The organism is Streptomyces sp. NPDC088766, assembly GCF_044750845.1.
Taxonomy (GTDB): Bacteria; Actinomycetota; Actinomycetes; order Streptomycetales; family Streptomycetaceae; genus Streptomyces.
Genome location: NZ_JBIVKQ010000013.1, coordinates 125,427 through 236,504, shown reverse-complemented (window position 1 = coordinate 236,504; position 111,078 = coordinate 125,427). Strand labels below are relative to the sequence as shown.

Sequence of the window (111,078 nt, the reverse complement as noted above, 5' to 3'; positions counted from 1 at the left end):
ACGTCCACACACCCCGCAAGACGGGCACCACTACGTCCCGGGCCAAGAAGTCGACCACTCCGCGCCCACGCCGCACAGGTTAAAGATCAAGCTAGTGGGCTGCCGACTCCCAGTCGGGGCCCGCGCCCACCGAGACGTCCAGGGGGGCCCTGAGGTGGACCGCGCCGGCCATTTCCCGGCGGACCAGTTCCTCCACGGCCGGCCGCTCGCCGGGGGCGATCTCCAGGACGATCTCGTCGTGGACCTGGAGGAGCATGCGGGACTTCAGCTCCGCCTCGCGCAGGGCCGCGTCCACCTTCAGCATGGCGATCTTGACGATGTCCGCCGCCGTGCCCTGGATCGGCGCGTTGAGGGCCATGCGCTCGGCCGCCTCGCGGCGCTGGCGGTTGTCGCTGTTGAGGTCGGGGAGGTAGCGGCGGCGCCCGAAGAGCGTCGCCGTGTAGCCCGTCGCCCGTGCCTCCTCGACCGCCCGGTGCAGGTAGTCCCGCACACCGCCGAAGCGTTCGAAGTAGGCGTCCATCAGGGCGCGGGCCTCCCCCGCGTCGATGTTCAGCTGCTGGGACAGCCCGAACGCCGACAGGCCGTACGCCAGGCCGTAGGACATCGCCTTGATCTTGCGGCGCATCTCCGCGTCCACGGCGTCCCGCTCGACGCCGAAGACCTGGGAGGCGGCCGTGGTGTGCAGGTCCTCGCCGGAGGTGAACGCCTCGATGAGGCCCTCGTCCTCGGAGAGGTGGGCCATCACCCGCAGTTCGATCTGGCTGTAGTCGGCCGTCATCAGGGACTCGAAGCCCTCGCCGACGACGAACCCGCGCCGGATCGCCCGGCCCTCGTCCGTGCGGACCGGGATGTTCTGGAGGTTGGGGTCCGTGGACGACAGGCGGCCGGTCGCGGCGACCGTCTGGTTGAAGGTGGTGTGGATGCGGCCGTCGGCGGCGATCGTCTTGATCAGGCCCTCGACGGTGACGCGGAGCTTGGCCTGCTCACGGTGGCGGAGCATGATCACCGGGAGTTCGTTGTCCGTCTGGGCGGCGAGCCAGGCCAAAGCGTCGGCGTCCGTCGTGTAACCGGTCTTGGTCTTCTTCGTCCTCGGCAGCCCCAGCTCTCCGAAGAGGACCTCCTGGAGCTGCTTGGGCGAGCCGAGGTTGAACTCGTGCCCGGCGGCGGCGTGCGCCTCCTTCACCGCCTGCTGGACGGCGCCCGCGAACATCTGCTCCATGGCCTCCAGGTGCGCCCGGTCGGCGGCGATGCCGTGCCGCTCCAGCCGGGCGAGGAGGGCGGAGGTGGGCAGCTCCATGTCCTGGAGGAGATCGGCCGCGCCGACCTCCTCCAGCCGGCCGCGGAAGGCCTCGCCGAGGTCGAGGATCGCGCGGGCCTGCACCATCAGCGCCTCGGCCTCGGCGCCCTCGTCCGCGCCGAAGGCGAGCTGGCCGTCGGCCGCGGCGGGCGGGGCCAGTTCCCGGCCCAGGTACTCCAGCGACAGCGCGTCCAGGTCGAAGGAGCGGCGGCCCGGCTTGACCAGGTAGGCGGCCAGGGCGGTGTCCATGGAGACGCCGGCGACGCTCCAGCCGTGCTCGGCGAAGACGCGCATGGCGCCCTTGGCGTTGTGCAGGACCTTGGGGCGGTCCCCGGCCGCCAGCCAGGCGGCCCAGGTGTTCTCGTCGGTCTCGTCCAGCTCTGACGGGTCGAACCAGGCGGCGGGTCCGTCCGCCGTGGCGAGCGCGATCTCCGCGACCGCCCCGGTGCCCAGGGCCCAGGTGTCGACGGTGGCCACACCGAGGGGCTCGGCGCCGTGCTCGGTGAGCCAGGCGGTCAGCTCGCCGGTGCCCAGCACCGTGCCGTCCAGTGCCACGCCGGGTGCGACGGCCGGGCTCGCCCCGGCTTCCTGTGCGCCCGGGTCGACGGCGAGCAGCCGCTCGCGCAGCGAGGGGTTCCGGATCTCCAGGGTGTCGAGGATCATCGCGACGGCCGTACGGTCGTAGGGGGCGCGCTCGAGGTCGAGGACGGTGCCGGGCAGCTCGACGGTGCGGACCATCTCCGTCAGGCGGCGGTTGAGCTTGACGGCCTCCAGGTGGTCGCGGAGGTTCTGCCCGGCCTTGCCCTTGACCTCGTCGACCCGCTCGACCAGCTCCGCGAACGAACCGAACTGGTTGATCCACTTCGCGGCGGTCTTCTCGCCGACGCCCGGGATGCCCGGGAGGTTGTCGGACGGGTCGCCGCGCAGGGCCGCGAAGTCGGGGTACTGGGCGGGCGTCAACCCGTACTTCTCGACGACCTTCTCCGGGGTGAAGCGGGTCAGCTCGGAGACGCCCTTCGTGGGATACAGCACCGTGGTGTGCTCGCTGACGAGCTGGAAGGAGTCGCGGTCGCCCGTGACGATCAGCACCTCGAAGCCCTCGGCCTCGGCCCGGGTGGCCAGCGTGGCGATCACGTCGTCGGCCTCGAAGCCGTCGACCGCGAACCGTGAGACGTGCATCGCGTCGAGCAGCTCGCCGATCAGCTCGACCTGGCCCTTGAACTCGTCCGGGGTCTTGGAACGGTTGGCCTTGTACTCGGTGAACTCCTCGGAGCGCCAGGTCTTGCGGGAGACGTCGAACGCCACCGCGAAGTGCGTGGGCGCCTCGTCACGCAGGGTGTTCGCCAGCATCGACGCGAAGCCGTAGATCGCGTTCGTCGGCTGGCCGGCCGCGGTGGTGAAGTTCTCCGCGGGCAGCGCGAAGAACGCGCGGTAGGCCAGCGAGTGCCCGTCCATGAGCATCAGGCGGGGCCGGCCGGCGCCGGAGGTGTTCTCGGTCTTCTTCGATGCTGTTTCTGCCACGCCCCCGATCCTGCCACGCCCCACCGACACTCCGGCCCACGTGTGCCTCCGGCGGCCCGGGGCGCGGCCACAGCCCCTCCCCCTGCCCCCGCGGCCCTGCAACCATTGCTCCCGTACCCCGCCCGTCCGCACCTCCGCCCTGCCGGTGCCGCGTGCAAGGATCGGTGGGAGTGGTCACCCGTGTCAGTGAAGGAGCGCCGCGATGGCAACGAAGCCGCCCGAGGCCGACCCGGTTCAGGACGCGCCGCAGGTCGCCGAGCCGCAGCACGCGGCGGCGGGGCTGCCGGCCATCGGTCACACCCTGCGGATCGCCCAGCAGCAGATGGGGGTGAGGCGGACCGCGCTGACACTGCTGCGCGTCAACCAGAAGGACGGCTTCGACTGTCCGGGCTGCGCCTGGCCGGAGCCGGACCACCGGCACGCGGCGGAGTTCTGCGAGAACGGCGCGAAGGCGGTCGCCGAGGAGGCCACCCTGCGCCGGGTCACCCCGGAGTTCTTCGCCGCGCACCCGGTCGCCGGCCTGGCGGAGCGGAGCGGCTACTGGCTGGGCCAGCAGGGCCGGCTCACGCACCCGATGTACCTGCCCGAGGGCGGCGAGCACTACGAGCCGGTCTCCTGGGAGCGCGCCTTCGACATCGTCGCCGAGGAGATGGCGGCCCTGGCCTCCCCCGACGAGGCCGTGTTCTACACCTCGGGGCGCACGAGCAACGAGGCCGCGTTCCTCTACCAGCTGTTCGCGCGCGAGTGGGGCACCAACAACCTTCCCGACTGCTCCAACATGTGCCACGAGTCGTCCGGTTCGGCCCTCGTGGAGACGATCGGCATCGGCAAGGGCAGTGTCCTGCTCGAGGACCTGTACAAGGCCGACCTGATCATCGTCGCCGGCCAGAACCCGGGCACCAACCATCCGCGGATGCTGACCGCCCTGGAGAAGGCCAAGGCGGGCGGCGCGCGGATCATGAGCGTGAACCCGCTGCCCGAGGCCGGCCTGGAGCGCTTCAAGAACCCGCAGACCCCGCAGGGCGTGCTCAAGGGCACCGCCCTGACCGATCTGTTCCTCCAGATCCGCCTCGGCGGCGACCAGGCCCTGTTCCGCCTCCTCAACAAGCTGATCCTGGAGACCGAGGGCGCGGTCGACGAGCGTTTCGTCGCCGAGCACACCCACGGCTACGAGGAGTTCGCCGCGGCCGCCCGCGACGCCGACTGGGACGCGACGCTCGCCGCGACCGGGCTCACGCGCGCGGAGATCGAGGAGGCCCTGCGCATGGTGCTGGCCTCGGAGCGCACCATCGTGTGCTGGGCGATGGGCCTCACCCAGCACAAGCACTCCGTGCCGACCATCCGCGAGGTGGTCAACTTCCTGCTGCTGCGCGGCAACATCGGCCGTCCGGGCGCGGGCGTCTGCCCGGTGCGCGGGCATTCGAACGTGCAGGGCGACCGCACCATGGGCATCTTCGAGCGCCCGGCCCCGGCCTTCCTGGACGCCCTGGAGCGGGAGTTCGGCTTCGCGCCGCCGCGCGAGCACGGATTCGACGTCGTACGGGCCATCCGGGCGCTGCGGGACGGCGAGGCGAAGGTCTTCTTCGCCATGGGCGGCAACTTCGTGTCGGCCTCCCCCGACACGGAGGTCACCGAGGCGGCGATGCGGCGGGCCCGGCTGACGGTGCACGTGTCGACGAAGCTCAACCGCTCGCACGTCGTCACGGGCGCGCGTGCCCTGATCCTGCCGACGCTCGGCCGTACCGAGCGCGACGTGCAGGGCGGCGGCGAGCAGTTCGTGACCGTCGAGGACTCCATGGGCATGGTGCACGCCTCCCGCGGGCGGCTGGCGCCCGCGAGCGCGCGGCTGCTGTCCGAGCCGGCCATCGTGTGCCGGCTGGCGCGCCGGGTGCTGGGCGAGGACAGCCGGGTGCCGTGGGAGGAGTTCGAGAGGGACTACGCGACGATCCGGGACCGCATCGCGCGCGTGATCCCCGGTTTCGAGGACTTCAACGCGCGCGTCGCCCGCGCCGGCGGCTTCGCGCTGCCGCACGCCCCGCGCGACGAGCGCCGCTTCCCCACGGCCACCGGCAAGGCCAACTTCACGGCCGCGCCGGTGGAGTTCCCCGAGCTGCCCGCAGGCCGTCTCCTGCTGCAGACGCTGCGCTCGCACGACCAGTACAACACCACCGTCTACGGGCTCGACGACCGTTACCGGGGCATCACGAACGGCCGCCGGGTCGTCCTGGTCAATCCCGAGGACGTCCGCACGCTCGGCCTCGCCGACGGCTCCTACGTGGACCTGGTGAGCGAGTGGCGGGACGGGGTGGAACGGCGGGCGCCCGGCTTCCGGGTGGTGTCCTACCCGACGGCGCGGGGCTGCGCGGCGGCGTACTACCCGGAGACCAACGTCCTGGTGCCGCTGGACGCCACCGCGGACACGAGCAACACCCCGGCCAGCAAGTCCGTCGTCGTCCGTCTGGAACAATCGGCGGCCGGCTGAGCGTTTGCTCAGCCGACACGGTCCCCGTACCGGTCACGACACGGGTCACGACGAACGGAGCAGGTCCCGATGGGCGAGCAGCAGCACGTGAAGTTCCCGCAGGAGGTCGTCGACGAGTACGCGGCGCTCGGCGTCGACCTGGGCGCCCTCTTCTCCGCCGGGCACCTGGGCACCCGCATGGGCGTGCAGATCGTCGAGGCGTCCGCCGAGCGGGTCGTCGGCACGATGCCGGTCGAGGGCAACACCCAGCCGTACGGCCTGCTGCACGGCGGTGCCTCCGCGGTGCTGGCGGAGACCCTCGGTTCGGTCGGCGCCATGCTGCACGGCGGCAGCTCCAAGATCGCCGTCGGTGTCGACCTCAACTGCACCCACCACCGCGGCGCCCGCTCCGGCCTGGTCACCGGCGTGGCCACACCCGTGCACCGGGGCCGGTCCACGGCGACGTACGAGATCGTGATCAGCGACGAGGCGGACAAGCGGGTGTGCACGGCGCGGCTGACGTGTCTGCTGCGGGACCTGAACCCCGGCGACGCCGCGCCCGCGGCCGGCTGACCGCACCGGCGCTCCCCTCCCCCCGGGCCCTCCCTGCCCGTTGCCCGCGGCCGCCTGCGCGGCCTAGCGTCGGGGGATGGCAACGGGAGGGCCCCTGTGGCCGCGGGCGGCGCGACGGCCCGGAACGGCACCGCGAACCGGAACGGCACCGCCGACCGGAACGGCACCGCCGCCTGCGGCACGCCGGTCCACGCCGGCACCGCGACCCGGGACGCTCCGGTGGGCCGCCACGGCGCGAGGCCTCGGGGCGGTCCTCGGCGCGGGCGTGCTGGCGACGGCGTGCGCCGGCCCCGGCGCCGCCGGGACGCGGAGCACCCCGGCGCCTTCCGCGACTCCCCCCGCGGTGCTGTGCGCCCGGATCGTCGTCCACTGGTCGCGCGAGGTGCTGGACGGCGGCGGCGGCTACGGGGACTACCAGTCGATGGGGCTCTCGGACGGCCAGTACGAGATCCTGCGGTCGGTCGTGGACGCCGCGCGGGCCGTGAAGAAGCGCGAAGGCGCCCGTGCCGCCGACGAGTTGATCGCCCGCCGGGCGCACGAGGGCTGTGCCGCCCGGTACCGCTCCGGCACTCCGGACGGAGGTCCGTGGCGGTGAGCGACGGGGTCGGCCCCGTCGAGCCGGGTGAGGGCACGCGCGCGTGGGAGGCCGAGGACGCGCAAGGGGCGGGTGCTTCGCGGCTTTGGCCGATCCCGTTCCCCGGGCGTCACCGCCGGGCCGCGCTCGGGGCGCTGACGGCCCTCGCCCTCCTGGCCGGCGGCGTTCTGCTCTGGGCGACCCGGCCGCAGGAGCGCCAACGGGCCGTCCCGGCAGCGCCGTTCCCGTCCCAGGTCGTGAACATCGCCTATCTGGGGCCGCTTTCGGTGCCACCGGGCACCCGGCCGCGGACCTTCGCGCTGGAGGTGCTGCTCAGCGTGGAGTCGGGTCCGCCGGTCACGACGACGCGGCTGGCGCAGCCGTACGCGGGGATCTTCCTGACGTCGGCGCCGCGATCACCTTTCCGTACAAAGGCGGGTTCCGCCCGCAAGATCGTCATCACGATGCATGTGACGGATTGCGGAAATGTGCCGGAGGATGCCGGGTTGCCTTTCCTGGACGTAACTCTGCGTAATGCGCGCGCAATACAGGACCACAGTTTCATCCTCGGCCCCCGGTATGCGCAGGACCTCTCCCAGGCCCTACAGGTCGCCTGTAGCAACGAATCCGCGTAATCACCAAAACGCCTGAGACACCTGAAACCATCGGGGCCCGTCCTGCGGATTCTCACCATGCGGACAGGGCGAATCGGCCTGAATTCCACGGTTCCACCCTCTGAGTACCGCTCTGCATTACCTCGTGTCATAACAAGAGAGTCACAGCATGGGCCAGAGCCTCCTCCGCGTTACCTTCACCCGTTTAGAGTCACGGCCAGTCACCGCGCAGCTGGAATACCCCTTCGGCCCCAGCGCTCGACTCGGCCTCTTCCAGGGGGGAGGGCCGCCCAGGGAAAGGACTGGAACGTGCGTCAACGTTCGCTCATCGCCATCACCGCTGCGCTGTCCGCGGGAGCACTCACCCTCACTGCCTGCGGCTCGCGCGACAGCGACGACAAGGGCTCCGACAGCGGCGGCGGCACCACCGTCACCATCGGCGTCGACGCCCCGCTGACCGGCGACCTGTCCGCGCTGGGCCTCGGCATCAAGAACTCCGTCGACCTCGCCGCCAAGACGGCCAACAAGAAGAAGTACGTCGACGGCGTCACCTTCAAGATCGAGGCGCTCGACGACCAGGCGCAGCCGTCCTCCGGCCAGCAGAACGCCACCAAGCTGGTCGCCGACAAGTCCGTCCTCGGCGTGGTCGGCCCGCTGAACTCCTCCGTCGCCGAGTCGATGCAGAAGGTCTTCGACGACGCCAAGCTGGTCGAGGTCTCCCCGGCCAACACCAACCCGGCGCTCACCCAGGGCACCGACTGGCAGAACTCCAAGAAGCGCGTCTACAACTCGTACTTCCGCACCGCGACCACGGACGCCATCCAGGGCCCGTTCGCCGCCCAGTACCTGTTCAACGACGCCAAGAAGAAGAAGGTCTTCGTCATCGACGACAAGAAGACCTACGGCGCCGGCCTGGCCGCCACCTTCGCCAAGGAGTTCCAGAAGCTCGGCGGCGCGGTCGCGGGCACCGAGCACATCAACCCGGACAGCAAGGACTTCTCGGCCATCGCCACGAAGGTCAAGAACTCCGGCGCCGACGTCGTCTACTACGGCGGCGAGTACCCGCAGGCCGGTCCGCTGAGCAAGCAGATCAAGGCCGCCGGCGCCAAGATCCCCGTGGTCGGCGGCGACGGCATCTACAGCGCCGACTTCATCAAGCTGGCCGGCGCCACCGCCGCCGGCGACCTGGCCACCTCGGTCGGCGCGCCGGTCGAGGAGCTGCCCTCCGCCAAGGAGTTCGTGGCCAACTACAAGGCCGAGGGCTACAAGGAGGCCTTCGAGGCCTACGGCGGCTACTCCTACGACTCGGCCTGGGCGATCATCGAGGCCGTGAAGAAGGTCGTCGACGACAACGACGGCAAGCTCCCGGACGACGCCCGCGCCAAGGTCACCGCCGCCATGCAGAACGTCTCCTTCGACGGTGTGACCGGCAAGGTCTCCTTCGACGAGTTCGGTGACGCCACCAACAAGCAGCTCACCGTGTACGCCGTCGAGAACGGTGCCTGGAAGTCGGTGAAGTCCGGCACCTACACCGGCTGACCCACCCGCATCACCGAGCCGCGCGGGGCGCTGTTCCACTGGCGCCCCGCGCGGACCCACATCCGGACACATCCGTCGAAATCATCCGAACGTCTCGGAGGACATGCGGTGAACGAACTGCCGCAGCAGCTGGTCAACGGCCTGCTACTGGGATCCATGTACGGGCTGGTCGCCATTGGCTACACGATGGTCTACGGCATCGTCCAGCTCATCAACTTCGCCCACGGCGAGATCTTCATGACGGGCGCCTTCGGGGCTCTCTCCGTCTACCTCTGGGTACTGCCCAACGGCACGACCATGTGGATAGCCCTGCCGCTCATGCTCATCGGCGCCATGCTGGTCGCCGCCCTCGTCGCCATCGGCGCGGAACGGTTCGCCTACCGCCCCCTGCGCGGCGCACCCCGGCTCGCCCCCCTCATCACCGCCATCGGCCTCTCCCTGGCCCTCCAGCAGGCGGTCTGGGCCTGGTACCCGGAGGCCACGTCGGCCCGCACCTTCCCCCAGATCGAGGGCGGCCCCTTCCACCTCGGCGACATCACCATCCAGACCGGTGACGTCTTCCTGCTCGCCGCCGCCCCCATCAGCATGGCCGTCCTCGCCTACTTCGTCATGAAGACCCGCACCGGACGCGGCATGCAGGCTACCGCGCAGGACCCGGACACCGCCAAGCTCATGGGCGTCAACACCGACCGCATCATCGTGATCGCCTTCGCCCTCGGCGCCGTCTTCGCCGCCGTCGGCGGCGTCGCCTACGGCCTGAAGTACGGCCAGATCGACTACCGCATGGGCTTCATCCTCGGCCTCAAGGCCTTCACCGCGGCCGTCCTCGGCGGCATCGGCAACATCTACGGCGCCATGATCGGCGGCGTCGTCCTCGGCATCGCCGAAACCCTGGCCACCGCCTACATCGCCGACATCCCCGGCATGGACCAGTTCGGCAGCCAGTCCTGGGCCGACGTCTGGGCCTTCGTACTTCTCATCCTCGTACTGCTGTTCAGGCCACAAGGCCTGCTCGGCGAACGCGTCGCGGACAGGGCGTGACACCGATGACCACACAGACCACCGCACCCGGCACCCCCAGCACCCCCGCCGCCGCACCGGCCACCGGCCTCATCGGCATCCCGGAGCACCTCGGCCGCGCCCTCGCCACCGGCGGCGGCGCCCTCACCGTCGTCTCCACCTTCCTCGCCTGGACCTGGACCGCCGCCTTCCCCGGCGACCTCACCGTCTACGGCTACCCCGGCGGCCTCCAGGTCCTCGCCCTCATCGGCGGCGCCCTCACCACCCTCCTCGGCCTGTCCTCCTACGGCGTCAAGGGACTCGGCTGGCTCACCCCCGCCGGCGCCGACGGCGCCATCAAGTTCGCCGCCCTCGCCGCCTTCGCCACCGTCTGGTACACGGTCATCGCGATCACCGTCGACCTCGGCGGCATCGTCAACCTCGAGCCCGGCGGCTTCATCGCCGCCCTCGCCACCCTGACCGCCCTCCTCGGCGCCCTCGCCCTCCCCTTCGAACGGCCCGAACCCGAACCCCACGACCCGGACGACACCGGCTGGGAACTGTTCCGCCACCGCCTGCGCGGCGGCCGCGACATCACCAGGGCCGCCTTCGCCGGCGGCACCCCCCGCCCCGTCGGCGCCCTCCCCTCCTACGCCGAGATCCTCATCATCGTCGCCGTCCTCGGCCTCGGCCTCACCGTCTTCACCTACGGCATCGGCACCGAGTACGACGAACTCTTCATCGGCTTCCTCATCACCGCCGCCTTCGGCTTCGCCGCTCTCAACAAGGCCGGACTGGTCAACCAGGCCTCCCAGATCACCGCCCGGCACCAGAACATCACCATCTGCGGCGCCTTCGTCGCCGCCGCGATGTTCCCCTTCACCCAGACCGACGACCAGTACGCCACCGTCGGCGTCTACATCCTGATCTTCGGCACCGTCGCCCTCGGCCTCAACATCGTCGTCGGCCTCGCCGGCCTCCTCGACCTCGGATACGTCGCCTTCCTCGGCGTCGGCGCCTACGCCGCAGCCATGGTCTCCGGCTCCCCCAGCTCCCCCTTCGACGTGCACTTCCCCTTCTGGGCCGCCGTCCTGGTCGGCGCCGCCGCCTCCCTCGTCTTCGGCGTCCTCATCGGCGCCCCGACCCTGCGACTGCGCGGCGACTACCTCGCCATCGTCACCCTCGGCTTCGGCGAGATCTTCCGCATCACCGCCAACAACCTCGACGGCACCTCAGGCCCCGACGTCACCAACGGCTCCAACGGCATCTCCTCCATCCCGAACCTCAACATCCTCGGGTTCGACTTCGGAGCCGAACACGTCATCGCCGGCTTCACCATCGGCCGGTTCGCCAACTACTTCTTCCTGATGCTCGTCATCACGGCGATCGTCGTCCTCGTCTTCCGACGCAGCGGCGACTCCCGCATCGGACGCGCCTGGGTCGCCATCCGCGAGGACGAGACCGCCGCACTCGCCATGGGCATCAACGGCTTCCGCGTCAAGCTGATCGCCTTCGCCGTCGGCGCCTCCCTCGCCGGCCTCGCCGGCACCGTCCAGGCCCACGTCACCTACACCGTGACCCCCGAGCAGTACCTCTTCGCCGGCCCCATCCCGCCCAACTCCGCCTTCCTCCTCGCCGCCGTCGTCCTCGGCGGCATGGGCACCATCAGCGGACCCCTCATCGGCGCGGCACTGCTCTTCCTCATCCCCAACAAGCTCCAGTTCCTCGGCGACTACCAGCTCTTCGCCTTCGGCCTCGCGCTCATCCTCCTGATGCGCTTCCGCCCGGAGGGCCTCATCCCCAACCGGCGCAGGCAGCTCGAGTTCCACGAGGACGCGGAAGCTCCCACCGTCCTGACGAAGGCAGGGGCCTGACCACCATGACCACCGACACCACCACCACGGTCGCCCCCACCGGCGAAAGGGTCCTCGAAGCCCGCGGCGTCACCATGCGATTCGGCGGCCTCACCGCCGTCCGCGACGTCGACCTGCACGTCAACGCCGGAGAAATCGTCGGCCTCATCGGCCCCAACGGCGCCGGCAAGACCACCTTCTTCAACTGCCTCACCGGCCTCTACATCCCCACCGAAGGCGAAGTCCGCTACAAGGGCACCGTCCTGCCCCCCAAATCCTTCAAGGTCACCGCCGCCGGCATCGCCCGCACCTTCCAGAACATCCGCCTCTTCGGCAACATGACCGTCCTGGAAAACGTCCTCGTCGGCCGCCACACCCGCACCAAAGAAGGCTTCTGGTCGGCCGTCCTGCGCCTCCCCGGCTTCCACAAGGCCGAAGCCGCCTCCCGCGAACGCGCCATGGAACTCCTCGAGTTCATCGGCCTGGAGAAGAAGGCCGACCACCTCGCACGCAACCTGCCCTACGGCGAACAGCGCAAGCTCGAGATCGCCCGGGCCCTCGCCAGCGAACCCGGCCTGCTCCTCCTCGACGAACCCACCGCCGGCATGAACCCCCAGGAAACCCGCGCGACCGAAGAGCTCGTCTTCGCCATCCGCGACAAGGGCATCGCCGTCCTCGTCATCGAGCACGACATGCGCTTCATCTTCAACCTCTGCGACCGCGTCGCCGTACTCGTCCAGGGCGAGAAACTCGTCGAAGGCGACAGCGCCACCGTCCAGGGCGACGAACGCGTCGTCGCCGCCTACCTCGGCGAACCCTTCGAGGACGCCCCCGGCGACGAAGAGACAGCCGAAGTCGAGGCCGCCGAAGCGAAAGCCGAGAGCGCCGCCACCCCGACGGACGCCGCGCCCGCCAAGGAGAACGACCGATGACCGCACTGCTCGAAGTCGAAGACCTCCGGGTCGCCTACGGCAAGATCGAAGCCGTCAAAGGCATCTCCTTCAAGGTCGACGCCGGCGAGGTCGTCACCCTCATCGGCACCAACGGCGCCGGCAAGACCACCACCCTGCGCACCCTGTCCGGCCTGCTCAAGCCCGTCGGCGGCCAGATCAGGTTCAACGGCAAGTCGCTGAAGAAGATCCCCGCCCACGACATCGTCTCGCTCGGACTCGCCCACTCCCCCGAGGGGCGGCACATCTTCCCCCGCATGACGATCGAGGACAACCTCCGCCTCGGCGCCTTCCTGCGCAACGACAAGGCAGGCATCGAAAAGGACATCCAGCGCGCCTACGACCTCTTCCCCATCCTGGGAGAGCGCCGCAAGCAGGCCGCCGGCACCCTCTCCGGCGGCGAACAGCAGATGCTCGCCATGGGCCGCGCCCTCATGTCCCAGCCGAAACTGCTCATGCTGGACGAACCCTCCATGGGCCTCTCCCCCATCATGATGCAGAAGATCATGGCGACCATCGCGGAACTGAAGTCCCAGGGCATGACCATCCTCCTCATCGAGCAGAACGCCCAGGCCGCCCTCTCGCTCGCCGACCACGGCCACGTCATGGAGATCGGCAAGATCGTCCTCTCCGGCACCGGCCGGGACCTCCTGCACGACGAATCCGTCCGCAAGGCGTACCTCGGCGAGGACTGAGCCGACCCCGCACACGAAGAGGCCCGCGCCCCCGGTTCGATCCGGGAGCGCGGGCCTCTCCGTCCGTGCGTGACGACCTCGTCCGTGCGGCGGCGACCTCGTCCGTGCGGCGGCGACGCCTCAGCCCTTGGACGCCTTCTTCTCCTCGGCATCCTGGATCACGGCCTCCGCCACCTGCTGCATCGACATCCGCCGGTCCATCGACGTCTTCTGGATCCACCGGAACGCCGCCGGCTCCGTCAGCCCGTACTCCGTCTGCAGGATCGACTTCGCCCGGTCGACCAGCTTGCGGGTCTCCAGCCGCAGCGTGAGGTCCGCGACCTCGTTCTCCAGCTCACGCAACTCCGTGAAACGGGAGACGGCCATCTCGATCGCCGGGACGACGTCGCTCTTGCTGAACGGCTTCACCAGGTACGCCATCGCACCGGCGTCACGCGCCCGCTCGACCAGGTCGCGCTGCGAGAACGCGGTCAGCATCAGCACCGGCGCGATGCGCTCCTCGGCGATCTTCTCGGCGGCGGAGATGCCGTCCAGCTTCGGCATCTTCACGTCGAGGATGACCAGGTCCGGCTTGTGCTCACGGGCGAGCTCGACGGCCTGCTCGCCGTCACCGGCCTCGCCGACGACGGTGTAGCCCTCCTCCTCCAGCATCTCTTTGAGATCGAGGCGGATCAGCGCCTCGTCCTCGGCGATGACGACACGGGTCGTCAGCGGAGGCACGTGCGACTTGTCGTCGTCGGGCGCGTCTACGGGCTGGGGCGACTCGGGGGAGGTCACGGGGGCTCCTTGTTACGGGCCGGGCAGGCACTGCTGTTCATGCAGCCTACCTAGCGGCGGGCAAGTACGGTGACCCGGTATGCTTCCGACCAACCAGTCCTGCCGGGTTGGTGGAACGGCATACACACGGTCCTCAAAAGACCGCGCCTCACGGCTTGCGGGTTCGAATCCCGCACCCGGCACCGATAAGCGGAGGGTCACGTTCGCGTGATCTTCCGCTTTTTGCTGCTTACGGTGGCAGTCAGTCACGCAACGTATTCACATGAACTTTCACAGCATCGAGGTTCGGCAGACGGCCGTCACGTTGCTGCGCAACGGCACCCGGAACGCCGACGTGGCTCGTCAGCTCAACATCCCTCTGGGCACAATCGGTTACTGGAAGCACACGGACCGCGCGAAACGCGGCGAGTGCCCTGGCTCGCATGACCCGAGGTGCCCCCGGTGCGACGGTAGGGAGCTGGACGAGACGGCATACAGCTACCTCTTGGGGCTCTATCTCGGCGACGGCCACATCAGCCACTACTCAGAGCACCGCGTACCCAACCTCATGATCACCTGCGCCGAATCATGGCCCGGCCTCATGGATGAATGCGAGCAGGCCATACGCGCAGTCTTCCCCGACAACTCCGTCTGCCGGGTTCGCAGGACGGGCTGCCGCAACGTGAAGGTCTACTCGAAGCACCTGCACTGCCTCTTCCCCCAGCACGGCCCGGGCAAGAAGCACGAGCGTCGCATCACTCTCGCCCCCTGGCAGCAGGCCATCGTCGACGCCCACCCCTGGGAGTTCGTCCGCGGCCTCATCCACTCCGACGGATGCCGCATCACCAACTGGACGACCCGCATGGTCGGCGGTGAGCGCAAGCGCTACGAATACCCCCGGTACTTCTTCACCAACGTCTCCGACGACATCCGGCGGCTCTTCACCGACACCCTCGAAAAACTGGGCATCGAGTGGACGCACTGCACCCGCAACGGGAACCCCTACAACATCTCCGTCGCGAAGAAGGCGCACGTCGCCCTGCTCGACACCCACGTGGGCCCCAAATACTGACCCCCGCCCGGCCCTACTCGGGCCTGTCGTCCTCCCCGACGTGGTGGACGCGGACCAGGTTCGTCGAGCCGGACACCCCCGGCGGTGAGCCCGCCGTGATCACGACCACGTCGCCCTTCTCGCAGCGGCCGTGGCGCAGCAGCAGCTCATCCACCTGGTCGACCATCGCGTCCGTGGAGCCGACGGGCGGGACGAGGAACGTCTCGACGCCCCACGTCAGGTTCAGCTGGGAGCGGGTGGCGGGTTCGGGGGTGAAGGCGAGGAGGGGGATCGGGGAGCGGTAGCGGGAGAGGCGGCGGGCGGTGTCGCCGGTCTGGGTGAAGGCGATGAGGAACTTGGCGTCGAGGAAGTCGCCGATCTCGGCGGCGGCTCTGGCGACGGCGCCGCCCTGGGTGCGGGGTTTGTTGCGTTCGGTGAGGGGTGGGAGGCCGGCTGCGAGGATGTCCTCCTCGGCGGCTTCGAGGATCTTGGCCATGGTGCGGACGGTCTGCACGGCGTATTTGCCGACGCTGGTCTCGCCGGAGAGCATGACGGCGTCGGTGCCGTCGATGACGGCGTTGGCGACGTCGGAGGCCTCGGCGCGGGTGGGGCGGGAGTTGTCGATCATCGAGTCGAGCATCTGGGTGGCGACGATCACGGGCTTGGCGTTGCGTCTGGCGAGTTTGACGGCGCGTTTCTGGACGATGGGGACCTGTTCGAGGGGCATCTCGACGCCGAGGTCGCCGCGCGCCACCATGATGCCGTCGAAGGCGGCGACGATGTCGTCGATGTTCTCGACGGCCTGTGGCTTTTCGACCTTGGCGATGACGGGCAGTCGGCGGCCCTCCTCGTCCATGATGCGGTGGACGTCGAGGATGTCGCGGCCGCTGCGGACGAAGGAGAGGGCGATGACGTCGAAGCCGGTGCGCAGGGCCCAGCGGAGGTCTTCTTCGTCCTTCTTGGACAGGGCGGGGACGGAGACGGCGACTCCGGGGAGGTTGAGGCCCTTGTGGTCGGAGACGATGCCGCCGTCGACGACGCGGGTGTGGACGCGTGGGCCGTCGACCTCGGTGACTTCCAGGCATACTTTGCCGTCGTCGACGAGGATGCGTTCGCCGGGCGACACGTCGTCGGCGAGGCCGGCGTAGGTGGTTCCGCAGGTGTGGCGGTCGCCTGCCACGCCTTCTTCGACGGTGATGGTGAAGGTGTCGCCGCGTTCGAGGAGGACGGGGCCTTCGGTGAAGTGGCCGAGGCGGATCTTGGGGCCCTGGAGGTCCGCGAGGGTGCCGACGCTGCGGCCGGTCTCGTCGGAGGCCTTGCGGACGTGGCGGTAGCGCTCCTCGTGTTCGGCGTGGTCGCCGTGGCTGAGGTTGAGGCGGGCGACGTCCATTCCGGCTTCGACCAGGGTTTTGATGCGGTCGTAGGAGTCGGTGGCGGGGCCCAGGGTGCAGACGATTTTCGCTCGGCGCATGAGTCGAGCCTAAGTCTTACCCGGCGGTAGTGAATTCGTCGGACATGGCTGCTCAACAACCTTTGTGTGAAGGGTTGTTGACGAGCGCCGCATTGTGCACCCGGTCGCTCCGATGAGCATCCGCTGGGTCGTCCGAATTCTTCGATCGGGTGAATTCACAGGTGCGGAGGGAGCAGGGTGAGTTGCGCTTTCGCCTCGGCGCGCACCCGCACCCGCACCCGCATCTGCACTCGCATCCGTTCCGGTTCGAGGTCGGGTGGCTCGGGTGGCTGGGGTGGCTCGGGTGGCGTGTCCTCGGTGGCGGCGGCCCTGCGGGGGTCCGGCGTTCGAGGGTGTCCTGTGGGCGTCCGCGCGTGGCTTCGTCGCCGAGGGCACGTCCCGCTCCGGCAGGTCTTGTCCGGTTGTGGGGTGGCTCCCGTGTGGCTGCGGTCATCAGATCGAAACCTGCGGGGTCTGTTGTCGTTTGCCATGGCCGGGTCAGAATCTACGCGCGTCCGGCTGCGCGCGTCCTTCGTTCGCGCGCGTCTGTCTACGCGCGTCATTGGTCGTTGCCCGAGGAGCACAGCATGCCGTTGAACCGCCGGAAGTTCCTGAAGAAGTCCGCCGTGACCGGGGCGGGGGTGGCGGTCGCGGGCGCGGTCGCGGCACCGGCGGCGCAGGCGGCGGAGGCTGCAAAGCCGGCCAGGCCGGCCAAGCGGTACGCGCTGACCGTGCTGGGGACGACGGACCTGCACGGGCACGTCTTCAACTGGGACTACTTCAAGGACGCGGAGTACTCGGACGCCAAGGGCAACGCGCAGGGTCTGGCGCGCATCTCGACCCTGGTGAACAGGATCCGCAAGGAGAGGGGCCGGGAGAACACGCTGCTCCTGGACGCGGGCGACACGATCCAGGGCACGCCGCTGACGTACTACTACGCCAAGGTGGACCCGATCACCGCCGAGGGCGGTCCGGTGCACCCGATGGCACAGGCGATGAACGCGATCGGGTACGACGCGGTGGCGCTCGGCAACCACGAGTTCAACTACGGCATCGAGACGCTCCGCAAGTTCGAGGAGCAGTGCGACTTCCCGCTGCTCGGGGCGAACGCGCTGGACGCGAAGACGTTGAAGCCGGCGTTCCCGCCCTACTTCATGAAGACGTTCTGCGTGAAGGGCGCGCCGCCGGTGAAGGTGGCGGTGCTGGGTCTGACCAACCCGGGCATCGCGATCTGGGACAAGGCGTACGTGCAGGGGAAGCTGGCCTTCCCGGGTCTGGAGGAGCAGGCGGCGAAGTGGGTGCCGAAGCTGCGGTCGATGGGCGCGGACGTCGTCGTGGTGTCGGCGCACTCGGGTTCCTCGGGCACGTCGTCGTACGGTGACCAGCTGCCGTACGTGGAGAACTCGGCGGCGCTGGTGGCGCAGCGGGTGCCGGGGATCGACGCGATCCTGGTGGGGCACGCGCATGTGGAGATCCCGGAGCTGAAGGTCGTCAACGACGAGACCGGGAGGACGGTCGTGCTGTCGGAGCCGCTGGCCTATGCGGAGCGGCTGTCGCTGTTCGACATCGAGCTGGTCTTCGCCCGGGGCCGCTGGAGCGTGGAGTCGGTGGCGGCGTCGGTGCTGAACTCCAACACGGTGGCCGACGACCCGAAGATCACCAGGTTGCTGTCGGACGAGCACGCCAAGGTCGTCGAGTACGTCAATCAGGTCGTCGGCACGGCGACGGACACGCTGACCACGGTCGAGGCGCGTTACAAGGACGCCCCGATCATCGACCTGATCACCAAGGTCCAGGAGGATGTGGTGAAGGCGGCCCTGGCGGGCACGTCGTATGCGTCCCTGCCGGTGATCGCGCAGGCGTCGCCGTTCTCGCGGACCTCGGAGATCCCGGCCGGCGAGGTGACGATCCGGGACCTGTCGAGCCTGTACGTGTACGACAACACGCTGGTCGCGAAGCTGATGACGGGTGCTCAGGTGCGGGCGTACCTGGAGTACTCGGCGGAGTACTTCGTGCAGACGGCAGCGGACGCGGCCGTGGACGTGGCGAAGCTGACGAACGCCGGTGGCCGTCCGGACTACAACTACGACTATGTGTCGGGGCTGTCGTACGACATCGACGTCGCGCAGCCGGCCGGGTCGCGGATCAGGAACCTGACGTACGGCGGGGCGGCGCTGGAGGACGCCCGGCAGTTCGTGCTGGCGGTGAACAACTACCGGGCCAACGGTGGCGGTGCGTTCCCGCACGTGGCGTCGGCGCAGGAGCTGTGGGCGGAGTCGACGGAGATCCGGACGCGGATCGCGGAGTGGGTGACGGCGAAGGGTGTGCTGGACCCGAGGGACTTCGCGTCGGTGGACTGGAGGCTGACGCGCGACGGTACGCCCGTCTTCTAGCCGTTGGGCAGTGGTCGGGGCGTGAGGGACGGTGGGGGCCTGGCTCCCGCCGTCCCTTCGTCGTGGCCGGTGGGTCACCGGTCTTCGAGGAGCGGGGTGAGGGTGGACGGCTGCGGGGCCGGCGGGATGTGGGGCCGGGGGTCGAGGCCGAAGGTGGTGAAGGCGGTGCGGTGCGGGAGGGGGTAGGACTCCTTGCCGGTGAGGGTGTTGAGGACGGTGGCGCTGCGCCAGGCGGTGAGGCCGAGGTCGGGGGCGCCGACGCCGTGGGTGTGGCGTTCGGCGTTCTGCACGTAGACGTGGCAGCCGGAGCCGGTGACGGACGGGTCGAGGGCGAGGCGGAAGTGTTCGTCGATGCGGGGGCGTCCGGCGCTGTCGCGGCGGAGGTGGGGGTCGAGTCCGGCGAGGACGTGGTCCAGGGGGCGTTCGCGGTGGCCGGTGGCGAGGACGACGGCGTCGGTGGTGAGGCGGCTGCGGGTGCCCTGCCGGACGTGTTCGAGGTGCAGTTCGATCTGGGTGGTGGCGATGCGGCCGGCGGTGCGGACGCGGACGCCGGGGGTGAGGACGGCGTCGGGCCAGCCGCCGTGGAGGGTGCGGCGGTACAGCTCCTCGTGGATGGCGGCGAGGGTGTCGGCGTCGATGCCCTTGTGGAGTTGCCACTGGGCGTCGACGAGGTGGTCGCGGGCCGGTTCGGGCAGGGCGTGGAAGTAGCGGGTGTGGTCGGGGGTGAAGTGTTCGAGGCCGAGCTTGGAGTACTCCATGGGGGCGAAGGCCTCGGTGCGGCCGATCCAGTGCAGGCGTTCGCGGCCCGTGGGGCGGTGGCGCAGGAGGTCGAGGAAGACCTCCGCGCCGGACTGTCCGGAGCCGACGACGGTGACGTGGCCGGCGGTGAGGAGTTCGGCCCGGTGGTCGAGGTAGTCGCCGGCGTGCAGGACGGGGACGCCGGGGGCGTCGGTGAGGGGGCGCAGGGCGTCGGGGACGTGGGGCTGGGTGCCGATGCCGACGACGACGTTCCTGGTGTGGGTGCGGCCGGTGGCCTCGGCTTCGCCGGCGGGGCCGAGCCGGGTGAAGTCGACTTCGAACAGGTCGCGTTCGGGGTTCCAGCGGACGGCGTCGACCTGGTGGCCGAAGTGGAGTGCGGGGAGGCTGTCGGCGACCCAGCGGCAGTAGGCGTCGTACTCGGCGCGGTGGATGTGGAAGCGCTCGGCGAAGTAGAAGGGGAAGAGGCGCTCGCGGGTCTTCAGGTAGTTGAGGAAGGTCCAGGGGCTGGCGGGGTCGGCGAGGGTGACGAGGTCGGCGAGGAAGGGCACCTGGACGCGGGCGCCGTCGATGAGGAGGCCGGGGTGCCAGGCGAAGGTGGGGCGTTGTTCGTAGAAGACGGCGTCGAGTTCGGCGAGGGGCTGGGCGAGGGCGGCGAGGGAGAGATTGGCGGGGCCGATGCCGATGCCGGTGAGGTCGCGGGGGCTGTCGGGGGCCGGGTGGGCGGGGGTGTTCATGTGGGGGTGTTTCCTTCCACCGTTTTCAGGAGGGCGGCCAGGCCGTCGGGCCGGGTGCGGGGGTTGAGGAGGGTCGCCTTGAGCCGGAGCCGGCCGTCGAGGCGGGCCCGGCCGAGGACGGCGCGGCCCTCGGTGAGCAGCCGCCGCCGGGTCCGGGCCACGGTCTCGTCGGCGGCGGCGGGGCGGAGGAGGAGGACGGTGCTGAGGGTGGGGGTGCCGTACAGCTCGAGGGCGGGGTCGGCGGCGATCAGGGCGGCGAGGTCCTGGGCCCGGGCGCAGACCTCGTCGACGAGGGCGTCGGCCAGTCCTGCCTCGGCCGCGAGCGCGTGGGTGACGAGCGCTTCGAGTTCCGAGGCGGCCGGGGCCTGGTCCCAGGAGTCCGGGGAGGGGTTGAGGACGGAGGCGGCGAGGCCGGCGGCGGCCGCGACGGCGAGGGGTGGGCAGTGCAGGTGTGCGGCGCACAGTGGGTGGGCGGGGTCGGCGGAGCCTTCGGCCAGGACGCGGACCAGGGTGTGCAGGGCGGCCGGGTCGCCCTGCTGCGGGAGGACTTCACCGACCGCTGCGCGGACCCGGGCGGCCACCGCGGCGGGGCCGCCCGCGGGAGGGGCCGCCGCGGGCGCGGGTGCCGGCGTCCGGCGCGTCGAGGACGGTGGCGAGCAAGGGCCGTGGCGCGGCCGTGCCTTCGGGGCCTGAGGCGAGGGGCGGGGTGCGCATGGGCTCCTCCGGGGGCGGGGAGTCCCAGTTTGTCGGTGGTTGCGGCGACGTGCCGTGGCTGTACGGGTTTTTGGACCCGAAAGCAGGAGGCGCCGCGGGATGCCGTGCGGGGGGCCGGGGCCGCCGCCCCTGCCCCCCGTTCCGGTCCGAATGCCTCGTCCGGCAATTGCCTTGGCGGGGCTATGCCGTTGTGCCCTCCCTGACCTGCAGGGCGCGTCGCAGGTCGTCCAGTTGGTCCGCCAGCTTGCGGCGCAGGGACGGGGTCGGGTCCGCCTCGCGCAGGCAGGCCTCGCCCAGGGTCAGGTTCTCGGCGTCGACGGCGTACGCGGGGAAGGCCCAGCGGCCGACGGCGTCCGCGATGGCGGGTCCGCGGCGGGCCGCCACGGCGACCGCGTCGTCGTAGAAGCGCGGCACGTACTGCCGTACGAGGTCTGCCTGTTCGGGCTGCCAGAAGCCCTGGGCGGTGGCGGTGAAGAGGTAGTTGGACAGGTCGTCGCCGTCGAACATCGCGGCCCAGGCGGCGCGCTTGGCCTCCTCGTCGGGCAGGGCGGCGCGGCACCGGGCGGCGCCTTCGCGGCCGTTGGCGGACGGGTCGCGTTCCTGTTCGGCGGCGATGGCGGCCTCGTCGGCGGCGCCGAGGACGGCGAGCCGGGCGAGGACGCGCCAGCGCAGGTCGGGGTCGAGTTCGGGTCCGCCGGGGACCGTGCCGTCGGCGAGCCAGGCGGCGATGGTGTCCGGGTGGGCGGCGACGTCGATGAAGTGGCGTACGGCGATCAGGCGCAGGCCGGGGTGGTCGCCGTCCTCGGTGCGGCGGATGAGGTCGCGGCACAGGGAGGACAGGGTCGCCAGGGCCGCGGGGCGTTCCTCGGGGGTGAGGTAGCGGTCGGTGATCTGGGCGGAGGCGAAGGCGAGGACGCCCTGGGCGAGGGCCAGGTCGGTCTCGCGCGGGAGGTGGACGCGGGCGGTCTCCAGGTAGGCGCCGGGGGCGAGTTCGCCGTCGCGGACCGCGTCGCGCAGGGCGTTCCAGACGACGGCGCGGGTCAGCGGGTCGGGCAGCCGGGACAGGCTGGTGCCGACGGACTCGGCGGACGCGGCGTCGAAGCGGACCTTGGTGTAGGTGAGGTCGCCGTCGTTGAGCAGGAGCAGCGCGGGGGGCTTGCCGATGGGCTGCGGGGCGCTCTGCGGGACGTCGATGTCGACGCGTTCGCGCAGGGTGAGGCGGCCCTCGTCGTCGGAGAGGTCGTGGTCGTACAGGCCGACGGCGATGCGGTGCGGGCGGCTGCCGGTGTGTTCGACGGTGAGGGTGCAGGTGCCGGCCTCGGTGGTGACGGTCGGGGTGAGGGTGTCGACGCCGGTGGTGCGCAGCCAGGCGTCGGCCCAGGCGTGGACGTCGCGCCGGGTGGCGGAGGCGAGGGAGTCGATGAAGTCGGCGAGGGTCGCGTTGGCGAACTTGTGCCGCGCGAAGTGGGTGTTGATGCCGGCCAGGAAGTCCTTCTCGCCGAGCCAGGTCACCAGCTGGCGCAGCGCGGAGGCGCCCTTGGCGTAGGAGATGCCGTCGAAGTTGAGGAGGGCGGAGGCGGTGTCGGCGACGTCCTCGGGGGCGACGGGGTGGGTGGAGGGGCGCTGGTCGGCGTCGTAGCCCCAGGCCTTGCGGACGACGCCGAACTCGGTCCAGGTGCCGGTGAAGCGGGTGGCCTCGGCGGTGGTCTGGTAGCCCATGTACTCGGCGAAGGACTCGTTCAGCCAGATGTCGTCCCACCACCTGAGGGTGACGAGGTCGCCGAACCACATGTGGGCCATCTCGTGTGCGATGACCATGGCGCGGGTCTGGCGCTCGGTGTCGGTGACGGCGGAGCGGTAGACGAATTCGTCGCGGAAGGTGACGAGGCCGGGGTTCTCCATGGCGCCGGCGTTGAACTCGGGGACGAACGCCTGGTCGTAGGAGTCGAAGGGGTAGGGCTCGGCGAACTTCTCGTGGTAGCGGTCGAAGCAGGCGCGGGTGACGTCGAGGATCTCGTCGGCGTCGGCGTCGAGGTGGGGGGCGAGGGAGCGGCGGCAGTGGATGCCGAAGGGCAGGTCGCGGTGTTCGGTGCGCACGGAGTGCCAGGGGCCGGCGGCGACGGCGACGAGGTAGGTGGAGATCGGCGGGGTGGCGGCGGCCCGCCAGCGGCCCTCGCCGAGGTGCTCGGTGACGCCGTTGGCGAGGACGGTCCAGCCTGCGGGGGCCTTGACCGACAGGTCGAAGACGGCCTTGAGGTCGGGCTGGTCGAAGGCGGCGAAGACGCGCTGGACGTCGTCCATGAACATCTGCGTGTAGAGGTAGGTCTCGCCGTCGGCGGGGTCGGTGAAGCGGTGCATGCCCTCGCCGGTGCGGGAGTAGCGCATGCTCGCGGTGATCCGCAGTTCGTGTTCGCCGGCGGCGAGGTTCTTCAGGGGCAGCCGGTTATCGTCCAGGGTCTGCGGGTCGAGGGTCTCGCCGTCGAGGACGGCGGAGCGCAGTTCGGCCGGCTTGAGCTCGACGAAGGTGTCGGCGCCCGTGCGCGCGGTGAACCGGATCACGGTGCGGGACTCGAAGGTCTCGTCGCCTGTGGTCAGGTCCAGTTCGATGGTGTAGCGGTGGACGTCGAGGAGCTGGGCACGGGTCTGCGCTTCGTCGCGCGTCAGTACGGACATGCAGGCCATGCTGCCCGATGCCGCAGGCCGGGCACAGGGGTGGATCGGTACGCACCGTTTGTCCCCCGTTCGCGCGTGCGCCGGGAGGGTGGGATTCCGGTGCCGGCGGCGCGGGGGCGGGCTCTGCGCCGCCGTAGGGGCCCGGTGCCGCCGTGCGCAGGGCCGGGCCTACGTCGCCGGGCGGCGCCCACGCCGGGCGTGCCCACCTCACCGGGCGACGCGCCCGCGCCGGGCCGGGCATGGCCTACGTCGTCGTAGGAGCCCTCGGGCCCGTCGAACGGGCCTCGGTGTCGCGCTGGAGCGGCACCCGGGCGTCCGGGTCGTCCGGGGGCCCGGCGTCCAGGCCCTGCATCCGGGCCCGCAGCTCGCGCGTCTCCTCCTGGAGGGCGACATAGCGCTGGTGGGCGTCGTAGAGGTAGCGGACCTTGGTGCGCAGGGCCAGCGGGTCGACCGGCTTCATGACCAGGTCGGCGACGCCGAGGCCGAAGGCGGTGGCGGTCAGTTCCTGGTCGGGGCCGAAGCCGGTGAGGAGGATGACGGGGATGTGCTGGGTCTGTTCGAGGCGCCGCAGGTAGCGGACGACGTCCAGGCCGCTGACGCCGGGCATGCGCACGTCGAGCACGAGGAGGCCGACCCGGCCTCTCAGCACCTGCTTGAGCGCCTCGTCGCCGCTGTTGGCGCGGGTTATCCGGTGGCCCAGCGGGGCCAGGACGTTCTCCAGCGCGTACAGCGTGTCCTGGTGGTCGTCCACGATCAGGATCCTGGCATCCGGCGGCATGACCGATGTCCCTCCCGCGATGGGACCACCAGCTTATGCCCGAACCCTGACGCGCAGTGCCCGTCGGCTGACGCCCGGTGCCCGCCGGGGTGCGCGCGGTGCCGGCCGCGCCGGGTTCGGGTGCGCCGGGCGCGGGGCCGTCCGTCGAGGTCAGGCGCCGTTGACGGCGTCCTCGGCGATGCGCTCGTGGTGGCGGATCACCTCGGCGATGATGAAGTTGAGGAGTTTCTCGGCGAACGCCGGGTCGAGCTTGGCGTTCTCGGCGAGGGCGCGCAGGCGGGCGATCTGGCGGGCCTCGCGGGCCGGGTCGGCGGCCGGCAGCTGGTGGCGGGCCTTGAGGTGGCCGACCTGCTGGGTGGCCTTGAAGCGCTCGGCGAGCATGTGGATGACGGCCGCGTCGATGTTGTCGATGCTGTCGCGCAGCCGGGCGAGTTCCTCGTGGACGGCGGGGTCGACGTCACCGGTTCCGGTGTTGCTGGTGGTCATGGGCGTTCACCCTAGTGCGTCGCGGTCCGGGGCCGGCGGCCGCGGGATCGCTGCCGCCGGGGCCCTCGCCCGGCGCGCTCCCCTGGTTCCCCTCCGGTCCTCGCCGGGGGCGCTTGCGGCGGTTGCTCGTACAGTGGAAGCGGGTGCACGGCGTCTTGGGGGTGAGGGCGTGGCGAACGGCGGACCGGTCGAGCACGGTTATCCCCACCTGGACACGGTGCGGGACGCCGTCACCGCGCTGTACCGGCGGCTGTCGTACGACACCGTCCACCAGTTCCCCGTCAGCGTGGCCCCCGCGGACGTCGCGTTCTGCGACACCGACGACCTGCATCTCGGGGCGCAGCGGGTGGCGCGGGAGCTGGTGCGGCACTTCCGTCTGCCGGACGCCCGGGTGATCGTCGGCTTCCGGGAGATGCAGCACGCCGCCAACGTCGAACTGACGGCGGGGCCCGAGTACTTCGTCGAGCTGAACGACCGGTTCCGCACCCATCGGCGGGACATCGGCGCGGCTTTGGCGCACGAGATCATGCACGTCTTCCTGCACCGCGTGGACCTGGCGTTCCCCGGCACGCGTGCCAACGAGATCCTCACGGACACGGCCACCGCCTATCTGGGGGCGGGGTGGCTGCTGCTCGACGCCTACCGGGAGGACGCGGCCTCCTCGCAGAAGCTGGGGTATCTGACGCCGGAGGAGTTCGGGTACGTGCTGGCCAAGCGGGCGCTGGTCTTCGGCGAGGACCCGTCGGCGTGGTTCACCAGTGCGCAGGCGTACACGGCGTACGTCGAGGGGCGGGAGCGGGCCCGTCTCGACGAGCGGCAGCCGCCGTTGACGGCCGCGGGGTGGGCGGGGCGGCGGCGCTACGCGCGTGACCGGCGGCACGCGCGGGACACCCCGGCGCCGGCCGTCTCGTCGACCGCCGCGTACGCCTTCGTGCCGGAGGGGCGGGGACCGCTGCGGGTGACGTTTCCGTGTCCCACCTGCCTCCAGCGGATCAGGGTGCCGGTGCGGGGGCGGGTGCGGGCGCGGTGCGGGTTGTGCCGGACGGTGCTGGAGTGTGACACCTGAGGCGTCCGCCCGGCCGTGCGCGCCGCGTGCGGAAGGGGGCCCGCACCCTGCGGCACCGCCCGGGGCACCCCGCGGGAGTGCCGTGCGGACGTCCTTCACGCCGCCCGGCTCAGCGGCCGGGGCCGACGATCCCCTGCGCCCGTGCCGCCGCCAGCCACCGGGGGAACTCGCCGACCAGACGGTCGTACAGGTCCGCGTCCGACACCTTGCGCGGATCGGCGCCCGCGTGGAAGAAGCCGGCGTTGTCGACGACGCGTTTTTCCGGTACGGGCAGCTCGTCGAGCCTGCGCAGGAAGTCGAACTGCTTGCTGTCCTTGTCCCCGAAGCCGATGAACTGCCAGAACAGCGGCAGCGTGGAGGCCTTGCACAGATAGCGTTCGGCGGCGAGCTTGTTGATCGGCCCGCCGTCGGTCTGGAAGACGACGAGGGCGGGCTCGCGCGAGCCGCTGTCGAGGTGGTGGTCGATGACGGCGTCCATCGCCAGGTGGTAGCTGGTCCTGCCCATGTGTCCGAGACCGGCCGCGATCCGCTCCACCCGCCCCTGGTGGTCGGCGAGCGCGATGTCGGTGACGGCGTCCACATCGGTGGAGAAGAACACCACCGGTACCCGCCCGTCGTCGTCGAGATGCGCCGAGAGCCCCAGCACCCGGTCGGCGAGCGCCTGCACGCTGCCGTCCCGGTAGTACGGCTTCATCGACCCCGAGTAGTCCACGACCAGGTAGACGGCGGCCCGCTGCCCGTCCAGGCCGTGTTTCGTGAGGGACACCCCGGCGCTCTTGTACAGGCTGACCAGCGCGGGTGCCGTCTCCTGGACCTTGCTGAGACTGATCGCGACCATGGGCCACACCTTCCCACACCAGGACGTGCGGCGGCGCCTGCCCGGTCGTCCGGTCGGGGACAGTGGGGCAGACGCCGTCTCGGGGGGTGTCCGGGGGCAGTGCCCCCGGACGTCCCGCCCGTACGCCTTTGTACGGGACGCTTGGTGACGGTCCGTCGGACGGAGCGTGGGACGATCCGTCCGGCGGTCCGTCAGACCATCAGGGACCGGTCGGTCGGCCGGATCGGGGCCGGCAGGTCGCTGGTGCCGGTCAGGAAGCGGTCGACGCCGCGGGCGGCCGAGCGGCCCTCCGCGATCGCCCACACGATGAGGGACTGGCCGCGGCCGGCGTCACCGGCGACGTACACGCCCGGCACGTTGGTCCGGAAGTCGGCGTCGCGGGCGATGTTGCCGCGCTCGTCCAGCTCCAGGCCGAACTGTTCCACGAGGCCGTTCTCGCGGTCGGTGCCGGTGAAGCCCATGGCGAGGGTGACCAGCTGGGCGGGGATCTTGCGCTCCGTGCCGGGCTTCTGGGTCAGCTTGCCCTCGACGAACTCGACCTCGGTGAGGTGCAGCCACTGGACGTTGCCGTCCTCGTCGCCCTCGAAGTGGGTGGTGGAGACGGAGTAGACCCGCTCGCCGCCCTCCTCGTGCGCGCTGGTGACCTTGTAGAGCATCGGGAACGTCGGCCACGGCTGGGCGACCGGGTTCCGCTCCTCGTTCGGGCGGGGCATGATCTCCAGCTGCGTGACCGAGGCCGCGCCCTGGCGGTGGGCGGTGCCCACGCAGTCGGCGCCGGTGTCGCCGCCGCCGATGACCACGACGTGCTTGCCCTCGGCCGAGACGGGGGGCGCCACGAAGTCGCCCTCCTGCACCTTGTTGGCCAGCGGCAGGTACTCCATGGCCTGGTAGACGCCCTTGAGTTCGCGGCCGGGGACCGGGAGGTCACGGGCGGTCGTGGCGCCGGCGGCGATGACGATCGCGTCGTAGCGCTTCTTCAGGTCGGTGGCCTTGAGGTCGCGGCCGATCTCGATGCCCGTACGGAAGCGGGTGCCCTCCGCGCGCATCTGCTCGATACGGCGGTTGATGTGCCGCTTCTCCATCTTGAACTCGGGGATGCCGTACCGCAGGAGGCCTCCGATGCGGTCCGCGCGCTCGTAGACGGCGACGGTGTGACCCGCCCGGGTCAGCTGCTGGGCGGCGGCCAGGCCGGCCGGGCCCGAGCCGATGACCGCGACCGTCTTGCCGGACAGCCGCTCGGGGATCTGCGGGGCGACGTCACCGGTCTCCCACGCCTTGTCGATGATCGAGACCTCGACGTTCTTGATGGTGACCGGCGGCTGGTTGATGCCGAGCACGCACGCCGACTCGCACGGGGCGGGGCACAGGCGGCCCGTGAACTCGGGGAAGTTGTTCGTGGCGTGCAGGCGCTCGGAGGCCGCCGACCAGTCCTCGCGGTAGGCGAAGTCGTTCCACTCGGGGATCAGGTTCCCCAGCGGACAGCCGTTGTGGCAGAACGGGATGCCGCAGTCCATGCACCGGCTGGCCTGCTTGCCGATGATCGGCAGCAGCGAGCCGGGGACGTAGACCTCGTTCCAGTCCTTGACGCGCTCCTCGACGGGGCGGGACCTGGCGACCTCGCGGCCGTGGTTGAGAAAGCCCTTGGGATCAGCCATTGGTCGCCGCCTCCATCATCTTCTCGGTGATCTCGGTCTCGGAGAGACCGGCTCGCTCGGCGGCGTCCTTGGCGGCGAGCACTGCCTTGTACGTGCTGGGGATGATCTTGCTGAAGCGCTCCACGGAGACGTCCCAGTCGGCGAGGAGCTTCTCGGCGACCGTCGAGCCGGTCTCCTCGGCGTGGCGGCGCACCACGTCGTGCAGCCATGCCTTGTCGGTGTCGTCGAGCGCCTCGACCGCGCCGAGGTTGCCGGCGTTGACGTTGTCGCGGTTCAGGTCGATCACGTAGGCGACGCCGCCGGACATGCCGGCCGCGAAGTTGCGGCCCGTCTCGCCGAGGACCACCGCGTGGCCGCCGGTCATGTACTCGCAGCCGTGGTCGCCCACGCCCTCGGAGACGACCGTCGCGCCGGAGTTGCGGACGCAGAACCGCTCGCCCGTCCGGCCGCGCAGGAACAGCTCGCCGCCGGTCGCGCCGTACGCGATGGTGTTGCCCGCGATCGTCGAGTACTCGGCGAGGTGGTCGGCGCCCCGGTCCGGGCGGACGACGACCCGGCCGCCGGAGAGGCCCTTGCCGACGTAGTCGTTGGCGTCGCCCTCCAGGCGCAGCGTGACACCGCGCGGGAGGAAGGCGCCGAAGGACTGGCCGGCCGAGCCGGTGAAGGTGATGTCGATGGTGTCGTCGGGCAGGCCCGCGCCACCGAACTTCTTCGTCACCTCGTGGCCGAGCATGGTGCCGACCGTGCGGTTGATGTTGCGGATCGCGACCTGGGCGCGCACCGGGTGGGCGTCGGCCTGGGAGTCCGCGGCCAGCGCGTCGGCGGCGAGCCTGATCAGCTCGTTGTCGAGCGCCTTCTCCAGACCGTGGTCCTGCTCGACGACCTGGTGGAGCGAGGCGCCCTCGGGCAGCGCCGGCACGTGGAACAGCGGCTCCAGGTTCAGGCCCTGGGCCTTCCAGTGGTCGACGGCGCGCTCGACGTCGAGGACCTCGGCGTGGCCGACGGCCTCCTCGATCGAGCGGAAGCCCAGCTCGGCCAGCAGCTCGCGGACCTCCTCCGCGATGAACTTGAAGAAGTTCACCACGTACTCGGCCTTGCCGTTGAACCGGTCGCGCAGCACGGGGTTCTGGGTGGCGATGCCGACCGGGCAGGTGTCCAGGTGGCAGACGCGCATCATGACGCAGCCGGAGACGACGAGGGGCGCGGTGGCGAAACCGAACTCCTCGGCGCCGAGGAGCGCGGCGATGACCACGTCGCGGCCGGTCTTGAGCTGGCCGTCGGTCTGCACGACGATGCGGTCGCGCAGGCCGTTGAGGAGCAGGGTCTGCTGGGTCTCGGCGAGGCCCAGCTCCCAGGGACCGCCCGCGTGCTTGAGGGAGGTCAGCGGGGACGCGCCCGTGCCGCCGTCGTGGCCGGAGATGAGGACGACGTCCGCGTGGGCCTTGGAGACACCGGCGGCGACCGTGCCGACGCCGACCTCGGAGACCAGCTTCACGTGGATGCGGGCCTGCGGGTTGGCGTTCTTGAGGTCGTGGATCAGCTGGGCCAGGTCCTCGATGGAGTAGATGTCGTGGTGCGGCGGCGGGGAGATCAGGCCGACGCCCGGCGTCGAGTGACGCGTCTTGGCGACCCACGGGTAGACCTTGTGGCCGGGCAGCTGGCCGCCCTCGCCGGGCTTGGCGCCCTGGGCCATCTTGATCTGGATGTCGTCCGCGTTGACCAGGTACTCGGAGGTCACGCCGAAGCGGCCGGAGGCGACCTGCTTGATCGACGAACGCCGCGCCGGGTCGTACAGCCGGTCCGCGTCCTCGCCGCCCTCACCGGTGTTGGACTTGCCGCCCAGCTGGTTCATGGCGATGGCGAGGGTCTCGTGCGCCTCCTTGGAGATGGAGCCGTACGACATGGCGCCGGTGGAGAAGCGCTTGACGATCTCGCTGACCGGCTCGACCTCGTCGAGGGGGATCGGCTGCCGGTCGGAGCTGAAGCCGAACAGTCCGCGCAGCGTCATGAGGCGCTCGGACTGCTCGTTCACGCGGTCCGTGTACTTCTTGAAGATGTCGTAGCGGCCCGCGCGCGTGGAGTGCTGGAGGCGGAAGACCGTCTCCGGGTCGAACAGGTGCGGCTCGCCCTCGCGGCGCCACTGGTACTCGCCGCCTATGTCCAGCGCGCGGTGGGCCGGCGCGATGCCGCTGGCCGGGTAGGCCTTGGCGTGGCGGGCGGCGACCTCCTTGGCGATGACGTCGATGCCGACGCCGCCGATCTTGGTGGCCGTGCCGTTGAAGTACTTCGCGACGAAGGCGTCGTCGAGACCGACGGCCTCGAACACCTGGGCGCCGCGGTAGGAGGCGACGGTCGAGATGCCCATCTTGGACATGACCTTCAGGACGCCCTTGCCGAGGGCGTAGATCAGGTTGCGGATCGCCTGCTCGGGCTCCATGCCGCCCAGGAAGGTGCCGGCGCGCAGCAGGTCCTCGACGGACTCCATCGCCAGGTACGGGTTGACGGCGGCGGCGCCGAAGCCGATCAGCAGGGCGACGTGGTGCACCTCGCGGACGTCACCGGCCTCCACCAGCAGGCCCACCTGGGTGCGCTGCTTGGTGCGGATGAGGTGGTGGTGGACGGCAGCGGTGAGCAGCAGCGACGGGATCGGCGCGTGCTCGGCGTCGGAGTGGCGGTCGGACAGCACGATGAGGCGGGCGCCGTTGGCGATGGCCTCGTCGGCCTCGGCGCAGATCTCCTCGATCCGCGCGGCCAGCGCGTCCCCTCCGCCGTGCACCCGGTACAGGCCGGAGAGGGTCGCGGCCTTGAAGCCGGGCATGTCGCCGTCGGCGTTGATGTGGATGAGCTTGGCCAGCTCGTCGTTGTCGATCACCGGGAAGGGCAGCACGACGGAGCGGCAGGACGCGGCGCTCGGGTCGAGCAGGTTGCCCTGCGGGCCGAGCGAGGAGCGCAGGGAGGTGACCAGTTCCTCGCGGATCGCGTCCAGCGGCGGGTTGGTGACCTGCGCGAACAGCTGGGTGAAGTAGTCGAAGAGCAGTCGCGGGCGCGACGACAGCGCGGCGATCGGCGAGTCGGTGCCCATGGAGCCGATCGGCTCGGCGGCCGACTTGGCCATCGGCGCGAGCAGGATGCGCAGCTCCTCCTCGGTGTAGCCGAAGGTCTGCTGGCGGCGGGTGACCGAGGCGTGGGTGTGCACGATGTGCTCGCGCTCGGGCAGGTCGCTCAGCTCGATCTCGCCGGCTTCCAGCCACTCCGCGTAGGGGTTCTCGGCGGCGAGCTGGGCCTTGATCTCGTCGTCCTCGATGATGCGGTGCTCGGCGGTGTCGACGAGGAACATCCGGCCGGGCTGGAGGCGGCCCTTGCGGACGACCTTCGCCGGGTCGATGTCGAGGACGCCGACCTCGGAGCCGAGGACGACGAGGCCGTCGTCGGTGACCCAGTAGCGGCCGGGACGCAGACCGTTGCGGTCGAGGACCGCGCCGACCTGGACGCCGTCGGTGAAGGTGACGCAGGCGGGACCGTCCCAGGGCTCCATCAGGTTGGAGTGGAACTGGTAGAAGGCACGGCGGGCCGGGTCCATGGAGTCGTGGTTCTCCCACGCCTCCGGGATCATCATCAGCACGGAGTGCGGGAGCGAGCGGCCACCGAGGTGGAGCAGCTCGAGCACCTCGTCGAAGGAGGCCGAGTCGGAGGCGTCCGGCGTGCAGATGGGGAAGACGCGGTCGATGCGTTCCTGGTCCCCGAAGAGGTCGGAGACGAGCTGGGACTCGCGGGCCGCCATCCAGTTGCGGTTGCCCTTGACGGTGTTGATCTCACCGTTGTGCGCGACGAAGCGGTACGGGTGGGCGAGCGGCCACGACGGGAAGGTGTTCGTCGAGAAGCGCGAGTGGACGAGCGAGACGGCCGAGGCGAAGCGGCGGTCGGACAGGTCCGGGAAGAAGGGTTCGAGCTGGCCGGTGGTCAGCATGCCCTTGTAGACGATGGTCCGCGCGGACAGCGAGGGGAAGTAGACGCCGGCCTCGCGCTCGGCGCGCTTGCGCAGTACGAAGGCGCGGCGGTCGAGGTCGATGCCCTTCGAGCTGCTGTCGCTGACGAAGACCTGGCGGAAGGCGGGCATCGTCGAGCGGGCGGTGGCGCCGAGCAGTTCGGGGGCGACCGGGACCTCGCGCCAGCCGAGGACGGTGAGGCCCTCTTCGGCGGCGATCGTCTCGATGCGCGAGACGGCGTCCTCCAGGCCGTCCTGCGGCAGGAAGGCGATGCCGACGGCGTAACCGCCGGCCTCGGGCAGCTCGAACCCGGCGACCTCGCGCAGGAACGCGTCGGGGACCTGGGTGAGGATGCCCGCGCCGTCGCCGGAGTCCGGCTCGGAGCCGGTGGCGCCACGGTGCTCGAGGTTGCGCAGAACGGTCAGCGCCTGCTCGACCAGCGTGTGGCTCGCCTCGCCGGTGAGGTTGGCCACGAAGCCGACGCCACAGGCGTCGTGCTCGTTGCGGGGGTCGTACATACCCTGCGCAGCAGGGCGAGCATCCATGAAGGACCAGTTCTGGCCATTCGCGGAATGCTGGGACGGCTGGCGCGGCGTACGCATCGGCTCTCCCGTCGTCGTCTCAAGTGGCATGTCTGCTGGCGAAGGGACGACGTTGGCCCTCTGCGTAAGTGCAAAATTTCGTGCAGGTTACATGATGGAGCGGTTCTCGGGAACCGGATACTCCGTTCCAGCATGCGGACGCCGTGGGGGTGGCGGCGGGGTGCCGCACGAGCGGCTGAAAATGTATGGGGGGACTTGACCGGACACCATCGGTCGGACCGGTGTCCGTCGGTCCGCGGGGGCGGAGGGGGCGTCGTAACCCACTCCGCGGGTGCACCGAAGGCGTCATTGCCCACAGCGCTTACGGCTCATGCCCGGTGGTTAAGCGCGCGAAACCAGCGAGTAACGGCTACTTATACGGCCCATCGCATAAGTAGCATCCGATCTATCCTACGGCCGTTCCGAAGAAACCGCCCAGGGCGTACGTCACACCGGCCGCCGCACCACCGAGGGCGAGCTGCCGCAGCCCGCTGTACCACCAGGTCCGCGCGGTCACCCTGGCCACCACCGCACCGCACAGGAACAGCCCGAGCAGTGCGAGCAGGAGGGCCGGCCAGAGCACGGTCGCGCCCAGCAGATAGGGCAGGACGGGCAGCAGGGCGCCCAGCGCGAAGGCTCCGAAGCTGGAGACGGCGGCGACCAGTGGCGAGGGCAGGTCGAAGGGGTCGACGCCCAGTTCCTCGCGGGCGTGTATCTCCAGGGCCTGCTCGGGGTCGCGCGACAGCTGCGAGGCGACCTGCCGGGCTAGCTCCGGTTCGACGCCGCGGGACTCGTAGAGCGCGGCCAGCTCGGCCTCCTCGTCCTTCGGGTGCTTTTTCAGCTCGCGCCGCTCGACGTCGAGTTCGGCCTCGACGAGTTCGCGCTGCGAGGCGACGGAGGTGTACTCGCCGGCGGCCATCGAGAAGGCACCGGCGGCGAGACCCGCGAGCCCGGCGAGCACGACGGTCTGCCGCTCGGCCGCCCCGCCGGCGACACCGGCCATCAGGGCGAGGTTGGAGACGAGGCCGTCCATCGCGCCGAAGACGGCCGGCCGCAGCCAGCCGCCGTTCACGTCCCGGTGGGTGTGGTTGTCCCGGTGCGCCTCGTGCAGCGCCGCCTCGGTCTCGATGAGAGCCATGCCGATCTCCAGACGTACGTCTCCGCGCCGCCCGGCGTGACCCCCGGACAGCCCTCTTTGGACTCATTCCATATTTTGACAACGCTGAGAATACGCTCGCCCTTCCCTCCCCGCCAGCAAGGAAAGGCTCCGCTAACCTGCGGCTTTACCGTTTGCCGCTCATTCGATCGGGAGTGCGCACAGATGTCGACCGGGTGACATGACGGCTCGGGAGGCTCAGGTCAACCGCCGACGGTGGGACACATCCGCAAAGGGCTCCGCACCCGTGCGCGGCCCCCGGAGGGAAGGCCCCGTATGGCATCGATCGCCTGCATGCCCCCGGTCCCGGCGCCGGAGGACGCCACCGGCCTCCGCGACCGGGCCCGCGGCGCACTGCTCGGCCTGGCCGTGGGAGACGCCCTCGGCGCACCGGCCGAGAACCTCAAGCCGTCCGAGATCCGCGCCCGCTGGGGCCGGGTCACGGGTTACGTCACCGACCACCCGGCCGGCACCGACGACACCGAGTACGCGATCTTCTCGGGCCTCCTGCTGGCGCGGCACGGCTCCGCGCTGACCCCCGCCGACGTGGAAGCGGCCTGGCACCGGTGGATCACCGACCGCCACGAGGGCCCCTTCCGCGGAGCGGGCTTCAGTGAACGCGGCACCCTGGAGAACCTCCGCCGGGGCCTGGCCGCCCCCGTCTCCGCCCAGCACCGGCACGCCTGGAGTGACGGCCTCGCGATGCGCGCCGCCCCCTTCGGCGTCTTCGCCGCGGGCCGCCCGGCCGAGGCCGCCCGCCTGGTCGCCGTCGACGGCTCGGTCAGCCACGACGGCGAGGGCATCTACGGCGGCCAGGCGGTCGCGGCGGGCGTCGCGGCCGCGATGGCGGGAGCACCGACGGTCGCCGTGGTCGCCGCCGCCCTGGCCGTGATCCCCGACGACTCCTGGACGGCCCGCTCCCTGCGCCGCGCGGTCGCGGTCGCCCACCGCGGCGAACGCGCCGTCCGCTCCGCCGTCGTCATCGGCGGCTACCCCTGGACCGACCTGGCCCCCGAGGCGGTCGCCCTCGCCTTCGGCGCGTACGCGGCGGCCGACGGCGACTTCGCCCGGGCCGTCCTCACGGCCGTCAACATGGGCCGCGACGCCGACACGACGGCCGCGGTGGCGGGCGCCCTGGCCGGCGCCGGCCAGGGCGTCTCGGCGATCCCCCCGGACTGGGCGGCCGCCATCGGCCCGGCCCGCGGCAGCTGCCTCCCGTCGGTCTGCGGCCACCACGTCCTGGACGTGGCCGACCTCCTGACTCCGGCGGCCACCTCATGAGGCCGCCGGGCCCGTGGGACGAGGGTGCGGCGGGCTCGTGGGACGAGGGTGCGGCGGGCGGCCCGGTGGCCCTGGCGCCGCCCGTGGACGCCGCCGCCACGAACGGCACGACCACGGCGGAACCGCCCGCACCCGCGACCACCGACGCGGTGGACATCACCGGCCGCACCATCACGGCGGAGCCGCCCGCACCCGCCGCCGACGGCGAAGCCGCCACGCCCCGCACCACCCCGACGAGGCCGACCGGGCCCGCGACCACCGACGGCAGCGGCAGCATCGATGCCGACACCGACACCACGGACGCCGCGGACGCCACGATCACGGCGGAGCCGGGCGCACGCGCGGCCGCCGGCGGCGGGGACCTCCCGCTGGGGCCACCCGCACCCGACGGCGACGCCCGCACGGGCGGTACGGGTGGGAGACGCTTCCCGGCCGAGGGCGAAGCCGAGGCCGGACCGGCCCCTCGCCGGACCGAGGGCCTCCTGCTCGGCCTCGCCGCGGGCGACGCCGCCGGCTGGCCCGCCGCCCGTCACCGCGCCGCCCGCATGCCGGAGTGGACCCGCCGCCTCACCCGCGAACTGGACACCTTCGCCGAGCAGAACGCGACGACGACCCTCCCCGTCCCCATCGCCCTGAACCAGTCCCCCGAGCCCCTCCGCCTGGGTCCCTCCGACGACGCCGAGTGGGCGGCCTTCGCCGCGGAGGCGGTCCTGCGGGCGGGTGACGACACCGTCCTCGGCGACCTCAGCCGCCAGCGCCGTATGCGCGCCGCCATCGATCTCACCTGGAACGCCGTCGCCAGCGAGGTCGCGGCGGCGGCGGAGCGCGCGCCCGAGGTGGAGTCGGCCGTGCTCCCCCTGCGCGCCCGTATCTCGGTCCGGGCGGGCCTCGGCAACCTGGCCACCGGCCTGCGCCCGCCCGCCACCGGCCACGACAACCCGCACTACTTCGACGACGCGGCCTGCATCCGCGCCTGCGTGCTGGCGGTGGCCCACCCCGGCGACCCCCGACTCGCCGCCGAACTGGCCGAGTTCGACGCCCGCTACACGCAGGACGGCGACGGCGTGCACGGCGCCCGCGCGATGGCGGCGGCCCTCTCCCTGGCCCTGGCCGGCGCGGACACCGGGGCCTGTGTGGCCGCGGCGCTCGCCGAACTGCCCGAGGGGACGGAGATCGGCCGCAACGCCCGTCACGCGCTCACCCTCGCACGGGCCTCGGAGAGCACGTTCGCGCTGGTGCCGCTGCTGGAACACCAGATCGTCGACCACGTCTACAGCTACGGCGTCGCCGCCGCCGAGACCGTCCCGGTCGCCCTCGCCCTGGCCGTCGCGTCGGGCGGGCGGATCGCGGAGGCCGTACCGGCGGCGGCCTGTCTGTCGCGGGTCGCGGACTCCGCCCCCGCGCTCGCGGGCGCGCTGACCGGGGCGCTGGGCGGTGCCGCGTCGGTCCCGGCGACCTGGCGCGCCGCCTGCCGCACCCTCTCCGGCTGCGTCCTGCCCCGCCTCACCGGCACGGACCTGGTGGAACTCGCCGAACTGCTGGAAGCCGCGCAACCGGCCGCACCAGGAGGATGATTCGGCCCATGACACCCAAAACAGAAGAAAGCGGCGGCAGGTCCGGGGAAACCCTCGAGCGGCAGTCCCCGACGAGGCGGACCCCGGGAGGCGCAAGGCTGGAGGAACGCGTCACGGGAGCCCTCGTCGGCGCGGCCGTCGGCGACGCCCTCGGCGGCCCGGTGGAGGGCTACTCCCCCGACCAGATCCGCCGGCGCCACGGCGGCCGCGTGCACGGCGTCGTCGGCCCCTGGAACGGCGACGACTGGCGCACGGCCCGCCCCATCGCGCCGTACCACAAGGGCGACGGCCACGTCACCGACGACACCTTGATGACCCACGCGCTGATCAGGGTCTACACCACGGTCCGCGACCACCTCGACGCGTACGCGCTCGCCGGCCACCTGGTCCCCGACCTGATGACGAACCCCCGCTGGATCCCGGAACTGGAGGCCGAGGCGCTCCCCCTGCAGCGCGTCTTCCTGGCGGAGAAGTGGCTGGTCGCCAGACTCCACTACGGCCATGTCGACCCGCGCGAGGCGGGCGTCGGCAACATCGTCAACTGCGGTGCGGCGATGTACATGGCCCCGGTGGGGCTGGTCAACGCGGCCGACCCGGCGGCCGCCTACGCCGAGGCGATCGACCTGGCGGGCGCCCACCAGTCGTCGTACGGCCGTGAGGCGGCGGGCGTCCTCGCGGCGGCGGTGGCCGCGGCCTGCGCACCCGGCGCGACACCCGACTCGGTGGTGACGGCGTGCCTGTCCCTGGCCAAGGACGGCACCCGGACCGCGATCGAGCGGGTCTGCGAAGTGGCCTCCCGCCACCAGGACTTCGAGTCGGCGCTGGTCCCGCTGCGGCAGGCGGTGGCGCCGTACGACACCGTCGGCCCCGACTACCGGCAGCCCTCCCTGGCCGCCCGCCGCCCCTCCCGTGTGCACGCCGTCGAGGAACTCCCCGTCGCCCTGGGCATGATGGTGGTGGCCGGCGGCGACTACCGCCACGCCGTGCTGGGCGCGGTGAACTACGGCCGCGACTGCGACTCGATCGCGACGATGGCCGGCGCGGTGACCGGCGCCCTCGGTTCCCCCGTGCCGGACGAGTGGTCGAAGCGGGTCGCAAAGGCCAGCCGCCTGGACCTGTGGTCGCCGGCGACCGCCCTCGCCGAGGTCGCCCGGGAGATCTTCGACAAGGACGTCCAGCGCCGCCGGGCGCACGAGCGGGCGTTCGCCGCCCTCGGAGGCCGGTGATGCTCCGCCTGACCTGGGTCCAGCCCGAGGACCTCGTCGGCCACGAACTGCGGCAGGCGGCCCAGGACGGCCGCGAGCCCTCGGCGGTCGCGGCCCGCTGGCGGGCGGCGGGCGGCTGGGAGGCCCCGGAGCGAGCCGGCGCGTCCCCCCGGCGCGCGTCGCGCTACCTGCGCCTCCTGGCGGAGGACCTGCTGGACGAACTGGCGGACCTGCCGAGCGCCTTGGCACAGGACGAGCCGGAGGACCTCCCGGGCATCAGGGCCGCCTGTCCGGCGTGGCCTGCCGATCCCGCGGGCGGGCGCGGCCCGGTTCCCGCCCCGGCCGGCCTGGAAGCCGCCTGGCTGGGCCGGGCGGCGGGCTGTCTCCTGGGCAAACCCGTGGAGAAGCTCCCCCTCGACGCCATCCGCGCCCTGGCCGGCGCCACCGGCAACTGGCCCCTCACCACCTACTTCACGGCCCGGGGCGTCCCGCCCGCCCTGCTGGAGGCGCACCCCTGGAACCGCCGCTCGGCGCACACCTCCCTCGCCGAGAACATCGACGGCATGCCCGAGGACGACGACCTCAACTACCCCCTGCTCAACCTGCTCCTGCTCCGGCGGCACGGCCGGGCCTTCACCACCGCCGACGTGGCACGCCTGTGGCTGGACGAGCTCCCCGCCGGGCGCACCTTCACGGCCGAACGCGTCGCCTACCGCAACCTCCTCTGCGGCGTAGAACCCCCGCACACCGCCCGCCGGCGCAACCCCTTCCGCGAGTGGATCGGCGCGCTGATCCGCGCCGACGTCCACGGCTGGACCAACCCCGGGGACCCGGCCGCCGCCGCCGAGCAGGCGTACCGCGACGCCACCCTCACCCACACCGCGAACGGCGTCTACGCGGCGATGTTCACGGCGGCCACCGTCGCCGCCGCCGCGACGGGCGGGCACGACGTCCACGCCTGCCTGCGCACCGGCCTCGCCGTGGTCCCGCCCCGCTCCCGCCTGTCCCGGGCCGTCACCCACGCGATCGGACTCGCCCACGAGCACGCCGACTTCGACACGGTCGTGGACGAACTCCACGCCGTGCACGGCACGACCCACCACTGGGTCCACGCCGTCCCCAACACCGCCCTGATCGCAGCCGCCCTCACCCACGCCGACGGCGACTTCACCGGCTCCGTCTGCCGTGCCGTGTCCGGCGGCCTGGACACCGACTCCGACGGAGCCACCGCCGGCGGCGTCGCCGCGCTGCTCGCCGGCGACCCGGCCGCCCTCCCCGACCGCTGGACGGCCCCGCTCAAGAACCGCCTGGCCACCTCCGTCGCCGACTTCGACGGCACCGGATTCGACACCCTCGCCCACCTCACCCACCGGGAGGCTGCACGCCCATGACCGACATCGTCGTGCCCGGCAGCACGCACACGGACCTCGTCGCCCACGCCGAGAAGGCCCCGCAGCGCGGGGAGACCGTGCCGGGACGGGACTTCCGTCCGGACGCCTCCGCGTCGGTGCCGCACCGCTCCGAGACCGAGGAGCGGCACACGTCATGACCGGACCGAGCAACGCCCGCACCGCCACCGGGACGGGCGCCGCGCCCCTCACCGGTCTGCGCGTCCTGGACCTGGCCACCCTCTTCGCCGGGCCCCTCGCCGCCACCATGCTCGGTGACTTCGGCGCGGAGGTCGTCAAGGTCGAGCACCCGTCGAAACCCGACCCGTCCCGGGGCCACGGCCCCTCCAAGAACGGCGTCGGCCTGTGGTGGAAAATCCTCGGCCGCAACAAGCGCACCATCACCCTGGACCTGTCCAGGCCCGGCGGCCGCGCCACCCTGCTCCGCCTCGCCGCCACCGCCGACGTGATCATCGAGAACTTCCGCCCCGGCACCCTGGAGAAGTGGGACCTCGGCTGGGAGGAACTGTCGGCGGCCAACCCCCGGCTGGTCCTCACCCGCGTGACCGGCTTCGGCCAGTTCGGCCCGTACGCCCACCGCCCCGGCTTCGGCACCCTCGCCGAGGCGATGAGCGGCTTCGCCGCCATCACCGGCGAACCCGACGCGCCCCCGACCCTGCCGCCGTTCGGCCTCGCCGACTCCATCGCGGCGCTCGCCACGTCGTACGCCGTCATGACGGCCCTCGCCGCCCGCGACCGCACGGGCGAGGGCCAGGTCGTCGACATGGCGATCATCGAACCGATCCTGACCGTCCTCGGCCCGCAGCCCCTCTGGTACGACCAGCTCGGATACGTCCAGGAGCGCACCGGGAACCGCTCCGCGAACAACGCCCCGCGCAACACCTACCGCACCGCCGACGGCACCTGGGTCGCCGTGTCCACGTCGGCCCAGTCGGTGGCGGAGCGGGTGATGCGGCTGGTCGGCCGCCCCGACCTGATCGACGAGCCCTGGTTCGCGACGGGCGCCGGACGGGCCGCCCACGCCGACGTCCTCGACACGGCGGTCGGCACCTGGATCGCCGCCCGCGCCCGCGCCGACGTCCTCGCCGCCTTCGAGAAGGCGGAAGCGGCCGTCGCCCCGGTCCAGGACGTACGGGACGTGCTGACCGACCCCCAGTACCAGGCCCTGGACACCGTCACCACGGTCGACGATCCCGAACTGGGCCCGATCCGCATGCAGAACGTCCTCTTCCGTCTCTCCTCCACCCCCGGCGCGATCCGCTGGACCGGACGCCCGCACGGCGCGGACACCGAGGCGGTCCTCACCGAACTGGGCCTCACCCCGGCCGACCTGGAGGCCCTGCGGACGGAGGGCGCCCTGTGACCTTCCCGCTCACCTGGCTGTACGTCCCAGGCGACCGCCCGCACGTCGTCGCCAAGGCCCTTGGCTGCGGGGCGGACGTCGTCGTGATCGACCTGGAGGACGCGGTAGCCCCCGACCGCAAGGAGTACGCCCGCGAGGCCACCGCCGAGCTGCTCTCCGAGGAACAGCCGGTCCCGGTCCACGTCCGGGTCAACGCCCTGGACGGCCCCCTCGCCGACCCCGATCTCCGGGCGGTGGCGGCCCTCCCCGGCGTCCGCGGCCTCCGCCTGCCCAAGGTGACCTCGCCCGCCCAGATCACCCGGGTCGCCGGCCGGGTCGCGGAGCACGGCACGCGCCCGCTCTACGCACTCCTGGAAACGGCCCTCGGCGTCGAACACGCCTACGCCATCGCCGCCGCCCACCCCGACCTGCGCGGCATCTCCCTGGGCGAGTCCGACCTGCGGGCCGACCTCGGCGTACGGGCGGACGCGGGCCTCGACTGGTCCCGCTCCCGGGTGATCGTCGCCGCGCGGGCGGCGGGCCTGGCCCCGCCGCCGCAGTCGGTCCACCCCGACATCCGCGACCTCGAAGGCCTGGCGTCCTCCTGCGCGCACGGTCGCAGCCTGGGCTTCCTGGGCCGGTCGGCGATCCATCCCCGCCAGCTCCCGATCATCGAACGGGCCTACCTGCCCACGCAGCGGGAGATCGAGGAAGCGGAGACGATCGTGAAGGCGGCAGCGGCCGAGCCGGGCGCCCAGGCGCTGCCGGACGGCCGGTTCATCGACGCGGCGGTGGTGGCGACGGCCCGGCGGACGCTGTCGCTGGCCCGTCGCACCTGAGCCGTCGCACACGACGAGGGCGCCCGGAGATCCCGGGCGCCCTCGTCGTCGTGGAAGTCGCCGTCAGCTCTTCTTGCCCGCCGAGCCGGACTCGGCGGCGTCCTTCGCCCGGTCCCCCGCCTCGTCCTTGCTGTCCTGGTCCTTGCCGTCCTCGTCGGCCTTCGCCCCGGCCTCGGCGTCGTCGCCGTCCTCCGTGGACCCGGCCTTCGCCTCGGCCTCGGCCTCGGCTCCGGAGGCGGCCTCACCGCCGGTGGGGTCGTCCGCGCCCGGTTCCACCACGGCCTCCCGTCCCGGCCGCTTCCTGGCCGAGATCACGAGGTACACCACGGCCAGCAGGAACACGACGAGCGCGGTCCAGTTGTTCAGCCGCAGACCGAGAATGTGGTGGGCGTCGTCGACGCGCATGTACTCGATCCAGAAGCGGCCGGCGCAGTACGCGGCGACGTACAGGGCGAACGCCCGTCCGTGACCCAGCTCGAAGCGGCGGTCCGCCCAGATGACGAGGAGGGCGACGCCGACGCACCACAGCGACTCGTACAGGAACGTCGGGTGGTAGTAGCCCGGCACCCGGCCGTCCACGGAGGACGTGATGTGCAGGGCCCACGGCAGGTCGGTCTCCTTGCCGTACAGCTCCTGGTTGAACCAGTTGCCCCAGCGGCCCATCGCCTGCGCGAGGGCGATGCCCGGCGCGATGGCGTCGGCGTACGCGGGCAGCGGGATGCCCCGGCGGCGACAGCCGATCCAGGCGCCCACCGCGCCGAGCGCGATCGCGCCCCAGATGCCGAGGCCGCCCTCCCAGATCTTGAAGGCGTCCACCCAGTCGCGGCCCTCGCTGAAATACAGCTCGTAGTCCGTGATCACGTGGTAGAGCCGGCCGCCGACCAGGCCGAAGGGCACGGCCCAGACGGCGATGTCGGCCACCGTGCCGGCCCGCCCGCCCCGGGCGATCCAGCGCTTGTTGCCGAGCCAGACGGCGACGAAGACACCGATGATGATGCAGAAGGCATAGCCGCGCAGCGGAATGGGGCCGAGGTGGATCACCCCGCGCGACGGGCTGGGAATGTAGGCAAGTTCCATGGCAGGGTCGACGCTACCGTGCCGGGCCGGGCCCACGGCGGGCAGCCCGGCTACGGCTCCATAACGGGCCGGTGAGCGGGGCTCACCCCTGGTCGGCGTCCTCCACCATCTTCTTCAGCTTGGCCGGCGTCATCGTCTGGTCCTGGTAGATGTTCTTGCCGTTGAACAGGACGGTCGGGGTGCCGGTGAAACCGCCGGTGCGGAAGGCCTGGTTGGACTTCTCGACCCAGCCGTCGTGGGTGCCCTTCCCCACGCAGGTGCGGAAGGCGGGGGTGTCGAGGCCGTCGACCTTGCCGGCGAGCTCGAGGAGCTTGTCGTCGTCGGCGAAGGCGTCGTCGGTCTCCTCCGGCTGGTTCACGTACAGCACGTCGTGGTAGGCGGGGAACTTGCCGGCGTCCTGCGCGCAGGCCGCGGCGTTGGCCGCGGTACGGGACCCGCTGCCGCCCATGTTGCCGTCGATGATGGTGGCCAGGTGGTACTCCACCTTCAGCTTTCCGGCATCGGTCAGCTCATGGATCGTCGAACGGTAGGTGTCCTCGAAGGACTTGCAGGCCGGGCAGCGGAAGTCCTCCCACACGGTGAGCGTGGACTTCGCGCTCTCCTTTCCGACCGGGATCGCGAGGGCGTCCTTGCCCTGCGCGCCCGAGGGCGCCACGACCGGGCCCGCACTGTCGCCGTCGTCCTTGCCGGCGTTCGCCGCGACGATGCCGATGACCGCGGCCAGGCCCAGTACACAGACGACGCTCGCGGCGACGATCAGCGTCCGCCGCCGTCGCTCCGCGGCCTTCTGCCTGTTCCGCTCGACCGCCAGCCGCTCCCGGGCGGTGCGCTTCCTGTCACGATTCTTCTCGCTCACACCCCGGAAACGAACCGGGGAGGCGCCCAGCGCCTCCCCGGTCCCAGGTCCACCCGTTCGAGTGACCGGTTCCTCCCGTGCCCGACGTGCTCCGCTCGGCCGTGCCGACACCCGGCCGCGTGCGGTGCCCGTCCCGTTCTAGGCCCGGCCGCGCACGCCCTTCGCCAGCTCGCCCGCGAGTTCGCGCACGGCCGCGACACCGGCCGCCTCGTCCGGGGCGTCGAGCATCCGCTTGACGAAGGCCGAGCCGACGATCACCCCGTCGGCGAAGCCGGCGACCTCGGCGGCCTGCCGGGGGTCGGACACCCCGAGGCCCACACAGACGGGCAGTTCGGTGCCGGTCGCGCGGGTGCGCTCGACCAGGGTCCGGGCCTGCGTGCCCACCGACTCGCGGGTGCCGGTGACCCCCATCAGCGAGGCGGCGTAGACGAATCCGCTGCCCGCCTCGGTGATCGTGGCGAGCCGCTCGTCCTGGCTGCTGGGCGCCACGACGAAGACCGTCGCGAGGCCGTGCTTCTCGGCGTGCTCCCTCCACAGCGCCGACTCCTGCACGGGCAGGTCGGGCAGGATGCAGCCCGCCCCGCCCGCCTCGGCCAGTTCGGCGGTGAAGCGCTCGACGCCGTAGCGGTCGACGGGGTTCCAGTACGTCATCACGAGGACCGGCTTGCCGGTGGCCCCGGTCGCCTCCCGGACGGTGCGCATGACGTCCGCGATCCGTACGCCGCCGCGCAGGGCGATGTCGTCGGCGGTCTGGATGACCGGGCCGTCGAGGACGGGGTCGCTGTGCGGCAGACCCACCTCGACGACGTCGGCGCCGCCGTCCAGAACGGCCTTGATCGCCTCGATGCCGCCGTCGACCGTCGGGAACCCGGCCGGCAGGTAGGCGATGAGCGCGGCACGTCCCTCGGCCTTGGCGGCGGCGAGGGTGTCCGCCAGCAGTTCGCCCCTCTTGCTGTTCGATGCAGCGCCGCTCACTTGGCGTCCCCCTCGATCTCGGCGGAGTCGGCCGCGTCGGCGGCGACCTCGGCGTCGGTGTCGTACAGGCCGAAGTAGCGGGCGGCCGTGTCCATGTCCTTGTCACCGCGGCCGGAGAGGTTGACGACGATCAGCCCGTCCTCGCCCAACTCCCTGCCGACCTCCAGGGCGCTGGCCAGCGCGTGCGCGCTCTCGATGGCCGGGATGATGCCCTCGGTGCGCGACAGCAGGCGCAGCGCCTGCATGGCCGCGTCGTCGGTGACCGCGCGGTACTCGCCGCGGCCGCTGTCCTTGAGGTAGGAGTGCTCGGGGCCGATGCCCGGGTAGTCCAGGCCGGCCGAGATCGAGTACGGCTCGGTGATCTGGCCCTCGTCGTCCTGGAGGACGTAGGAGCGGGAGCCGTGCAGGATGCCGGGCTCGCCTGCGGTGAGGGTGGCGGCGTGCTCGCCGGTCTCGACGCCGTGCCCGGCCGGCTCGCAGCCGATGAGGCGTACGTCCGTGTCCGGGATGAAGGCGTGGAAGAGGCCGATGGCGTTGGAACCGCCGCCGACGCAGGCGACGGCCGCGTCGGGCAGGCGTCCGGTGCGCTCCAGGATCTGGCGGCGGGCCTCGACGCCGATGACGCGGTGGAAGTCGCGGACCATCGCCGGGAAGGGGTGCGGTCCGGCGACCGTGCCGAACAGGTAGTGGGTGCGGTCGACGTTGGCCACCCAGTCGCGGAAGGCCTCGTTGATGGCGTCCTTCAGCGTGCGGCTGCCGGACTTCACCGCGACAACCTCGGCGCCGAGCATGCGCATCCGGGCCACGTTGAGGGCCTGCCGCTGCGTGTCGATCTCGCCCATGTAGATGGTGCACTCGAGGCCGAACAGCGCGCAGGCGGTGGCGGTGGCGACGCCGTGCTGGCCGGCGCCGGTCTCCGCGATGACGCGCGTCTTGCCCATGCGCCTGGTGAGCAGCGCCTGGCCGAGCACGTTGTTGATCTTGTGGGAGCCGGTGTGGTTGAGGTCCTCGCGCTTGAGGAACACCCGGGCGCCACCGGCGTGTTCGGCGAACCGCCGCACCTCGGTGAGGGAGCTGGGCCGGCCGGTGTAGTTGACGAGCAGGTCGTCGAGCTCGCGGGCGAACTCGGGGTCGTGCTTGGCCTTGTCGTACTCGACGGCGACCTCGTCCACGGCGGCGACCAGGGCCTCCGGGATGAACTTGCCGCCGAAGGCGCCGAAGTAGCCTTCGGCGGTGGGGACCCGGCCCTCGGGGTCGGGAACGAAGAACTCGCTGGGCATGCGGAAACCTCACGGTGAGTTGGGGAGAAACCGATCGCCGTGGGGCGGAGCTGGTCCGACGACCTCAGGCCGGGTGTGGCCGGTCGCGCCAGGACGGCAAAGCCGCGTGGACGGACACTGCGCTGCGCCCCTGGGGGGCGCGCTGCCATCGGCGTCCGTTCACCTGGCCCGGCTCGTCTCCGATGACGTACCGCACCCTGCGGCCGTGCACCCTGCGGGCGGGCGCGCGGCAGCCACGGGGGCGGCAGCCGCGCGCGAGGCGGGCGTACCGGTCCGGGGCCGTGAGGGTGATCGGGAGCGTCATCGTGCCCAGCCTAGCGGGGTCAGCCCCGGCCGTGCCGCAGTGCGGGGTGTTCGCCCGCCGCCACCAGGTCGGCGACCGCCGTCTTCGGGTCGCGGCCGGTGACGAGGGACTCGCCGACCAGGACCGCGTCGGCGCCGGCGTTGGCGTAGGCGATCAGGTCGTGCGGGCCCCGGACGCCGGACTCGGCGATCTTGACGAGGTGGTCCGGGATCTCGGGGGCGACCCGCTCGAACGTGCTCCGGTCGACCTCGAGGGTCTTGAGGTTGCGGGCGTTGACACCGATCAGCTTGGCGCCCGCGTCCACGGCGCGCTCGACCTCGTCCTCGTCGTGCACCTCGACGAGCGGGGTGAGGCCGATGGAGACGGCGCGCTCGATCAGCGACTCCAGGGCCGGCTGGTCGAGGGCGGCGACGATCAGCAGGGCGAGGTCGGCGCCGTACGCGCGGGCCTCCCACAGCTGGTACGACGTGACGATGAAGTCCTTGCGCAGCACCGGGATGTCGACGCGGGCGCGGACCGCTTCGAGGTCGGCGAGCGAGCCGCCGAAGCGGCGTTCCTCGGTGAGGACGGAGATGACCGCGGCGCCGCCCGCCTCGTAGTCGGCGGCGAGGCCCGCCGGGTCGGCGATCGCGGCCAGCGCGCCCTTGGAGGGGCTGGAGCGCTTGACCTCGCAGATCACCTTGACGCCGTCGCCCTTGAGCGCGGCGACCCCGTCCTTGGCCGCGGGGGCCTTGGCGGCGCGCTCCTTGAGCTCGTCGAGGCTGACGCGCGCCTGCCGCTCCGCGAGGTCGGCACGGACTCCGTCGATGATCTCGTCGAGCACACTCACGCGAGCGGCCCCCTTCCAGACGGTTGCGGTTCCAGCGACCAGAGGAGATGGATGGTCACTGCGATGGTATCCGGAGGAGGGCGGTGGCCTCGCATCCGGTGGAGGGCGGTGGCCCCGTATCCGGTGGAGGGCGGTCCCTCCCCCACCCCCGAACCAGCTTCGCACGGCTCGGGCGGGAGGTGCCCCCGTGCCGGACGCCCACCGGCGGTCAAGGAAGCAGCCAGCCGCCGGACGGCAGGTTCCGGACCACCGTGAAGACCACCAGCAACGTGCCCAGCGTCCACATCGGGACCGGTCCGGGATCGATGCGGACCGGGCGGCCCCGTGCCGCGCGGACCACCCAGACGGTCCACAGCACCACGAAGCCCGCGTAGCCGGCCACGGCCATGGCATTGGCGTGCAGCGCGGTCACCAGGTCGCCGTGCGCGAAGGCGTGGGCGCTGCGCAGACCGCCGCAGCCGGGACAGGACAGGCCCGTGACCCGCAGCAGCGGGCAGACCGGGTAGTGGCCCGGCTCGTTGGGGTCGACGGCGGCCACGTACGCGAAGGCGCCCACCACGGCCGCGAGGATCCCGGCGGGCACCGCGAGCCGGGCCAGGACGGTCGTGGGAGCGGACGGCGTCACGCTGCGGCTGTCTGCGTTCACGCCTCGCATTGTGCCCCGCGACACGTCCGCGCGCGCGTGAGGGACGGCCGGTTCCGCGCCGGCCGCCCCTCGCGCGAGGTCGTTCGCGGGCGTCAGCCCTCGGCGCCGGCCGGCTCGCGCGCCGCCGTGACCTGGTGCACCGGGTGGGCGTCCTTCGGCATGCCGAGGCCCATGGCGCTCATGGCGGCGCCGACGACACCACCGAGGACCACGATCACCATTCCGGCCCAGAAGCCGAGCGGCTCGGCCATCACCATGAACGCGCCCGCGACGCAGAAACCGATGAAGGCGATGGTGACACCGGTCCAGGCGGCCGGGGTGTGTCCGTGGCTGCTGCCCGCCATGACTTGCTCCTCGTTGCTGTCTATGTGGCGTACGGGTCGTACATGTCCGAGCCGGGGCTCGTCCTCCATTGTCCCGTACGCGCACGCGTGCAGAAGTGCCGGGGTGGCTTCCGACCGAGTCTGGTTCGCCACACCGGGCAACCGGACGCGGGGGGGGCGGATCAGGCCGGGTCCGTGCCCGTGGGGTCCTCGCCGCGGTCCAGGGCCTTCCAGATGTCCTCGGGGCGGTCGGGGTCGACGACCGGGGCCCTGCGCCGGGCCCGGGGGGTGCCGTCGCGCTCGTAGCGGCCCGACATGGCCGGCCACAGGCGGCCGTAGCGCAGGGCGAGCAGGCCCGCCAGGAGGATCAGGGCGCCACCCGCCGCGGCGGCGTACGGCCAGGCCGTGTGGGTGAGGGAGGCGACGGCCGCGGCGGTGTCCCCGGAGGCCTTGGCGGCCTCGTCGTCGAGCGCGGAGCTGTCGGAGGCGCCGAGCAGCGCGGCGACGGCGATGCCGGCCCCGGAGAGCGCGAGGAGGGCGGAGACGGCGAGGCGGCCCGCCCGGCGGACGGCGAAGACGGCGACGAGCGCGGCGAGGCCCACTATGGCGAGCGCCGCCGGAACACCCGTGACGTCGCTGCCCTTGGCGGTCAGGGGGAAGGCGCCGCCTGCCACCGTCGCCGTGCCCTGCGACCAGCGCTGCCGGGTCGCGAGCAGGACCAGAGCCGCGCCCAGCGCACCGCACATCAGGGCGAGCGCGAGGCTCCGGCGGCCGGACCGGGCGGGAGCGGCGGCTTCGGAACGGGGATGAGGAACGGCAGTCACGTACTCCACTATCGCCTGAACCCCGGGCGAACCGTCACCCGGGGTTCACGTGAGCCTCGTCCTACTTCGCGCGGAGCGCCCCTACTTGGCCAGCCGGTTGGCGGTGTGGACCGCGCGGAGCACGGCCGCCGCCTTGTTGCGGCACTCCTGGTCCTCGGCGACCGGGTCGGAGTCGGCGACGACGCCGGCGCCGGCCTGGACGTAGGCGGTGCCGTCGCGCAGCAGGGCGGTGCGGATGGCGATGGCGGTGTCGGAGTCGCCGGCGAAGTCCAGGTAGCCGACGCAGCCGCCGTACAGGCCGCGGCGGGACGGTTCCAGTTCGTCGATGATCTGCATGGCGCGGGGTTTGGGGGCGCCGGAGAGGGTGCCCGCCGGGAAGCAGGCGGTGAGGACGTCGAAGGCGGTGCGGCCCGCCGCGACCCGGCCCGTGACCGTCGAGACGATGTGCATGACGTGGGAGTAGCGCTCGACGGACATGAAGTCGACGACCTCGACGGAGCCGGGTTCGCAGACCCGTCCCAGGTCGTTGCGGCCCAGATCGACGAGCATGAGGTGCTCGGCGCGCTCCTTGGGGTCGGCCAGCAGCTCGTCGGCGAGCGCCTGGTCCTCCTGCGGGGTCGCCCCGCGGTGCCGGGTGCCGGCGATGGGGTGCACCATGGCGCGCCCGTCCTCGACCTTGACCAGCGCCTCCGGGGAGGAACCCACGACGTCGAAGCCGTCGAAGCGGAACAGGTACATGTACGGCGAGGGGTTGGTGGCCCGCAGGACCCGGTAGACGTCGAGCGCGCTCGCCGTGCACGGCGTCTCGAAGCGCTGGGAGGGGACGACCTGGAAGGCCTCGCCCGCGCGGATGCGCTCCTTGACGTCCTCGACGGCCCGCCGGAAGTCGGGGCCGCCCCACCGGGCCGTGTACTCCGGCAGCTCGGAGGGGGGCAGGACGGCGGGCGGCTGGGCCACGGCGCGCGAGAGGTCCGCCTCCATGGCGTCGAGGCGGGCGACGGCGTCCGCGTGGGCCTCGTCCACGCCCGTGTCGAGGTCGTTGTGGTTGATCGCGTTGGCGATCAGCAGGACGGAGCCCTCCCAGTGGTCCATCACGGCGAGGTCGCTCGTGAGGAGCATGGTCAGCTCGGGCAGCCGGAGGTCGTCGCGCTCGCCGGGGCCGATCTTCTCCAGCCGGCGGACGATGTCGTAGCCCAGGTAGCCGACCATGCCGCCGGTGAAGGGCGGCAGGCCCTCCTGGTGGGGCGTGTGCAGGGCCTCGATGGTGGCGCGCAGGGCGGCCAGCGGGTCGCCGTCGACGGGGACGCCGACGGGCGGGGTGCCGAGCCAGTGGGCCTGTCCGTCGCGCGCGGTGAGCGTGGCCGCCGAGCGCACGCCGACGAACGAGTACCGGGACCAGGAACGGCCGTTCTCCGCGGACTCCAGCAGGAAGGTGCCGGGGCGCTCGGCGGCCAGTTTGCGGTAGAGCGCGACCGGGGTGTCGCCGTCCGCGAGGAGCTTGCGGGTGACCGGAACGACGCGGCGGTCGGTGGCCAGCTTGCGGAACGTCTCGAGATCCATGACGGCTGACCTTACTGATCGGAGGCGGAGGTGCCGGAACCGGCGCCCCCGGCGTCCTCGAGGAGCACGTCGGCGTCGAAGCAGGTGCGGGCGCCGGTGTGGCAGGCGGCGCCGACCTGGTCGACCTTGACCAGGAGGGTGTCGGCGTCGCAGTCCAGGGCGACCGCCTTGACCCACTGGAAGTGGCCGGAGGTGTCGCCCTTGACCCAGTACTCGCGGCGGCTGCGCGACCAGTAGGTGCACCGGCCGGTCGTCAGGGTGCGGTGCAGCGCCTCGTCGTCCATCCAGCCGAGCATGAGCACCTCTCCGGTGTCGTACTGCTGGGCGATGGCCGGCACGAGGCCGTCGGGGCTGCGCCTGAGGCGCGCGGCGATGTCCGGGGCGAGACCGCTGGAGGGGGAACCGGGGCCGCTGGACGGGGAACCGTGGGGCGGAGCGCCTCGATGAGGGGCGGCGGCCGGGCGACGGGCGGGCGTGCTGCTCATGGGGTCATTGTGCCGCGCGGTGGTGACACTCCCGGGCCGATGTCCACTGGGCGGACCCGCCGGACGGTCGTAGGCTGACGGCATGTCGACTTTCGCCAAGCGTGAACGACTTCTGCTCGCCGAGCTCTTGGAGACGGTGGGGCCCGAGGCGCCGACCCTCTGCGAGGGCTGGCGGACCCGCGACCTGGCCGCGCACGTGGTGGTGCGCGAGCGCCGGCCCGACGCGGCCGGCGGCATCATCGTCAAGCAGCTCGCGTCCCGGCTGGACAGGACGATGGAGGAGTTCGCCGCCAAGCCGTACGAGGAGCTGATCCAGCTGATCCGTACCGGCCCGCCGCGGTTCTCCCCCTTCCGGATCAAGCAGCTCGACGAGGCGTCGAACACCGTCGAGTTCTACATCCACGGCGAGGACGTGCGCCGCGCCCAGCCCGACTGGACGCCCCGTGAGCTGGACCCGGTATTCCAGGACGCCCTGTGGTCGCGCCTGGAGCGCACCGCCCGGCTGATGGGCCGTGGCACCCCGACCGGTCTGGTGCTGCGCCGCCCGGACGGGCGTACGGCGGTCGCCAACCGCGGCACCCCGGTCGTCACGGCGACCGGCGAGCCCTCGGAGCTGCTGCTGTTCCTGTACGGCCGGCAGAGCGCCGCCACGGTGGACCTGGTCGGTGACGAGGACGCCGTCACCGCACTGCACAGCGGCAAGCAGCTCGGCGTCTGAGAGGACGCCGCAGTGATCAAGGTCGCCGTGACCAGCGTGTACGTCGACGACGTCGCCAGGGCCCATGCCTTCTACACCGACGTCCTCGGCTTCGAGACCCGCGTCCACCTGGACCTGGGCGGCGGCGCGCAGTACGTCACCGTGGGCGCGGCCGAGGGCGCCCAGCGGGACCTCCAGCTGCTGCTGGAACCCGGCCACGGCCCGGTCGCGGCGCCGTACCGCGCGGCGCTGCGGGAGGCCGCCCTGCCCTGCATCGTGTTCTCCGTGGACGACATGCGGGCGGAGTTCGAGCGGCTGAGCGGCCTCGGCGTGCACTTCCCGCAGGAGCCCCGGGAGCAGGGTCCGGTGATCACCGCGGTGCTGGACGACACGGTCGGCAACTACGTGCAGCTGGCGCAGGCCAGGGGGTGGTCCGGGTAGTCCGGCCTTCGTGTCCGCTCACGCGTCGGCCCCGGCCACCGGGTACCTGGTGGCCGGGGCCGACGTCGGTGGGGGACGCCTCAGCGGACCGGGTGGCCCGCCGCTCGCAGCGCCTGCTTGACCTCGCCGATGCGCAGGTCGCCGAAGTGGAAGACCGACGCGGCCAGGACCGCGTCCGCGCCCGCCTCGACGGCCGGGGGGAAGTCGGAGAGCTTGCCGGCGCCGCCGGAGGCGATGACCGGGACCGACACGTGCTTTCGGACGGCGGCGATCATCTCCAGGTCGTAGCCGTCCTTGGTGCCGTCCGCGTCCATCGAGTTGAGCAGGATCTCGCCGGCGCCCAGCTCGGCGGCGCGGTGGGCCCACTCGACGGCGTCGATGCCGGTGCCGCGGCGACCGCCGTGGGTGGTGACCTCGAAGGATCCCGTCCCGGTGCGGCGGGCGTCCACGGAGAGCACCAGGACCTGGCTGCCGAAGCGCTCGGCGATCTCCTTGATCAGCTCCGGGCGGGCGATCGCGGCGGTGTTGACGCCGACCTTGTCGGCGCCGGCCCGCAGCAGCTTGTCGACGTCCTCGGGGGTGCGCACCCCGCCGCCGACGGTGAGCGGGATGAACACCTGCTCGGCCGTGCGCCGGACCACGTCGTAGGTGGTCTCGCGGTTGCCCGACGAAGCGGTGATGTCCAGGAACGTCAGCTCGTCGGCGCCCTCGGCGTCGTACACCTTGGCCATCTCGACGGGGTCGCCCGCGTCGCGCAGGTTCTGGAAGTTGACGCCCTTGACGACCCGGCCGTTGTCCACGTCCAGGCAGGGGATGACTCGGACCGCCAGGGTCATGAATCCACGGCTCCTCTGATTGCTTCTAGTTGCCTCTGTTGCCTCTGAAGGCTTCCAGTTCCACGGAGACCAGGACGCGCGGGTCGATGAACCCCTCCACAACCAGCAGGGTCGCGGCCGGGCGCACGGTGTCGAAGAGTTCCTTGTGGGCCCGGCCCACCTCGTCGACGTCCCGTGGATGCGCCAGGTGCATCCGGGTCCTGACCACCGACTCGGGTCCCAGCCCGAACTCGGCGATCGCCTCCAGGGCGCTGGTGAAGGCCACTTTGGCCTGTTCGTAGGGGTCGCCCTCCCCGTACAGCACGCTGCCCTTGAAGGACGTCGTGCCCGCCACCAGCACCATGTCGCCCGCCGCGACGGCGCGCGCGAAGCCGAGAGTCTCTTCCCAGGGATTTCCGCTCTGCACGCGCCGTACGGCTTCGGACGTCATGGTGACACTGCCTCCAGGGCCTCTTCCAGGGTGAACGCCTTCGCGTAGAGCGCCTTCCCGACGATGGCGCCCTCCACACCGAGGGGGACCAGTTCGGCGATGGCGCGCAGGTCGTCGAGGGAGGACACCCCGCCGGAGGCGACGACCGGACGGTCCGTCGCGGCGCACACGGTGCGCAGCAGGTCCAGGTTGGGGCCCTGGAGCGTGCCGTCCTTGGCGATGTCGGTGACGACGTACCGCGCGCAGCCCTCCTTGTTCAGGCGCTCCAGCGTCTCGTAGAGGTCGCCGCCGTCCCGGGTCCAGCCGCGGCCGCGCAGGGTGGTGCCGCGGACGTCGAGTCCGACGGCGATCTTGTCGCCGTGCTCGGCGATGACCTCGGCGACCCACTCGGGGGTCTCCAGGGCGGCCGTGCCCAGGTTGACGCGGGTGCAGCCGGTGGCGAGGGCGGCGGCGAGGGTGTCGTCGTCGCGGATGCCGCCGGACAGCTCCACCTTGATGTCCATCGCGCCCGTGACCTCGGCGATCAGCGCGCGGTTGTCGCCGGTGCCGAACGCGGCGTCCAGGTCGACCAGGTGCAGCCATTCGGCGCCCGAGCGCTGCCAGGCGAGGGCGGCCTCCAGGGGCGAACCGTAAGAAGTTTCCGTCCCCGACTCGCCGTGCACGAGCCGGACGGCCTGGCCGTCGCGGACGTCGACGGCGGGGAGGAGTTCGAGCTTGCTCACAGGGTTCCGATCCAGTTGGTGAGGAGCTGGGCTCCGGCGTCGCCGGACTTCTCGGGGTGGAACTGGGTGGCCCACAGCGGGCCGTTCTCCACGGCGGCCACGAACGGCTTGCCGTGCGTCGACCAGGTCACCCTGGGCGCCTGCATGGTGGGGTTGTGCTCGTCGAAGGACCAGTCCTGGACGGCGTAGGAGTGCACGAAGTAGAAGCGTGCGTCCGCGGCCAGGCCGGCGAACAGCTGGGAGTCGGCCGGGGCCTCCACGGTGTTCCAGCCCATGTGGGGCACGATCTCCGCCTGGAGGGGCTCGACCGCGCCGGGCCACTCGTCGAGGCCCTCGGTCTGGACGCCGTGCTCGATGCCGCGGGCGAACAGGATCTGCATGCCGACGCAGATGCCCATCACCGGGCGCCCGCCGGCCAGCCGGCGGTCGATGATCCAGTCCCCGCGGGCGTCCCGCAGGCCCTTCATGCAGGCGGCGAAGGCGCCGACGCCCGGCACCAGCAGCCCGTCGGCGTTCATCGCCGTGTCGAAGTCGCGCGTGATCTCGACGTCGGCCCCGGTGCGCGCGAGGGCGCGCTCGGCGGAGCGGACGTTGCCGAAGCCGTAGTCGAAGACGACGACCTTCTTGGATGCGGCGGTCAACTCCACACCTCCAGCCTCATCACTCCCGCGACCAGACACATCGCGGCGCCGATGGAGAGCAGCACGATCAGGCTCCTCGGCATGTCCTGCTTGACGAAGGAGTAGATGCCGCCGGCCAGGAAGAGGCCGACGACGATCAGAATGGTCGACAGGCCGGTCACAGCGCGCCCTTCGTGGAGGGGAGGATGCCGGCCGCGCGCGGGTCGCGCTCCGAGGCGTAGCGCAGGGCCCGGGCCAGCGCCTTGAACTGGCACTCCACGATGTGGTGCGCGTTGCGTCCGTAGGGCACGTGCACGTGCAGCGCGATCTGCGCCTGGGCGACGAAGGACTCCAGGATGTGCCGGGTCATCGTGGTGTCGTACTCGCCGATCATCGGCGCCATGTTCTCGGGCTCGGTGTGCACGAGGTAGGGGCGGCCGCTCAGGTCCACCGTCACCTGGGCGAGGGACTCGTCCAGCGGGACCGTGCAGTTGCCGAAGCGGTAGATGCCCACCTTGTCGCCGAGCGCCTGCCTGAAGGCGGCGCCCAGTGCGAGGGCGGTGTCCTCGATGGTGTGGTGGGAGTCGATGTGCAGGTCGCCGTCGGTCTTCACGGTCAGGTCGAACAGACCGTGCCGGCCGAGCTGGTCGAGCATGTGGTCGTAGAAGCCGACGCCGGTCGCCACATCGACCTTGCCGGTGCCGTCGAGATCGATCTCGACCAGGACGGACGTCTCCTTGGTCGTGCGCTCCACGCGTCCGACACGGCTCATGAACCCTGCTCCTTCTTGATCTCACGGACCGCGTCGAGGAACGCGTCGTTCTCTTCGGGGGTCCCGGCGGTGACCCGCAGCCATCCCGGTACGCCGTTGTCGCGGACCAGGACGCCCCGGTCGAGGATCTTCCGCCACATCGCGTGCGCGTCCTCGAACCGGCCGAACTGCACGAAGTTGGCGTCGGAGGCGGTCACCTCGTAGCCGATCGCCAGCAGTTCGGCCACCAGCCGGTCCCGCTCCGCCTTGAGCTGCTCGACGTACTTCAGCAGCGTGCCGGTGTGTTCCAGGGCGGCCAGGGCGGTCGCCTGGGTGACGGCCGACAGGTGGTACGGCAGCCGGACCAGCTGCACGGCGTCCACGACGGCCGGGTGGGCGGCGAGGTAGCCGAGGCGCAGGCCGGCCGCGCCGAAGGCCTTCGACATCGTCCGCGAGACGACGAGATTCGGCCGACCTTCGAGCAGCGGCAGCAGCGAGTCGCCGTGGCTGAACTCGATGTAGGCCTCGTCCACGATCACCATGGACGGCTTGGCGGCCTGCGCGGCCTCGTACAGCGCGAGGACGGTCCCGGCCGGGACGGCGGTGCCGGTGGGGTTGTTGGGGGTGGTGACGAAGACGACGTCCGGCCGGTTCTGCGCGATGGCCTTCTCGGCGGCCGCGAGGTCGATGGTGAAGTCCTCGTTGCGCGGCCCGGAGATCCATCCGGTGCCGGTGCCGCGCGCGATGAGGCCGTGCATCGAGTACGACGGCTCGAAACCGATCGCCGTGCGGCCCGGTCCGCCGAAGGTCTGGAGCAGTTGCTGGATGACCTCGTTGGAGCCGTTGGCGGCCCAGACGCCGGCCGGCCCGACCTCGTACCCGGAGGTGTCCGTCAGGTACGCGGCGAGCCGGGTGCGCAGCTCGACGGCGTCCCGGTCGGGGTAGCGGTTGAGGTCACGGGCGGCCGCGCGGACGCGCTCGGTGATCCGCTCGACGAGCGCCTCGGGCAGCGGGTAGGGGTTCTCGTTGGTGTTCAGCCGTACCGGCACGTCCAACTGGGGGGCGCCGTAGGGGGACTTGCCGCGCAGCTCGTCCCGGACGGGAAGATCGTCGATGCCTGTCACTTGTTCTCCGGGACCTTCCAGTCGAACCGTGCCTTGATCGCCGCGCCGTGCGCGGGCAGGTCCTCCGCCTCCGCCAGCGTGACCACGTGGTGCGCGATGTCGGCCAGCGCGTCCTTCGTGTAGTCGACGATGTGGATGCCGCGCAGGAAGGACTGGACGGACAGGCCGGAGGAGTGGCAGGCGCAGCCGCCGGTGGGCAGGACGTGGTTGGACCCGGCGGCGTAGTCGCCGAGCGACACGGGCGCCCAGGGCCCGACGAAGATCGCGCCCGCGTTGCGCACCCGGTCGGCGACCGCGGCGGCGTCGGCCGTCTGGATCTCCAGGTGCTCGGCGCCGTAGGCGTCGACCACCCGCAGGCCCTCGTCGATGCCGTCGACCAGGACGATCGCGGACTGCCGGCCCTTGAGGGCCGGCACGATCCGGTCGTCGATGTGCCGGGTGGCCGCGACCTGCGGCTCCAGCTCCCGCTCGACGGCGTCCGCCAGCTCGGCGGAGTCGGTGACCAGGACGGCGGCGGCCAGCGGGTCGTGCTCGGCCTGGCTGATCAGGTCGGCGGCGACGTGGGCGGGGTCGGCGGTGGAGTCGGCCAGGACGGCGATCTCGGTCGGGCCGGCCTCGGCGTCGATGCCGATCCTGCCGGTGAAGTAGCGCTTGGCGGCGGCGACCCAGATGTTGCCGGGGCCGGTGACCATGTTGGCGGGCGGGCAGGACTCGGTGCCGTAGGCGAACATCGCGACGGCGGTGGCGCCGCCGGCCGCGTAGACCTCGTCGACGCCGAGCAGCGCGCACGCGGCGAGGATCGTCGGGTGCGGCAGTCCGCCGAAGTCGGCCTGGGCCGGGGAGGCGAGCGCGATCGACTCGACTCCGGCCTCCTGGGCCGGGACCACGTTCATGATCACGGAGGACGGGTAGACCGACCGGCCGCCGGGCGCGTACAGCCCCACGCGGTCGACCGGGACCCACTTCTCGGTCACCGAGCCGCCGGGCACGACCTGCGTGGTGCGGTTCGCACGGCGCTGCTCGCGGTGGACGGCACGGGTGCGGCGGACGGACTCCTCCAGGGCCGCGCGCACGGCGGGGTCGAGTTCCGCGAGGGCGCGGGTGAGGGCCTCGGCCGGGACCCGCACCCGGTCGAGCCGGACGCCGTCGAACTTCTCGGCGAAGTCGATCAGTGCCGCGTCGCCACGATGGTGCACGGCCTCGCAGATCGGACGCACCTTCTCCAGGGCGGCCGAGACGTCGAAGTCGGCTCGGGGCAGCAGGTCGCGCAGGGCGGGTCCCTCGGGGAGGGCGTCGCCGCGCAGATCGATTCGAGAGATCACGTGGTCAATTCTCTCAGACCGGGATCAGTGGCCGTCCGCGCGTATCAATGGCTGATACAGAACGTGGCCGGAAACGGAAGATCCCCCTCACGGTTAGCGTTCGGGGCGTCACCCACCGGGCATGAACGGTTCTGCGGAACGTGTGCGAGAGCGAAGGGACCGAAGCAGCGTGACGGAAGGAGCCGGCATGCGGACCGGGGACCTGCCGGACGACCTGACCGCCGCCGAGGCCGGCATGTGGCAGGCCTTCCGCAACGGCAGCGTGTACGACCTCAGCAGCGGCGACGGCGTCGTCGACGACCCGCACGGCGGGCACCCCTGGGGCGAGTCCCGCACGGTGCGGGCGCGGATCGTGGCCTGGCTGCTGCTGGACGGGCCGCCCGCCCTCACCGGCCGGGTGTCCTCGCTCAAGCTGGTCGGCGTGCAGATCAGTGACACCCTCGACCTGGCGGGCGGCACCGTGGAGCCGTACGTCGAGATGAAGCGCTGCCGCTTCGAGCGGGACGTGCTGCTGCCCGAGGCGCGGGTGTCGACGCTGCGCCTGGTGGACTGCTCGGTGCCGCGGCTGGAGGCCGCCCGGCTCCAGACGGAGGGGGACCTGCACCTGCCCCGCTGCCGCTTCCACAACGGCGTCCGGCTCACCGACGCGCAGATCGGCACCGACCTGATGCTCAACATGGCGATCGTCTACCGCGACCGCACCGGCCGCTCGATCGCCGCCGACGGCCTGAGCGTCGGCCAGGACCTGCAGGCCGAGATGCTGGAGTCGCACGGCGAGCTGCGGCTGCGCAGCTCCAAGATCGGGGTCTCGCTGAGCCTGCGCGGGGCGCGGCTGACCAATCCGTACACCCGGTTCGCGCTGAACGCGCCCCAGCTCACCGTCGAACGCTCCCTCTACCTGACCCCGGCCGGCCTCGGCGGCCAGGCCCTGAGCGGCACCACTCCCGCGCGCGGGACCCGCGTCCAGCGCTTCGAGTGCCGGGGCGGGGTGCGCCTGGACGACGGGCGGTTCGGGGACGCCGTCGACCTGGAGCAGGCCCGGTTCACCTTCACCGACGACCAGGAGCTGTCGCTGCGCCGGGTGCAGACGCCCGAGCTGCGCTTCCTCGGGGAGCGGCCGCAGCGCGGCAAGGTGGTGCTGTCGGGGGCACGGGTGGTCAACCTGGTGGACCGCGCGGGCGCCTGGCCGGGGCCGGGCAGCCTGCACATGGGCGGTTTCGCGTACGAGAACCTGGTGCCGCAGGGGCCGTTCCCGCTGGACGAGCGCCTGGGCTGGGTGGCCGCGGCGACCGCCGAGTACAACCCGGAGCCGTACGAGCGGCTGGCGGCGGTGCTGCGGGCCGGCGGGGAGGACGAGGACGCCCGCGAGGTGCTGCTCGCCAAGCAGCGCAGGCGCCGCGAGACGCTGCCGCCGGCCGCGAAGTTCTGGGGGTACGCCCAGGACTGGACGGTGGCCTACGGCTACCGGCCGGGCCGGGCGGCCGTGTGGATGGCGGTGCTGTGGGCGGCGAGCTCCCTGGCGTTCGCGCACGCGGACCATCCGCCGGTCAGCCGCGACGGGCACCCGCCGTGGAATCCGGCGCTGTTCGCCCTCGACCTGCTGCTGCCCGTGATCGACCTGGGCCAGGCGGGCCAGTGGCGGCTGCACGGCGGCTGGCAGTGGGTGCAGACGGCGATGATCCTGCTGGGCTGGGTGCTGGCCACGACGGTCGCGGCGGGCGTGACCCGGGCGCTGCGACGCGGCTGACGGCGGCCGGGACCCGGTGCGGCCCGCCCGGAAAGCCGGCCGACCGGAGCGGCACGTTCACCTTTTACCCGGCCTTGACCCGGCGGCGTACAACTTTCCAGATGTTCGTGCCGCCCCCTGGCGCACAGCCGACCGGCCGCTTTTCAATGGCAAAACCATGGCTCTGCTGCCCCCGTTCATCCGCGCCTCCCGGACGGCCGCGTCCCGGCGCGCGCGGACCGCCGCCCCCCGCCCCGCGGCCGGACTCCCGGCCGACGACGAGGTGCTCCTCGACGTGCCCGACGACCGCCTGGGCCCCGCGCTGGTCGCGGCCGGGCGGGGCGCGTACGAGACGGCCGCCGCGCTGCTGGCCGGCACCAGGGAACGGGCCGAGTGGGAGTACCGCGACCGGTACGTCACCCGCCTCGCGTCCTTCGCGCGGTCCCGCCCGGAGTGGTTCGAGGACTGGCGGGCCGCCGCCCCGCACGACCCCGACGTCCTGCTGGTGGCCGCCCAGCTCGCGGTGGGGCGCGCCTGGGGGTCGCCCGCCCGGGCCGAGCTGCTGCGCGAGGTGAGCCCGCTGATCACGGCCGCCGCGCAGGGCGACCACCGCGACCCGGTGCCGTGGCGGATCGCCCTGGACCACGCGCGCGGCTCGAACGCCGGGCACAAGTACTTCGAGGAGCTGTGGGCGGCCGCCATCCGCCGCGCCCCGCACCACTACGGCTGTCATGTGGCCGCCGAACGCTATCTGGCCGAGTCCTGGCACGGCTCCCACCGCGAGTGCTTCGACTTCGCCGACCGGGCCGCGCAGGACGCCCCGGCCGGCTCGCTCGTCCAGGCGCTGCCGGTACGGGCCGCCTTCTCCTACCTGACCGACGGCTGCGGGCCCGAGGTGCCTCGCGAACGCCTCGACGCGGCCGCCGACCGCGCGATCGTGCTCTCCGCCCGTTTCCCGGGGTCGGACCCCTGGACGGCCGAGATCCGCAACCTCCTGACGTACGTCCTGGTCCGGCTCGGCCGCCGTGCGGACGCCCTCGCCCAGCTGCGTCTGGTCGGCCCGTACGCCACGTCCTTCCCGTGGGGCCGGCTGTCCGACGACCCGCTGGGACACTTCCTGGCGGTGCGCGAGAGCGTGTGCGCGGGACCCTTCGGAGAGCCCCCGGGCCATCCACGCAACGGGCACGGGGAACGCGCGTACCCCACGGACCACTAGGCTTCTGCGCCGTGACCACCGTCCGGCTGCCGCTCTTCCCGCTGAACACCGTCCTCTTCCCAGGACTGGTGCTGCCGCTCAACGTGTTCGAGGAGCGCTATCGCGCCCTGATGCGCGACCTGCTGAAGACCCCCGAGGAGGAGGCGCGCCGGTTCGCCGTCGTCGCCATCCGCGACGGCCACGAGGTGGCACCGGCCGCCCCGGGCCTGCCGGACCCGACGGCGCCGCCCCAGCGGGGTCCCGCCGCCGGGTTCGGCGACGACCCGGTCGAGGCGTTCCACTCCGTCGGGTGCGTCGCCGACGCGGCGACGGTCCGCGAGCGCGCCGACGGCACCTTCGAGGTGCTGGCCACCGGGACGACCCGGGTGCGCCTGGTGTCGGTGGACGCCTCGGGCCCCTTCCTGGTGGCGGAACTGGAGGAGCTGGCGGAGGAGCCGGGCGAGGAGGCGGGCGCGCTCGCGGAGGGCGTGCTGCGGGCCTTCCGCCAGTACCAGAAGCGGCTGGCGGGCGCCCGCGAACGCTCCTTGTCCACCGGGGCGGACCTGCCGGACGATCCGTCCGTGGTGTCGTACCTGGTGGCGGCCGCGATGACGCTCGACACGCCCACCAAGCAGCGGCTGCTCCAGACCCCGGACACCGCCTCCCGGCTGCGCGACGAGCTGAAACTCCTGCGCGCGGAGACGGCCATCCTCCGTAGCCTGCCCTCGCTGCCCGCGGCGGACCTGACCCGCGGGCCGACGAGTCCGAACTGACGCACGAGAAGGCCCCGACCTGATGGCGAAGAAGTCGAAGAAGCAGCAGCAGTCCGGCGGCACGCCCGCGACCGTCGCCCTGACGGCGGCGGGCGTGGAGTTCACGGTCCACGCCTACGACCACGACCCGGCCCACCCGTCCTACGGCGAGGAGGCCGCCGAGGCCATGGGCGTCTCCCCCGACCGGGTCTTCAAGACCCTGGTCGCCGACGTGGACGGCACCCTGACGGTCGCCGTGGTCCCGGTCGCCGGCTCGCTCGACCTCAAGGCCCTCGCGGCGGCGGTCGGCGGCAAACGCGCCGCCATGGCCGACCCGGCCCTCGCCGAACGCACCACGGGCTACGTCCGCGGCGGCATCTCCCCGCTGGGCCAGCGCAAGAAGCTCCCCACGGTGCTCGACGACTCGGCGCAGGCGCACGCCACCGTCTGCGTCTCGGCGGGCCGCCGCGGCCTGGAGGTCGAACTGGCCCCCACCGACCTGGCCGGGCTCACGGAAGCGGTCCTGGCCCCCATCGGCCGCGCCTGACCGGCAAGCGGCGCGACAGGCCCGCCACGAGCCCGGCCGCACCCCGGCCGCACCCCGGCCCGGACCCGCCAGACCCGGCCAGGCCCGGCCACAGCCCCGGCGCGGACCCGCCAGGCCCAGCCGCAGCCCCGGCGCGGGCACCGCCCAGCACGGACACCGCACGCCCCGTACAGAGGCCACACGCCCCGTACGGGCTCGCCACGCCCGACCACGCCTCCGCCACACGCCCACCCGGACACGCCCCCGGCCACGCCCGACCACACCCCGACGCACGAGCCCACCGGGCAACGCCCCCGACCCGCACCCACCAGACCCGGCCACAGCCCCGGCGCGGGCACCGCACCTCGGTACGGCCCCGCCGAGCCCAGCCGCAGCCCCGGGCCACAGGCACCGCACCCCGGCGCGGGCCCGGCACCCGTCCTACCCGAGCGGTGCCCCGTACGGGTCCTTCGGGAACGGTCCCTGCCCGTACGGCTCGGGGTCGCGGGGGCCGAACAGGGCCGTGAGGCCGAGGTGCACCAGGAGGGCGGCCAGGGGCCAGGCCAGCAGCGCGCCCTTGGCGCTCAGCTTCAGCGGGGCCGAGAACGTGACGCCCGCGCCCGCCGCCCTCGCGCGTGCGACCACGTCCTGCCCGGGGCCGAGCCACACACCCAGCCGCCACGCCAGCAGGGAGCCGAGCAGTCCGCCGAGGGCCAGTGCCACGACCAGCGGCACGCCTCCGCGCCGGCGCCAGGCGAACACGGCGGCGGCGCTCACGGCTCCGCAGGCCAGGGCGAGCAGGACGAACGTTCCGTCAACGCCGACGGCCTGCTCGCCCTCGGTGTCCTTGAGGTAGACGACCCAGTTGTCGTCGACGGCCTCCCCGACCAGCGGGACGCGCGGCGCCAGCCACAGCCACAGCAGACCGAGCGCCGCTCCGAGGAGTGCGACCACGACGGTGATCACGGCGGCTTCCCGCAGCTCCGTCTTCATCCCGGGCCCGTCCTGTCCGTGTCCGGCGTCGTGGGGCGCGGCGCCCTGGAATGCGGCCGCCCCGGGGTGTGCGCCGGGCGACGGCCAGGCGTCGCCCGGGGACGGTTCGTGCGGCGGCGGAGGGGGAGTCAGCGGTGCGGTCACCCTGACATCGTGCCAGGCCCGTCCGTGCCGTGCGTCATCGGACGGCGGCCCGGCGGTACGCCCAGGTGGCGACCGCCAGCGACACCACGCCGACGGCGGCGCACACCGCGAGGTCCCCGAGCACGAAGGCCCAGTCGGGGTGCGGCCGGAAGGTCCGCGCGAGCGCCTCCACGCCGTACGTCGACGGCAGCAGGTCGCGGGCGAGGCGCACCGCCTCCGGCATCCGGTCGGGCGGCAGGACGCCGAGCAGCAGCGCCGCCGACATGCCCAGCTGACCGAGCACGGTGGCCAGCTCGGGGCGCGGGGCGAGCAGGCCGAAGGCCGCACCGAGCCCGGCCAGCGCGGCGCCGGAGAGCGGGACGACGAGCGCCAGCACCCACAGGTGGGTCAGCGGCAGTCCGAAGAGCACGGCGCCGAAGACCGCGGTCACCAGCGTCCCCGGCACGGTGAAGGAGGCGTACGCGCCCGCGGCGCCCAGCACGACGGCTGCGGGCGGCACCGGCAGCGTGGCGTAGTGGTCGAGGCCGCCGGTGGCCCGCAGCTGGCCGAAGTACTGCGCCAGCAGGTTCAGCGCGACGAAGGCGACGACGAGGACCGCCGAGCCGGCCACCACGGCCTCCGCCTCGCGTCCGCCCTCCACGACCCCGCGCATCATGATCAGGATGCCGACCGACTGGAAGGTCGCCACGAACAGCAGCGGGATGCGGGCCACCCGCGCGCGGGACAGCTGCGCCCGGTACACGGCCACGAGCGACGGCCACAGCCGCGCGCGCGGCGCCAGCTCGGCCGCCTCCCGGGCCGACTGTCCGTCCACGGCCAGGGCGCTGCCCGGCAGAACCTCTGCGGGTACGACACTCACGTCGCGGTGCTCCTCTTGGGTCCGGTGGTCGCCCTGTTCGGTACGGACGCGGGGACGGTCCTGCTCATGCCTTCACCAACCCCTGCCGGGCGGCTCCGCCCAGCGCCAGGTAGACGTCCTCCAGGCTGGGGGTGGCGAGGGTGAAGTCGTCCAGGGCGGCGAAGGCGGCCCCGCCGGTGACGGTGGCGACGACCGTGCGGGCCTCCTCGGGGCCGAGCCGCAGCGTCCAGCGGCGCCCGGACTCCACGGCCCGCTCGCGCAGCGCGGCGACCTCGGGGACGTCCAGCGGCGCCCGCTCGCGCCACACCAGCTCGACCCGCACCTCGTCGGCGACCTGTTCCTTGAGCCCGGCAGGCGTGTCGCAGGCGATGACCCGGCCGCGGTCGAGGACGGCGACCCGGTCGAGGACGGTCTCGGCCTCGATGACGTTGTGGGTGACGAGCAGCACGGTGGTGCCGCGCTCGGCGCGCCGCCGGTCCACGGCGGACCACACCGCGCGCCGGGCGACGGGGTCCATCCCGGTGGTGGGCTCGTCCAGCACCAGCAGCGGCCGCTCCCCCACCAGCGCGGTCGCGAAGCAGGCCAGCCGGCGCTGTCCGCCGGAGAGCCTGCGCAGCGGCCGGCCGGCGATCGGGGTGAGCCCCAGCTCCTCGAGCACGGCGTCCCGTTCCCGCCGTGCCTCGCGCACGGGGAGTCCGCGCAGCCGTCCGGTGGTCTCGGCGGCGAGGGAGACGGTGAGTTCGTCGAGGGCGGTGGACTCCTGCCCGAGGTAGGCGAGGATGCGCGCGGCCCGTTCGGGGTGGCGCACGATGTCGTGGCCGAGGATCTCCACGCTGCCGCCGTCCGGCCGCATCAGCCCGGTGACCTGGCGCACGACGCTGGTCTTGCCGGCCCCGTTGGGCCCGAGCAGGCCGAAGATCTCACCCCGGCGTACGTCGAGCCGCACGTCGTCGGTGGCGCGGACCTCGGGGGTGCCGGGAGCACCGCGCCGGCCCCGGACCGCCGGATAGGTCTTGGTCAGTCCGCGCACGGCACACACGACCTCGTCCCGGTGCCGAATGGTCGATGCCGCGCGCGTACTCACAAGGAACGAGCCTACGGGGTCGGCGCCCCCCGCTCGCCGTCGGGGGCGCCCAGAGTGTCCGGTTCAGTCCGCCGCGGACGCGTGCTCGGCCGTCGCCCGGACGTCGATCTCGCGCCAGAACCCCGCCCGGATGGCGTAGCGGTCGTGCTCGTCGATCTGGTCGTCCTTGTGCGCGAGGAGGCCGAAGCGGGCCGCGTAGCGCAGCAGTTCGCCGTCGATGCGGTGCGGGATGCGCGGGTACATGCCGGACAGCTTCTGGAGATGGCCCTGGTCGCCGAGGCGCCCCATCCAGCGGCGGGCGAAGACCTGTCCCACCTCGAAGGGGTCGCCGCCGACGGTGGTGATGTCCTCCTCGCGGTCGGCCCACCGCTGCTCGGCCGTGGTGACCTGCGCGAGGGTCGGCATCGAGGCGACCTCGGGGGGCTCGGCGGCGGAGGACCGGTCGACCCAGCCCTTGTCGGAGGACCAGCGCAGGGTCGCGGTGGCCGGGGGCTGGGCGGCCCGGTCGCCGGGCGCGCGCAGGGCCGCGAGGTCCTTGGGGGTGGGGACGCCCTTGGGGGCGGGGACCCTGTCCCGGGTGCCGTTGTCGGCGGCGGCGGAGGGGTGCTCGCTCTGCTCCGCGGGCCGCTCGGACGTGGGGGCCAGGGTGGATTCGGGGAGCGGCGCGGAGAGGATGGCGGCGATCTCGGGCCGTGGCGCGGGCGGCGGCGCGCAGACCCCGCCGTGGTCCTTGGCGCGTACGGCCTTGGTGATCCAGGTGCGGTCCAGGACGCGCCGTTCGTCGGCCTCGGCGACCAGGTCCTCGGACTGGTTGTAGTCGCCGTCGGCGGCCTGGACGGCCCACAGGTGGACGGCGACGCCGTGTTCCTTGGCGGCCATCATGCCGGGCAGCAGGTCGCCGTCACCGGTGACGAGGACGACGTCGGAGCAGGCCCGGTTGCGGGCCAGCTCGGTCAGCTCGGCGTGCATCGCGGCGTCGACGCCCTTCTGCGCCCAGCGGCCGTCGCTGCGGGTCAGGGCGCCCAGCCGGACGGTGACCCGCGGCATCACGCGCAGTCTGCGGTGCTCGGGCTGGGGGACGCGGTCGGGTGCGCCGTCGAACCAGTAGATGCGCAGCAGGGGCCGTTCGGTCTCGGACTCGGCCTGTTCGCGCAGGCCCTGGACGAGGGCGGCGTGATCGACGGTGATCCGGGAGCGCGAGGGTTCTCCGGCGAGGAGACTCGCGGCGGCCCCCAGCAGATACCCGGCGTCCACCAGGACGATGCAGCGGTCCACACGACTCACCCTCTTCCCGGGAGGTTTGCTTCAGGCCTGCTTCGAGTCTGCCCGACGGCACGGGGGTTAACGGCCGGAACTCGATCTTCGGCGTGGCGTTTCGGGGCGGAGCCCGCCGACGAGCCCTGTCACCGACGGTAATTATCCGAAATGCGCCACAAGTCAGCCTATGTGAATCTGATTCCGGCCCTGGCCCCTAGACCCCCAACAGGAGGCAGATCCCCATGGCCAAGAACAAGAACCGTGACCGTAAGCAGCCGCAGTCCGAGCGCACTCCGCAGACGGCGCAGGCCACTCTGGAGCCGCAGGACGAGTCGAACCCGACGCAGATGGCGCCCGGTGAGATGGCCCGCGGCAAGGGACGCGGCAAGCGCTTCGGTCACAACTAGCCTCTGCGTTCACGGGCCCTCGACGCCCTCGCGCATGCAGGAGGGGCGCACCCGGAGGTCCGGGTGCGCCCCTTGCGCGTGTCCGCGGCTCAGCCGGCCAGGCAGGACGGGCCGAGCAGCACCTTCAGGTCGCCGAACAGGGCCGGATCGGGCTTGACCCGGTGCCGGTCCAGGCGGAGCACGGTGGTCTTCGTCGGGCCCTGGAGCTTGATCCGGACCTCGCTGTCGCCCCGGTGGTGGGTGAGGATCTCGCCGAGGCGGTTGACCATAGGCGGGGTGACCTTCACGGCCGGGATGGTGAGGATCACGGGCGCGTTGGTGCCCGCGTTGGACAGGTCCGGCACCTGGAGCTCCATCGCGACCAGGCGGGGCACGTCCTCCCGCTTGTCGAGGCGGCCCTTGACGAACACCACGGCGTCCTCGACGAGTTGGGTCGAGACCAGCTGGTAGGTCGCGGGGAAGAACATGCACTCGATGGAGCCGGCGAGGTCCTCGACGGTGGCGATGGCCCAGGCGTTGCCCTGCTTGGTCATCTTGCGCTGGAGGCCCGAGATGATGCCGCCGATGGTCACGACCGCGCCGTCGGCGTGCTCACCCCCGGTGAGCTGGGCGATGCCGGCGTCCGCCTTGTCGGACAGCACGTGCTCCAGACCGAAGAGGGGGTGGTCGGAGACGTACAGGCCGAGCATCTCGCGCTCCTGCGCGAGCAGGTACGTCTTGTCCCACTCGTCGGTGGTGAACTCGACGTCGAGGCCGAAGCCGGGCTCGTCGTTCTGTTCCTCGCCCATGCCGCCGAAGAGGTCGAACTGGCCCTCGGCCTCCTTGCGCTTGACCGCGACCACGTTGTCGATCATCGGCTCGTACTGCGCGGTGAGGCCCTTGCGGGTGTGGCCCATGGAGTCGAAGGCGCCGGCCTTGATCAGCGATTCCGTGGTGCGCTTGTTGCAGACCACCGCCTCGACCTTGTCGAGGTAGTCGGGGAAGGAGGAGTACTTCCCCTTGGCCTTGCGGGACTTGATGATCGACTCGACGACGTTGGTGCCGACGTTGCGCACGGCGGAGAGGCCGAAGAGGATCACGTCGTCGCCCTGGGCGGCGAAGTTCGACTCGGACTCGTTGACGTTCGGCGGGAGCACCTTGATGCCCATGCGCCGGCACTCGTTGAGGTACACGGCCGACTTGTCCTTGTCGTCCTTGACCGAGGTGAGCAGCGCGGCCATGTACTCGGCGGGGTAGTTGGCCTTCAGGTACGCCGTCCAGTACGAGACCAGTCCGTACGCGGCCGAGTGGGCCTTGTTGAACGCGTAGCCGGCGAAGGGGACCAGCACGTCCCACAGGGCCTGGATCGCCTCGTCGCTGTAGCCGTTCTTCTTCGCGCCGGCCTGGAAGATGGTGAAGTTCTTCGCCAGCTCGTCGGGCTTCTTCTTGCCCATCACGCGGCGCAGGATGTCGGCCTCGCCGAGCGAATACCCGGCGATGATCTGGGCGGCCTTCTGCACCTGCTCCTGGTAGACGATCAGGCCGTAGGTGACGGCCAGGACCTCCTCGAGGGGCTCCTCCAGCTCCTTGTGGATCGGCGTGATCTCCTGGCGGCCGTTCTTGCGCTCCGCGTAGTTGATGTGCGAGTTCATGCCCATCGGGCCGGGCCGGTACAGGGCCGAGACGGCGGAGATGTCCTCGAAGTTGTCGGGCTGCATCTGGCGGAGCAGCGAGCGCATCGGGCCGCCGTCGAACTGGAAGACGCCGAGGGTGTCGCCGCGGCAGAGCAGTTCGAAGGTCTTGGGGTCGTCCAGCGGGAGGGCGAGCATCTCCAGGTCGATGCCCTTGTTGGCCTTCACCATCTTGATGGCGTCGTCCATGATCGTGAGGTTGCGCAGGCCGAGGAAGTCCATCTTCAGCAGGCCCAGCGACTCGCACTGGGGGTAGTCCCACTGGGTGATGGTCACGCCGTCGGTGTGCCGCACCCAGACCGGGGCGTGGTCGACGATGGGCTCGCTGGACATGATCACGCCGGCGGCGTGCACGCCCATCTGCCGGACCAGGCCCTCGACGCCCTTGGCGGTGTCGATGACCTTCTTCACGTCCGGCTCGTTCTCGTACATCGCGCGGATCTCGCCCGCCTCGCTGTAGCGGGGGTGCGAGGGGTCGGTGATGCCGTTCAGGTCGATGCCCTTGCCCAGGACGTCGGCCGGCATCGCCTTGGTGAGACGGTCGCCCATCGCGTACGGGTAGCCCAGCACGCGCGCGGAGTCCTTGATGGCGTTCTTCGCCTTGATCTTGCCGTAGGTGCCGATCATGGCGACCTTGTCGGCGCCGTACTTCTCGGTCACGTACCTGATCACCTCGACGCGCCGACGCTCGTCGAAGTCGATGTCGACATCCGGCATGGAGACGCGCTCGGGGTTGAGGAACCGCTCGAAGATCAGGCCGTGCGGGATCGGGTCGAGGTCGGTGATGCCCATGGCGTACGCGACGATCGAGCCGGCCGCGGAGCCTCGGCCGGGGCCGACCGCGATGCCGTTGTTCTTGGCCCACATGATGAAGTCGGCGACGACGAGGAAGTAGCCCGGGAACCCCATCTGGATGATGACGTCCATCTCGTACTCGACCTGCTTCTGCCGGTCCTCGGGGACACCGCCCGGGAAGCGGCGCTCCATGCCCCGGCGGACCTCCTCCTTGAACCAGCTGACCTCGGTGTAGCCCTCGGGGATGTCGAACTTCGGCATGAGGTTCTTGGCCTCGAACATGCCGGCGGTGTCGATCTGCTCGGCCACCAGGAGGGTGTTGGCGCAGCCCTCCTGCCAGGCGTCCGAGGAGTCGATGGCGTACATCTCGTCCGTGGACTTCAGGTAGTAGCCGGTGCCGTCGAAGCGGAAACGGTCCGGGTCGGAGAGGTTCTTGCCGGTCTGGATGCACAGCAGGGCGTCGTGGGCGGTCGCCTCGTGCGCGTACGTGTAGTGCGAGTCGTTGGTGACCAGCGGCGGGATGCCGAGCTTCTTGCCGATGTCCAGCAGGCCGTCCCGGACCCGGCGCTCGATCTCGATGCCGTGGTCCATCAGCTCCAGGAAGTAGCGGTCCTTGCCGAAGATGTCCTGGTACTCGGCCGCCGCCTTCAGCGCCTCGTCGTACTGGCCGAGGCGCAGGCGGGTCTGGAGCTCGCCGGAGGGGCAGCCGGTGGAGGCGATGAGCCCCTCGGACCACTGGGAGATGGTCTCCTTGTCCATCCGCGGCCACTTCTGGAGCCAGCCCTCGGCGTACGCGTCCGAGGAGAGCTTGAAGAGGTTGTGCAGGCCGGTCGCGTTCGCCGCCCAGATGGTCTTGTGCGTGTAACCGCCGGAACCGGAGACGTCGTCGCGCTTCTGGTGCGGCTGGCCCCACTGGATCTTGCGCTTGTTGCGCCGCGACTCGGGGGCGACGTACGCCTCGATCCCGATGATCGGGGTGACCCCGGCCTTCTTCGCGGAATGGAAGAAGTCGTACGCCCCGTGGAGATTGCCGTGGTCGGACATGGCGATGTGGGTCATGCCCATCTCGTTGCACGCGTTGAACATGTCCTTCAGCCGCGCGGCACCGTCCAGCAGCGAGTACTGGGTGTGGACGTGCAGGTGCGTGAACGGCGGCTTCGACACGGCATGGCCTCCAGGGGACGGGTGCTGCGGCGCGACACGCCGGGTTGCGGACGGCGGTCGGACGGCAGGTGAACGATCGACGACGGGCCGGCGGACGGTCCGGGGGTCAGCATCGAAGTCTATGCCTCGGCACTGACATGTGAGGTGGACACGGTGGCGCGAAGCGCATCGACGAGGGCGGTGGCCGGGTGACGGGCGGGCGGCTCCCCCGCGTACCTTCACAGCGGGGGCCGTGGGCACTTTCGCACGCGTCCGCCCGTTGGAGACGACAGAAACGCTGTCGTACGCATGAAGCACCAGGAGGCACCCCGCGATGTCGGTTCCGCAGCTCGACGAAGAGCCCCGCGGCGAGGAGATCCTCGCCGTCCTCGACACCGCCTTCGGCGAACTCCTGGCCGCCGACCCGGCCGCGTTCCGCGTGAAGTTCCGCAAGATGGCGGCCTCGGCGTTCGCGTTCTACCGGGGCACGGCCTGCCTCTTCTACCACGACCAGGACGCGGCGAGCGGCGGGCTCGGCGCCACCGGCACCTTCACCGGGCCCTACCTGGACGAGCGCACCTCGCGCGTGTGGATCCACGGCGATCTGCACGCGGAGAACTTCGGCACCTACATGGACTCCCAGGGCCGTCTGATCTTCAACGTCAACGACTTCGACGAGGCCTACGTCGGCCCCTTCACCTGGGACCTCAAGCGCTTCTCCGCCTCGATCGCCCTGATCGGGTACGCGAAGGCGCTCAGCGACGACCAGATCACCGAGCTGATCCAGGTGTACGCGGGCGCCTACCGCGAGCGGATCCGCGCCCTGGCGACGGGCGCCAAGCAGGACGAGGTGCCGCCCTTCACCCTGGACACGGCCGAGGGCCCCCTGCTGGACGCGCTGCGCGACGCCCGTTCCCTGACGCGCTTCGGGCTGCTGGACTCCATGACCGAGATCCGCGACTTCGAGCGCCGCTTCGCGCCGGGCGGCGGCTCCATCGAGCTGGACGCCGCCACCCGTTACAAGGTCCTCGCCGCCTTCGACGGCTATCTGGAGACGCTGCCGGAGACCTCCCTGGCCCGCCCGGACTCCTACCGCGTGAAGGACGTCGTCGGCCGCCGGGGCATCGGCATCGGCTCGGCGGGCCTGCCCTCCTACAACATCCTCCTGGAGGGCCACAGCGACGCCCTGGAGAACGATGTGGTGATCTACATCAAGCAGGGCCAGACGCCGGCCGTCTCCCGGCACATCACCGACCGGGCGATCCGCGACTACTTCCAGCACGAGGGCCACCGCACGGTGATCTCCCAGCGTGCCCTCCAGCAGCACGCCGATCCGTGGCTGGGCTGGACCGAGCTGGACGGCGCGGGCCAGCTGGTCGCCGAGGTCTCGCCGTACGCGGTGGACCTGGACTGGGGCGACATCGACGACCCGGAGGAGATCGCGGGTGTCGTCGCCGACCTCGGCCGGGCCACGGCCACCATGCACGCGGCGGCGGACGACACCTCCGGCGAGTCGCTGGTGCCGTTCTCCACCGAGCGGGCCATCGACGCGGCGATCGCCGGCGACGAGGAGGGCTTCGCGCCGCTCCTGGTCGACTTCGCGCACTCCTACGGCGCCCGCGCGCGTGCGGACCACCAGATCTTCCTCGACCTGTTCCGCAACGGCCGGATCCCGGGTCTGTGACGGGATCCATAACGAAAAGGGCGCTCACAGCGACCCTTTAGGGGTCTCTTACCGGCGCGCGTGACACACTCTCCTCCGCTATGGACATATCCGGGACCCGCCTCAGAGCCGTACGCGCGGCGCTGTTCACGGCCTTCGTCGTGACGCTCAGCACCGCGTCGCACGTGCTGCTGTCGCGGGTCCCGCTGCCGCTGAACACGGTGGCCGCCCTCGCGGTCGCCGTGTTCCTCCTCGCGTACGCGCTGGCGGGCCGGGAGCGCGGCTTCGGGCGGATCGCCGCCCTGCTGATCCCGCTGGAGCTGGCGGCCGACACCGTCTTCACCACCGGCCAGCACGTCTGCTACGGCCGGGCGGGCGGCCCGGTCGCCGGCCCGCTGCGCTCCGTCGGCCTCGACGTGCTGTGCGGCGACGGCACCAGTGTCGGCGCCCCGCTGGCCCGCGTGACCGGCGCCGACCCCGAGCGGGTCGGCGGCCTCCTCGCCCACGCCGACCCGTCGACGGCCTGGCTGCTGCTGGGCGCGCACGTCGGCGTCGGCCTGCTCGCCGCGGCCTGGCTGCGGCGGGGCGAGCGCGCGCTGGGCCAGTTGCTGCGCGCGGCGACCGCGACCACGTTCCGGCCGCTGCTGCTGGCCGTGGCCGCCGTGACCGTCCGCGGCGCCCCGGCCGCCGGCCGCCCGCCGCGGCCCGCGCGCCGTCCGGTCACCACCAGCCGCGACCGGATCCTCGTGCACTCCCTGGGACGTCGCGGACCCCCGCGCCCGGCCGCCGCCTGAGCGACACCGGATCACCCGGTCCGACGCGCCGGGTCCGATCACCGGCTTCGATCCGACTTCGATCACCGGCTTCGATCCGACAGGTTCGGTCACCGGGCCGGTCACCGGCCCGATCGCCCCGCGCGGCCCCGGAGCACGACAGTCCCCACACACGTATCCCGCGCACGCCCCGTGCGCGTCCCACCTGGAGAACACCACCATGAGCAAGCGCAACAGTGCGGCGGCGAAGACGGCGGCCCGCGAGCGACTGCGCGTCGAGCGCGAACGCCAGGCCAAGCGGGCCAAGGTCAAGCGGCAGGTCGTCGTGGCCTGCTCGGTCGTCGCGGTGCTGGCGGTGGCCGGCGGCATAGGTTACGCGGTCGTCCAGAACAACAAGCCCACGTACTGGGAGGAGGCCGCGGACAAGCCGCTGGTCAAGCCGGCCAACACCACCGGCGAGAACGGCACGACCGTCGTGATGGGCAAGAGCACCGCCAAGAAGACCCTCGTGATGTACGAGGACCCGCGCTGCCCGGTCTGCGCCCAGTTCGAGCAGACCGTGGGCCCCAAGCTGAAGTCGGACTACGACGCCGGCAAGTTCAAGCTCCAGTTCGTCGGCGCCACCTTCCTCGACAACGGCCTGTCCGGCGAGGGCTCCAAGAACGCGCTGAGCGCGCTGGGCGCCGCGCTCGACGTCAGCCCGGAGGCGTTCCTCGAGTACAAGACGGCGCTGTACTCGGCGAAGTGGCACCCCGAGGAGTCCGACGACAAGTTCAAGGACGACAGCTACCTGATCAAGGCGGCCGACACGGTCTCCGCGCTCAAGGGCAACGCCGCGTTCCAGAAGGCCGTGAAGGACGGCACCTACGACAGGTGGGCGCTGGAGATGTCCAAGACGTTCGACAAGAGCGGGGTGTCGGGCACCCCGACCCTGAAGATGGACGGGAAGGCGCTGACCGCACCCGGCAGCCAGAACGCCCCGATGACGGTCGCCGACTTCACCACCGCGCTCGAGGCGGCCCTCAAGGCCTGAACGGCCGCCGTGTGACGGCGGGCTGAGAGACGGAGAACCGAAGAGCGGGCGAACTTTTGCCAGTTCGCCCGCTCCTCGCCGTACTGGTCAGTAATCTGATCGCCCGTGACCAGTCGATACAGATCAACAGAGAGCACCGACGCGCCGTCGAACCGCCTCGGCGCGCGCGCCCCGCGCCGCCGTACGGTCGTCAAGGCCGCCGCCGCCACCGCCGTGCTGGCCGGGCCGCTCGCCGCCGCGCTGCCCGCGTGGGCCGCCGACGAGGCTCCCGCCTTCCTGCACGGTGTCGCCTCCGGCGACCCGCTGCCCGACGGCGTCCTGCTGTGGACCCGGGTGACGCCGACCGCCGAGGCGATACCCGGCTCCGGGCTCGGCCCGGACACCGAGGTCGAGTGGGTCGTCGCCAGGGACAGGACACTGACGAACGTCGTGGCGAAGGGGTCCGTCACCGCGACCGCCGCCTTTGACCACACCGTCAAGGCCGACGTCCGCGGTCTCGCCCCGGCCACGGACTACTGGTTCCGCTTCTCGGCCGGCGGGACCGACTCCCCGGTGGCGCGTACCCGCACCGCGCCGGCGGCGGACGCGGCCGTGGCGGGCCTGCGCTTCGGCGTGGTGTCCTGCGCCAACTGGGAGGCCGGCTACTTCTCCTCCTACCGCCACCTCGCCGCCCGCGGCGACCTCGACGCCTGGCTGCACCTCGGCGACTACATCTACGAGTACGGCACCGGCGAGTACGGCACCCGCGGCACCGTCGTACGGCAGCACGCGCCCACGCACGAGATCCTCACCCTCGCCGACTACCGCACCCGGCACGGCAGGTACAAGACCGACCCCGATCTGCAGGCCCTGCACGCCAAGGCGCCCGTCATCGCGATCTGGGACGACCACGAGATCGCCAACGACACCTGGTCGGGCGGCGCCGAGAACCACACCGAGGGCGCCGAGGGCAGCTGGGCAGCCCGTCAGGCGGCCGCCAAGCAGGCCTACTTCGAGTGGATGCCGGTCCGCCCGGCGCTGGCGGGCACCACCTACCGCCGGCTGCGCTTCGGCAAGCTCGCCGACCTCTCCCTGCTGGACCTGCGTTCCTTCCGCTCCCAGCAGGTATCCGTCGGCAACGGCGGCGTCGACGACCCGGACCGCACCCTCACCGGCCGCGCCCAGCTCGACTGGCTGAAGGCCGGTCTGAAGGCGTCCGACACCACCTGGCGGCTGGTCGGCAACTCGGTGATGATCTCGCCCTTCGCCATCGGCTCCCTCTCCGCGGACCTGCTCAAGCCGCTCGCCAAGCTGCTCGGCCTGCCGCAGGAGGGCCTCGCCCTCAACACCGACCAGTGGGACGGCTACACGGACGACCGCCGTGAACTCCTCGCCCACCTGCGCGCGAACGCCGTCCGCAACACCGTCTTCCTCACCGGCGACATCCACATGGCGTGGGCCAACGACGTGCCCGTGGACGCCGGCACCTACCCGCTGTCCGCCTCGGCCGCCACGGAGTTCGTGGTCACCTCGGTGACCTCCGACAACCTCGACGACCTGGTGAAGGTCCCCGAGGGCACGGTCTCCGCGATCGCCGCGCCGGTCATCAGGGCCGCCAACCGCCACGTCCACTGGGTGGACACCGACCGGCACGGTTACGGCGTCCTGGACATCACCGCCGACCGCGCGCAGATGGACTACTACGTGGTGTCCAGCCGCACCAGGGCGGACGCGACCTCGTCCTGGTCGCGCTCCTACCGCACCCGCACCGGCACGCAGAAGGTCGAGCGGACGTACGACCCCGTGTAGCCGCCGCCTACAGGCCCTCGAGGAAGCCGAGCGCCACCCGCCAGGTGGCCTCGGCGGCCTCCGCGTCGTAGTCGGGCAGGTCGGGGTCGGTGTAGAGGTGACCGGCCCCGGCGTACCGGTAGACCTCCACGTCGGCGCCCGCCCTGCGCATCTGGAGGTACCAGGCGCTCAGCCAGTCGTCGGTCTCGAACGGGTCCGGCTCGGCCACGTGCAGCTGTACCGGCAGGTCGTCCACCGAGGCGTTCGGCGCGAGGTCGGAGGTGCCGTGCAGGAGCAGCAGACCGCGCGCCTTGTCGTCACCGAGGGCGAGGGTCTGGGCGATCGACGCGCCCAGTGAGAAACCGGCGTACACCAGTCCCCGCTCCGAGTAGGGCGCGGCGGCCAGGACGGCTCTCCTCAGCAGCTCGTCCTTGCCGATCTCCTCGTTGTGGGCCATGCCCTCCTCGACCGTGTCGAACGTGCGCCCGTCGAAGAGGTCCGGGGTCCACACCTCGTGACCGGCGGCGCGCAGCCGGTCCGCCGCCGCGCGCACCGCGGGGCGCAGTCCGCAGGTCGAATGGAAGAGCATGATGTTCATGGGGCCATGGTGCCAGCCGGCACCGACAACGCCCCACGGGGCGACCCCCGTCACGGCGCACGTGGGTCTCTTCACACAACGCTCATGTTCACGACCCCGCCGGGCCGGTTACGTTCGAAGGCATGGAGAACCTGCTCCGCCCACTGATCGTGGTCGGCGGTTCGGTCGTGCTGACGTTGTTCATCGGCTGGGCCACCGACCGACTGCTGACCAAGGCCGACCGGCGGCATCCCGAGACACCCCTGTGGGGGCTGCTGCGCCGCGCGCGCATCCCGTACCAGCTCGGGCTGTGCGCCGCCCTGCTGAGAGGATCGTTCGACAACGCCGAGGTGCTGGAGGACCACCGCGTCGGCATCGGCCAGACGCTCACCCTGGTGCTGATCGGGTCGACCGCGTGGCTGGCGATCCGGATCGCCGCCGCGGTCGTGGAGACCTCGTACCGCCGCTACGCGCGCGTGCACCAGGACGCGGCCCGGGTGCGGCGGGTACGCACCCAGGTGTCGCTGATCATGCGGGTCGTCTCCGCGGTGGTCGGGGTGGTCGCGGTGGCGGCGATGCTGCTGACGTTCCCGGCGTTCCGGGCGGCCGGCGCCTCGCTGCTGGCCTCCGCGGGCATCATCGGCATCGTCGCCGGTGTCGCCGCCCAGTCGACGCTGAGCAACATGTTCGCCGGCTTCCAGATCGCCTTCGGCGACATGGTGCGGATCGGCGACACGGTGGTGGTGGACGGCGAGTGGGGCACGGTCGAGGAGATCACGCTGACCTTCCTGACCGTGCGGACCTGGGACGAGCGCCGGATCACCATGCCCGTCTCGTACTTCACGTCCAAGCCGTTCGAGAACTGGTCGCGCGGTACCCCGCAGATGACCGGCATCGTCTACTGGCACCTCGACCACTCGGCACCGCTGGACGCGATGCGTGAGAAGCTCCGCGACGTGCTGCGCGAGTGCCCGGCCTGGGACGGCCGCGCCTACAACCTGACCGTGACGGACACCACCCCCAACACCATGGAGGTCAGGGCCCTGGTGACCGCCAAGGACGCCGATGACATCTGGACGGTCCGGGTGACCGTCCGCGAGCAGATGATCCGCTGGCTGTCCGAGGAGCACCCGTACGCGCTGCCCCGCGTCAACACCGCCGACGCGATCCTGCCGTCGTCCCGCTCCAACGGCCGGGTGTCCGGCGGCATAGGGCCTCAGCGCCGCGCCTACGAGTCGCCGCGGGCCGACCGCTGAGCCGGTGAACCACTGAGCCGACGAACCACTGGGCCGAGGACGCCGGCCGGGCCGCCTCGTGCGCCCGGCCGGCGTGCCGCACCACGACCCGCGAGCCCGGCGGCCGCGGGCGGGGCATCACCGCATACTGCGCACGTCGAGGTGGCGCAGCACCCGGTCCACGATCTCGGGATCGGCTCCCGGCTCGCTGCGTGCCGCGACCACCTCGTGCCGGGCCGCGCTCAGCATCTCGCCCTGGATCCGCCGCACCCGCCTCAGCCGGCGCACACGATGCTCGTGCGCCTCCCGCCGCTCGTCCTCGCCCAGGTCCGGGCTGATCCGCAGCCCGATGTCGAGGGCGCGCCGGCCCATCTGCTCGGAGAGTTCCTCCGGCAGGTCCTCCTCGGCCTCGATCTCCCGCAGCCTGCGCTTCGCCGCCTTGGCGGCCCGCACGGCCAGTTCCTTCTCGAACTCCTTCTCGCGGCCGGTGTCCGCCTGCACCCCGAGGCGCCTGACCAGCCACGGCAGGGTCAGCCCCTGGATGACGAGCGTCGCCATGATGACGCCGAAGGCGATGAACACGATCTCGTCCCGGTCCGGAAAGGCGGTCCCCTCGTCGGTCTGCAGCGGAATCGCGAGCGCCAGCGCCACCGAGGCGACCCCGCGCATCCCCGACCACCACATCACGACGGTCTCCCGCCAGGTCATGGGGATGTCCTCGTCGTGGTCCCGCCTGGCGTGCATCCGCTGGGTGAGCCAGGTCGCCGGCAGCAGCCACAGCAGCCGGACGAGAATCACGACGACCACCACCGCCGCGGCCCACCCCAGCATCTCCCCCCAGCGTCCGGACGCCGTCCGGATCGCCATGTGCAGTTCCAGGCCGATCAGCCCGAACGCCACCCCGGTCACCAGGGTGTCGATGATGTTCCAGAAGGTGTGCCCGGCCAGACGGGTCATCACGTCGTCGGGATCGGTGGCGTACTCGGCGAGGAACAGCGCGGAGGTGAGCACGGCGAGCACCCCGGACCCGTGGAACTCCTCCGCGAGCACGTAGGAGGCGTACGGCACCAGCAGCGTGAGCCCGATCTGCAGGGTCGCGTCCCCGAGCAGGTCCAGGAGCCGGTTCGCCCCCCAGCCGAGCGCCAGCCCGACCGCGACCGCGACGACGGCGGACAGCACCAGGTCGAGACCGGCCTCCCAGGGCGAGAAGGTCCCGCTGACGACGGCGGCGATGGCCACGTGGTAGAGCACGATGGCGGTGACGTCGTTGAACAGCCCCTCGCCCTCCAGGATGGACACCAGCCGGCGCGGCAGGCCGAGCTGCCCCGCCACGGCGGTGGCGGCCACCGGGTCCGGCGGCGCGACGAGGGCGCCGAGGGCCACGGCCGCGGCGATCGGCAGTCCGGGGACGATCGCGTGGGCGACGGCGGCCACGCACAGCATCGTGACGAACACCAGCGCCACGGCGAGCAGGAAGATCGGCCGCTTGTTGGCGGTGAACTGCCGCCAGGAGGTGCGCCGTACGGCCGCGTAGAGCAGGGGCGGCAGCAGCAGCGGGAGGATCAGGTCCGGCGGGACGTTCACGTCGGGGACGAAGTCGGCGACCGCGAGCACGATCCCGAGCAGGGTCATCAGGACCGGCGCCGGCAGGTTCCACCGGTCTCCCAGCGGGACACTCACCACGGCCCCGAGCAACAGGACGAACAACAGGGCCAACTGGTCCACGGTCGGTGCTCCGGGGGGCTGAGACGTCACACGGCAGACCTCAAGCCTGCCACGTCACCCCCGTCACCAGCCCTTTCGGCGCCCTCACCGCCCCGGCTACCGCTGGAGCGCCCGCCGCATCGCCCGGTGCGGGATCCCCGCGTCCGGGAACTCGGGGCCGTACGCCCGGTACCCCAGCCGTTCGTAGAACCCGAGTGCGTGGGTCTGCGCGTGCAGGTCCACGGCCGTGAGTCCACGCGCGTGTGCCGCGTCCTCGATGGCCCGCACCAGCGCGGCCCCCACCCCGAGCCCGCGCGCCCGCCGGGCGACGGCGAGCCGACCCAGCGACCCGACCGACGGGTCCCCGCCGGTCTTCGCCGCGGCCTGCGCGCCGTACAGCAGCCGCCCGGTCCCGAGCGGTACGCCGTCCTCCCGGACCGCCAGCACATGCACCGCGCCGGCGTCGTGGGCGTCGTACTCGACGTCCTCGGGAACGCCCTGCTCGCCGACGAAGACCTCCTTGCGGACCGCGAAGCAGGCATCACGGTCGGCGGGGTCCTCGGCGACGCGGATCACGTACGCGCGCGTGCCGCTCATCCGTAGGTCTCCTCGCGGACCTGGTCGAGGGCCTGCTGGAGGTCGTCCGGGTACTCGCAGGCGAACTCGGCCCACCGGCCGTCCCCGGGGTGCTCGAAGCCCAGCCGGACCGCGTGCAGCCACTGCCGGGTCAGTTTCAGCCGCTTGGCGAGCGTCGGGTCGGCGCCGTAGGTCAGGTCACCGACGCACGGATGGCGGTGGGCGGCCATGTGGACGCGGATCTGGTGCGTGCGGCCGGTCTCCAGCTTGACGTCCAGCAGGGAGGCGGCGCGGAAGGCCTCGATCAGGTCGTAGTGCGTGACGGAGGGCTTGCCCTCGGCGGTGACCGCCCACTTGTAGTCGTGCTGGGGATGCCTGCCGATGGGCGCGTCGATGGTGCCGCTGGTGGGGTCCGGGTGGCCCTGGACGAGCGTGTGGTAGCGCTTGTCGACGGTGCGCTCCTTGAACTGGCGCTTCAGCGAGGTGTACGCGCGCTCCGACTTGGCGACCACCATCAGGCCGGAGGTGCCCACGTCGAGGCGGTGCACGATGCCCTGGCGCTCGGCGGCGCCGGAGGTGGAGACGCGGTATCCGGCGGCGGCGAGTCCGCCGATGACGGTGGGGCCGCTCCAGCCGGGCGACGGGTGCGCGGCCACCCCGACCGGCTTGACGATCACGACCACGTCCTCGTCGTCGTGCACGATCTCCATGCCCTCGACGGGCTCGGCGACCACCTGCACCGGCGCGGGCGCCTGCGGCATCTCGACCTCGAGCCAGGCCCCGCCGTGCACCCGCTCGGACTTCCCGACCACCGACCCGTCGACCGTGACCTTCCCCGCGGCCGCGAGTTCGGCGGCCTTGGTACGGGAGAAGCCGAACATGCGGGAGATGGCGGCGTCGACGCGCTCGCCCTCCAGGCCGTCGGGCACGGGCAGGGTGCGGATCTCGGGAATCGTGCTCACCCGTCGAGTATGCCGGACGGGCCCGGCACCCCCGAACACACGCTCAGTCCTTGTGGACGGTGCCGTCCGGGTCGAGGCCCTTGAAGGACAGCAGGACGATCAGGACGCCGCCGCACACGATCGCCGAGTCGGCCAGGTTGAAGACGGCGAAGTGCTTCGGCGCGATGAAGTCCACCACCGCGCCCTCGAAGACGCCCGGCGCCCGGAAGATCCGGTCGGTGAGGTTGCCGAGCGCACCGCCGAGCAGCAGGCCGAGCGCGATCGCCCAGGGCAGGCTGTAGAGCTTGCGGGCGAGCCGGGCGATGACCACGATCACCGACGCCGCGATCACCGTGAAGATCACGGTGAAGGCCTCGCCGAGGCCGAAGGCGGCGCCCGCGTTGCGGATCGCCTCGAACCGCAGCCAGTCCCCGACGATCTCGATCGGCTGGTGGTGCTCCAGCTTCGCGACCACGATCATCTTGCTGATCAGGTCGACGGCGTACGCGAACGCGGCGACCGTGAACAGCACGGCGATGCGGCGCCTGCCGCGGGGCCGCTCCCCGGCGGTCTGCGCCGCGGTCCCGTCCGCACCGGGCGACCCGCCCGACGTCGGCTGCCCGGCGTTTGCGCCGGACGGCTCCGGCTCGGCTCCCGCCGCCTCTGGAGTGTCCGGCGTACCGATGATGCGCTCCGCCTCTGCCACGTGAGTCCCTCGACCTAGGTACCTGACTGAGGACGAGGGTACGGCACGCCTGTCGACGGCCGGGTGATCAGTACCGCCGCTCCTGCTTCTGCTTGCACTCGACGCACAGCGTGGCCCGCGGGAAGGCCTGCATGCGGGCCTTGCCGATGGGATTGCCGCAGTTCTCGCACAGCCCGTAGGTGCCCGCGTCCAGCCGCTCCAGGGCGTGCTCGGTCTGGATCAGCATCTCGCGCGCGTTGGCGGCAAGTGTCAGCTCGTTCTCGCGCGTGATGTTCTTCGTCCCGGTGTCCGCCTGGTCGTCGCCCGCGCCGTCTCCCGAGTCCCGCATCAGCCCGACCAGGGCCGCCTCGGACGAGGCCAGCTCGGCACGCAGCCGGTCCTTCTCGGAGTCCAGCTCGGCGCGGGCCTCCTCGACCTCCTCGGGGGTCCAGGGGTCCTCGCCGGGGCGTACCGCCAGTTCGCCGGGCTCCGCCGCGGCGAACCGCGCCTTCGGAACAGCGGTCTGCGCCGCCGGGGCCGTGCCAGTCTTCTTCGCAACCACCGTCGTGGCTCCCGTCTGTTCCGCGGCCGAGGCCGCGCCCACCTTCTTGGCCGTGCTCTTCCTGGGGGCACTCCTGCGGGCGGTCCCCTTCCCGGCCGCACCGCCCCCGCCGCCGGCCTCCTCCGTACCGGCGTCCACCTCACCGACCGCGCCCTGCGGACCGGCTCCCGACTCTCGGACCGCGCCCTGCCGGGCCCCGGCCGTCTTCCTGCCCGCGGCCGCCCTCTTCGAAGCGGCCTTCTTCCCGGCAGGCTCCTTCTCGCCGGGCGTCTTCTTGACGGCCGTCTCCCCCGCGGCCGTCTCCCCCGCGGCCGTCCTCCCCGCGGCCGTCTCCCCCGCGGCCGTCCTCCCCGCGGCCGCCGTCTCCGGGGCCGCGGCCTTCTTCTCGACCGCCGCCTCCTTGGGCACCGCCTCCTTGGGCACCGCCTCCTTCGGCACCGCCTTCTCGGATGCCGCCTTCGCGGCCCGCCTCGCCGGTTTCGCGGCCCCCGCCGGGCCACCGCCCCGCGCGCTCTTCTTCGCGCCGACGTCCTTGGCCGCACCGCCGGAGGCGCCGGTGGAGCTGCCGGACGCCGACTGCTGTACGGCGGTCTTCTTCGCCACCATGGCCGCGGCCCCTTCACATATTGTGATCTTGCACGCGAATCGTGCTGGGACGATAAATCGACTTGAGTCCCGCGGCAACGGGGCGCACCGCCCGGTTCGCCCGCCTCGCGCACGTCACACGGCAAGCATGCATCCGTTGTGCCCAGCTCCCCGCCGGGTAATCCGACCAGTCGGCGGTCCGGGAGCCGGAACCCGCGCACCTCGCCGTTCGGGTCACCGCGGACCGCCCCCGGCCCGCCGCCCGCGAAGCCGGAAAACCGGTCGGCCGCCGTCCGTGCGGCGCCGTACACTGGGCGGAGCGAGAAGCGTGGATGGGGACGAGTAGCGGCGTACGCAGCCCAGAGCGACCCGGGGACGGTGGAAGCCCGGGGGCGAGCGCGACGTGAAGATCACCCCGGAGCCGCCGGAAGAAAGCCGCAGCCCGACGGCGGCGGCGAGTAGACCCGGCATCGCGACCCCAATGAGGGGGCTCCCCGGAGCGTACGGCGCACCGGAGGGCCAAGGAGGGTGGTACCGCGGGAGCGCGCCGCACACGGCGTGGACAAGGCTCTCGTCCCTCCGACGGAAGGCAGCACATCCGCCGGAGGAAGCTCGTTGAACACGCAGCCGCAGTACCGCCAGGTACCCGCCCAGGTCGACCTGCCCGCCCTCGAGCACGCCGTGCTCGAGTTCTGGCGCGAGCAGAAGATCTTCGCCAAGACCCTGGAGCAGTCCGAGGGCCGCCCCGAATGGGTGTTCTACGAGGGCCCGCCCACCGCCAACGGCATGCCGGGGGCCCACCACATCGAGGCGCGCGTCTTCAAGGACGTCTTCCCCCGCTTCCGCACCATGCGCGGCTACCACGTGGGCCGCAAGGCCGGCTGGGACTGCCACGGCCTCCCGGTGGAGCTGGCGGTCGAGAAGGAGCTCGGCTTCACCGGCAAGCAGGACATCGAGGCGTACGGCATCGCGGAGTTCAACGACAAGTGCCGCGCGTCCGTGACCCGGCACACCGACGCGTTCACCGAGCTGACCCACCGCATGGGCTACTGGGTCGACCTGGACGACGCCTACCGGACCATGGACCCCGAGTACATCGAGTCCGTGTGGTGGTCGCTCAAGGAGATCTTCGACAAGGGCCTGCTGGTGCAGGACTACCGCGTGGCCCCCTGGTGCCCGCGCGACGAGACGGGCCTGTCGGACCACGAGCTGGCGCAGGGCTACGAGACGATCGTCGACCCGTCCGTCTACGTCCGCTTCCCGCTCACCTCCGGTCCGCTCGCCGGCGAGGCCGCGCTGCTGATCTGGACGACCACGCCCTGGACGCTGGTCTCCAACACCGCGGTCGCCGCGCACCCCGAGGTCACCTACGTCGTCGCCACCGACGGCCGGGAGAAGCTCGTCGTCGCCGAGCCGCTGCTCGCCAAGGCCCTCGGCGAGGGCTGGGAGAGCACCGGCCGGACCTTCACCGGCGCCGAGATGGAGCGCTGGACCTACCGGCGTCCGTTCGAGCTCGTGGAGTTCCCCGAGCCCGCGCAGTACGTGGTCAACGCCGAGTACGTCACGACCGAGGACGGCACGGGTCTGGTCCACCAGTCCCCCGCCTTCGGCGAGGACGACCTCAAGGTCTGCCGCTCCTACGGGCTGCCGGTCGTCAACCCCGTCCGCCCGGACGGCACCTTCGAGGAGAACGTCCCGCTGGTCGGCGGCGTCTTCTTCAAGAAGGCGGACGAGAAGCTCACCGAGGACCTCCAGCAGCGCGGCCTCCTCTTCAAGCACCTGCCGTACGAGCACAGCTACCCGCACTGCTGGCGCTGCCACACCGCGCTGCTCTACTACGCGCAGCCGTCCTGGTACATCCGCACCACGGCCGTCAAGGACCGCCTCCTGGCGGAGAACGAGAAGACCAACTGGTTCCCGGACACCGTCAAGCACGGCCGCTTCGGCGACTGGCTGAACAACAACATCGACTGGGCGCTCTCCCGCAGCCGCTACTGGGGCACCCCGCTGCCGATCTGGCGCTGCGCGGACGACCACCTCACCGTCGTCGGCTCGCGCGCGGAGCTGACCGAACTGACCGGCACCGACCAGTCCGAACTGGACCCGCACCGCCCCTACATCGACGCGGTCACCTTCGACTGCCCGCACGAGAACTGCGGACAGACCGCCACACGCGTGCCCGAGGTCATCGACGCCTGGTACGACTCGGGGTCGATGCCGTTCGCGCAGTGGGGCTACCCCTACAAGAACAAGGAACTCTTCGAGTCCCGCTACCCCGCGCAGTTCATCAGCGAGGCCATCGACCAGACCCGCGGCTGGTTCTACACGCTGATGGCGGTCGGCACCCTGGTCTTCGACAGGTCCAGCTACGAGAACGTCGTCTGCCTCGGCCACATCCTCGCCGAGGACGGCCGCAAGATGTCCAAGCACCTGGGCAACATCCTCCAGCCGATCCCGCTGATGGACCAGCACGGCGCCGACGCGGTGCGCTGGTTCATGGCGGCCGGCGGATCCCCCTGGGCGGCCCGCCGCGTCGGCCACGGCACCATCCAGGAGGTGGTGCGCAAGACCCTCCTCACCTACTGGAACACGGTCGCCTTCCAGGCCCTGTACGCCCGCACGTCCGGCTGGGCCCCGTCCGCGGCCGACCCGGCCCCCGCCGACCGCACCGTCCTCGACCGCTGGCTGCTGTCCGAACTCCACGCGCTCACCGACCAGGTGACCCAGTCCCTGGAGGCCTACGACACCCAGCGCGCCGGCAAGCTCCTCTCGGCGTTCGTCGACGACCTGTCCAACTGGTACGTACGCCGCTCCCGCCGCCGCTTCTGGCAGGGCGACAAGGCCGCGCTGCGCACCCTGCACGAGGTCGTCGAGACGGTCACGAAGCTGATGGCCCCGCTGACCCCGTTCATCACCGAGCGGGTCTGGCAGGACCTGGTCGTGCCGGTCTCCCCGGACGCCCCCGAGTCGGTGCATCTGGCGTCCTGGCCGGAGGCGGACCTCTCCGCCGTCGACCCGGAGCTGTCGCGGCAGATGGCCCTGGTGCGCCGCCTGGTCGAGCTGGGCCGTGCCACGCGCGCCGAGTCGGGCGTGAAGACGCGCCAGCCGCTGCGCCGGGCACTCATCGCGGCCACGGGCTTCGACGCGCTCTCCCCCGAACTGCACGCGCAGATCACGGAGGAGCTGAACGTCGAGTCACTGGCATCGCTCGCCGAGGTCGGCGGCAGCCTCGTCGACACGACCGCCAAGGCCAACTTCCGCGCCCTGGGCAAGCGGTTCGGCAAGCGTGTCCAGGACGTGGCCAAGGCCGTGGCGAACGCCGACGCGGCCGCGCTCTCCCTCGCCCTGCGCGAGGGCACGGCCTCGGTGGAGGTCGACGGCGAGACGGTCACCCTCGCCCCGGACGAGGTGATCATCACCGAGACCCCGCGTGAGGGGTGGTCGGTGGCGTCCGACTCGGGCGCGACGGTCGCCCTCGACCTGGAGATCACCGAGGAGCTGCGCCGCGCCGGCCTGGCCCGGGACGCGATCCGCCTGATCCAGGAGGCCCGCAAGAACAGCGGCCTCGACGTCGCCGACCGCATCGCGCTCCGCTGGACCGCGACCGACCCGGCGACCGTCGACGCGCTGACCGGCCACTCGGCCCTGATCGCCGACGAGGTCCTCGCCACCGACTTCGCCCGGGGCGGGGCGGACGACACCTACGGGACCCCGTTCGCGGACGAGGGCCTGACCCTGACGTTCCGCCTGCGCAAGGCGTAACCCCTCCGGCGCCGGCAAGGGCCCGGTCTCCCCCAGGGGAGACCGGGCCCTTCCGCATGCCCGGCGTCGCCGGAGGCTGCCGCCCGCCCCCTCGACACCCGTGGATCCACCCCGCAACACGCGTAAAAAGGGCGGGGCCCCGGAAGGAATCCGGGGCCCCGCCCTGTGAACGCCGCCGACGCCTGAGGCGTGGTTACCGGCCGTCAGTTGTCGTCCTCGTCGATGAGGAAGCCGCGCATCGGCGAGGGAGCCTGCCCCATCGGGGAAGGGCCCTGCGGACGCACCGGCGCCATCGGCTGGGTCATCGCCGGGGACATCTGCTGCTGACCGCCGTAGGACGGGCCGGCCTGGCTCGGTCCGCCCATGCCCGGGGTGCCGCCGCCGTAGGACGGGGCGCTCGCGCCGGCCGGAGCCATCGAAGGCGACGGGGACGGCGGCAGAGAGGCCGTGGCCGGGGTACGCGGCGGGGCGAGGGAGTCGTCGGCCTGGGTCTCCAGCTGACGCAGCTGGGACTCGAGGTACGACTTCAGGCGCGTGCGGTACTCGCGCTCGAAGCCGCGCAGGTCCTCGACCTTGCGCTCCAGCGTGGCGCGGGCGGACTCCAGGGAGCCCATCGCGACGCGGTGCTTCTCCTGCGCGTCCCGCTCCAGGGCGTCGGCCTTGGCACGGGCGTCGCGCTCGAGACCCTCGGCACGCGAACGCGCCTCACCGACGATCTTGTTGGCTTCGGAACGGGCCTCGGCGATCGCCTGGTCGGCGGTCTGCTGGGCCAGCGAGAGGACACGGGCGGCGCTGTCGCCACCGGGACCCTGGCCGGGGCCGCCCATGGGGCCGCCCATCTGCTGCTGCATGGGGTGGCCGCCCATGGGGCCCTGACCCATCTGCCCCTGACCCATGGGGCCCTGACCCATCGGACCGGGACCCATCTGCCCCTGGCCCATCTGCCCCTGACCCATGGGGCCCTGGCCCATCGGACCCTGGCCCATCTGGCCGGGACCCTGCGGACCACCCTGACCACCGCCGGGGCCGGCGGGCAGCTGCGGGGCACCGCTCGGCAGCTGGGGCGGGCCACCCATGGGGCCACCCATCTGCTGCTGCGGCGGGCCCGATATGCCGGCGGGCACCGGGCCGCCGCGCATACCCTGCGGCATCCCCTGCTGCGGCATCCCCTGCTGGGGCATACCCTGCTGCTGCATACCCTGCTGCTGCGGGGGCATCCCCTGCTGCTGGTCCTGCGGCTCCGGAGGCTTGCGCATGTTCTGCTGGTTCTGGGCAGCAGCACGCGTGGCGGCGGCCAGCTTGGCGCGCAGGTCCTCGTTCTCCCGCAGCAGGCGGGTCAGTTCGGCTTCGACCTCGTCGAGGAAGGCATCGACCTCGTCCTCGTCATAGCCTTCTCGGAGGCGGACGGTCGTGAACTGCTTGTTCCGCACGTCCTCGGGGGTCAACGGCATCTCTTCACCTCAACGTAGTCGTCGGCATTCGGCAAGACGGTAGTTCACATCGCTCACAGCCCGCTCACGATCGAGATCAGGATGTAGACGATGATCATCAGCACGAAGAAGGACAGGTCGAGCGCCACGCCCCCGAGACGCAGCGGCGGGATAACCCGCCGCAGAAGCTTGAGCGGTGGATCGGTGACAGTGTAGGTGGCCTCCAGAACGACCACCATCGCCTTGCCGGGCTGCCATGAGCGGGCGAACTGGAAGACGTAGTCCATGACCAACCGGAAGATGAGCACGATGAGGAAGACCATCAGCGCGATGTAGACGACATCCAGGACCACGCTCATGTTCGGTGCTTCCCTCTCCCCTGCTTACGTGCTCTCGTCACTGCTGTTCCGGTCGTGCGTCTCAGCTCTGGTTGAAGAACCCGCCCTCTGCGATGCGGGCCTTGTCCTCCGCCGTGACATCGACGTTAGCAGGCGACAACAGGAACACCTTCTGCGTCACCCGCTCGATACTGCCGTGAAGACCAAACACCAGACCGGCCGCAAAGTCGACAAGTCGCTTCGCGTCCGTGTCGTCCATCTCGGTCAGATTCATGATCACCGGGGTGCCCTCACGGAAGTGTTCCCCGATGGTACGGGCCTCGTTGTAGGTCCGGGGGTGGAGCGTGGTGATCCGGTAGGGCTCTCGCTCGGACACGACCTTGGGCATGATCACCGGTGCGTTCTTCTCCAGGGACTGACGTTCTTGTGTGATGGATGCCACGGGCGCGATCCGCGCCGGACGCCCGGATTCCGCGCCTGGCGAAGCGGATCTGGCCACCGGCTCGCGCGGCACGGGCGGTTGGGTGATTCGCACCTCTTCGTCCCTTTGGGACTGATGTGCTCCATGCGACTGGTGTGACGGCTCGTGCCGTCGGTGATCACGCTCGGGCTCAGGGTCGAGCTCGGGTTCGAAGTCGTCGTCGGGGTCGAAACCCCGGCCGTCGTACCCATCGTCCTCCACGAGGCCGAGGTAGACCGCCATCTTGCGCATCGCGCCGGCCATGCTCTGAGTCCTCCGCTCTGTGGTGGATCCGCTGACGACTGCCAAGTCCCGCGATCCACGTGGCCCTTGTGCCGCCTTTCGGCGGTAATGACCATATTTTCTGCTGTGGTCCGACTTCCTGGCGACGTTACCCGAGCCCGGGACGGACTCCGAGTACCGCGGTGCCGACGCGTACATGTGTCGCTCCGGCCGCCACGGCCTGTTCGAGGTCCGCACTCATCCCTGCCGAGACCATGTTCGCAGCAGGATGAGCTCGGCGCAGGTCAGTCGACAAATCCATCAACCGGTCGAACGCCGCCCGTTGACGTCCGGCGTACTCCCCGGTCAGAGGTGCGACTGTCATCAGCCCGCCGAGCCGGAGCCCCGGAGCGGCCGCCACGAGGTCGGCCAACTCCGCGACCCCTCCGGGGGCGACACCGCCCCGCTCCCCCCGCGCGCTTTCGCCCGCGTCGAGCGCGACCTGGATGAGGCAGCCGACCTCGCGCCCGACACGCTCGGCCTCCTTCGACAGGGCCGTGACCAGGCGGGACCGGTCCACGGACTGCACGACGTCCGCGTAACCGACCACGGAACGCACCTTGTTGGTCTGCAGTTGACCCACGAAGTGCCAGGAAAGGGGCAGATCCGAGCAGGCCGCGGCCTTGGGCGCCGCGTCCTGGTCACGGTTCTCGGCGACGTGCCGCACGCCCAGTTCCGACAGTGCCCGCACATCGCTCGCCGGGTAGGTCTTGGTGACCACGATCAGGGTCACCTCCTCCCGCGCGCGCCCGGCCGCCGCGCACGCGGCCGCGATGCGCTGTTCCACCTTCGCCAGGTTTCCGGCGAGTTCTTCCTTGCGGTCCGTCATGCCCATCAGCCCAGCCAGACATATCCCGCGAGTCGCCCCGTGGTGCGATCGCGACGGTACGAGAAGTGGTCCCGCGACTCGCGCGTGCACACCGGCGACCGCTCCCGGTCGTGCACCCCGAGCCGGTCGAGCTGCGCGTGCACCCCGGCGGTCACGTCGACCGCGGGGGTGCCCCAGCCGGTCTCGGCGTGCGCGGCCGGCTCGACGGCGGCCACCTCGGCCCGCATCGTCTCGGGCACCTCGTAGCACCGGCCGCAGACGGCGGGCCCGGTGCGGGCGACGATCCGGGACGGCTCGGCACCGAGTGCGGCCATGGCCCGTACGGCGGCGGGGACGATCCCCGCGACCATCCCGGGCCGGCCGGCGTGGGCCGCGGCCACGACACCGGCGACCGGGTCGGCGAGCAGGACGGGCGTGCAGTCGGCGGTGAGGACGGCGAGCGCGAGCCCCCGCTCCCGGGTGACGATCGCGTCGACCTCGGGCACCGGGCTTCCCGTGCCCCAGGGACCGTCGACGACGGCGACGTCCGCGCCGTGCACCTGGTTCATCCAGACGACCCGGTCCGCCTCGAGACCCAGCGACTTGGCCGCCGACTCCCGGTTGGTCCGTACGGCCTCGGGGTCGTCGCCGACCGCGCCGCCGAGGTTGAGCTCCTCATACGGAGCGGCGCTCACCCCGCCCCACCGGTCGGTGAAGGCGAAGTGCGCGCCGCTCGCGTGTCCGCGCTGTCCTATCACTTCAGGAAGTCCGGCACGTCCAGTTCCTCGGCCGCGCTGTCCGAGTAGCTGCGCGACGGCGGCACAGGCGGGGCGAGGGGGATGTCGGCCACCGGCTCGGGCGCCGGCTCCGGCTCCTCCTTCGGGGTCACGCTGCCGAGCGAGCCGAAGGTCGGCCGGCTCTCCGGCTGCCGTACCGGAGCGGGCTCCTCGCGGCGGGGCAAGGACGAGGACGAGGCCGAGGACGACGAAGAGCCGGAGGCCGAGCCGAGGACGTTGTCCCGGCGGGCCGGGGGCTGGCCCCCGTCGAAACCTGCCGCGATCACGGTGACCCGGACCTCGTCGCCGAGCGCGTCGTCGATGACGGCGCCGAAGATGATGTTGGCCTCGGGGTGGGCGGCCTCGCTGACCAGCTGGGCGGCCTCGTTGATCTCGAACAGGCCGAGGTCGGAGCCACCGGAGATGGACAGGAGCACACCCCGGGCGCCGTCGATGGACGCCTCGAGCAGCGGCGAGGAGATCGCCATCTCGGCGGCGGCCACCGCGCGGTCGTCGCCGCGGGCCGAGCCGATGCCCATGAGGGCCGAACCCGCCTCGGACATGACCGACTTGACGTCGGCGAAGTCGAGGTTGATCAGACCCGGCGTGGTGATGAGGTCGGTGATGCCCTGGACACCGGAGAGCAGGACCTGGTCCGCCGACTTGAACGCGTCGAGGACGGAGACCTGGCGGTCCGAGATGGACAGCAGCCGGTCGTTGGGGATGACGATGAGGGTGTCGACCTCTTCGCGGAGTTCGGCGATGCCGTCCTCCGCCTGGTTCGCACGGCGCCGTCCCTCGAAGGTGAACGGGCGTGTGACCACGCCGATGGTCAGGGCGCCGAGGGAGCGCGCGATGTTGGCCACGACGGGTGCGCCGCCGGTGCCGGTGCCACCGCCCTCACCGGCCGTCACGAAGACCATGTCGGCCCCCTTGAGGACCTCCTCGATCTCCTCGCGGTGGTCCTCGGCGGCCTTGCGGCCGACGGCCGGGTTGGCTCCGGCGCCGAGTCCGCGGGTGAGTTCGCGGCCGACGTCGAGTTTGACGTCGGCGTCGCTCATCAACAGCGCCTGGGCGTCCGTGTTGATGGCGATGAACTCGACACCCTTGAGACCGACCTCGATCATCCGGTTGATGGCATTGACACCACCGCCGCCGACACCGATGACTTTGATGACTGCGAGGTAGTTCTGCGGTGCTGCCACGTCGAAGGCCTCTCGCCTCGAGTTACGTGTCGCTGGTTCGCGAGACGCTCTGCGCTCCGCGATCCGGCGACTGATGCCGAATGGGACGGTCCGTTTCGCCGACCCGAACCCTAACGCTGAAGTTTAGGGTTACCAGTGTGCCTGTTCCTTGAAGTCTTCTGAACAGGACACTAAGTCGACAAGCGGCGCCCGTTCAACGAACACGCCGAACCTCCCGTTTTTCTTTTCACCCTATGTGATCAGCCATGTCGCTGCCCAACCAGGGTGCTGGCCTGCGCCGATGTGCGTCAACTCGCCGCTGACGCAGGGGCCGTGGGGACACTCACATCGAAGTGCCGTGCGTCCGGAGAGGCTTTCATCAGAGCGAGGATGGTACGGCCCTTCGCCGCACCGTTCTCGGCGCTGCCCCACGCGACGGTCCGGCCACCGCTCAGCTCCAGCGAGATGTCGTCGTAGGAACGGACCTTGACGACGCGGGTGGCCCGGGCGACCGCGGCCGGCAGGGCACCGGCGGCCCGCACCGCCTCGCGGACGAGGCGGTCCTCGCCGAAGCGGCGCAGACTCGCGGCGGCCGAACTCGACGGGGAGAGTTCCGCTTCCAGCAGCGGAACGCCCTTCGGCGCTCGGGAAACGGTGGCGAAACGGACACCCTCGTCGTCCACTTCGACGAATTTCCGCCCCTCGTGGACAAGCAGGACAGGCGTGCGCTCGGTCACTTTCAGAACGATTCCGTCGGGCCAGGAACGATTCACGGCAACCGAGTCGATTCGGCGCAGTTTCTCCCTCAACCTCTCCTCGATCGCACCGGTGTCGACGGAGACGAGCGGTGACCCGACGGGGACGGCGGCGGCCTCACGGACCTGGGCCGGCGTCAGAACCGCCGTGCCGGAGACGGAGACCCGCTCCACGCGCAGCCACTGTGAGCCGTACAGCAGCCAGCCGACGCCGACGCCGAGGAGGACGACCACGAGCGCGATGATGATGATCGTACGAAGTCGGCGCGGGCCGAGCCGCCGGACGAGGGGCGGGCCGGACGACTCCTGCTGGCGTGCACCGCGCTCGGCGGTGGCGGATCCGGCCACGCGCACTCCCTTTCCTGGCCCGGTTCGCCTCCGGGGCACCGCGGTCGGCGCCGAACGGCAGGGAGTTCCCGACCGCTCGACGCCGACGCGCCCCTTCGGCTCACTCGCCGATGCGTTTCCTAGTGGTGTGCACGGCCGGCGGCGATCGCCTCGTACACCATGCCGACGAGCAGGTCGTCGGCGTCCCGGCGGCCGAACTCACCGGCGGCGCGGGACATCTCGTACAGCCGGTGCGGGTCGGCCAGCACCGGCAGGACGTTCTCCCGGATCCACTCCGGGGTCAGTTCCGCGTCGTCGACCAGGAGGCCGCCGCCGGCCTTGACCACCGGCTGGGCGTTCAGCCGCTGTTCGCCGTTGCCGATGGGCAGCGGGACGTAGGCGGCGGGGAGCCCGACGGCGGAGAGTTCGGCGACGGTCATGGCGCCCGCGCGGCAGAGCATCATGTCGGCCGCGGCGTACGCGAGATCCATCCGGTCCACGTACGGTACCGGGATGTACGGTGGCATTCCCGGCATCTGCTGGACCTGTGGCAGTTCGTTCTTCGGGCCGACCGCGTGCAGGATCTGGATGCCGGCCTGCTGGAGCCACGGGGCGACCTGCTGGATCACCTCGTTGAGGCGGCGGGCGCCCTGCGAACCGCCGGAGACGAGCAGCGTCGGCAGGTTCGGGTCGAGGCCGAAGGCGTGCCGCGCCTCGGGGCGCACGGCGGCCCGGTCCAGCGTGGCGATGGAACGGCGCAGCGGGATGCCGATGTAGCGGGCGTCGCGGAGCTTGCTGTCGGGCGTGGAGACGGCGACGCGGGCGGCGTACCGCGAGCCGATCTTGTTGGCCAGGCCCGGGCGGGCGTTGGCCTCGTGGATGACGATCGGCACGCCCCTGCGCTTGGCGGCGAGGTAGGCGGGCAGCGCCACGTATCCGCCGAAGCCCACGACCACGTCGGCCTTGGTGCGCTCCAGGATCTGCTCGGTCGCCTTGATCGTGCCGCGCAGCCGGCCGGGGACGGTGATCAGCTCGGGGGTCGGCTTGCGCGGCAGCGGCACCGCGGGGATCAGCGCCAGCTCGTAACCCCGCTGGGGTACGAGCGTGGTCTCCAGACCGCGCTCCGTGCCCAGGGCCGTGATCCCCACCGAGGGGTCCTGCCTGCGCAGGGCGTCCGCGAGGGCGAGCGCGGGCTCGATGTGGCCGGCGGTCCCCCCACCAGCGAGTACGACATGCACCGAAATTCACCGCTCTCCGGACGTACGCGCCGCCGAGGCACGCCGTCGCATCGTGTTCCATCTCCGGGGCCCCGTGAGACCCCCGGCCCCCCGCTTTCTACCAAAGCGGGGGGGCCGCATCGCAAGCGCCGCCCGCGCAGCGGGCTCGTCGCGTGCGAAGGCGATCAGCAGCCCGATGGCGAACATGGTCGGCAGCAGGGCGGATCCTCCGTAGGAGAACAGCGGGAGGGGGACACCGGCGATCGGCAGCAGGCCGAGCACCGCACCGATGTTGATCACGGCCTGGGCCGTGATCCAGGTGGTCACGCCTCCCGCGGCATACCTGACGAAGGGGTCCTCCGTGCGTCCGGCCACGCGGATACCCGCATAGCCTAGAGCCGCGAACAGGGCGAGCACCGACAGCGTCCCCGCGAGACCCAGTTCCTCGCCGGTGACGGCGAAGATGAAGTCGGTGTGCGCCTCGGGGAGTTGTCCCCATTTCTCCACACTCGCGCCGAGGCCGGAGCCGAAGATGCCGCCCGAGGCGAGGGCGTAGATCCCGTGCACGGCCTGCCAGCAGTCGGCCGCCCCGGACTTCGGTTCGGTGGCGCCGATGCAGGCGAGCCGGGCCATGCGGTTCGGGCTGGTCTTGATGAGGACCACGCCGATCAGGGCGGCGATCGAGAGCACGCCGGCGAAGAGACGGGTGGGCGCGCCCGCCAGCCACAGCAGGCCGAACAGGATGGCCGTGAGGATGATCGCCGTCCCCATGTCGCCGCCGAGCATGATCAGTCCGAGCAGCATGAACGCGACCGGCACGAGCGGCACCAGCAGGTGCTTCCACTGGCTCAGCAGCGTCCTGTCCTGTTTGCGGGCCAGCAGGTCGGCGCCCCAGAGCACCAGCGCGAGCTTGCCGAACTCGCTGGGCTGCATCTGGAAAGAGCCGCCGAGCGAGATCCAGTTCTGGTTGCCGTTGACCGCCATCCCTATCCCCGGCACCTGCACCAGGACCATCAGGAAGACGGCGCCCGCGAGGATCGGGTAGGCCAGTGCCCGGTGCAGTTTCACCGGCATCCGGGAGGCGGCCAGCATCAGCAGTCCGCCGATGGCGGCGGCGAGGAACTGTTTGCGGAAGAAGAACGAGCCCGGCAACGACATCTGCAACGCGGTGATCTGCGAGGCCGAGTAGACCATCACCAGGCCCAGCACGGTGATCAGCAGGCTGCCGCCGAGGATCAGGTAGTAGGCGGTCAGCGGCCGGTCCCAGGCCCTGCGGGCACGCGTGTGGAGCCGCAGCGCCGGATTGTCGCGCGGCGGCCTGGCGGCGGGTCTGCGGACGGCCCGCTGGACGGGCGGCCGCCCGGTACGGCTACCGGGCACCGCAGCCTCCGGTGAACGTCGGCCTCGACGGTCGCACGCGTCCCTCCCAAGGTCCGCCCGGCAGGCGGCCGGGTCAGGCGCCGAGTTCGCGAACGGCTTCCGCGAACGCGTCACCGCGCTGGTTGTAGTTGACGAACATGTCCATGGAGGCGCAGGCCGGGGCGAGCAGTACCGTGTCGCCTTCGACGGCGAGTCCGCGGGCCTCCTGGACAGCCGCGGGCATCGCCCCAGTGTCGGTCCGGTCGAGCTCGACGACCGGTACCTGCGGGGCGTGTCGCGTGAGGGCTTCACGGATCAGGGCGCGGTCGGCGCCGATGAGCACGACCCCGCGCAGCCGCTTCGCCGACTTCGCGACCAGCTCGTCGAAGGTCGCCCCCTTGGCGAGGCCGCCCGCGATCCACACGATCGACTCGTACGCCGCCAACGAGGCCTCGGCGGCATGGGTGTTGGTGGCCTTGGAGTCGTCGACGTACGCGACGCCGTCCAGGTCCGCCACGTGGGCGATCCGGTGGGCGTCGGGAGTGAAGGCCCGCAGCCCGTCCCGTACGGCCCTCGCGGGCACCCCGAAGGCGCGCGCGAGGGCCGCCGCGGCGAGGGCGTTGGCGATGTTGTGCGGCGCGGGAGGGTCGACGTCGGAGACCTCGGCCAGCTCCTGGGCGTTCTTCTGCCGGTTCTCGACGAAGGCGCGGTCGACCAGGATGCCGTCCACGACGCCGAGTTGGGACGGGCCGGGGGTGCCCAGCGTGAAGCCGACGGCCCGGCAGCCCTCCTCGACGTCCGCCTCGCGCACCAGGTCCTCGGTGGCCTTGTCGGCCACGTTGTAGACGCAGGCGACCCGATTGCCCTCGTACACACGGCCCTTGTCCTTGGCGTACGCCTCCATGGAGCCGTGCCAGTCGAGGTGGTCCGGGGCCAGGTTGAGCACGGTGGCCGAGTGGGCGCGCAGGGAGGGCGCCCAGTGCAGCTGGTAGCTGGAGAGTTCGACGGCGAGGACGTCGTGGCGCTCCTCGCCGAGGACCGCGTCCAGCAACGAGACGCCGATGTTGCCGACGGCCGCCGTGCGCAGGCCGGCCGCCGTCAGGATCGACGCCAGCATCTGGGTGGTGGTGGTCTTGCCGTTGGTGCCGGTGACGCAGAGCCAGGGGGCCGCGTCGGGTCCCCTGAGCCGCCAGGCGAGTTCGACGTCGCCCCACACCGGCACACCGGCCGCGGCAGCAGCCGTGAACAGCGGCTTGTCCGGCTTCCAGCCGGGCGCGGTGACGATCAGTTCGGTGCTCTCGGGCAGGGTCGCCCCGTCGCCGAGGCGTACGGCGACGCCCAGCTCCAGCAGCTCCGCGGCCTGTTCACGCGCGCGTGCGTCGTCGCCGTCGTTGACGACGGTGACGTTCGCGCCGAGGCCGTGCAGCACCCTGGCCGCCGGGATGCCGGAGACGCCGAGTCCGGCGACGGTGACGTTCTTCCCCTGCCAGTCGGTCACTTTTCTGCTGCCCATCCCGCGTAGAAGAGACCCAGTCCGACGATCACGCAGATGCCCTGGATGATCCAGAAGCGGACCACGACGAGGACCTCGGACCAGCCCTTGAGTTCGAAGTGGTGCTGGAGCGGCGCCATGCGGAAGACGCGCTTGCCGGTCATCCGGAAGGAGCCGACCTGGATGACCACCGACATGGTGATGAGGACGAACAGCCCGCCCAGGATGGCCATCAGCAGTTCGGTGCGGGAGCAGATCGCGAGACCGGCGAGCACACCGCCGAGCGCCAGCGAACCGGTGTCGCCCATGAAGATCTTGGCCGGCGAGGTGTTCCACCACAGGAAGCCGAGGCAGGCGCCCATCAGCGCGGAGGCGATGACCGCGAGGTCCAGCGGATCGCGCACCTCGTAGCAGGCGCTGGGGTTGGTCAGGGTCTCGCCGTTGGCGCAGGACTCCTGGAACTGCCAGACACCGATGAAGGTGTAGGCGCCGAAGACGAGGACGGAGGCACCGGTGGCGAGGCCGTCCAGACCGTCCGTCAGGTTCACGCCGTTGGACATCGCGAGGATCATGAACAGCGCCCAGACGACGAACAGCACCGGGCCGATCGTCCAGCCGAAGTCCGTGATGAACGACAGCTTCGTGGAGGCCGGGGTGTTGCCGCGCTGATCGGAGAACTGGAGCGAGAGCACCGCGAAGGCGATGCCGACGATCAGCTGGCCGGCCATCTTCGCCTTGGCCCGCAGACCCAGCGAACGCCGCTTGACGATCTTGATGTAGTCGTCGAGGAAGCCGACCAGACCCATGCCGCACATCAGGCCGAGCACCAGCAGACCGGAGTAGGTCGGCGGCTTGCCCGTGATGACCTTGGACAGGAAGTACGCCGCGACCGTCGCCAGGATGAAGGCGATACCGCCCATGGTCGGCGTACCGCGCTTGCTGGCGTGCTCGCGCGGGCCGTCGTCACGGATGTACTGGCCGTACCCCTTGCGTGCGAGCAGCTTGATCAGCAGCGGGGTGCCGACCAGCGTCAGGAAGAGGCCGATGACGCCCGCGAACAGGATCTGATTCATCATCGGGCGACGACCTCACCCTCGGCACCGGTCTCGAGCAGCGCCTGCGCGACGCTCTCCAGGCCGACCGAACGGGACGCCTTCACGAGTACCACGTCCCCCGGGCGCAACTCGCTGCGCAACAGGTCGACAGCCGCCTGTGCGTCGGACACGTGCACCGACTCCTCACCCCACGAACCCTCGTTGTATGCGCCCAGTTGCAGCCAGGCGGCTTCCCTGCCCCCGACCGCGACGAGCTTGCCGACATTGAGCCGGACGGCGAGCCGTCCGACCGCGTCGTGCTCGGCGAGCGCCTCGTCCCCCAGCTCGGCCATCTTGCCGAGCACCGCCCACGTACGGCCCCCCTCTGCCTGTGAGGCTTTGCCCATGGCCGCGAGCGCGCGCAGGGCGGCTCGCATGGACTCGGGGTTCGCGTTGTAGGCGTCGTTGACGATCGTCACGCCGTCCGGGCGCTCGGTGACCTCCATCCGCCAGCGGGAGAGGGAGTCCGCCTCGGAGAGCGCGGTGGCGATCTCTTCCGCGGACATACCCAGCTCATGGGCGACGGCGGCCGCGGCGAGCGCGTTCGACACGTGGTGCTCACCGTACAGGCGCATGGTCACATCGCATGCACCGGAGGGTGTGTGAAGCCTGAAGGCGGGCTGTCCGGTGTCCGTGAGTCTCACGTTCTCGGCGCGTACGTCCGCTTCGTCGGACTCTCCGAAAAGGACCACCTTCGCCTTCGTACGGGAGGCCATGGCACGGACCAGGGGGTCGTCGGCGTTGAGGACCGCCACACCGCCCCCGCTCGCGGGCGGGAGGCTCTCGACGAGCTCGCCCTTCGCCTGGGCGATCTGCTCGCGGCCGCCGAACTCACCGATGTGGGCGGTGCCGACGTTGAGCACGAGGCCGATCCTCGGCGGCGTCAGACCGGTGAGGTAGCGGATGTGGCCGATGCCGCGGGCGCCCATCTCCAGGACGAGGAACCTGGTCTCCTCGGTGGCGGACAGGGCGGTCAGCGGGAGCCCGATCTCGTTGTTGAGCGAGCCGGGCGTGAACACCGTCGGCGCCTTGCGCCGCAGGACCTGGGCGATGAGGTCCTTGGTACTGGTCTTGCCGGCCGAGCCGGTGAGGGCGACGAGGGTCGTGCCGAGCTTGCGCACGACGTGCCGCGCGAGGGCGCCGAGCGCCGCCTGGACGTCGTCCACGACGATCGCGGGTACGCCGACGGGCCGCGAGGCCAGCACGGCCGCCGCACCCGCCTCGACGACCGCCCGCGCGTAGTCGTGGCCGTCGGCCCGTTCGCCGACGAAGGCGACGAAGAGGCTGCCGGGCTCCACCTCGCGGGAGTCCCGGACGACGGGTCCGGTCACCTGCGCGGACGGATCCGGTATGTCGTACGTCTGCCCGCCGACGACTGCTGCGATCTCGGCGAGGGAGAGGGCGATCACAAGTTCATCCCTGGGTCTTCTGGATAGCTTCGCGAAGCACCTGGCGGTCGTCGAAGGGACGGACCACACCGGCGATGTCCTGGCCCTGCTCGTGGCCCTTGCCCGCGACCAGCACGGTGTCCCCGGGCCGCGCCCGGCCGACGGCGGCGGCGATCGCGGCGGCCCGGTCCTCGAACAGCTGCACCTCGCCGCGCTCGTGGGCCGGCACGGACGCGGCACCCTGGAGCATCGTCGCGAGGATCGCGAGGGGGTCCTCGGAGCGGGGGTTGTCGGAGGTCAGTACGGCGGTGTCGGCGAGCCGGGCCACGGCGGCGCCCATCGGGGCCCGCTTGGTGGTGTCGCGGTCGCCGCCGCAGCCGAGCACCACGTGCAGTTGGCCCTTGGTGACCTTGCGCAGCGCCTTGAGCACCGACTCCACGGCGTCCGTCTTGTGCGCGTAGTCGACGACCGCGAGGTAGTCCTGTCCGGCGTCCACCCGCTCCAGCCGGCCCGGCACGCCCGGTACGGCGGCCACGCCGTCGGCGGCGGTCTGCGGGTCGAGTCCGGCGGCGGCCAGGGCGACGACGGCGCCGAGGCTGTTGGCCACGTTGAAGGGGCCGGCGATCGGCGACCTGGCGGCGATCCGCTCGCCCTGCGGGCCGAGGACGGTGAACGTCGAGTCCATCGGGCCGACCTGGACGTCCACGGCCCGCCAGTCGGCGTCGGGGTGGCCCTCGGCGGAGAACGTGACGACGGGGACGGTGGCCTCGCCGGCCAGCCGGCGGCCGTACTCGTCGTCGAGGTTGACCACTCCGAGCCTGCTGCGCAGCGGGGTGAACAGCTGCGCCTTGGCCCGGAAGTAGTCCTCCATGTCGGAGTGGAACTCCATGTGTTCCGGGCTGAGGTTGTTGAACACGGCGATGTCGAAGACGCAGCCGTCGACCCGGCCGAGGACCAGGGCGTGGCTGGAGACCTCCATCGCGACCGCCTCGACGCCGCGTTCACGCATGACGGCGAACAGGGCCTGCAGGTCGGTGGCCTCCGGGGTGGTCCGCTCGGACTTGATGCGCTCGTCGCCGATGCGCATCTCGACCGTGCCGATGAGGCCGGTCGCCCCGGCCTTCTTCAGGCCGCCCTCGACGAGGTAGGCGGTGGTGGTCTTGCCGGAGGTGCCGGTGATGCCGATCTGGAGCAGCTCGCGGCCGGGGTGGCCGTAGATGGTGGCCGCCAGTTCGCCCATCCGTCCGCGCGGGTCGTCGACGACCAGGACCGGCAGGCCGGTGGCGGCGGCGCGCTCGGCGCCGGCCGGGTCGGTCAGCACGGCGACCGCGCCGAGGCCCGCGGCCTGGGTGGCGAAGTCGGCGCCGTGCAGGCGGGCGCCCGGGAGGGCGGCGTACAGGTCGCCGGGGCGGACGGCGCGTGAGTCGTGGGTGATGCCCGTGACCTCCGCGGCGTTCTCCGGCTGTTCGGCACCCAGCTGCCCGGCCAGCTCCGCCAGGGGTGTGGCGGCGACGTGAACCGGTCGCGGCGGCCCCGGATACGTCACGGAAGCGCCCTTCTGGGTGGTTGGGGACTGATCAGCGTGTGGCACGGCGGTGAGCGTACCGGGCGGGGCCGGTCGGGAGCGAAGCGAGGCAGCGGGTGGTGCCTGGTCCGCGGGGTCGGGAGTGATCATGGTCACGGGCTGGTTCCCTGGCTGGTTCGGCGCTGAAACACTTGCGGCTGACGGACTGGCGGGCGGAGTGGCGGGGTCAGGGGGCGAAGGAGACCGGGAGGTTCGCGGGCTTCCCCCCGGTCGGCGGGATCTGGAGCGTCTTCAGGGAGAACTCCATGACCTGCTTGAAGATCGGGCCGCAGATCTGGCCGCCGAAGTAGCTGCCCTCGGTGGCGTTCTGGATCGCGCAGTAGACCGTCACCCGGGGGCTGTCGGCGGGCGCGAATCCGGCGAACGAGGAGGTGTAGCCGCGGTACTTGCCGGTGGCCGGATCCACGCGGTTCGCGGTACCCGTCTTGCCCGCGACGCGGTACCCGGGAATGCGCGCCTTGGTGCCGGTTCCCTCCTCGTCGTCCACCACCGACTCCAGCATCTGCGCGAGGGACTTGGCCGTCTTCTGGCTCACCACCCGTGTCTTGCGGGGGGCCTCGGCGGGGACGAAGCGGCCGTCGGGCCCCTTGGTGCCGCGCACCAGGCTCGGTTCGACGCGCACGCCGCCGTTGGCGATCGTCGAGTACACGGAGGCCGCCTGGAGCGCGTTGATGGAGACGCCCTGGCCGAAAGGAATCGTGTACTGCTGGGAGGTCGACCAGTCTCCGGGGGCCGCGAGGATGCCCTTGGTCTCGCCGGGGAAGCCGAGCCCGGTGTAGCTGCCGATGCCGAACTTGCGCAGGTAGGAGTAGAGGATCCGGTTCGCCTGCGCCTGGGTCTTGCCGAGCTGGCCGGTCGCCAGGATCGTGCCGATGTTGCTGGACTTGGCGAGCACGCCGTTGAGCGTGAGGTACCAGGTGGCGTGGTCAATGTCGTCCTGGAAGAGCCGGTCGCCGCGGTGCAGCCGGTTGGGCACGGTGACGTGCGTGAGCGGCGTGGCGGCGTTCTCCTCCAGTACGGCGGCCATCGACATGACCTTGGCGGTGGAGCCGGGCTCGAAGGCGTCCTGGAGGGCCGCGTTGCCGAGGGCCTCGGGGCTCGCGTCCGACAGGTCGTTGGGGTCGAAGCCGGGCGAGTTGGCCAGGGCGAGGATCTCGCCGGTGCGGGTGTCCTGGACGATGACGTAGCCGCGGTCCGCCTTGGACGCCTTCACCTGCTCGGTGATGGCGTTCTGCGCGGCCCACTGGATGTCCCGGTCGATCGTCAGCTCGACGTCGGAACCGGGCACGGCCGGCGTCTCGGTGGAGCCCGCGGTGGGCACCTGACGGCCGCCGGACTGGGCGTAGCGGATCTTGCCGTCCTTGCCGGCCAGGGTGGTGTTCAGCTGCTGCTCGACGCCGCCGCCGCCCGTGCCCTCGGCGTTGACCCAGCCCAGTATCCCGGCGGCCAGTTCACCGTTGGGGTACACGCGCTTGCTGCTGGGGACGGAGAAGACGCCGGCCAGGACGTTGACCGTGGCGGGGTCCGACTCCGCCTTGGTGGCGAGCGCGGACTTCAGGTCCTTGATCTGCTTCCAGACCTGCGGGGTCTGCCGGCCGGCGAGCTTGGCGTAGCGGACGTTCGCGTTGCCGGGGCGCAGCTTCTTGACGAGCGCGGACTGCTCCTGGCCGAGGATCGGCGCGAGGAGGGCGGCCGCCTGCTCGGGCCCGTCGTCGATCTTCAGCTGTCCGCGGGCGAACATCGTCGGGTCGGCCGTGATGTCGTAGGCGTCCTCGCTGGCGGCGAGGGCCACGCCGGAGCGGTCGGTGATCTCTCCGCGCTCGGCCGGCAGGACCTGGCCGACGTAGCGGTTCTGCTCGGCCTTGGCGGCGTAGGTGCCGGCGTCGACGGCCTGCACCTGGAGCAGACGGACGACGAAGGCGATCATCACCAGGGTCAGCGCGAGGCCGACCAGGCGCAGCCGGGGGCGCGGGCTGCCGAGCCGGATGACGCGGGGGGCCGCGGGCCGCACGGCCGGGCGGCGGGCGGGGCGCGCTCCGGGCCCCGGCCGGCGCTGGGACGGCGCGGGGCGGGCGGGCCGGGCGGGCCGGGCCGGGCGGGCGGGGCCGGGCACGCGCCGGCGCGGCGGTTCCCTGTCGGACACTTCCGTCACCTGCCGGGAGTCGTGGGAGTGGCTGCGGTCGCGGACACGCCGGGGGCGGCCGCCGCCGGACCGGGTTCGGCCGCGGCGGTCGGGGAGGCGCCGGGGGCGGCGGTGGAGGTGGTGGTGGTGGTGGTGGAGGTGGTGGTGGTGGTGGAGGTGGTGGCCGACGGGAGGACCGGCAGGGTCGCGATGGCCTCGGGGGGCCGGGCCGCGAGCGGGGTGTCCGCCGGGGAACGCGGGGCGGCCGAGGGGACGCCCTTCACGGTGCCGTCGGGGTCGAGGAAGGCCGGGTCGCCGCCGGGCACCATGCCCAGTTCCCGCGCGCGGCGCTGGAGGGCGTCGGGGGCGGAGTAGGAGTCGATGTCCCGCCGGAGCGCCTGCTCCTCGTCGGTGAGGTTCTTGGTGTCCTTCTGGAGGTCGTCCATCTCGAACGAGCCCTCGCTGAGCGCGGAGTTCAGCACCAGCAGGCCGATCAGGCCACCGCCGAGGAGCAGCACGACGAGCAGGACGAACGGCGTGCGGGCCGCCTGTCGCGGCCGGGCAGGGAAGAGCCGCGCGAGCCGGGCGGCCCGCCCCTTCAGCCGGGGTTTCCTGCTCACTCGACCTCCTCTGGGTCGCCGGTCACGAACCCGTTGGACCGGGGTGTGGTGCCCCGGCCCGCCCGCCGCACGCCCGTCACTCGACGTCCTCCCTGATGCGCTCGGCCCCGCGCAGCCGCGCCGGGGCGGCCCGCCGGTTCTCGGCGACCTCTTCCTCTGTGGGAAGTTCGGCACCACGGGTGAGCAGCTTGAGGCGCGGCTGGTAGCGCTCGGGGACGACGGGCAGTCCGGCCGGCGCGGTGGTGGCGGCACCGGCCGCGAACACCTGCTTGACCAGCCGGTCCTCCAGCGAGTGGTACGACAGCACGGCGATCCGTCCGCCGACGTCCAGGGCCTTCACGGCGGCCGGGATCGCCCGTTCGAGGACCGACAGTTCGCCGTTGACCTCGATGCGCAGTGCCTGGAAGGTGCGCTTGGCCGGGTTGCCGCCGGTGCGCTTGGCCGCCTGCGGCAGGGCGTCGCGGATCAGCTCGACGAGCCGGGCGCTGTTGGTGAACGGCTCCTTCTCCCGCTCGCGCACGACCGCGGAGACGATCCGCTTGGCCTGCTTCTCCTCGCCGTAGGCCCGCAGGATGCGCACCAGTTCGCCCGGCGGATAGGTGTTGAGGACCTCGGCGGCGCTGATGCCGGTCGTCTGGTCCATGCGCATGTCGAGGGGGGCGTCCTGCGCGTAGGCGAATCCCCGGTCCGCCTCGTCGAGCTGCATGGAGGAGACACCGAGGTCGAACAGGACGCCCTGCACGCGCGGGATGCCGAGCCGCTCCAGCACCTCGGGAAGTTCGTCGTACACGGCGTGCACGAGGGTGGCGCGGTCCTGGTAGGGGGCGAGGCGCTCGCCGGACAGCCGCAGGGCCTCCTTGTCGCGGTCGAGGGCGACGAGGCGGGCCTCGGGGAACCGGCCGAGCAGGGCCTCGCTGTGTCCGCCGAGGCCGAGCGTGCAGTCGACGACCACCGCTCCGGGACGCAGGAGGGCGGGGGCCAGCAGGTCCAGGCACCGCTGGAGCATCACCGGGACGTGTCGACCGCGTCCCTCCCGTCGCCCGCCGTCACCCTCATTCGAATGCGCTTCGCGCCCCATTGGTCCTGGGCCCTCTCAGATCCGGCGGAGTCCGTACGCACCGCCGGGTCCCCGCCCGCTCGAAGAAGGGGAGTCCGCCGGCGCCGGAAGCGTCAGCCGACCGGGAGCGGGAGGAGGCCGAGCCGTACGTACGCGCCGCGCACGCGGGGAGATTCCCGGCGGCCGCGCCGGGGTCTCTCGGGGAATTCAGTCCAGCGGGGAGATCACCGCCTCCCGCTTCGCGTCACTTTAGTCCACCCTGTCTCGCGGTCAATCAACCGGCCTGCGCGTCGTGCTCCGGCAGGCGTGCGAAGCGGCGATTACGGGAAAATCACTCCTACGGACTTCGCCCCGCCACTCGTGTGGATTACCTCACACAAGACCGGGATGACGTTCTTCACCCTTCTCACAACGAGACCGGAGAGCTTGTGACCAGTAACGTCATGGGTATGACGACTTCTGCATCGGTACCCGCCGGCTCCGAGGCCGCCATACCCGCCGGCGGTACGGTCACCGACCGCCTGGTCGACGCGAACCGGCGCTATGCCGCCGCGTTCAGCGACCCGGGGATGGACGCGCGCCCTGTCCTGCACGTGGCCGTGGTGGCCTGCATGGACGCCCGACTCGACCTGCACGACGCCCTGGGCCTGGAACTCGGCGACTGCCACACCATCCGCAACGCGGGTGGCGTCGTCACCGACGACGTGATCCGCTCCCTCACGATCAGCCAGCGCGCCCTGGGCACCCGCAGCGTGGTGCTGATCCACCACACCGGCTGCGGTCTGGAGAGCCTCACCGAGGAGTTCCGCCACGACCTGGAGATGGAGGTGGGGCAGCGTCCGGCATGGGCGGTGGAGGCCTTCCGGGACGTCGACCAGGACGTGCGGCAGTCGATGCAGCGCGTGCGCACCTCGCCGTTCCTGCTGCACACCGACGACGTACGGGGCTTCGTCTTCGACGTGCGGACGGGGTTGCTGAGGGAGATCGACCCGGCCGAACAGTCCTAAGACCTGACATATCGCTGTCAGTTGTCCACAGGCGAGTGACACGAAACGGTAACGGCAGCAAGAATGCGGGAGTGGCGTCGCGCTGAGCATTTCCCGCGTGGTGTCCGTGTTTCGGGGTGGGCCGGTCCGCATCGCAGAGCGTCGGCCCGGAAAGAACGGGCCGAGGAGGGCCGGGTGACGACCTATGACGAGCGTGCGAGCCTCACAGATCTGACCGCCACTGTGGAGCGGGTCCGCAGTTCGGTGGAGGGAGTGATCGAGGGCAAGCCCGAGGTCGTACGGCTTTCTCTGACGGTGCTTCTCGCCGAGGGACATCTTCTGATCGAGGATGTCCCCGGCGTGGGCAAGACGATGCTGGCGAAGGCGCTGGCCCGGTCCATCGACTGTTCGGTCCGGCGTATCCAGTTCACGCCCGACCTGCTGCCGTCGGACGTCACCGGCGTGTCCATCTGGGACCAGCAGCGCCGGGACTTCGAGTTCAAGCCGGGCGCGATCTTCGCGCAGATCGTGATCGGCGACGAGATCAACCGTGCCTCGCCCAAGACCCAGTCCGCGCTGCTGGAGTCGATGGAGGAGCGCCAGGTCACCATGGACGGGCAGACCTACGAGCTGCCCAGCCCCTTCATGGTGGTGGCCACCCAGAACCCGGTGGAGATGGAGGGCACCTATCCGCTGCCCGAGGCCCAGCGCGACCGCTTCATGGCCCGGGTCTCCATCGGCTACCCCAGCCCGGAGGCCGAGCTGCAGATGCTCGACGTCCACGGCGGGGTGAACCCCCTGGACGACCTCCAGCCGGTGGCCCACGCGGACGAGATCCTGAAGCTGATCGAGGCGGTCCGCGGGGTCCACGTCGCCGAGACGATCCGGCGGTACGCGGTCGACCTGGTCTCCGCCACCCGCACCCACCCCGACCTCAGACTCGGCGCCTCCCCGCGCGCGACCCTGCACCTGCTGCGCGCGGCGAAGGCGTCCGCCGCCCTCGGCGGCCGGGACTACGCGCTGCCGGACGACGTGCAGAACCTCGCCGTGGCCGTCCTGGCCCACCGGCTGCTGCCCACCGCGCAGGCCCAGCTGAACCGCCGCACCTCGGAGCAGGTCGTCGAGGAGATCATCCAGCGCACTCCGGTGCCCACCGGCTCCCCGCAGCAGCGCGGCTACGGCCTGGGCAACGGCCCCCAGGCGTACGACCGGCAGCCGCCGCGGAGGCTCGGATGACCACCGGCGCGGCCGGACCGGCGGAGGCGGAGACGGACCGCGGGGAGAAGGGCGGCGCACGCACCGCCCTGGCCGGTCTCACCACGCGTGGCCGCTCCTTCCTGGCGGCCGGAGTCGCCGCCGCGATCTGCGCCTACGTCCTCGGCCAGCCCGACCTGCTGCGCGTCGGGCTGCTGCTGGCCGCGCTGCCGCTGGTCTGCGCGGCCGTGGTCTACCGCACCCGCTACCGGGTGGCCGGCAGCCGCCGGCTCTCCCCCGCGCGCGTGCCGGCCGGCAGCGAGGCCCGCGTCCATCTGCGGATGGACAACGTCTCCCGTTTTCCCACGGGCCTGCTGATGCTCCAGGACCGGGTGCCCTACGTCCTCGGCCCGCGCCCCCGCTTCGTCCTGGACCGGGTCGAGGCGGGCGGCCGGCGCGAGGTGTCCTACCGGGTCCGCTCCGACCTGCGCGGCCGCTACCCGCTGGGCCCCCTCCAGCTGCGGCTGAACGACCCGTTCGGCATGTGCGAGCTGACCCGCTCCTTCTCGACGTACGACACCCTGACGGTCGTGCCGCGCGTGGAGGCGCTGCCGCCGGTCCGGCTGGGCGGCGAGGCGGCGGGGTACGGCGACGGCCGGCAGCGTTCGCTGGCGCTGGCCGGCGAGGACGACGCGATCCCGCGCGGCTACCGCTACGGCGACGACCTGCGCCGTGTCCACTGGCGTTCCACCGCCCGCTACGGCGAGCTGATGGTGCGCCGTGAGGAGCAGCCCCAGCGCTCCCGCTGCACGGTGCTGCTGGACACCCGCGGGGTCGCCCACCGGGGCGCGGGTCCCGACTCGGCCTTCGAGTGGGCGGTCTCGGGCGCCGCGTCCGTCCTGGTGCACATGCTGGAGCGGGGCTTCTCCGTCCGGCTGCTGACGGACACCGGCAGTTCGGTGCCGGGCGAGGGTGCCGAGGGGTTCGCCGGTTCCGGCCAGGGATCGGCAGAGGCGGCCGGGCTGATGATGGACACCCTCGCCGTGATCGACCATTCCGACGGCACGGGCCTGTCCCCGGCCCACGACGTGCTGCGCGGGGGCAACGAGGGGCTGCTGGTGGCCTTCCTCGGCGACCTCGACGAGGAGGAGGCGGCGGTGGCCGCCAAGATGCGCCGGCGCAGCGGGGGCGCCGTCGCCTTCCTCCTGGACGGCGACAGCTGGGTGCGTGAACCGAATGACGTGCCTCATCCGATGAACAGGCACCAGGAGCGGCTGCGGATGCTGCGCGAGGCGGGCTGGACGGCCGTGAGCGTGCCGCGGGGCGCTCCGCTGGACGAGCTGTGGCGGCAGGCGGACCGGGAGCGTTCGGGTGTCGTGACGGCCGGCGGACCGAGCGGAAGGGGGGCGGGGGCATGAGCGGTCGGGCCCGACTGACGCTGTGTTCCGCGGCGGCCACGCTGATGGCCGCCTCCGCCCTGCTGCCCCTGGTCGAGCAGACCTCGTGGATCCTGCTGGCGGCCGTGCTGCTGGCCGTCCAGGGCGGGGTCGGCGCGGCCACCCGGCGGGTGCCGCTGGCCCGGCCCCTGACCGTGCTGGCCCAGGCCCTGGTCACGCTGGTGCTGCTCACCCTGGTCTTCGCCCGGGAGCAGGCTCTCGCCGGGCTGGTCCCCGGCCCACAGGCCTTCCAGCACTTCGCCGACCTGCTGCGGGCGGGCACCGACGACGTGGGGCGGTACGCGATACCGGCGCCGCTCTCCGACGGCATCCGGCTGATGTTGATCGGCGGTGTGCTGCTGATCGGGCTCGCGGTGGACACCCTCGCGGTGACCTACCGCAACGCCGCACCGGCCGGCCTGCCCCTGCTGGCGCTGTACTCGGTCGCCGCGGGGCTCTCCGACGGGGGGGCCGACTGGCTCTGGTTCCTGGTGGCCGGCGGCGGCTATCTCATGCTTCTGCTCGCCGAGGGGCGGGAGCGGCTCTCGCAGTGGGGCCGCGTCTTCGGAGGCGCCCCGCGCGCCCCGGGCGGGCAGTCCGGCCCGGTGGCCCCGGTGCGCACCGGGCGGCGCATCGGCGCGGCCGCCCTGGGCGTGGCGCTCGCGGTGCCGTTGCTGCCGCTGCCCGCGATCGACGGCGGTCTGCTGGACGGCGCGGGCGCCGGGGTCGGTCCGGGTACCGGCGGCGGGGGCACGATCTCCGCGGTCAACCCCCTGGTGTCGCTGCGCGACAGCCTGAACGTGGACGAGGACCGCACGGTCCTCACCCTGCGCACCGACACCGGCGACATCTCGGACCTGTATCTGCGGATCGTCTCCCTGGACGACTTCGACGGCACCACGTGGAAGCCGTCGAAGCGCGATGTCGTCGCCGTGCCCGACGAGCTGCCCACCCCGCCCGGTCTGAGCCCGGAGGTGCGGCGCGCGGAGATCACCACCCGGGTGTCCGCCGCCGACTGGTACGCCCAGGACTGGCTGCCGATGCCGTACCCGCCGAGCGGTGTGCAGGTCAGCGGCAGATGGCGGTACGAGCCGGTCGGCATGACCGTGGTCGGCGACCACCGCCAGACCACCCGCGGCAAGTCCTACGAGGTGAACAGCCTTCAGGTGCGGCCGACCGCGGAACAGCTGGCCGCCGCCCCGAAGGCCCGCGGTTCGCTGCGCGGCGAGTACACCCAGGTGCCGGACACCCTGCCGGCGGTGGTGTCGCGGACGGCCCGCGAGATCACCGACGGCTCGTCGAACGACTACGAGCGGGCGGTGAAGCTCCAGGACTGGTTCGCGGTGACGGGCGGCTTCGAGTACGACACCGAGGTCGAGGTCGGCACCGGGAAGGACGCGCTCGCCCGCTTCCTGCGGGACAAGCAGGGTTTCTGCGTGCACTTCTCGTTCGCGATGGCGGCGATGGCCCGCACGCTGGGCATTCCGGCCCGGGTGGCGGTGGGCTTCGCGCCCGGCTCCCCGCAGTCCAACGGTTCGGTGGCGGTGAGCCTGAAGGACGCGCACGCCTGGCCGGAGCTGTATTTCGAAGGCGTGGGCTGGACCCGTTTCGAGCCGACCCCGACCCGGGGGACGACGCCGTCGTACACGCTGCCGGAGACCTCGGGCAGTGCCGTCCCGGACCTGCCGCAGGCCTCGCGGTCGGCGGGCGCGGCGCCGTCGGCCGAGCCGTCGGCGAGCACCAGCTGCACCGCGGAGGACAAGAGGCTCCAGGGCTGCACCGACGCGCTGCCGCTGGACCAGGCGGATCAGGGCGGCGGCGGCCCGCCCTGGTACAAGATCGCCGGCTGGACGGTACTGGGCCTCGCGGTGCTGGTGCTGCCCCTGCTGCCGATGGTGTGGCGGCTGAGACGGCGGTCGGTGCGGCTGGCCTCGGCCCAGCACACCGGTTCCCCTGCGGTGGGCCGGGCGGGCCCCGGGACACGCGGGGACGGCGTCGGGCAGCCGACGGGTGACGCCGGTCCGGCGGTGTTGCTGGACCTGCCGCCGGAGGAGGTCGGCGAGGCGGCCGCGGCCCACGTCCTGGGGGTGTGGCGCGAGCTGACCGACACGGCCTGGGACTACGGGATCCCGCCCGACGAGGCGCTGACGCCCCGCCGGGCGGCGGCCCGGATCGTCCGGCTCGGCGGGCTGGACCGAGCGGTGGCCGGATCCGTGCACCGGGTGGCGGGGGCCGTGGAGCAGGTGCTGTTCGCCCCGCGGCCGCGGGCCGAGGCCGGGCTGGCCGAGGACGTGCGCGAAGTGCGGGTGGCCCTGCGGGCGCGGGTCGGCCGGCGCACCCGGCTGCGCGCGGTCGTGGCACCGCGTTCGGCCGTCCGTGTGGTGTGGGACCTCAGCGACCGCTGGACGGCGGCCAAGGCCACCTGTTCGGCCCGCCTGGCGGCCCTGGCCCGTCGGGCACGGCCGGGCGGCCGGGCGGCCGACGCCCAGGCTGGCAGCTGACGCTCGGGGGCCGGTGGTGGTGGCGGGCAGTGGACGCTCGAGGTTCCGCCGGGTCGCCGAGGCGGCGGACGCTCGGCAAGGCCGCCGGTGTGCGGCCGGTGATGACGTGTTCGGCCCCCGTTCCGGGAGAGATCCCGGAACGGGGGCCGATCGCTGTTCCGTGGCGGGCCGTCGGATGCGGCGCTTCCGCCGGCGAGGGTGCAGGCGGTGAACATGCGTGAGGGGGGTGGCCGCCCCGGGGGGGGGGGCCCCCCCCCCCCCCCGCGGCGCCCGGGGGGGGGGGGGCCCCCGGGCGGGGGCGGGGGCCGCCCGGCCACCCCCCCCGGGGGCCCCCTGGGCCGGGGCCGCC

The 111,078-nt window shown here is 71.9% G+C and carries 93 protein-coding genes, 1 tRNA gene and 1 pseudogene; 37 read left to right on the top strand and 58 right to left on the bottom strand.

The features are described from left to right. Nucleotides 1-91: 91 nt before the first annotated feature. Entirely contained in the window at nt 92-2,818 is a 2,727-nt protein-coding gene (polA, locus tag ACIP5W_RS20260) for a DNA polymerase I (protein WP_401475028.1), read from the bottom strand. Nucleotides 2,819-3,020: 202 nt separating this feature from the next. Here polA and ACIP5W_RS20255 point away from each other — a divergent pair, with 202 nt between their 5' ends. The 9 genes from ACIP5W_RS20255 to ACIP5W_RS20215 all read left to right on the top strand — a co-directional run bounded on the left by ACIP5W_RS20255 (nt 3,021) and on the right by ACIP5W_RS20215 (nt 13,076). Then, nucleotides 3,021-5,300 (top strand): FdhF/YdeP family oxidoreductase, encoded by a 2,280-nt coding sequence (locus ACIP5W_RS20255; protein WP_401475025.1) that lies wholly within the window; start codon nt 3,021-3,023, stop codon nt 5,298-5,300. Nucleotides 5,301-5,369: 69 nt separating this feature from the next. Beyond that, nucleotides 5,370-5,852 (top strand): PaaI family thioesterase, encoded by a 483-nt coding sequence (locus ACIP5W_RS20250; RefSeq protein ID WP_401475022.1) that lies wholly within the window; start codon nt 5,370-5,372, stop codon nt 5,850-5,852. A gap of 343 nt (nt 5,853-6,195) precedes the next feature. Further along, a complete protein-coding gene (locus tag ACIP5W_RS20245) occupies nt 6,196-6,447 on the top strand; it encodes a hypothetical protein (RefSeq protein ID WP_401475019.1) in 252 nt (83 codons plus the stop codon). After that, a complete protein-coding gene (locus ACIP5W_RS20240; protein ID WP_401475016.1) occupies nt 6,444-7,061 on the top strand; it encodes a Tat pathway signal sequence domain protein in 618 nt (205 codons plus the stop codon). Before ACIP5W_RS20245 ends, ACIP5W_RS20240 begins: the two co-directional genes overlap by 4 nt. A gap of 288 nt (nt 7,062-7,349) precedes the next feature. Then, nucleotides 7,350-8,579 carry a branched-chain amino acid ABC transporter substrate-binding protein gene (locus ACIP5W_RS20235; RefSeq protein ID WP_401475013.1) on the top strand — a complete coding sequence of 410 codons (1,230 nt, stop codon included), beginning with the start codon at nt 7,350-7,352 and terminating at the stop codon, nt 8,577-8,579. A gap of 108 nt (nt 8,580-8,687) precedes the next feature. Beyond that, a complete protein-coding gene (locus tag ACIP5W_RS20230; protein WP_401475010.1) occupies nt 8,688-9,620 on the top strand; it encodes a branched-chain amino acid ABC transporter permease in 933 nt (310 codons plus the stop codon). Between the two features lie 5 nt (nt 9,621-9,625). After that, complete coding sequence (locus ACIP5W_RS20225) at nt 9,626-11,452, top strand: branched-chain amino acid ABC transporter permease (RefSeq protein WP_401475007.1); 1,827 nt, start codon at nt 9,626-9,628, stop codon at nt 11,450-11,452. Nucleotides 11,453-11,457: 5 nt separating this feature from the next. Beyond that, nucleotides 11,458-12,363 (top strand): ABC transporter ATP-binding protein, encoded by a 906-nt coding sequence (locus tag ACIP5W_RS20220; RefSeq protein ID WP_401475004.1) that lies wholly within the window; start codon nt 11,458-11,460, stop codon nt 12,361-12,363. Further along, nucleotides 12,360-13,076, top strand: coding sequence for an ABC transporter ATP-binding protein (locus ACIP5W_RS20215; protein WP_401475001.1), 717 nt, complete (start codon nt 12,360-12,362; stop codon nt 13,074-13,076). Before ACIP5W_RS20220 ends, ACIP5W_RS20215 begins: the two co-directional genes overlap by 4 nt. Nucleotides 13,077-13,196: 120 nt before the next feature. On the opposite strand, the gene ACIP5W_RS20210 is transcribed toward ACIP5W_RS20215, so the two are convergent. Continuing rightward, nucleotides 13,197-13,853, bottom strand: a complete 657-nt coding sequence (locus tag ACIP5W_RS20210) for an ANTAR domain-containing response regulator (RefSeq protein ID WP_401474998.1) — start codon at nt 13,851-13,853, stop codon at nt 13,197-13,199. A gap of 101 nt (nt 13,854-13,954) precedes the next feature. On the opposite strand from ACIP5W_RS20210, the gene ACIP5W_RS20205 reads away from it, so the two are divergent. Both ACIP5W_RS20205 and ACIP5W_RS20200 read left to right on the top strand, forming a co-directional pair. Further along, nucleotides 13,955-14,035, top strand: a tRNA-Leu gene (locus ACIP5W_RS20205). An 80-nt stretch (nt 14,036-14,115) separates the two neighbouring features. Further along, the gene (locus ACIP5W_RS20200; protein ID WP_401474995.1) at nt 14,116-14,904 is read left to right on the top strand and encodes a helix-turn-helix domain-containing protein; all 789 of its coding nucleotides are present in this window, start codon (nt 14,116-14,118) and stop codon (nt 14,902-14,904) included. 13 nt (nt 14,905-14,917) lie between these two features. Here ACIP5W_RS20200 and pyk read toward each other — a convergent pair whose 3' ends face one another. Continuing rightward, a complete protein-coding gene (pyk, locus tag ACIP5W_RS20195; RefSeq protein ID WP_401474992.1) occupies nt 14,918-16,354 on the bottom strand; it encodes a pyruvate kinase in 1,437 nt (478 codons plus the stop codon). Between the two features lie 566 nt (nt 16,355-16,920). Here pyk and ACIP5W_RS20190 point away from each other — a divergent pair. After that, nucleotides 16,921-18,726 (top strand): bifunctional metallophosphatase/5'-nucleotidase, encoded by a 1,806-nt coding sequence (locus tag ACIP5W_RS20190; RefSeq protein WP_401474989.1) that lies wholly within the window; start codon nt 16,921-16,923, stop codon nt 18,724-18,726. Nucleotides 18,727-18,800: 74 nt separating this feature from the next. Here ACIP5W_RS20190 and ACIP5W_RS20185 read toward each other — a convergent pair whose 3' ends face one another. The 5 genes and pseudogenes from ACIP5W_RS20185 to ACIP5W_RS20165 all read right to left on the bottom strand — a co-directional run bounded on the left by ACIP5W_RS20185 (nt 18,801) and on the right by ACIP5W_RS20165 (nt 24,870). After that, a complete protein-coding gene (locus ACIP5W_RS20185; RefSeq protein ID WP_401474986.1) occupies nt 18,801-20,219 on the bottom strand; it encodes a lysine N(6)-hydroxylase/L-ornithine N(5)-oxygenase family protein in 1,419 nt (472 codons plus the stop codon). After that, nucleotides 20,216-20,933, bottom strand: a pseudogene (locus ACIP5W_RS20180) (hypothetical protein). Before ACIP5W_RS20180 ends, ACIP5W_RS20185 begins: the two are co-directional and overlap by 4 nt. A 180-nt stretch (nt 20,934-21,113) precedes the next feature. Beyond that, complete coding sequence (pepN, locus tag ACIP5W_RS20175; RefSeq protein WP_401474983.1) at nt 21,114-23,606, bottom strand: aminopeptidase N; 2,493 nt, start codon at nt 23,604-23,606, stop codon at nt 21,114-21,116. Nucleotides 23,607-23,850: 244 nt separating this feature from the next. Beyond that, complete coding sequence (locus ACIP5W_RS20170) at nt 23,851-24,384, bottom strand: two-component system response regulator (RefSeq protein WP_401474980.1); 534 nt, start codon at nt 24,382-24,384, stop codon at nt 23,851-23,853. A 150-nt stretch (nt 24,385-24,534) separates the two neighbouring features. Next, complete coding sequence (locus ACIP5W_RS20165) at nt 24,535-24,870, bottom strand: chorismate mutase (RefSeq protein ID WP_401474977.1); 336 nt, start codon at nt 24,868-24,870, stop codon at nt 24,535-24,537. 169 nt (nt 24,871-25,039) lie between these two features. Here ACIP5W_RS20165 and ACIP5W_RS20160 point away from each other — a divergent pair, with 169 nt between their 5' ends. Further along, nucleotides 25,040-25,936, top strand: a complete 897-nt coding sequence (locus tag ACIP5W_RS20160) for a hypothetical protein (RefSeq protein WP_401474974.1) — start codon at nt 25,040-25,042, stop codon at nt 25,934-25,936. 109 nt (nt 25,937-26,045) lie between these two features. Here the strand turns inward: ACIP5W_RS20160 and ACIP5W_RS20155 are convergent, their stop codons facing one another. The 4 genes from ACIP5W_RS20155 to ACIP5W_RS20140 all read right to left on the bottom strand — a co-directional run bounded on the left by ACIP5W_RS20155 (nt 26,046) and on the right by ACIP5W_RS20140 (nt 34,134). Next, nucleotides 26,046-26,774, bottom strand: coding sequence for a vWA domain-containing protein (locus ACIP5W_RS20155; RefSeq protein ID WP_401474971.1), 729 nt, complete (start codon nt 26,772-26,774; stop codon nt 26,046-26,048). A 191-nt stretch (nt 26,775-26,965) separates the two neighbouring features. Continuing rightward, complete coding sequence (locus ACIP5W_RS20150) at nt 26,966-28,429, bottom strand: glutamate synthase subunit beta (RefSeq protein ID WP_401474968.1); 1,464 nt, start codon at nt 28,427-28,429, stop codon at nt 26,966-26,968. Then, nucleotides 28,422-33,017 carry a glutamate synthase large subunit gene (gene gltB / locus ACIP5W_RS20145; protein ID WP_401474965.1) on the bottom strand — a complete coding sequence of 1,532 codons (4,596 nt, stop codon included), beginning with the start codon at nt 33,015-33,017 and terminating at the stop codon, nt 28,422-28,424. Before gltB ends, ACIP5W_RS20150 begins: the two co-directional genes overlap by 8 nt. 385 nt (nt 33,018-33,402) lie before the next feature. Next, entirely contained in the window at nt 33,403-34,134 is a 732-nt protein-coding gene (locus ACIP5W_RS20140; RefSeq protein WP_401474962.1) for a VIT1/CCC1 transporter family protein, read from the bottom strand. Nucleotides 34,135-34,428: 294 nt separating this feature from the next. On the opposite strand from ACIP5W_RS20140, the gene ACIP5W_RS20135 reads away from it, so the two are divergent. The 7 genes from ACIP5W_RS20135 (at nt 34,429) to ACIP5W_RS20105 (ending at nt 41,802) form a co-directional block, all read left to right on the top strand. Next, a complete protein-coding gene (locus ACIP5W_RS20135) occupies nt 34,429-35,433 on the top strand; it encodes an ADP-ribosylglycohydrolase family protein (RefSeq protein ID WP_401474959.1) in 1,005 nt (334 codons plus the stop codon). Between the two features lie 317 nt (nt 35,434-35,750). After that, nucleotides 35,751-37,007 (top strand): ADP-ribosylglycohydrolase family protein, encoded by a 1,257-nt coding sequence (locus tag ACIP5W_RS20130; protein ID WP_401475056.1) that lies wholly within the window; start codon nt 35,751-35,753, stop codon nt 37,005-37,007. An 8-nt stretch (nt 37,008-37,015) separates the two neighbouring features. Further along, nucleotides 37,016-38,233, top strand: a complete 1,218-nt coding sequence (locus ACIP5W_RS20125; protein WP_401474956.1) for an ADP-ribosylglycohydrolase family protein — start codon at nt 37,016-37,018, stop codon at nt 38,231-38,233. Next, nucleotides 38,233-39,603 carry an ADP-ribosylglycohydrolase family protein gene (locus ACIP5W_RS20120; protein ID WP_401474953.1) on the top strand — a complete coding sequence of 457 codons (1,371 nt, stop codon included), beginning with the start codon at nt 38,233-38,235 and terminating at the stop codon, nt 39,601-39,603. Before ACIP5W_RS20125 ends, ACIP5W_RS20120 begins: the two co-directional genes overlap by 1 nt. Continuing rightward, a complete protein-coding gene (locus ACIP5W_RS20115) occupies nt 39,600-39,761 on the top strand; it encodes a hypothetical protein (RefSeq protein ID WP_401474950.1) in 162 nt (53 codons plus the stop codon). Before ACIP5W_RS20120 ends, ACIP5W_RS20115 begins: the two co-directional genes overlap by 4 nt. Continuing rightward, a complete protein-coding gene (locus tag ACIP5W_RS20110; RefSeq protein WP_401474947.1) occupies nt 39,758-40,984 on the top strand; it encodes a CaiB/BaiF CoA transferase family protein in 1,227 nt (408 codons plus the stop codon). The genes ACIP5W_RS20115 and ACIP5W_RS20110 overlap by 4 nt, the downstream gene beginning before the upstream one ends. Next, nucleotides 40,981-41,802: an HpcH/HpaI aldolase/citrate lyase family protein gene (locus tag ACIP5W_RS20105; RefSeq protein ID WP_401474944.1), complete on the top strand. Its 822-nt coding sequence runs from the start codon at nt 40,981-40,983 to the stop codon at nt 41,800-41,802. The genes ACIP5W_RS20110 and ACIP5W_RS20105 overlap by 4 nt, the downstream gene beginning before the upstream one ends. Before the next feature lie 63 nt (nt 41,803-41,865). Here ACIP5W_RS20105 and lgt read toward each other — a convergent pair whose 3' ends face one another. The 11 genes from lgt to hisI all read right to left on the bottom strand — a co-directional run bounded on the left by lgt (nt 41,866) and on the right by hisI (nt 50,961). Further along, the gene (gene lgt, locus ACIP5W_RS20100) at nt 41,866-42,879 is read right to left on the bottom strand and encodes a prolipoprotein diacylglyceryl transferase (protein ID WP_401474941.1); all 1,014 of its coding nucleotides are present in this window, start codon (nt 42,877-42,879) and stop codon (nt 41,866-41,868) included. 82 nt (nt 42,880-42,961) lie between these two features. Next, nucleotides 42,962-43,735 carry a thioredoxin domain-containing protein gene (locus ACIP5W_RS20095; protein ID WP_401474938.1) on the bottom strand — a complete coding sequence of 258 codons (774 nt, stop codon included), beginning with the start codon at nt 43,733-43,735 and terminating at the stop codon, nt 42,962-42,964. Between the two features lie 138 nt (nt 43,736-43,873). Continuing rightward, nucleotides 43,874-44,710, bottom strand: a complete 837-nt coding sequence (trpA, locus tag ACIP5W_RS20090; RefSeq protein ID WP_401474935.1) for a tryptophan synthase subunit alpha — start codon at nt 44,708-44,710, stop codon at nt 43,874-43,876. Further along, the gene (trpB, locus tag ACIP5W_RS20085) at nt 44,707-45,990 is read right to left on the bottom strand and encodes a tryptophan synthase subunit beta (RefSeq protein WP_401474932.1); all 1,284 of its coding nucleotides are present in this window, start codon (nt 45,988-45,990) and stop codon (nt 44,707-44,709) included. The genes trpA and trpB overlap by 4 nt, the downstream gene beginning before the upstream one ends. A gap of 64 nt (nt 45,991-46,054) precedes the next feature. After that, on the bottom strand, nt 46,055-46,294 hold the full coding sequence (trpM, locus tag ACIP5W_RS20080) for a tryptophan biosynthesis modulator TrpM (protein ID WP_401474929.1): 240 nt from the start codon (nt 46,292-46,294) through the stop codon (nt 46,055-46,057). A 19-nt stretch (nt 46,295-46,313) separates the two neighbouring features. Continuing rightward, the gene (gene trpC, locus ACIP5W_RS20075) at nt 46,314-47,123 is read right to left on the bottom strand and encodes an indole-3-glycerol phosphate synthase TrpC (protein WP_401474926.1); all 810 of its coding nucleotides are present in this window, start codon (nt 47,121-47,123) and stop codon (nt 46,314-46,316) included. Between the two features lie 208 nt (nt 47,124-47,331). Further along, on the bottom strand, nt 47,332-47,778 hold the full coding sequence (locus ACIP5W_RS20070; RefSeq protein ID WP_401474923.1) for a DUF2752 domain-containing protein: 447 nt from the start codon (nt 47,776-47,778) through the stop codon (nt 47,332-47,334). Nucleotides 47,779-47,861: 83 nt separating this feature from the next. Next, complete coding sequence (locus ACIP5W_RS20065; RefSeq protein ID WP_401474920.1) at nt 47,862-48,113, bottom strand: HGxxPAAW family protein; 252 nt, start codon at nt 48,111-48,113, stop codon at nt 47,862-47,864. A gap of 161 nt (nt 48,114-48,274) precedes the next feature. After that, on the bottom strand, nt 48,275-48,925 hold the full coding sequence (locus ACIP5W_RS20060) for a TIGR02234 family membrane protein (protein WP_401474917.1): 651 nt from the start codon (nt 48,923-48,925) through the stop codon (nt 48,275-48,277). A 72-nt stretch (nt 48,926-48,997) separates the two neighbouring features. After that, nucleotides 48,998-50,476, bottom strand: a complete 1,479-nt coding sequence (locus tag ACIP5W_RS20055) for an anthranilate synthase component I (protein WP_401474914.1) — start codon at nt 50,474-50,476, stop codon at nt 48,998-49,000. Nucleotides 50,477-50,487: 11 nt separating this feature from the next. Continuing rightward, nucleotides 50,488-50,961, bottom strand: coding sequence for a phosphoribosyl-AMP cyclohydrolase (hisI, locus tag ACIP5W_RS20050; RefSeq protein WP_401474911.1), 474 nt, complete (start codon nt 50,959-50,961; stop codon nt 50,488-50,490). A gap of 82 nt (nt 50,962-51,043) precedes the next feature. Here hisI and ACIP5W_RS20045 point away from each other — a divergent pair, with 82 nt between their 5' ends. Together ACIP5W_RS20045 and ACIP5W_RS20040 are read left to right on the top strand one after the other, a co-directional pair. Continuing rightward, complete coding sequence (locus ACIP5W_RS20045; RefSeq protein WP_401474908.1) at nt 51,044-51,679, top strand: TIGR03085 family metal-binding protein; 636 nt, start codon at nt 51,044-51,046, stop codon at nt 51,677-51,679. 12 nt (nt 51,680-51,691) lie between these two features. Next, nucleotides 51,692-52,099, top strand: a complete 408-nt coding sequence (locus ACIP5W_RS20040; RefSeq protein ID WP_401474905.1) for a VOC family protein — start codon at nt 51,692-51,694, stop codon at nt 52,097-52,099. Nucleotides 52,100-52,179: 80 nt separating this feature from the next. On the opposite strand, the gene hisF is transcribed toward ACIP5W_RS20040, so the two are convergent. From hisF to hisD, 8 genes are read right to left on the bottom strand one after another with little or no spacing between them, the layout of a single operon-like run. Beyond that, nucleotides 52,180-52,935 (bottom strand): imidazole glycerol phosphate synthase subunit HisF, encoded by a 756-nt coding sequence (gene hisF / locus ACIP5W_RS20035; protein ID WP_401474902.1) that lies wholly within the window; start codon nt 52,933-52,935, stop codon nt 52,180-52,182. A gap of 25 nt (nt 52,936-52,960) precedes the next feature. Further along, on the bottom strand, nt 52,961-53,365 hold the full coding sequence (locus ACIP5W_RS20030) for a RidA family protein (RefSeq protein WP_401474899.1): 405 nt from the start codon (nt 53,363-53,365) through the stop codon (nt 52,961-52,963). Further along, on the bottom strand, nt 53,362-54,087 hold the full coding sequence (priA, locus tag ACIP5W_RS20025; protein ID WP_401474896.1) for a bifunctional 1-(5-phosphoribosyl)-5-((5-phosphoribosylamino)methylideneamino)imidazole-4-carboxamide isomerase/phosphoribosylanthranilate isomerase PriA: 726 nt from the start codon (nt 54,085-54,087) through the stop codon (nt 53,362-53,364). Before priA ends, ACIP5W_RS20030 begins: the two co-directional genes overlap by 4 nt. Beyond that, nucleotides 54,084-54,734, bottom strand: a complete 651-nt coding sequence (gene hisH, locus ACIP5W_RS20020; RefSeq protein ID WP_401474893.1) for an imidazole glycerol phosphate synthase subunit HisH — start codon at nt 54,732-54,734, stop codon at nt 54,084-54,086. Before hisH ends, priA begins: the two co-directional genes overlap by 4 nt. Further along, the gene (locus tag ACIP5W_RS20015; RefSeq protein ID WP_170109940.1) at nt 54,725-54,889 is read right to left on the bottom strand and encodes a hypothetical protein; all 165 of its coding nucleotides are present in this window, start codon (nt 54,887-54,889) and stop codon (nt 54,725-54,727) included. Before ACIP5W_RS20015 ends, hisH begins: the two co-directional genes overlap by 10 nt. Then, nucleotides 54,886-55,479 carry an imidazoleglycerol-phosphate dehydratase HisB gene (hisB, locus tag ACIP5W_RS20010; protein ID WP_363087259.1) on the bottom strand — a complete coding sequence of 198 codons (594 nt, stop codon included), beginning with the start codon at nt 55,477-55,479 and terminating at the stop codon, nt 54,886-54,888. The genes ACIP5W_RS20015 and hisB overlap by 4 nt, the downstream gene beginning before the upstream one ends. Next, entirely contained in the window at nt 55,476-56,582 is a 1,107-nt protein-coding gene (locus tag ACIP5W_RS20005; protein ID WP_401474888.1) for a histidinol-phosphate transaminase, read from the bottom strand. The genes hisB and ACIP5W_RS20005 overlap by 4 nt, the downstream gene beginning before the upstream one ends. Continuing rightward, a complete protein-coding gene (hisD, locus tag ACIP5W_RS20000) occupies nt 56,579-57,904 on the bottom strand; it encodes a histidinol dehydrogenase (protein WP_401474885.1) in 1,326 nt (441 codons plus the stop codon). Before hisD ends, ACIP5W_RS20005 begins: the two co-directional genes overlap by 4 nt. A gap of 169 nt (nt 57,905-58,073) precedes the next feature. On the opposite strand from hisD, the gene ACIP5W_RS19995 reads away from it, so the two are divergent. The 4 genes from ACIP5W_RS19995 to ybaK all read left to right on the top strand — a co-directional run bounded on the left by ACIP5W_RS19995 (nt 58,074) and on the right by ybaK (nt 62,124). Continuing rightward, complete coding sequence (locus ACIP5W_RS19995) at nt 58,074-59,651, top strand: oxidoreductase (protein WP_401474882.1); 1,578 nt, start codon at nt 58,074-58,076, stop codon at nt 59,649-59,651. A 157-nt stretch (nt 59,652-59,808) separates the two neighbouring features. Beyond that, the gene (locus ACIP5W_RS19990) at nt 59,809-60,846 is read left to right on the top strand and encodes a hypothetical protein (RefSeq protein ID WP_401474879.1); all 1,038 of its coding nucleotides are present in this window, start codon (nt 59,809-59,811) and stop codon (nt 60,844-60,846) included. A gap of 11 nt (nt 60,847-60,857) precedes the next feature. Then, the gene (locus ACIP5W_RS19985) at nt 60,858-61,598 is read left to right on the top strand and encodes an LON peptidase substrate-binding domain-containing protein (RefSeq protein ID WP_401474876.1); all 741 of its coding nucleotides are present in this window, start codon (nt 60,858-60,860) and stop codon (nt 61,596-61,598) included. A 22-nt stretch (nt 61,599-61,620) separates the two neighbouring features. Beyond that, complete coding sequence (gene ybaK, locus ACIP5W_RS19980) at nt 61,621-62,124, top strand: Cys-tRNA(Pro) deacylase (protein WP_401474873.1); 504 nt, start codon at nt 61,621-61,623, stop codon at nt 62,122-62,124. A 420-nt stretch (nt 62,125-62,544) separates the two neighbouring features. On the opposite strand, the gene ACIP5W_RS19975 is transcribed toward ybaK, so the two are convergent. The 4 genes from ACIP5W_RS19975 to ACIP5W_RS19960 form a co-directional block, all read right to left on the bottom strand. Continuing rightward, nucleotides 62,545-63,240: a DUF2567 domain-containing protein gene (locus tag ACIP5W_RS19975; RefSeq protein WP_401474870.1), complete on the bottom strand. Its 696-nt coding sequence runs from the start codon at nt 63,238-63,240 to the stop codon at nt 62,545-62,547. Between the two features lie 34 nt (nt 63,241-63,274). Next, nucleotides 63,275-64,099, bottom strand: coding sequence for an ABC transporter permease (locus tag ACIP5W_RS19970; RefSeq protein WP_401474867.1), 825 nt, complete (start codon nt 64,097-64,099; stop codon nt 63,275-63,277). Nucleotides 64,100-64,163: 64 nt separating this feature from the next. Further along, a complete protein-coding gene (locus tag ACIP5W_RS19965; protein WP_401475053.1) occupies nt 64,164-65,138 on the bottom strand; it encodes an ABC transporter ATP-binding protein in 975 nt (324 codons plus the stop codon). 108 nt (nt 65,139-65,246) lie between these two features. Then, on the bottom strand, nt 65,247-66,458 hold the full coding sequence (locus tag ACIP5W_RS19960; RefSeq protein ID WP_401474864.1) for an NYN domain-containing protein: 1,212 nt from the start codon (nt 66,456-66,458) through the stop codon (nt 65,247-65,249). A 224-nt stretch (nt 66,459-66,682) separates the two neighbouring features. Between ACIP5W_RS19960 and ACIP5W_RS19955 the strand changes: the two genes are divergently transcribed. After that, the gene (locus ACIP5W_RS19955) at nt 66,683-66,847 is read left to right on the top strand and encodes a hypothetical protein (protein ID WP_363087249.1); all 165 of its coding nucleotides are present in this window, start codon (nt 66,683-66,685) and stop codon (nt 66,845-66,847) included. Between the two features lie 89 nt (nt 66,848-66,936). On the opposite strand, the gene dnaE is transcribed toward ACIP5W_RS19955, so the two are convergent. After that, complete coding sequence (dnaE, locus tag ACIP5W_RS19950; RefSeq protein ID WP_401474860.1) at nt 66,937-70,476, bottom strand: DNA polymerase III subunit alpha; 3,540 nt, start codon at nt 70,474-70,476, stop codon at nt 66,937-66,939. A gap of 313 nt (nt 70,477-70,789) precedes the next feature. Here dnaE and ACIP5W_RS19945 point away from each other — a divergent pair, with 313 nt between their 5' ends. The 4 genes from ACIP5W_RS19945 (at nt 70,790) to ACIP5W_RS19930 (ending at nt 75,712) form a co-directional block, all read left to right on the top strand. Continuing rightward, complete coding sequence (locus ACIP5W_RS19945) at nt 70,790-72,139, top strand: DUF2252 domain-containing protein (RefSeq protein WP_401474858.1); 1,350 nt, start codon at nt 70,790-70,792, stop codon at nt 72,137-72,139. Between the two features lie 80 nt (nt 72,140-72,219). Continuing rightward, the gene (locus ACIP5W_RS19940) at nt 72,220-72,912 is read left to right on the top strand and encodes a hypothetical protein (RefSeq protein WP_401474856.1); all 693 of its coding nucleotides are present in this window, start codon (nt 72,220-72,222) and stop codon (nt 72,910-72,912) included. 199 nt (nt 72,913-73,111) lie between these two features. Beyond that, complete coding sequence (locus ACIP5W_RS19935) at nt 73,112-73,924, top strand: DsbA family protein (protein ID WP_401474853.1); 813 nt, start codon at nt 73,112-73,114, stop codon at nt 73,922-73,924. Nucleotides 73,925-74,029: 105 nt separating this feature from the next. Beyond that, nucleotides 74,030-75,712 (top strand): alkaline phosphatase D family protein, encoded by a 1,683-nt coding sequence (locus ACIP5W_RS19930; protein WP_401474850.1) that lies wholly within the window; start codon nt 74,030-74,032, stop codon nt 75,710-75,712. A 7-nt stretch (nt 75,713-75,719) separates the two neighbouring features. On the opposite strand, the gene ACIP5W_RS19925 is transcribed toward ACIP5W_RS19930, so the two are convergent. After that, entirely contained in the window at nt 75,720-76,289 is a 570-nt protein-coding gene (locus ACIP5W_RS19925) for a dienelactone hydrolase family protein (RefSeq protein ID WP_401474847.1), read from the bottom strand. 122 nt (nt 76,290-76,411) lie between these two features. On the opposite strand from ACIP5W_RS19925, the gene ACIP5W_RS19920 reads away from it, so the two are divergent. After that, nucleotides 76,412-77,524, top strand: coding sequence for a mechanosensitive ion channel family protein (locus tag ACIP5W_RS19920; RefSeq protein ID WP_401474844.1), 1,113 nt, complete (start codon nt 76,412-76,414; stop codon nt 77,522-77,524). Nucleotides 77,525-77,641: 117 nt separating this feature from the next. Here the strand turns inward: ACIP5W_RS19920 and ACIP5W_RS19915 are convergent, their stop codons facing one another. The 5 genes from ACIP5W_RS19915 to ACIP5W_RS19895 form a co-directional block, all read right to left on the bottom strand. Continuing rightward, the gene (locus ACIP5W_RS19915) at nt 77,642-79,228 is read right to left on the bottom strand and encodes a Na+/H+ antiporter (protein ID WP_401475050.1); all 1,587 of its coding nucleotides are present in this window, start codon (nt 79,226-79,228) and stop codon (nt 77,642-77,644) included. A gap of 96 nt (nt 79,229-79,324) precedes the next feature. Continuing rightward, nucleotides 79,325-79,804 carry a GNAT family N-acetyltransferase gene (locus tag ACIP5W_RS19910; protein ID WP_401474841.1) on the bottom strand — a complete coding sequence of 160 codons (480 nt, stop codon included), beginning with the start codon at nt 79,802-79,804 and terminating at the stop codon, nt 79,325-79,327. Continuing rightward, the gene (locus tag ACIP5W_RS19905; protein WP_401474838.1) at nt 79,801-80,745 is read right to left on the bottom strand and encodes an RluA family pseudouridine synthase; all 945 of its coding nucleotides are present in this window, start codon (nt 80,743-80,745) and stop codon (nt 79,801-79,803) included. The genes ACIP5W_RS19910 and ACIP5W_RS19905 overlap by 4 nt, the downstream gene beginning before the upstream one ends. A gap of 43 nt (nt 80,746-80,788) precedes the next feature. Continuing rightward, nucleotides 80,789-81,430: a signal peptidase II gene (gene lspA / locus ACIP5W_RS19900; RefSeq protein WP_401474835.1), complete on the bottom strand. Its 642-nt coding sequence runs from the start codon at nt 81,428-81,430 to the stop codon at nt 80,789-80,791. 67 nt (nt 81,431-81,497) lie between these two features. Then, nucleotides 81,498-82,577: a TraR/DksA family transcriptional regulator gene (locus tag ACIP5W_RS19895; protein ID WP_401474832.1), complete on the bottom strand. Its 1,080-nt coding sequence runs from the start codon at nt 82,575-82,577 to the stop codon at nt 81,498-81,500. A gap of 594 nt (nt 82,578-83,171) precedes the next feature. Here ACIP5W_RS19895 and ileS point away from each other — a divergent pair. After that, nucleotides 83,172-86,318, top strand: a complete 3,147-nt coding sequence (gene ileS / locus ACIP5W_RS19890) for an isoleucine--tRNA ligase (RefSeq protein ID WP_401474829.1) — start codon at nt 83,172-83,174, stop codon at nt 86,316-86,318. Between the two features lie 203 nt (nt 86,319-86,521). Here the strand turns inward: ileS and ACIP5W_RS19885 are convergent, their stop codons facing one another. The 16 genes from ACIP5W_RS19885 to rsmH form a co-directional block, all read right to left on the bottom strand. After that, nucleotides 86,522-87,769, bottom strand: coding sequence for a DivIVA domain-containing protein (locus tag ACIP5W_RS19885; RefSeq protein WP_401474826.1), 1,248 nt, complete (start codon nt 87,767-87,769; stop codon nt 86,522-86,524). Nucleotides 87,770-87,822: 53 nt separating this feature from the next. Then, on the bottom strand, nt 87,823-88,107 hold the full coding sequence (locus ACIP5W_RS19880) for a YggT family protein (RefSeq protein WP_130437221.1): 285 nt from the start codon (nt 88,105-88,107) through the stop codon (nt 87,823-87,825). A gap of 61 nt (nt 88,108-88,168) precedes the next feature. Then, entirely contained in the window at nt 88,169-88,810 is a 642-nt protein-coding gene (gene sepF / locus ACIP5W_RS19875; RefSeq protein WP_073493561.1) for a cell division protein SepF, read from the bottom strand. A gap of 127 nt (nt 88,811-88,937) precedes the next feature. Next, entirely contained in the window at nt 88,938-89,657 is a 720-nt protein-coding gene (locus ACIP5W_RS19870; protein WP_401474821.1) for a YggS family pyridoxal phosphate-dependent enzyme, read from the bottom strand. A gap of 5 nt (nt 89,658-89,662) precedes the next feature. Next, nucleotides 89,663-90,394 carry a peptidoglycan editing factor PgeF gene (gene pgeF / locus ACIP5W_RS19865; protein WP_401474818.1) on the bottom strand — a complete coding sequence of 244 codons (732 nt, stop codon included), beginning with the start codon at nt 90,392-90,394 and terminating at the stop codon, nt 89,663-89,665. Then, complete coding sequence (gene ftsZ / locus ACIP5W_RS19860; RefSeq protein WP_401474815.1) at nt 90,391-91,617, bottom strand: cell division protein FtsZ; 1,227 nt, start codon at nt 91,615-91,617, stop codon at nt 90,391-90,393. Before ftsZ ends, pgeF begins: the two co-directional genes overlap by 4 nt. A 287-nt stretch (nt 91,618-91,904) precedes the next feature. Then, entirely contained in the window at nt 91,905-92,699 is a 795-nt protein-coding gene (locus ACIP5W_RS19855) for a cell division protein FtsQ/DivIB (protein WP_401474812.1), read from the bottom strand. A 119-nt stretch (nt 92,700-92,818) separates the two neighbouring features. Beyond that, a complete protein-coding gene (gene murG / locus ACIP5W_RS19850; protein ID WP_401474810.1) occupies nt 92,819-93,916 on the bottom strand; it encodes an undecaprenyldiphospho-muramoylpentapeptide beta-N-acetylglucosaminyltransferase in 1,098 nt (365 codons plus the stop codon). 6 nt (nt 93,917-93,922) lie between these two features. Next, entirely contained in the window at nt 93,923-95,275 is a 1,353-nt protein-coding gene (ftsW, locus tag ACIP5W_RS19845) for a putative lipid II flippase FtsW (protein ID WP_401474807.1), read from the bottom strand. A gap of 73 nt (nt 95,276-95,348) precedes the next feature. Continuing rightward, complete coding sequence (gene murD, locus ACIP5W_RS19840) at nt 95,349-96,767, bottom strand: UDP-N-acetylmuramoyl-L-alanine--D-glutamate ligase (protein ID WP_401474804.1); 1,419 nt, start codon at nt 96,765-96,767, stop codon at nt 95,349-95,351. Beyond that, nucleotides 96,749-97,822 (bottom strand): phospho-N-acetylmuramoyl-pentapeptide-transferase, encoded by a 1,074-nt coding sequence (gene mraY / locus ACIP5W_RS19835; RefSeq protein WP_363087225.1) that lies wholly within the window; start codon nt 97,820-97,822, stop codon nt 96,749-96,751. Before mraY ends, murD begins: the two co-directional genes overlap by 19 nt. Next, nucleotides 97,819-99,249: a UDP-N-acetylmuramoyl-tripeptide--D-alanyl-D-alanine ligase gene (murF, locus tag ACIP5W_RS19830; protein WP_401474800.1), complete on the bottom strand. Its 1,431-nt coding sequence runs from the start codon at nt 99,247-99,249 to the stop codon at nt 97,819-97,821. Before murF ends, mraY begins: the two co-directional genes overlap by 4 nt. A 4-nt stretch (nt 99,250-99,253) precedes the next feature. Then, a complete protein-coding gene (locus tag ACIP5W_RS19825; RefSeq protein ID WP_401475047.1) occupies nt 99,254-100,774 on the bottom strand; it encodes a UDP-N-acetylmuramoyl-L-alanyl-D-glutamate--2,6-diaminopimelate ligase in 1,521 nt (506 codons plus the stop codon). Nucleotides 100,775-100,979: 205 nt separating this feature from the next. Next, complete coding sequence (locus ACIP5W_RS19820; RefSeq protein WP_401474797.1) at nt 100,980-102,956, bottom strand: peptidoglycan D,D-transpeptidase FtsI family protein; 1,977 nt, start codon at nt 102,954-102,956, stop codon at nt 100,980-100,982. A gap of 5 nt (nt 102,957-102,961) precedes the next feature. After that, nucleotides 102,962-103,555, bottom strand: a complete 594-nt coding sequence (locus ACIP5W_RS19815; protein ID WP_401474794.1) for a septum formation initiator family protein — start codon at nt 103,553-103,555, stop codon at nt 102,962-102,964. A 76-nt stretch (nt 103,556-103,631) separates the two neighbouring features. Then, on the bottom strand, nt 103,632-104,633 hold the full coding sequence (gene rsmH, locus ACIP5W_RS19810; RefSeq protein WP_401474791.1) for a 16S rRNA (cytosine(1402)-N(4))-methyltransferase RsmH: 1,002 nt from the start codon (nt 104,631-104,633) through the stop codon (nt 103,632-103,634). 428 nt (nt 104,634-105,061) lie between these two features. On the opposite strand from rsmH, the gene ACIP5W_RS19805 reads away from it, so the two are divergent. The 4 genes from ACIP5W_RS19805 to ACIP5W_RS19790 all read left to right on the top strand — a co-directional run bounded on the left by ACIP5W_RS19805 (nt 105,062) and on the right by ACIP5W_RS19790 (nt 110,729). Beyond that, nucleotides 105,062-105,619, top strand: coding sequence for a beta-class carbonic anhydrase (locus ACIP5W_RS19805; protein WP_401474788.1), 558 nt, complete (start codon nt 105,062-105,064; stop codon nt 105,617-105,619). A gap of 174 nt (nt 105,620-105,793) precedes the next feature. After that, complete coding sequence (locus ACIP5W_RS19800; RefSeq protein WP_401474785.1) at nt 105,794-106,834, top strand: AAA family ATPase; 1,041 nt, start codon at nt 105,794-105,796, stop codon at nt 106,832-106,834. Next, complete coding sequence (locus ACIP5W_RS19795; protein WP_401474782.1) at nt 106,831-108,210, top strand: DUF58 domain-containing protein; 1,380 nt, start codon at nt 106,831-106,833, stop codon at nt 108,208-108,210. Before ACIP5W_RS19800 ends, ACIP5W_RS19795 begins: the two co-directional genes overlap by 4 nt. Beyond that, nucleotides 108,207-110,729 (top strand): DUF3488 and DUF4129 domain-containing transglutaminase family protein, encoded by a 2,523-nt coding sequence (locus ACIP5W_RS19790; protein ID WP_401474779.1) that lies wholly within the window; start codon nt 108,207-108,209, stop codon nt 110,727-110,729. The genes ACIP5W_RS19795 and ACIP5W_RS19790 overlap by 4 nt, the downstream gene beginning before the upstream one ends. The last annotated feature ends 349 nt before the right edge of the window (nt 110,730-111,078 follow it).

What these genes read in the sequence shown, in the direction of transcription:
- ACIP5W_RS20215 (WP_401475001.1), top strand. Translation starts at nt 12,360, where the DNA reads ATGACCGCACTGCTCGAAGTCGAAGACCTCCGGGTCGCCTACGGCAAG.
- ACIP5W_RS20200 (WP_401474995.1), top strand. Translation starts at nt 14,116, where the DNA reads ATGAACTTTCACAGCATCGAGGTTCGGCAGACGGCCGTCACGTTGCTG.
- hisI (WP_401474911.1), bottom strand. Translation starts at nt 50,961, where the DNA reads ATGAGCAGCACGCCCGCCCGTCGCCCGGCCGCCGCCCCTCATCGAGGC.
- ACIP5W_RS19935 (WP_401474853.1), top strand. Translation starts at nt 73,112, where the DNA reads ATGAGCAAGCGCAACAGTGCGGCGGCGAAGACGGCGGCCCGCGAGCGA.
- pyk (WP_401474992.1), bottom strand. Translation starts at nt 16,354, where the DNA reads ATGCGCCGAGCGAAAATCGTCTGCACCCTGGGCCCCGCCACCGACTCC.
- hisB (WP_363087259.1), bottom strand. Translation starts at nt 55,479, where the DNA reads ATGAGCCGTGTCGGACGCGTGGAGCGCACGACCAAGGAGACGTCCGTC.
- rsmH (WP_401474791.1), bottom strand. Translation starts at nt 104,633, where the DNA reads ATGGGGCGCGAAGCGCATTCGAATGAGGGTGACGGCGGGCGACGGGAG.
- ACIP5W_RS20150 (WP_401474968.1), bottom strand. Translation starts at nt 28,429, where the DNA reads ATGGCTGATCCCAAGGGCTTTCTCAACCACGGCCGCGAGGTCGCCAGG.
- ACIP5W_RS20030 (WP_401474899.1), bottom strand. Translation starts at nt 53,365, where the DNA reads ATGACGTCCGAAGCCGTACGGCGCGTGCAGAGCGGAAATCCCTGGGAA.
- ACIP5W_RS20110 (WP_401474947.1), top strand. Translation starts at nt 39,758, where the DNA reads ATGACCGGACCGAGCAACGCCCGCACCGCCACCGGGACGGGCGCCGCG.
- ACIP5W_RS19910 (WP_401474841.1), bottom strand. Translation starts at nt 79,804, where the DNA reads ATGAGCGGCACGCGCGCGTACGTGATCCGCGTCGCCGAGGACCCCGCC.
- ACIP5W_RS19945 (WP_401474858.1), top strand. Translation starts at nt 70,790, where the DNA reads ATGTCGGTTCCGCAGCTCGACGAAGAGCCCCGCGGCGAGGAGATCCTC.
- ACIP5W_RS20190 (WP_401474989.1), top strand. Translation starts at nt 16,921, where the DNA reads ATGCCGTTGAACCGCCGGAAGTTCCTGAAGAAGTCCGCCGTGACCGGG.
- ACIP5W_RS20135 (WP_401474959.1), top strand. Translation starts at nt 34,429, where the DNA reads ATGGCATCGATCGCCTGCATGCCCCCGGTCCCGGCGCCGGAGGACGCC.
- ACIP5W_RS19955 (WP_363087249.1), top strand. Translation starts at nt 66,683, where the DNA reads ATGGCCAAGAACAAGAACCGTGACCGTAAGCAGCCGCAGTCCGAGCGC.
- ACIP5W_RS20250 (WP_401475022.1), top strand. Translation starts at nt 5,370, where the DNA reads ATGGGCGAGCAGCAGCACGTGAAGTTCCCGCAGGAGGTCGTCGACGAG.
- ybaK (WP_401474873.1), top strand. Translation starts at nt 61,621, where the DNA reads ATGGCGAAGAAGTCGAAGAAGCAGCAGCAGTCCGGCGGCACGCCCGCG.
- trpM (WP_401474929.1), bottom strand. Translation starts at nt 46,294, where the DNA reads ATGACGCTCCCGATCACCCTCACGGCCCCGGACCGGTACGCCCGCCTC.
- ACIP5W_RS20125 (WP_401474956.1), top strand. Translation starts at nt 37,016, where the DNA reads ATGACACCCAAAACAGAAGAAAGCGGCGGCAGGTCCGGGGAAACCCTC.
- ACIP5W_RS19990 (WP_401474879.1), top strand. Translation starts at nt 59,809, where the DNA reads ATGGCTCTGCTGCCCCCGTTCATCCGCGCCTCCCGGACGGCCGCGTCC.
- ACIP5W_RS19920 (WP_401474844.1), top strand. Translation starts at nt 76,412, where the DNA reads ATGGAGAACCTGCTCCGCCCACTGATCGTGGTCGGCGGTTCGGTCGTG.
- ACIP5W_RS20185 (WP_401474986.1), bottom strand. Translation starts at nt 20,219, where the DNA reads ATGAACACCCCCGCCCACCCGGCCCCCGACAGCCCCCGCGACCTCACC.
- ACIP5W_RS20065 (WP_401474920.1), bottom strand. Translation starts at nt 48,113, where the DNA reads ATGGCGGGCAGCAGCCACGGACACACCCCGGCCGCCTGGACCGGTGTC.
- murD (WP_401474804.1), bottom strand. Translation starts at nt 96,767, where the DNA reads ATGGGCAGCAGAAAAGTGACCGACTGGCAGGGGAAGAACGTCACCGTC.
- pepN (WP_401474983.1), bottom strand. Translation starts at nt 23,606, where the DNA reads ATGTCCGTACTGACGCGCGACGAAGCGCAGACCCGTGCCCAGCTCCTC.
- mraY (WP_363087225.1), bottom strand. Translation starts at nt 97,822, where the DNA reads ATGATGAATCAGATCCTGTTCGCGGGCGTCATCGGCCTCTTCCTGACG.
- ACIP5W_RS20220 (WP_401475004.1), top strand. Translation starts at nt 11,458, where the DNA reads ATGACCACCGACACCACCACCACGGTCGCCCCCACCGGCGAAAGGGTC.
- trpB (WP_401474932.1), bottom strand. Translation starts at nt 45,990, where the DNA reads ATGCCCAGCGAGTTCTTCGTTCCCGACCCCGAGGGCCGGGTCCCCACC.
- ACIP5W_RS20070 (WP_401474923.1), bottom strand. Translation starts at nt 47,778, where the DNA reads ATGCGAGGCGTGAACGCAGACAGCCGCAGCGTGACGCCGTCCGCTCCC.
- ACIP5W_RS20165 (WP_401474977.1), bottom strand. Translation starts at nt 24,870, where the DNA reads ATGACCACCAGCAACACCGGAACCGGTGACGTCGACCCCGCCGTCCAC.
- ACIP5W_RS20170 (WP_401474980.1), bottom strand. Translation starts at nt 24,384, where the DNA reads ATGCCGCCGGATGCCAGGATCCTGATCGTGGACGACCACCAGGACACG.
- ACIP5W_RS19795 (WP_401474782.1), top strand. Translation starts at nt 106,831, where the DNA reads ATGACCACCGGCGCGGCCGGACCGGCGGAGGCGGAGACGGACCGCGGG.
- lgt (WP_401474941.1), bottom strand. Translation starts at nt 42,879, where the DNA reads ATGGAACTTGCCTACATTCCCAGCCCGTCGCGCGGGGTGATCCACCTC.
- ACIP5W_RS19885 (WP_401474826.1), bottom strand. Translation starts at nt 87,769, where the DNA reads ATGCCGTTGACCCCCGAGGACGTGCGGAACAAGCAGTTCACGACCGTC.
- sepF (WP_073493561.1), bottom strand. Translation starts at nt 88,810, where the DNA reads ATGGCCGGCGCGATGCGCAAGATGGCGGTCTACCTCGGCCTCGTGGAG.
- ACIP5W_RS20155 (WP_401474971.1), bottom strand. Translation starts at nt 26,774, where the DNA reads ATGGTCGCGATCAGTCTCAGCAAGGTCCAGGAGACGGCACCCGCGCTG.
- ACIP5W_RS20120 (WP_401474953.1), top strand. Translation starts at nt 38,233, where the DNA reads ATGCTCCGCCTGACCTGGGTCCAGCCCGAGGACCTCGTCGGCCACGAA.
- hisF (WP_401474902.1), bottom strand. Translation starts at nt 52,935, where the DNA reads ATGACCCTGGCGGTCCGAGTCATCCCCTGCCTGGACGTGGACAACGGC.
- ACIP5W_RS20140 (WP_401474962.1), bottom strand. Translation starts at nt 34,134, where the DNA reads ATGGCTCTCATCGAGACCGAGGCGGCGCTGCACGAGGCGCACCGGGAC.
- ACIP5W_RS19790 (WP_401474779.1), top strand. Translation starts at nt 108,207, where the DNA reads ATGAGCGGTCGGGCCCGACTGACGCTGTGTTCCGCGGCGGCCACGCTG.
- gltB (WP_401474965.1), bottom strand. Translation starts at nt 33,017, where the DNA reads ATGCGTACGCCGCGCCAGCCGTCCCAGCATTCCGCGAATGGCCAGAAC.
- ACIP5W_RS20045 (WP_401474908.1), top strand. Translation starts at nt 51,044, where the DNA reads ATGTCGACTTTCGCCAAGCGTGAACGACTTCTGCTCGCCGAGCTCTTG.
- ACIP5W_RS19880 (WP_130437221.1), bottom strand. Translation starts at nt 88,107, where the DNA reads ATGAGCGTGGTCCTGGATGTCGTCTACATCGCGCTGATGGTCTTCCTC.
- ACIP5W_RS20255 (WP_401475025.1), top strand. Translation starts at nt 3,021, where the DNA reads ATGGCAACGAAGCCGCCCGAGGCCGACCCGGTTCAGGACGCGCCGCAG.
- ACIP5W_RS19805 (WP_401474788.1), top strand. Translation starts at nt 105,062, where the DNA reads ATGACGACTTCTGCATCGGTACCCGCCGGCTCCGAGGCCGCCATACCC.
- ACIP5W_RS20115 (WP_401474950.1), top strand. Translation starts at nt 39,600, where the DNA reads ATGACCGACATCGTCGTGCCCGGCAGCACGCACACGGACCTCGTCGCC.
- ACIP5W_RS19870 (WP_401474821.1), bottom strand. Translation starts at nt 89,657, where the DNA reads ATGACGGACCGCAAGGAAGAACTCGCCGGAAACCTGGCGAAGGTGGAA.
- ACIP5W_RS19925 (WP_401474847.1), bottom strand. Translation starts at nt 76,289, where the DNA reads ATGAACATCATGCTCTTCCATTCGACCTGCGGACTGCGCCCCGCGGTG.
- ACIP5W_RS19940 (WP_401474856.1), top strand. Translation starts at nt 72,220, where the DNA reads ATGGACATATCCGGGACCCGCCTCAGAGCCGTACGCGCGGCGCTGTTC.
- ACIP5W_RS20225 (WP_401475007.1), top strand. Translation starts at nt 9,626, where the DNA reads ATGACCACACAGACCACCGCACCCGGCACCCCCAGCACCCCCGCCGCC.
- ACIP5W_RS19895 (WP_401474832.1), bottom strand. Translation starts at nt 82,577, where the DNA reads ATGGTGGCGAAGAAGACCGCCGTACAGCAGTCGGCGTCCGGCAGCTCC.
- ACIP5W_RS20055 (WP_401474914.1), bottom strand. Translation starts at nt 50,476, where the DNA reads ATGGATCTCGAGACGTTCCGCAAGCTGGCCACCGACCGCCGCGTCGTT.